This is a genomic window from Sunxiuqinia indica (assembly GCF_009847015.1).
Classification (GTDB): domain Bacteria; phylum Bacteroidota; class Bacteroidia; order Bacteroidales; family Prolixibacteraceae; genus Sunxiuqinia; species Sunxiuqinia indica.
The window spans coordinates 115,190-230,532 of the sequence record NZ_WVEM01000009.1; the positions used below are offsets into that span (position 1 = coordinate 115,190).

The 115,343-nt window shown below is 40.8% G+C and carries 99 protein-coding genes and 5 tRNA genes (2 of these 104 running past the window's edge); 43 read left to right on the forward strand and 61 right to left on the reverse strand.

What is annotated here, in order from left to right; translation table 11 throughout:
- Positions 1-750: the 5' portion of a PhoH family protein gene (locus tag GR929_RS14320; protein WP_159520942.1), read on the reverse strand. 588 nt of this gene lie to the left of the window's left edge; only the first 750 of its 1,338 coding nucleotides appear in the window; its start codon is at positions 748-750; its stop codon lies off the left edge, out of view.
- Between the two features lie 124 nt (positions 751-874).
- Here GR929_RS14320 and GR929_RS14325 point away from each other — a divergent pair, with 124 nt between their 5' ends.
- The 3 genes from GR929_RS14325 (at position 875) to GR929_RS14335 (ending at position 2,497) form a co-directional block, all read left to right on the forward strand.
- Positions 875-2,176 (forward strand): bifunctional folylpolyglutamate synthase/dihydrofolate synthase, encoded by a 1,302-nt coding sequence (locus tag GR929_RS14325; protein ID WP_159520944.1) that lies wholly within the window; start codon positions 875-877, stop codon positions 2,174-2,176.
- Between the two features lie 89 nt (positions 2,177-2,265).
- Positions 2,266-2,340 (forward strand) — tRNA-Val (locus GR929_RS14330).
- Between the two features lie 82 nt (positions 2,341-2,422).
- Positions 2,423-2,497, forward strand: a tRNA-Val gene (locus tag GR929_RS14335).
- A gap of 136 nt (positions 2,498-2,633) precedes the next feature.
- On the opposite strand, the gene GR929_RS14340 is transcribed toward GR929_RS14335, so the two are convergent.
- The 3 genes from GR929_RS14340 to GR929_RS14350 all read right to left on the reverse strand — a co-directional run bounded on the left by GR929_RS14340 (position 2,634) and on the right by GR929_RS14350 (position 6,934).
- On the reverse strand, positions 2,634-4,709 hold the full coding sequence (locus GR929_RS14340; protein WP_159520946.1) for a beta-galactosidase: 2,076 nt from the start codon (positions 4,707-4,709) through the stop codon (positions 2,634-2,636).
- A 92-nt stretch (positions 4,710-4,801) separates the two neighbouring features.
- Positions 4,802-5,545 carry a rhamnogalacturonan acetylesterase gene (locus GR929_RS14345; RefSeq protein WP_159520948.1) on the reverse strand — a complete coding sequence of 248 codons (744 nt, stop codon included), beginning with the start codon at positions 5,543-5,545 and terminating at the stop codon, positions 4,802-4,804.
- Between the two features lie 477 nt (positions 5,546-6,022).
- A complete protein-coding gene (locus GR929_RS14350; RefSeq protein WP_159520950.1) occupies positions 6,023-6,934 on the reverse strand; it encodes a DMT family transporter in 912 nt (303 codons plus the stop codon).
- A gap of 170 nt (positions 6,935-7,104) precedes the next feature.
- Here GR929_RS14350 and GR929_RS14355 point away from each other — a divergent pair, with 170 nt between their 5' ends.
- The 3 genes from GR929_RS14355 to GR929_RS14365 all read left to right on the forward strand — a co-directional run bounded on the left by GR929_RS14355 (position 7,105) and on the right by GR929_RS14365 (position 12,001).
- Positions 7,105-8,283 carry a sensor histidine kinase gene (locus GR929_RS14355; protein ID WP_159520951.1) on the forward strand — a complete coding sequence of 393 codons (1,179 nt, stop codon included), beginning with the start codon at positions 7,105-7,107 and terminating at the stop codon, positions 8,281-8,283.
- A gap of 275 nt (positions 8,284-8,558) precedes the next feature.
- Complete coding sequence (gene pheT / locus GR929_RS14360) at positions 8,559-11,015, forward strand: phenylalanine--tRNA ligase subunit beta (protein WP_159520952.1); 2,457 nt, start codon at positions 8,559-8,561, stop codon at positions 11,013-11,015.
- A gap of 65 nt (positions 11,016-11,080) precedes the next feature.
- A complete protein-coding gene (locus GR929_RS14365; RefSeq protein ID WP_159520953.1) occupies positions 11,081-12,001 on the forward strand; it encodes a DMT family transporter in 921 nt (306 codons plus the stop codon).
- A 72-nt stretch (positions 12,002-12,073) separates the two neighbouring features.
- Here the strand turns inward: GR929_RS14365 and hisS are convergent, their stop codons facing one another.
- From hisS to GR929_RS14395, 6 genes are all read right to left on the reverse strand, one after another.
- The gene (hisS, locus tag GR929_RS14370; protein WP_159520954.1) at positions 12,074-13,438 is read right to left on the reverse strand and encodes a histidine--tRNA ligase; all 1,365 of its coding nucleotides are present in this window, start codon (positions 13,436-13,438) and stop codon (positions 12,074-12,076) included.
- A gap of 154 nt (positions 13,439-13,592) precedes the next feature.
- Positions 13,593-14,969, reverse strand: a complete 1,377-nt coding sequence (gene xylE / locus GR929_RS14375; protein WP_201301022.1) for a D-xylose transporter XylE — start codon at positions 14,967-14,969, stop codon at positions 13,593-13,595.
- A 173-nt stretch (positions 14,970-15,142) separates the two neighbouring features.
- Positions 15,143-16,468: a xylose isomerase gene (gene xylA / locus GR929_RS14380; protein WP_159520955.1), complete on the reverse strand. Its 1,326-nt coding sequence runs from the start codon at positions 16,466-16,468 to the stop codon at positions 15,143-15,145.
- A gap of 73 nt (positions 16,469-16,541) precedes the next feature.
- Positions 16,542-18,029 carry a xylulokinase gene (locus GR929_RS14385; protein ID WP_159520956.1) on the reverse strand — a complete coding sequence of 496 codons (1,488 nt, stop codon included), beginning with the start codon at positions 18,027-18,029 and terminating at the stop codon, positions 16,542-16,544.
- 121 nt (positions 18,030-18,150) lie between these two features.
- Entirely contained in the window at positions 18,151-19,146 is a 996-nt protein-coding gene (locus GR929_RS14390) for a GntR family transcriptional regulator (protein ID WP_159520957.1), read from the reverse strand.
- Between the two features lie 382 nt (positions 19,147-19,528).
- Positions 19,529-20,440, reverse strand: coding sequence for a proline dehydrogenase family protein (locus GR929_RS14395; RefSeq protein ID WP_159520958.1), 912 nt, complete (start codon positions 20,438-20,440; stop codon positions 19,529-19,531).
- Positions 20,441-20,762: 322 nt separating this feature from the next.
- On the opposite strand from GR929_RS14395, the gene GR929_RS14400 reads away from it, so the two are divergent.
- Positions 20,763-21,356, forward strand: a complete 594-nt coding sequence (locus GR929_RS14400; protein WP_159520960.1) for an OmpH family outer membrane protein — start codon at positions 20,763-20,765, stop codon at positions 21,354-21,356.
- Between the two features lie 66 nt (positions 21,357-21,422).
- A complete protein-coding gene (locus tag GR929_RS14405; protein WP_159520962.1) occupies positions 21,423-22,595 on the forward strand; it encodes a glycosyltransferase family protein in 1,173 nt (390 codons plus the stop codon).
- Between the two features lie 180 nt (positions 22,596-22,775).
- Here the strand turns inward: GR929_RS14405 and GR929_RS14410 are convergent, their stop codons facing one another.
- Positions 22,776-22,994: a Nif11-like leader peptide family natural product precursor gene (locus GR929_RS14410; protein WP_159520964.1), complete on the reverse strand. Its 219-nt coding sequence runs from the start codon at positions 22,992-22,994 to the stop codon at positions 22,776-22,778.
- Between the two features lie 284 nt (positions 22,995-23,278).
- Positions 23,279-23,647 (reverse strand): winged helix-turn-helix transcriptional regulator, encoded by a 369-nt coding sequence (locus GR929_RS14415; protein WP_159520966.1) that lies wholly within the window; start codon positions 23,645-23,647, stop codon positions 23,279-23,281.
- Between the two features lie 150 nt (positions 23,648-23,797).
- Here GR929_RS14415 and GR929_RS14420 point away from each other — a divergent pair, with 150 nt between their 5' ends.
- Positions 23,798-24,640, forward strand: coding sequence for an SDR family oxidoreductase (locus tag GR929_RS14420; RefSeq protein WP_159520968.1), 843 nt, complete (start codon positions 23,798-23,800; stop codon positions 24,638-24,640).
- A gap of 78 nt (positions 24,641-24,718) precedes the next feature.
- Here the strand turns inward: GR929_RS14420 and GR929_RS14425 are convergent, their stop codons facing one another.
- The 6 genes from GR929_RS14425 to GR929_RS14450 all read right to left on the reverse strand — a co-directional run bounded on the left by GR929_RS14425 (position 24,719) and on the right by GR929_RS14450 (position 29,232).
- A complete protein-coding gene (locus tag GR929_RS14425; RefSeq protein ID WP_201301023.1) occupies positions 24,719-26,152 on the reverse strand; it encodes a pyridoxal-dependent decarboxylase in 1,434 nt (477 codons plus the stop codon).
- Position 26,153: 1 nt separating this feature from the next.
- A complete protein-coding gene (locus GR929_RS14430) occupies positions 26,154-26,432 on the reverse strand; it encodes an acylphosphatase (RefSeq protein WP_159520970.1) in 279 nt (92 codons plus the stop codon).
- A gap of 4 nt (positions 26,433-26,436) precedes the next feature.
- On the reverse strand, positions 26,437-26,805 hold the full coding sequence (locus GR929_RS14435; RefSeq protein WP_159520972.1) for a hypothetical protein: 369 nt from the start codon (positions 26,803-26,805) through the stop codon (positions 26,437-26,439).
- A gap of 591 nt (positions 26,806-27,396) precedes the next feature.
- Positions 27,397-27,867 carry a preQ(1) synthase gene (gene queF / locus GR929_RS14440; RefSeq protein ID WP_201301024.1) on the reverse strand — a complete coding sequence of 157 codons (471 nt, stop codon included), beginning with the start codon at positions 27,865-27,867 and terminating at the stop codon, positions 27,397-27,399.
- Between the two features lie 28 nt (positions 27,868-27,895).
- Positions 27,896-28,552: a 7-cyano-7-deazaguanine synthase QueC gene (gene queC, locus GR929_RS14445; RefSeq protein WP_159520976.1), complete on the reverse strand. Its 657-nt coding sequence runs from the start codon at positions 28,550-28,552 to the stop codon at positions 27,896-27,898.
- Positions 28,552-29,232, reverse strand: coding sequence for a queuosine precursor transporter (locus GR929_RS14450; protein ID WP_159520978.1), 681 nt, complete (start codon positions 29,230-29,232; stop codon positions 28,552-28,554). Before GR929_RS14450 ends, queC begins: the two co-directional genes overlap by 1 nt.
- 207 nt (positions 29,233-29,439) lie before the next feature.
- Between GR929_RS14450 and nikR the strand changes: the two genes are divergently transcribed.
- The 6 genes from nikR (at position 29,440) to GR929_RS14480 (ending at position 34,773) form a co-directional block, all read left to right on the forward strand.
- Positions 29,440-29,841, forward strand: a complete 402-nt coding sequence (gene nikR / locus GR929_RS14455) for a nickel-responsive transcriptional regulator NikR (RefSeq protein ID WP_159520980.1) — start codon at positions 29,440-29,442, stop codon at positions 29,839-29,841.
- Between the two features lie 53 nt (positions 29,842-29,894).
- A complete protein-coding gene (gene larE, locus GR929_RS14460) occupies positions 29,895-30,731 on the forward strand; it encodes an ATP-dependent sacrificial sulfur transferase LarE (RefSeq protein ID WP_159520981.1) in 837 nt (278 codons plus the stop codon).
- Positions 30,732-30,737: 6 nt separating this feature from the next.
- Positions 30,738-31,913 carry a nickel pincer cofactor biosynthesis protein LarC gene (larC, locus tag GR929_RS14465; RefSeq protein WP_159520983.1) on the forward strand — a complete coding sequence of 392 codons (1,176 nt, stop codon included), beginning with the start codon at positions 30,738-30,740 and terminating at the stop codon, positions 31,911-31,913.
- Entirely contained in the window at positions 31,910-32,650 is a 741-nt protein-coding gene (gene larB, locus GR929_RS14470) for a nickel pincer cofactor biosynthesis protein LarB (protein ID WP_159520992.1), read from the forward strand. The genes larC and larB overlap by 4 nt, the downstream gene beginning before the upstream one ends.
- 5 nt (positions 32,651-32,655) lie before the next feature.
- Positions 32,656-33,354 (forward strand): urease accessory protein UreH domain-containing protein, encoded by a 699-nt coding sequence (locus GR929_RS14475; RefSeq protein ID WP_159520994.1) that lies wholly within the window; start codon positions 32,656-32,658, stop codon positions 33,352-33,354.
- Between the two features lie 189 nt (positions 33,355-33,543).
- Positions 33,544-34,773 carry a DEAD/DEAH box helicase gene (locus GR929_RS14480; protein WP_159520996.1) on the forward strand — a complete coding sequence of 410 codons (1,230 nt, stop codon included), beginning with the start codon at positions 33,544-33,546 and terminating at the stop codon, positions 34,771-34,773.
- Positions 34,774-34,812: 39 nt separating this feature from the next.
- Here GR929_RS14480 and GR929_RS14485 read toward each other — a convergent pair whose 3' ends face one another.
- The 6 genes from GR929_RS14485 to GR929_RS14510 all read right to left on the reverse strand — a co-directional run bounded on the left by GR929_RS14485 (position 34,813) and on the right by GR929_RS14510 (position 40,300).
- Positions 34,813-35,535 carry a hypothetical protein gene (locus tag GR929_RS14485; protein ID WP_159520998.1) on the reverse strand — a complete coding sequence of 241 codons (723 nt, stop codon included), beginning with the start codon at positions 35,533-35,535 and terminating at the stop codon, positions 34,813-34,815.
- Positions 35,536-35,969: 434 nt separating this feature from the next.
- Positions 35,970-36,042 (reverse strand) — tRNA-Gly (locus tag GR929_RS14490).
- Positions 36,043-36,065: 23 nt separating this feature from the next.
- Positions 36,066-36,151, reverse strand: a tRNA-Leu gene (locus tag GR929_RS14495).
- Positions 36,152-36,163: 12 nt separating this feature from the next.
- Positions 36,164-36,239: transfer RNA gene (locus GR929_RS14500), tRNA-Gly, on the reverse strand.
- Positions 36,240-36,362: 123 nt separating this feature from the next.
- Positions 36,363-38,981, reverse strand: a complete 2,619-nt coding sequence (mutS, locus tag GR929_RS14505) for a DNA mismatch repair protein MutS (RefSeq protein ID WP_235934351.1) — start codon at positions 38,979-38,981, stop codon at positions 36,363-36,365.
- A gap of 128 nt (positions 38,982-39,109) precedes the next feature.
- Complete coding sequence (locus GR929_RS14510; protein WP_159521002.1) at positions 39,110-40,300, reverse strand: lipoprotein N-acyltransferase Lnb domain-containing protein; 1,191 nt, start codon at positions 40,298-40,300, stop codon at positions 39,110-39,112.
- Positions 40,301-40,719: 419 nt separating this feature from the next.
- Between GR929_RS14510 and GR929_RS14515 the strand changes: the two genes are divergently transcribed.
- A complete protein-coding gene (locus tag GR929_RS14515; RefSeq protein ID WP_159521004.1) occupies positions 40,720-41,838 on the forward strand; it encodes a PSP1 domain-containing protein in 1,119 nt (372 codons plus the stop codon).
- A gap of 16 nt (positions 41,839-41,854) precedes the next feature.
- On the opposite strand, the gene GR929_RS14520 is transcribed toward GR929_RS14515, so the two are convergent.
- From GR929_RS14520 to GR929_RS14575, 12 genes are all read right to left on the reverse strand, one after another.
- Positions 41,855-42,757: a mevalonate kinase family protein gene (locus GR929_RS14520; protein ID WP_159521006.1), complete on the reverse strand. Its 903-nt coding sequence runs from the start codon at positions 42,755-42,757 to the stop codon at positions 41,855-41,857.
- Positions 42,744-43,796 carry a diphosphomevalonate decarboxylase gene (mvaD, locus tag GR929_RS14525; RefSeq protein WP_159521008.1) on the reverse strand — a complete coding sequence of 351 codons (1,053 nt, stop codon included), beginning with the start codon at positions 43,794-43,796 and terminating at the stop codon, positions 42,744-42,746. The genes GR929_RS14520 and mvaD overlap by 14 nt, the downstream gene beginning before the upstream one ends.
- Before the next feature lie 6 nt (positions 43,797-43,802).
- Positions 43,803-44,726 carry a GYDIA family GHMP kinase gene (locus GR929_RS14530; RefSeq protein ID WP_159521010.1) on the reverse strand — a complete coding sequence of 308 codons (924 nt, stop codon included), beginning with the start codon at positions 44,724-44,726 and terminating at the stop codon, positions 43,803-43,805.
- Positions 44,716-46,032: a hydroxymethylglutaryl-CoA reductase gene (locus GR929_RS14535; protein WP_235934353.1), complete on the reverse strand. Its 1,317-nt coding sequence runs from the start codon at positions 46,030-46,032 to the stop codon at positions 44,716-44,718. The genes GR929_RS14530 and GR929_RS14535 overlap by 11 nt, the downstream gene beginning before the upstream one ends.
- Positions 46,019-47,032: a beta/alpha barrel domain-containing protein gene (locus GR929_RS14540; RefSeq protein WP_159521011.1), complete on the reverse strand. Its 1,014-nt coding sequence runs from the start codon at positions 47,030-47,032 to the stop codon at positions 46,019-46,021. Before GR929_RS14540 ends, GR929_RS14535 begins: the two co-directional genes overlap by 14 nt.
- A 2-nt stretch (positions 47,033-47,034) precedes the next feature.
- Positions 47,035-48,192, reverse strand: coding sequence for an acyl-CoA dehydrogenase family protein (locus GR929_RS14545; RefSeq protein ID WP_159521013.1), 1,158 nt, complete (start codon positions 48,190-48,192; stop codon positions 47,035-47,037).
- Between the two features lie 18 nt (positions 48,193-48,210).
- On the reverse strand, positions 48,211-50,184 hold the full coding sequence (locus GR929_RS14550) for an acetyl/propionyl/methylcrotonyl-CoA carboxylase subunit alpha (RefSeq protein WP_159521015.1): 1,974 nt from the start codon (positions 50,182-50,184) through the stop codon (positions 48,211-48,213).
- Positions 50,181-50,990: an enoyl-CoA hydratase-related protein gene (locus GR929_RS14555; protein WP_159521017.1), complete on the reverse strand. Its 810-nt coding sequence runs from the start codon at positions 50,988-50,990 to the stop codon at positions 50,181-50,183. The genes GR929_RS14550 and GR929_RS14555 overlap by 4 nt, the downstream gene beginning before the upstream one ends.
- Positions 50,991-51,002: 12 nt before the next feature.
- Positions 51,003-52,568, reverse strand: coding sequence for a carboxyl transferase domain-containing protein (locus tag GR929_RS14560; protein ID WP_159521019.1), 1,566 nt, complete (start codon positions 52,566-52,568; stop codon positions 51,003-51,005).
- A gap of 226 nt (positions 52,569-52,794) precedes the next feature.
- Positions 52,795-54,093, reverse strand: a complete 1,299-nt coding sequence (gene mtaB, locus GR929_RS14565; RefSeq protein ID WP_159521021.1) for a tRNA (N(6)-L-threonylcarbamoyladenosine(37)-C(2))-methylthiotransferase MtaB — start codon at positions 54,091-54,093, stop codon at positions 52,795-52,797.
- Entirely contained in the window at positions 54,090-55,442 is a 1,353-nt protein-coding gene (gene miaB / locus GR929_RS14570) for a tRNA (N6-isopentenyl adenosine(37)-C2)-methylthiotransferase MiaB (protein ID WP_159521023.1), read from the reverse strand. The genes mtaB and miaB overlap by 4 nt, the downstream gene beginning before the upstream one ends.
- A gap of 82 nt (positions 55,443-55,524) precedes the next feature.
- Positions 55,525-56,205 carry a ferredoxin--NADP reductase gene (locus tag GR929_RS14575; protein WP_159521025.1) on the reverse strand — a complete coding sequence of 227 codons (681 nt, stop codon included), beginning with the start codon at positions 56,203-56,205 and terminating at the stop codon, positions 55,525-55,527.
- 156 nt (positions 56,206-56,361) lie between these two features.
- Between GR929_RS14575 and GR929_RS14580 the strand changes: the two genes are divergently transcribed.
- Complete coding sequence (locus GR929_RS14580) at positions 56,362-56,865, forward strand: flavodoxin domain-containing protein (protein ID WP_159521027.1); 504 nt, start codon at positions 56,362-56,364, stop codon at positions 56,863-56,865.
- Here the strand turns inward: GR929_RS14580 and GR929_RS14585 are convergent.
- Positions 56,862-57,572, reverse strand: coding sequence for a tRNA1(Val) (adenine(37)-N6)-methyltransferase (locus GR929_RS14585; protein WP_159521029.1), 711 nt, complete (start codon positions 57,570-57,572; stop codon positions 56,862-56,864). The genes GR929_RS14580 and GR929_RS14585 overlap by 4 nt on opposite strands.
- Before the next feature lie 192 nt (positions 57,573-57,764).
- On the opposite strand from GR929_RS14585, the gene GR929_RS14590 reads away from it, so the two are divergent.
- From GR929_RS14590 to GR929_RS14600, 3 genes are all read left to right on the forward strand, one after another.
- Entirely contained in the window at positions 57,765-57,965 is a 201-nt protein-coding gene (locus GR929_RS14590) for a hypothetical protein (RefSeq protein WP_159521031.1), read from the forward strand.
- Between the two features lie 553 nt (positions 57,966-58,518).
- The gene (locus GR929_RS14595) at positions 58,519-61,308 is read left to right on the forward strand and encodes a TonB-dependent receptor (RefSeq protein WP_159521033.1); all 2,790 of its coding nucleotides are present in this window, start codon (positions 58,519-58,521) and stop codon (positions 61,306-61,308) included.
- Positions 61,309-61,387: 79 nt separating this feature from the next.
- Positions 61,388-62,497: a phytase gene (locus tag GR929_RS14600; RefSeq protein ID WP_159521035.1), complete on the forward strand. Its 1,110-nt coding sequence runs from the start codon at positions 61,388-61,390 to the stop codon at positions 62,495-62,497.
- A gap of 71 nt (positions 62,498-62,568) precedes the next feature.
- Here GR929_RS14600 and nhaA read toward each other — a convergent pair whose 3' ends face one another.
- The 16 genes from nhaA to GR929_RS14680 form a co-directional block, all read right to left on the reverse strand.
- Complete coding sequence (gene nhaA, locus GR929_RS14605) at positions 62,569-63,870, reverse strand: Na+/H+ antiporter NhaA (RefSeq protein ID WP_159521037.1); 1,302 nt, start codon at positions 63,868-63,870, stop codon at positions 62,569-62,571.
- A gap of 252 nt (positions 63,871-64,122) precedes the next feature.
- Positions 64,123-64,908, reverse strand: a complete 786-nt coding sequence (locus GR929_RS14610; protein ID WP_235934356.1) for a TIGR02757 family protein — start codon at positions 64,906-64,908, stop codon at positions 64,123-64,125.
- Positions 64,889-65,542 carry an ABC transporter ATP-binding protein gene (locus GR929_RS14615; protein WP_159521039.1) on the reverse strand — a complete coding sequence of 218 codons (654 nt, stop codon included), beginning with the start codon at positions 65,540-65,542 and terminating at the stop codon, positions 64,889-64,891. Before GR929_RS14615 ends, GR929_RS14610 begins: the two co-directional genes overlap by 20 nt.
- Positions 65,543-65,573: 31 nt before the next feature.
- The gene (locus tag GR929_RS14620; protein ID WP_159521041.1) at positions 65,574-66,611 is read right to left on the reverse strand and encodes a calcium/sodium antiporter; all 1,038 of its coding nucleotides are present in this window, start codon (positions 66,609-66,611) and stop codon (positions 65,574-65,576) included.
- Between the two features lie 17 nt (positions 66,612-66,628).
- The gene (locus GR929_RS14625; protein WP_201301025.1) at positions 66,629-67,060 is read right to left on the reverse strand and encodes a Sec-independent protein translocase subunit TatA/TatB; all 432 of its coding nucleotides are present in this window, start codon (positions 67,058-67,060) and stop codon (positions 66,629-66,631) included.
- A 125-nt stretch (positions 67,061-67,185) separates the two neighbouring features.
- Positions 67,186-70,182 (reverse strand): protein translocase subunit SecDF, encoded by a 2,997-nt coding sequence (gene secDF, locus GR929_RS14630; RefSeq protein WP_159521043.1) that lies wholly within the window; start codon positions 70,180-70,182, stop codon positions 67,186-67,188.
- Positions 70,183-70,301: 119 nt separating this feature from the next.
- Complete coding sequence (locus GR929_RS14635) at positions 70,302-70,676, reverse strand: hypothetical protein (RefSeq protein WP_159521045.1); 375 nt, start codon at positions 70,674-70,676, stop codon at positions 70,302-70,304.
- A 204-nt stretch (positions 70,677-70,880) separates the two neighbouring features.
- Positions 70,881-71,315 carry an aspartyl protease family protein gene (locus tag GR929_RS14640; protein ID WP_159521047.1) on the reverse strand — a complete coding sequence of 145 codons (435 nt, stop codon included), beginning with the start codon at positions 71,313-71,315 and terminating at the stop codon, positions 70,881-70,883.
- A 65-nt stretch (positions 71,316-71,380) separates the two neighbouring features.
- A complete protein-coding gene (locus GR929_RS14645) occupies positions 71,381-72,307 on the reverse strand; it encodes a malate dehydrogenase (RefSeq protein ID WP_159521049.1) in 927 nt (308 codons plus the stop codon).
- A 225-nt stretch (positions 72,308-72,532) separates the two neighbouring features.
- Positions 72,533-73,762: an efflux RND transporter periplasmic adaptor subunit gene (locus GR929_RS14650; protein WP_159521051.1), complete on the reverse strand. Its 1,230-nt coding sequence runs from the start codon at positions 73,760-73,762 to the stop codon at positions 72,533-72,535.
- A 5-nt stretch (positions 73,763-73,767) separates the two neighbouring features.
- On the reverse strand, positions 73,768-75,255 hold the full coding sequence (locus tag GR929_RS14655; RefSeq protein ID WP_159521053.1) for a TolC family protein: 1,488 nt from the start codon (positions 75,253-75,255) through the stop codon (positions 73,768-73,770).
- A gap of 16 nt (positions 75,256-75,271) precedes the next feature.
- Entirely contained in the window at positions 75,272-76,651 is a 1,380-nt protein-coding gene (locus tag GR929_RS14660) for an ABC transporter permease (protein WP_159521055.1), read from the reverse strand.
- A gap of 13 nt (positions 76,652-76,664) precedes the next feature.
- Positions 76,665-78,056, reverse strand: coding sequence for an efflux RND transporter periplasmic adaptor subunit (locus GR929_RS14665; protein ID WP_159521057.1), 1,392 nt, complete (start codon positions 78,054-78,056; stop codon positions 76,665-76,667).
- Between the two features lie 264 nt (positions 78,057-78,320).
- Positions 78,321-79,703, reverse strand: a complete 1,383-nt coding sequence (glmM, locus tag GR929_RS14670) for a phosphoglucosamine mutase (RefSeq protein WP_159521059.1) — start codon at positions 79,701-79,703, stop codon at positions 78,321-78,323.
- 42 nt (positions 79,704-79,745) lie between these two features.
- Positions 79,746-81,251 (reverse strand): glutamine synthetase family protein, encoded by a 1,506-nt coding sequence (locus tag GR929_RS14675; RefSeq protein WP_159521061.1) that lies wholly within the window; start codon positions 81,249-81,251, stop codon positions 79,746-79,748.
- A gap of 236 nt (positions 81,252-81,487) precedes the next feature.
- Complete coding sequence (locus tag GR929_RS14680; RefSeq protein WP_159521071.1) at positions 81,488-84,115, reverse strand: valine--tRNA ligase; 2,628 nt, start codon at positions 84,113-84,115, stop codon at positions 81,488-81,490.
- A 238-nt stretch (positions 84,116-84,353) separates the two neighbouring features.
- Between GR929_RS14680 and GR929_RS14685 the strand changes: the two genes are divergently transcribed.
- The 9 genes from GR929_RS14685 (at position 84,354) to GR929_RS14725 (ending at position 91,926) form a co-directional block, all read left to right on the forward strand.
- Positions 84,354-84,959, forward strand: coding sequence for a MarC family protein (locus GR929_RS14685; RefSeq protein ID WP_159521073.1), 606 nt, complete (start codon positions 84,354-84,356; stop codon positions 84,957-84,959).
- Between the two features lie 275 nt (positions 84,960-85,234).
- On the forward strand, positions 85,235-85,540 hold the full coding sequence (locus GR929_RS14690; RefSeq protein ID WP_159521075.1) for an isoamylase early set domain-containing protein: 306 nt from the start codon (positions 85,235-85,237) through the stop codon (positions 85,538-85,540).
- Positions 85,541-85,725: 185 nt separating this feature from the next.
- Positions 85,726-86,904, forward strand: a complete 1,179-nt coding sequence (locus GR929_RS14695) for an MFS transporter (protein WP_159521077.1) — start codon at positions 85,726-85,728, stop codon at positions 86,902-86,904.
- 87 nt (positions 86,905-86,991) lie between these two features.
- Positions 86,992-87,861, forward strand: a complete 870-nt coding sequence (locus GR929_RS14700; protein ID WP_159521079.1) for a cation diffusion facilitator family transporter — start codon at positions 86,992-86,994, stop codon at positions 87,859-87,861.
- A gap of 114 nt (positions 87,862-87,975) precedes the next feature.
- Positions 87,976-88,440: a DUF6452 family protein gene (locus tag GR929_RS14705; protein ID WP_159521081.1), complete on the forward strand. Its 465-nt coding sequence runs from the start codon at positions 87,976-87,978 to the stop codon at positions 88,438-88,440.
- Entirely contained in the window at positions 88,391-89,080 is a 690-nt protein-coding gene (locus GR929_RS14710; RefSeq protein ID WP_159521083.1) for a DUF6048 family protein, read from the forward strand. The genes GR929_RS14705 and GR929_RS14710 overlap by 50 nt, the downstream gene beginning before the upstream one ends.
- A 3-nt stretch (positions 89,081-89,083) precedes the next feature.
- The gene (locus tag GR929_RS14715) at positions 89,084-89,596 is read left to right on the forward strand and encodes a hypothetical protein (RefSeq protein WP_159521085.1); all 513 of its coding nucleotides are present in this window, start codon (positions 89,084-89,086) and stop codon (positions 89,594-89,596) included.
- A 211-nt stretch (positions 89,597-89,807) separates the two neighbouring features.
- A complete protein-coding gene (locus GR929_RS14720; RefSeq protein ID WP_159521087.1) occupies positions 89,808-90,677 on the forward strand; it encodes a YitT family protein in 870 nt (289 codons plus the stop codon).
- A 1-nt stretch (position 90,678) separates the two neighbouring features.
- Entirely contained in the window at positions 90,679-91,926 is a 1,248-nt protein-coding gene (locus tag GR929_RS14725; RefSeq protein ID WP_159521089.1) for a peptidoglycan DD-metalloendopeptidase family protein, read from the forward strand.
- A 78-nt stretch (positions 91,927-92,004) separates the two neighbouring features.
- Here the strand turns inward: GR929_RS14725 and purN are convergent, their stop codons facing one another.
- The gene (gene purN / locus GR929_RS14730) at positions 92,005-92,574 is read right to left on the reverse strand and encodes a phosphoribosylglycinamide formyltransferase (RefSeq protein ID WP_159521091.1); all 570 of its coding nucleotides are present in this window, start codon (positions 92,572-92,574) and stop codon (positions 92,005-92,007) included.
- 189 nt (positions 92,575-92,763) lie between these two features.
- On the opposite strand from purN, the gene GR929_RS14735 reads away from it, so the two are divergent.
- The 5 genes from GR929_RS14735 to rprY all read left to right on the forward strand — a co-directional run bounded on the left by GR929_RS14735 (position 92,764) and on the right by rprY (position 97,593).
- Positions 92,764-93,000, forward strand: coding sequence for an acyl carrier protein (locus tag GR929_RS14735; RefSeq protein WP_159521093.1), 237 nt, complete (start codon positions 92,764-92,766; stop codon positions 92,998-93,000).
- A gap of 20 nt (positions 93,001-93,020) precedes the next feature.
- Complete coding sequence (gene fabF, locus GR929_RS14740; RefSeq protein WP_159521095.1) at positions 93,021-94,262, forward strand: beta-ketoacyl-ACP synthase II; 1,242 nt, start codon at positions 93,021-93,023, stop codon at positions 94,260-94,262.
- A 4-nt stretch (positions 94,263-94,266) separates the two neighbouring features.
- Positions 94,267-95,013 (forward strand): ribonuclease III, encoded by a 747-nt coding sequence (gene rnc, locus GR929_RS14745; protein ID WP_159521097.1) that lies wholly within the window; start codon positions 94,267-94,269, stop codon positions 95,011-95,013.
- A 293-nt stretch (positions 95,014-95,306) separates the two neighbouring features.
- Positions 95,307-96,947, forward strand: coding sequence for a sensor histidine kinase (locus GR929_RS14750; RefSeq protein ID WP_159521099.1), 1,641 nt, complete (start codon positions 95,307-95,309; stop codon positions 96,945-96,947).
- Positions 96,907-97,593 carry a response regulator transcription factor RprY gene (gene rprY, locus GR929_RS14755; RefSeq protein WP_159521101.1) on the forward strand — a complete coding sequence of 229 codons (687 nt, stop codon included), beginning with the start codon at positions 96,907-96,909 and terminating at the stop codon, positions 97,591-97,593. The genes GR929_RS14750 and rprY overlap by 41 nt, the downstream gene beginning before the upstream one ends.
- A gap of 60 nt (positions 97,594-97,653) precedes the next feature.
- Here rprY and GR929_RS14760 read toward each other — a convergent pair whose 3' ends face one another.
- Positions 97,654-99,645, reverse strand: coding sequence for a cation:proton antiporter domain-containing protein (locus GR929_RS14760; protein WP_159521103.1), 1,992 nt, complete (start codon positions 99,643-99,645; stop codon positions 97,654-97,656).
- Between the two features lie 171 nt (positions 99,646-99,816).
- Here GR929_RS14760 and GR929_RS14765 point away from each other — a divergent pair, with 171 nt between their 5' ends.
- Positions 99,817-100,617, forward strand: coding sequence for an SDR family oxidoreductase (locus GR929_RS14765; protein WP_159521105.1), 801 nt, complete (start codon positions 99,817-99,819; stop codon positions 100,615-100,617).
- Between the two features lie 126 nt (positions 100,618-100,743).
- Here the strand turns inward: GR929_RS14765 and GR929_RS14770 are convergent, their stop codons facing one another.
- From GR929_RS14770 to lepA, 3 genes are all read right to left on the reverse strand, one after another.
- Positions 100,744-101,268 carry a hypothetical protein gene (locus tag GR929_RS14770; protein ID WP_159521107.1) on the reverse strand — a complete coding sequence of 175 codons (525 nt, stop codon included), beginning with the start codon at positions 101,266-101,268 and terminating at the stop codon, positions 100,744-100,746.
- Positions 101,265-101,813, reverse strand: a complete 549-nt coding sequence (locus tag GR929_RS14775; protein ID WP_159521109.1) for an RNA polymerase sigma factor — start codon at positions 101,811-101,813, stop codon at positions 101,265-101,267. The genes GR929_RS14770 and GR929_RS14775 overlap by 4 nt, the downstream gene beginning before the upstream one ends.
- Positions 101,814-102,012: 199 nt before the next feature.
- Positions 102,013-103,797 carry a translation elongation factor 4 gene (gene lepA, locus GR929_RS14780; RefSeq protein WP_159521111.1) on the reverse strand — a complete coding sequence of 595 codons (1,785 nt, stop codon included), beginning with the start codon at positions 103,795-103,797 and terminating at the stop codon, positions 102,013-102,015.
- 297 nt (positions 103,798-104,094) lie between these two features.
- Between lepA and GR929_RS14785 the strand changes: the two genes are divergently transcribed.
- Both GR929_RS14785 and GR929_RS14790 read left to right on the forward strand, forming a co-directional pair.
- Positions 104,095-104,784, forward strand: a complete 690-nt coding sequence (locus GR929_RS14785; RefSeq protein WP_159521113.1) for a lipid-A-disaccharide synthase N-terminal domain-containing protein — start codon at positions 104,095-104,097, stop codon at positions 104,782-104,784.
- Positions 104,785-104,791: 7 nt separating this feature from the next.
- Entirely contained in the window at positions 104,792-105,757 is a 966-nt protein-coding gene (locus GR929_RS14790; RefSeq protein ID WP_159521115.1) for a GDP-mannose 4,6-dehydratase, read from the forward strand.
- A gap of 42 nt (positions 105,758-105,799) precedes the next feature.
- Here the strand turns inward: GR929_RS14790 and GR929_RS14795 are convergent, their stop codons facing one another.
- Positions 105,800-106,183, reverse strand: a complete 384-nt coding sequence (locus tag GR929_RS14795) for a MotA/TolQ/ExbB proton channel family protein (RefSeq protein WP_159521117.1) — start codon at positions 106,181-106,183, stop codon at positions 105,800-105,802.
- 226 nt (positions 106,184-106,409) lie between these two features.
- Between GR929_RS14795 and GR929_RS14800 the strand changes: the two genes are divergently transcribed.
- The gene (locus GR929_RS14800; RefSeq protein WP_159521119.1) at positions 106,410-107,540 is read left to right on the forward strand and encodes a sensor histidine kinase; all 1,131 of its coding nucleotides are present in this window, start codon (positions 106,410-106,412) and stop codon (positions 107,538-107,540) included.
- Positions 107,528-108,247: a LytR/AlgR family response regulator transcription factor gene (locus tag GR929_RS14805; protein ID WP_159521121.1), complete on the forward strand. Its 720-nt coding sequence runs from the start codon at positions 107,528-107,530 to the stop codon at positions 108,245-108,247. Before GR929_RS14800 ends, GR929_RS14805 begins: the two co-directional genes overlap by 13 nt.
- Positions 108,248-108,639: 392 nt before the next feature.
- Here GR929_RS14805 and GR929_RS14810 read toward each other — a convergent pair whose 3' ends face one another.
- Complete coding sequence (locus GR929_RS14810; protein ID WP_159521123.1) at positions 108,640-109,419, reverse strand: hypothetical protein; 780 nt, start codon at positions 109,417-109,419, stop codon at positions 108,640-108,642.
- 124 nt (positions 109,420-109,543) lie between these two features.
- Positions 109,544-109,972 (reverse strand): 3D domain-containing protein, encoded by a 429-nt coding sequence (locus GR929_RS14815; RefSeq protein WP_201301026.1) that lies wholly within the window; start codon positions 109,970-109,972, stop codon positions 109,544-109,546.
- 241 nt (positions 109,973-110,213) lie between these two features.
- Between GR929_RS14815 and queG the strand changes: the two genes are divergently transcribed.
- From queG to GR929_RS14835, 4 genes are all read left to right on the forward strand, one after another.
- The gene (gene queG, locus GR929_RS14820; protein WP_159521125.1) at positions 110,214-111,143 is read left to right on the forward strand and encodes a tRNA epoxyqueuosine(34) reductase QueG; all 930 of its coding nucleotides are present in this window, start codon (positions 110,214-110,216) and stop codon (positions 111,141-111,143) included.
- A 263-nt stretch (positions 111,144-111,406) separates the two neighbouring features.
- Entirely contained in the window at positions 111,407-113,419 is a 2,013-nt protein-coding gene (locus GR929_RS14825; protein WP_159521127.1) for an alpha amylase C-terminal domain-containing protein, read from the forward strand.
- The gene (locus GR929_RS14830) at positions 113,420-114,436 is read left to right on the forward strand and encodes a GSCFA domain-containing protein (RefSeq protein ID WP_159521129.1); all 1,017 of its coding nucleotides are present in this window, start codon (positions 113,420-113,422) and stop codon (positions 114,434-114,436) included.
- 101 nt (positions 114,437-114,537) lie between these two features.
- A protein-coding gene (locus tag GR929_RS14835; protein WP_159521131.1) for an amylo-alpha-1,6-glucosidase crosses the window boundary here: on the forward strand, positions 114,538-115,343 show its beginning. It continues 1,141 nt past the right edge of the window; the window shows 806 of its 1,947 coding nt (coding positions 1-806); its start codon is at positions 114,538-114,540; the stop codon falls past the right edge of the window.

Genomic DNA, 115,343 nt, shown 5'->3' on the forward strand with positions numbered 1-115,343 from the left:
GTTCAACAAGGAATTCAGGCTAAAGGTTTGCTCTGCGTTTCGTGGCTTTATACCGTAAGCGACTCGCTTCTCAACACGAATCACTCGCTGAGAAGTTTTATCAAACCGACCTAAAACACTTGATTTGTTACCTTTCAGAATAAAGTACTCGTTGGGCTTTGGTGCCTCCTTTATTTCCGATTCAGAAATAGCAAAAGAGCCTTCATCATACAAACGATTAATTAGTTCATCCTTGAAATTATCAACTTCCTTAATGCTCTTTTCAAAAACCTGTGGATCCTTAATTTTGTCGTTTTGGTAATCTTCTGAAAGAATCCCCAACGACTTCGCTTTCATCCGAAGATTGATATCCTTTGACACCAAAACCGTTTGGCGTTTAGGATTTTCCTTCTTCACGTATTCAGCAACAGCTAAAATCCGATGATCCGGAATATCTTCTTTGAATGATTGCTTCATCGCTTCGGTAAATGGCTTACCAGTCGCAATAATCAACTTCCCAAGAGAGTCACCCAGTTTAATGCCTCCATTAAATAATTTTTCTCCAACAATTCCATCCAGGATCCGAACAAATTCACGAGCTTGGAAATTGATTGGATCATTACCTCGTTTAAACTTATCAAGTTCTTCCAACACCGTCAAAGGAATGATGATATCATTATCTTTGAACTGGTAAATACAGGTGTGATCGTGAAGAATTACATTTGTATCAAGTACAAATAATTTTGAGTCAGCCGGCTGTTTTGTTGCCATAGTTTAGAGTTTTGCTTTTGATAAATGTAGGAAAATTTAGGTCAATTGATTTTGAAATTATTTGAAAAAACAAAGGATGTTATTAACACTAATGCCTGATATTTTATTAAAACACTGATTAATAATGACAAGATATAAACACACGCTTGATTTTTTATATAACCATCTCCCCATGTATCAGCGCACCGGACCGGCTGCTTATAAAAACACTTTGGGCAATACTCTTCGGTTAGATGAATTATTTGATTTTCCTCATCATCAATTCAAAAGCATCCACGTAGCTGGAACAAATGGCAAAGGTTCCTGCTCGCACATATTGGCATCGGTGTTGCAAGAGGCGGGTTATAAAGTTGGTTTATATACATCGCCACACCTGATTGATTTCAGAGAACGGATCCGGGTGAATGGAGCAATGATTTCGGAAAATGCAGTTGTGGAGTTTGTTGACCAATTTCGAAAGATGAATAAATCGGCAAAACTTGAGCCTTCATTTTTTGAAATTACCGTTGCCATGGCTTTCGATTACTTCAGAAAAACGGAGGTTGACGTTGCCGTTGTTGAAGTTGGCCTGGGTGGCAGACTCGACTCAACGAACATCATTCAGCCAGAGGTGTCGTTAATTACCAACATCAGCTTAGATCACACCGCACTGCTTGGTAATTCTATCGAACAAATTGCCACAGAAAAAGCCGGAGTTATCAAGTCAGGGATTCCTGTTGTTATTTCTGAAAGCAGTAACTCATACAACGAAACATTTAAGCAAACTGCGACACAAAAAAAAGCGCCTATCCATTTCGCTGACCAGGAATTCGATGCCGACTACTCCATGTTTCTTGCTGAAGGGCTTCAACTTTTTAATTTCAAGAAAAATGGCGAACTGATTTTTCCTGAGTTAAAGACCGATTTACTCGGCCATTACCAGCGTAAAAATATTGGAGGAGTTTTAAAAACCATTGAACTGCTAAATGAGGCGGGATGGAAGATCAGTCAGAAACCGATCTATAATGGGATGTCAAAGGTTTCAAAAAACACGGGGCTCCGCGGTCGTTGGGAAGTTGTTGGCCATAATCCACTGATGATTTGCGATACAGCGCACAACGAGGCGGGGCTGACGAGTGTTGTTTCTCAACTAAAAAATACTGCCTGGAAGAATTTATGGATTGTTTTAGGCCTGGTAAATGATAAAAATCTGGATCAGATTTTAGAAATTCTACCTAAAGAAGCAACTTATCTTTTCACCCAGGCAACTATTTCTCGTGCCCTGCCTGCGGGCGAACTAGCAGCGCAAGCGAGAACGTATGAATTAGAAGGAGAGGTAATTTCATCTGTACATGAAGCAGTTGCAAAGGCTAAAAGCAAGGCACAGACAAACGACCTAATATTCATTGGCGGGAGTACCTTTGTTGTCGCCGATTATTTCTCTTGAAAATTTTGATTTTTTCTTTTGGTAGAGAGAAAAAAGGATTTATATTTGCAACGCCTTTCTGAAAAAGGGGTACGTTCAAAAAACATTTAGGGCGATTAGCTCAGTTGGTTCAGAGCACTTGGTTTACACCCAAGGGGTCGGGGGTTCGACTCCCTCATCGCCCACTCAAGAAAAAGGAAGTTTCTGTTGGAACTTCCTTTTTTAATGAAGCTTTTCCAAAAAGAAGGCACGTTCAAAAAATATTCAGGGCGATTAGCTCAGTTGGTTCAGAGCACTTGGTTTACACCCAAGGGGTCGGGGGTTCGACTCCCTCATCGCCCACAAAAAAAAGAGGAAATTTCATTCGAAATTTCCTCTTTTTTTTGTGTTATTCAATATACATCACTGCATCACCGATAAAAAAATGCAAGCAAAGATGATAATAATTTTTACTCCACCGGAAATTTAAACTGATCCTCTACTTCAATCTCCAAACCAACACACCCGCTGTAGGAATTAATTTATCTCCAATCAATATTTCAACATCATCAGAAAGATCCATTACATAATCCTCATCCGCATAATTCATTGCAATACCAAACCCATCCCGGTATTCGACAGTAATTCCTTCTGGATAGTTTTGGATATCGATATCCAAACGCTTGTACAATTTTCGCAGGACAGCGTCTTCCAAATCCCCTTGATTACTATCAGCGCCAACATAGGTTACGGTGCCTTCACCAAGTTGATTATATGTTACGGAAGCTTTTCCGGCATAAAAATCACCCGAATATTCAGCCCAGGTTTCAGTTTCAGCATTCGGACTTAAAATATCTCCCCAACTCGTCCAGGCAAATTTCTCTTTGTCCATAGCAATCGTATCAGGAGCATAGGGTCTTAACAGATCATAAAACTCAATGCTACTTCCAATTAGCTCATAAATTGGTTCTGCGTGTTTTGCCTCCCACAAATGGCCCAATTCATCTTGATGACCTGTGCGACACGACATAATCAAGTTGCCACCACCTTTTACGTAATCCGTTAGTTTTTCAACCAAGTCCAAACTCATTTGCTGATAAGCAGGAACAACAATCACCGAATATCCCGAAAAATCCATGGTGTCGCGAATAAAATCAACCGGGGAACCAAATGATTTTAAGGCTTTGTAGTACTTCAAGACATGCTGCTCGGTGTCCCAAACAGTAGTCTGTTTGTTTTGGTTAATTGCAACCGTATTATCCGGATCATAAAGAATAGCCGTTTTTCGTTTTAGATAATCTGCTGGAGTTTCTCCTAAAGATGATTTTCTTCTTAACTGCTTTACTTCATCAATAAATTGCTGATACTCCAGTCCCCCTCGTGTAGGAGTTACGCCATCGGGACCAACAATGCCATAATGATACTGCTCGTAACCATAAATAGGAGCGCGAAAGCGATAGGTACAGGTAAACTGACTTCCACCTGCAAAAACATGCCACAACCACAAACGCACAGCTCCCGGAAGCGGTTGTGAATTAATTGTCCCCCAGTTCACCTGCCCGGGCTGTAGCTCCATCACGCCATAAACAGGAGTCAGTGGCCTAAAATAATCATTAGCCATTGCAATTCGAGAATACTCACCAACGCGATACCCCCTGGGACCAATCCCTTTATGCTCGCCATACACCATATAGCGAGTATAACTGATGAAGTCCAGTTCCCTGCTGGCACCAATAAAGCGAGCGTCGTACATCGGAATATAATTCGTGGTAATCCACTGTTTAGGGCTAGCGTAACCTCGGATTGTTTCCGCCTGCTCATCTAAAAATGAAGAAGTCTCATAATCACAAAAACGACTGTGATCCAACCGCTGATAAAGATTCATGCCCCATTGCTTGTGCTGTGGAATATTAATTTCTGAAAAGTCACGATAGGTTCCACTCCAGAAATTAGTTCCCCAGGCATCATTTAACGCTTCAATTGTTTTGTATTTTTTCTTCAGCCATTGACGAAAACGTTGTTGAGCATCGTCTCCGTAATCAACATTTGAATGAGGTTCGTTATCCAATTGCCATCCCATAATTCGATCGTCATCGCCATAATGTTTAGCCAGCTCGGCAATCATCTTTTGAGCATATTCACGATAAAATTCATTCGAGAAGGAAGCATGTTGTCGTGATCCATGATCGTATTGTGTTCCATCTTCCCGGGTAATTAAAACATCAGGGTGCTTGCGAACCAACCAAACTGGTGGTGTCGCGGTTGATGTACACATGATGACTTTTAGTTTGTGTTTTGCGGCTAAACCTACGGCCTTATCCAACCATTTAAAATCATAAACTCCTTCTTCCGGTTCCAGCTGAGCCCATGCAAATTCAGCAAAGTGAGTAAATTCAAACCCCATTTCTGCCATTTTCTGCAAATCCCTGTCCCACTGTGCTTCATCCCAATGTTCCGGATAATAATAAGCACCAACTGTTGTCAATTCTTCCGGAGGGAAATAGCTCTCTGTTTTCTGGGCAAAACTGCTACATGACCAGAATAGCAATAAACCAATAAAGACTTTCTTTTTCATAATAGGGAATCGTTCGTTTGATTAATTTTTTTGATCGTTTAAGTGTACTGATTAAAAAAAAAAAAACATTCGCCAATTTAAATGCAATACACTTACTTTAGCTCAGTTATCAAGATATTCTTTTTCTTGAGTTCATCAACCACCATTTTTGCAACTACACGTGCACCAAAATTATTAAAATGAGTATTATCCTTATTTCCATCGGGGTAGTTCGGATATTCTCCCGGCTTAAGGCACATATATAATTCTTGTGACTTTTCAGTCCCCATTTCAACAACCTTCACTTCTGTCATCAGTTGCAAGTCAATAAAAGGAACATCTACTGATTCGGACACTATTCGGGTGATTAAAGGATAGAGGCCATGGGTATCGATCAGCGTTCCTTCATCATTAAAATTCCGTCGCACAACTGAGCTTAGCAAAATGGGATGTGCCCCTTTTTCTCTCGTTTCGCGAACATATCTCTCCAGATTGGCACGATAAGTTGTTACGGGATTTGTATAACGATCAGGCTTACGCTCTTTTTGATCATTGTGCCCAAATTGGATGAAGACATAATCTCCAGGCTGTAGTTTATTCAACACTTTAGCCCAATGTCCTTCTCCGATAAAACTTTTAGAACTCCGACCATTCAACGCATGATTTTCAACAACTACCCGATCCTTGAAAAACTCCTGAAACACCATTCCCCATCCGGTTTCCGGATATCTTTTTTCCGATTTATTAGCCATTGTTGAATCGCCAACTAAATACAGGTGAATTTTTCTTTCTTCTGAAGACTTAAAAGCGCTTAAGCCGACACATATCAAAACGACTAATAAAAACTTTACTTTCATATACTTATAATTTTATGTTCTCAACAGTATTCGACAAAACTCGCACGTCATAATTCTCCTGCGAGAAAAGACTTTGACCTACTCGTTTCACATCAATTCGATTTTAAAACTTAATAATTAATCAAAAATACGATTGTTGGGAATATAAAAAAATCAGATTCTACGAATGATTTATCCTGACCAGAAAATCGAGGCCAGGAAATCGCCTTAATTTCGAAAAAGACCGGAATAGCATTCACCTAAACATAAAAAGAGCAATATACACCGTTAAGTCAACCATGTCTCAATGGGTGAAGTGACAGGCAAGCATGCGATCAATAGCAGAAGCAATTGGAATGAAGGTTCATATTGGAAGCTTAAAACAATTATACAGCTCTAGTTTAATGCAAAAAATGAATTCGTAACACACAAAGTGGGCTGACACTATTCGTTCGGTCTTATTTCTACTCCACCAGGAAATGTTACAACAAAAGCAAATCACTGCAAATGACCAATTTCCTTTACGATTGCGCTCCTCTTATTTAGCATTTTAATAATTAAAGGATAACTAAATACGGCAGCCAAAATAATCAATGTTCCGATGTAAAATCCCAACGACATGTATTCTGAATCCTTAAAAATAAAAAAGGCCATCAGGATACCATAAATCGGTTCCATATTAATCGTTAATACGACTGAGTATGCCGACAGCACTTTCATCACATCAATAGAAACAACGTAAGCATAAGCAGTGCAAACAACACCTAAAACGAGCAACCACATCCAATCTCCGGCCGACGGTGCAGGTATTCCAGCGGAGAAACCACCAGTAACGATAAGCAAAAAGGTAATACCGATAAACCCACTTCCCATTTCGTAAAAGCTAATAACAACCGGGTTGTATTTGGGTATAAATGTTTTATTGAGTACCGTAAAAAGACCGGCCAAAAATGCTGAAATCAAGGCTGTAACGATACCCCATTTGTGTTGAAACTCGAATTGAAAAATCAAGTAAAGGCCAATAAGGATGATGGCTCCAATAATCACCTCGAACCAAATGAATCGTCGTCGGGTAATCATGGGCTCGAGTATACTTGTAAAAAGAGTTGTAGAAGCCATGCAACCTAAAGTGACCGATACATTTGAAATTTTAACGGCATGGAAAAAAGTAATCCAATGCACTGCAACGATCAGTCCGACACCAAGTATTTGCAATATTGCACGTGACGAATACACAACTGATTGCTTCCGAAAAAATAAAAAAGCTCCTAAAGCAACAAAGGCGATCAACATACGATACCAGACCATTTCGACAGCCGGTAAACTAATTAGCTTACCAATAATCGCCGTAAAACCTAAAATAAAAACAATAAAATGAAGCTTGATGTGATTTTTTAGCAGATCACTCATCACGATAAAATATCCATTTTTAAAAACAATCTAAAAGCGTTCCAAAATACAATTTGACAACCACATTAAAAATGATTCTCACAAAATAAATACTAACTTGTCAATCAGACATCAGCACAAGAACTCAAGTTAAAGCGATATTAATATCGAAAAACGATTGAAAAGAACATATGGACTATCAGAAAAAATCGAAGGAGGAACTTATCAGGCTTGTAAAGTCAATGGATTTATTGCTAAAGTCTCTTCAAGCAGACCAGGAAGACGAGGAGCAATTAAAATTTGCATGGACCGGAAATTTAGGCCATTGGTACTGGGACGTTCAAAGCAACAAGGTCACATTTAATTCTTTAAAGGCTACTAATTTGGGCTATACGAAAGATGAAATCCCGGAAAACTGTGATTTCCAGTTTTTCACCAGCAAACTACATCCTGACGATTATGAGCCCGTTATGGAAAACATGCGAAATCATTTAACCGGAAAAACGAATATTTATGAAGTTGAATACCGAATAAAAACCAAAAAAGGCGAATGGAAATGGTATTACGACCGGGGAAAAATTACGAAACGCTCCGAAGCGGGAAGCCCAATTCTTTTAGCAGGAATTGTTTTCGATATATCAGAAAGGAAAAAGCTGGAAGAAAAGCAGTCGATCTTAATTAATTCTCTTTCGGAACAGCTACAAATGCAAGAGAACCTTTTTTCAGTGATTTTCCATGATCTTAAAACACCGCTTTCTAACGTCATTGGCTTTAACGATCTACTAACTGATTCATTAAAAGAATCCCCTAATCAGAATGATGAGGCCAATGAGTTTGCATCAACTATTGCTCAATCAGCCAAAAAGGCTTTTGATATAACGAACGAATTACTTGACTGGGTAAAGGCCAAATCATTTAATAGTGGAGTAACCGACAAAATTAATTTAGCCTCCACGATCAATCATCTAATCGATGAATTCGAACAAGAGCTAAAGCTCAAAAACGTACAAATCGTTAATCAAATAACTACCGACACCGAAATTCATACGAATAAAACGTTGCTGAACATTGCCCTTCGAAATTTCCTTTCAAATGCGATAAAGTTCAGTCATAAGGATGCGGAAATTCATGTCAGTTATTCAAACGAAACGCTGTCCGTGAAAGATTTCGGCGTTGGTATGGATCAAGAAAAGCTGAATGCAATTTCCGGTAAAATAATCGACTCGTCACTTGGCACCGCAGGAGAAAAAGGGAATGGTATCGGACTGATTCTTGTCCATAAACTACTGGAAAAGAAAAATATTCAATTCTCAATTGAAAGTTCCCCCAATCAGGGAACTGATGTAAAAATACGTTTTGGAGAAGGATAAAGAGTTCTTTTTAGCGGGATGGAGTTTTCATCAAACACCTTCTTAAAAATCACAAAACATGCTGATCTCATTAGCTAGCTTCTTGAGATTGAAATAAACTTCAAAAGCATAACTCGATGTTGCGACGTTCTTTCGGAAATAAGAAAGATCACCCAATCTCATTCTTCTCTCGAATTATTCCTATTTCTCCCTTTTGCCCCACCCCAAAAAATGCTTACTTTTGTCGGTCTCAAAAAGACTGACGTTCTCAAATTCAGTTTAAAAGCATTGCAATTATGAAGATTTCCTACAAATGGTTGAAAGACTATATAAATACCGACCTGACTCCTCAGCAGCTGGAAGAAGTGCTGACACAAACCGGCCTTGAGGTTGGTGGAATTGAAGAAGTTGAAAGCATCAAAGGCGGACTTCGCGGATTGGTGATTGGCGAAGTAGTAACTTGCGAAAAGCATTCCAACTCTGATCACCTCAGCAAAACAACGGTTAATGTTGGCTCCAGTGATCTTTTGCCGATTGTTTGCGGAGCACCCAACGTTGCCGCCGGACAAAAAGTTGTGGTAGCTACTGTAGGAACAACCCTTTACAATGGCGATGACGAATTTGTGATCAAACGTGCTAAAATTCGCGGCGAAGAATCGCAAGGCATGATTTGCGCCGAAGATGAAATTGGGGTTGGCGAAAGTCACGATGGCATTATGGTTTTACCCGAAGATTCGCTGGTTGGAACTCCGGCCAGCGAGTTTTTCAATGTAGAATCCGACTATGCTATAGAAATTGATCTGACTCCAAACCGGATTGACGGAGCATCGCACATTGGTGTTGCGCGTGATTTGGCCGCGTACCTAAAACAGGAAAAAGATATTTCGTATACCAAACCCTCGGTTGATCATTTTAAGGTTGATGATCATTCTCTGGAAATTCCGGTTGAAGTGGCAAATCCTGAAGCATGCCCACGATATTCGGGTGTTACAATTTCGGGCGTAGAAATTAAGGAATCGCCCGACTGGCTGCAAAACCGACTAAAAGCAATCGGCCTATCGCCAATAAATAATGTGGTAGATATTACCAATTACGTTCTGTTTGAAACCGGTCAACCTTTGCATGCTTTTGACGCTAAAGAAATTGCAGGCAACAAAGTAATTGTTAAAACCCTATCGCCCGGAACGAAGTTCGTTACCTTAGATGAAGAAGAGCGTGAGCTCCACGAAGACGACCTGATGATTTGCAATGCAGAAGAAGGCATGTGTATTGGTGGCGTTTTTGGTGGTATCAAATCCGGGGTAAAAGAATCAACTGTAAATATCTTTCTGGAGTCGGCGTGTTTCGATCCGGTTTTTATTCGAAAAACAGCTCGTCGCCATGGTTTGAACACCGATGCTTCGTTCCGTTTTGAAAGAGGCACCGACCCGAATGGGGTCATTTATGCTTTAAAGCGAGCCGCAATGCTGATTAAAGAAATCGCAGGCGGAAAAATCTCTTCTGAAATCGTTGATATCTATCCAAATCCGATTGATGATTTTAAGGTTGAAGTGAGCTACGCCAACATCAAACGACTGATTGGAAAAGATCTTGGCGCCGAACGAATCAAACTGATACTGAAAGGCCTGGAAATTAAGATTAACGAAGAAACGGAAAGCGGACTATCGCTTTCGGTTCCTCCCTATCGTGTTGATGTGAAACGCGAAGCTGACGTGATTGAGGAAATCCTGCGTATTTACGGCTACAACAATATTGAAATTCCTAGTTTGGTGAATGCTTCGCTGCAGTACTCGCCCTTGCACGATCCGGTAAAAATTCGCCGGGTAATGGCAGAAACGCTTACTGCGCAGGGATTTAATGAAATCTGGTCGAATTCGCTAACCAAAGCTTCGTATTACGAAAATGGCGAAACATTTAACGATGAGCACACCGTTAAGTTGTTCAACCCACTAAGTAACGACCTTGGCGTAATGCGTCAAACACTGCTGTTTGGAGGACTTGAAGCGATTGCGTACAACGCCAATCGTCAAAATGCGGATTTGCGCTTGTACGAATTTGGCAATTGCTACTTTCTAAATGGATTGGAGTTGAAAGAGGATATAATGAAAAACTTCCGGGAGGAAGAACATCTGGCAATTTTCATCAGCGGACAAAAAGAAAAAGAAAGCTGGACTGTTCCGCAAAGTGAAAGTACCTTCTTTCAACTAAAATCTTATGCCGAAGGCCTGCTGACAAAGATGGGATTGAACGCCGACAAATTAACGACTGAAAGTTTCAGCAACGAATTAATTTCAGAAGGAATCGTTCTATCAACCAAAAACGGAACTAGAAAGGTAGCCGAAATCGGTATCGTTCACCCTAAATTGAGGAAGCAATTTGAAATTGAAAATTCGGTTTTTTATGCTGATCTTTCGATGGACAACATTATACTGGAACAGAAAAACAACAAGACCTTATTTAGCGAACTTTCAAAATATCCGGAAGTACGTCGTGATTTAGCCTTGCTGCTGAACAAAGATGTTCAATTCGGGCAAATTCGCGATTTAGCATTTAAAGTTGAAAAGAAATTACTTCGCTCAGTTGATCTGTTTGATGTGTACGAAGGCAAAGGAGTGCCGGAAGGAAAGAAATCGTATGCCGTTAGTTTTACGCTGCGCGACGATGAAAAAACACTCAAGGATAAGCAAATCGATAAGATCATGCAAAAGCTGATCTTCCTGTTTGATAAGGAACTTGATGCCAAACTAAGATAAAAGCAAAGCCATCAGAATTTCCCGATGGCTTTTTTATTTCATTTAATTACACACCAGATCCAGGAATGACCAACAACCAAAAGGGTATTTTGTATGCTATTGTTACTGCATTTTTCTGGGGCTTTCTTGCCATTTTCCTTAAAATAGCAGTTCAGAAAGTTGCGCCACAAACCGTTGTCTGGTTTCGCTTTGTTGTCGCTTTTGTGATGCTGGCAACCTGGCAGTTGATCACCAATCCTTCGAGCTTAAAAATATTAATTAAACCACCCAAACTTCTTGTGTTCGCAGCCCTCGGCCTTTCGTGGAATTACATGGGTTACATGCTCGGTATTCATTACACCAGTCCAAGTAATGCACAAGTGGTTATCCAAACCGGCCCTGTTATTCTTGCTTTGTCCGGGGTTCTTTTTTTCAAGGAGAAGATACACAAATTACAGTTGATTGGATTTGTTGTTGCCGCCATCGGATTTGCCTTTTTTTACAGTCAGCAAATCAAACAAATGATTGGACAGCAGGGACAGTATAACATGGGCGTTTTATTTACGTTAAGCGGAGCTGTCGCATGGGCAATCTATGCAATTTTTCAGAAACAGTTGGTTGTATCAAACTCATCTGCAAGCTTAAATTTATTCCTATTCGGATTACCGGCATTTATTTACATTCCCTTTGTCGACTTTGCTCCATTAGCAGAAATTAGCTGGGTATGGTGGCTTGTTTTATTTCTTTTGGGAGTAAATACCTTGATTGCCTACAGCTGCTTAGCTCTTGCTTTAAAATACACACAAGCCAACAAAGTCAGTATCATCATTATTGTCAATCCAATTATCACATTCATAACCATGGGAATATTGACAGAAATGAATGTTTCGTGGATTGAATCCGAACACTTTTCATTGCTGTCGATACTTGGAGCAATAATCGTTTTGAGTGGCGCCGCGCTGGTGGTTGGAAAAAGAAGACGGCTCAAAGAGCAATCGACTAAATAACCAATAAACTATCAACTGATTTTCAATCTGGCTTCTTCCCTGGGGAAAATAAACTTCATTCGCGATTAAGTACTATACAGAAAGGATGCTTATCAGCTCATCAGGGGTAGCTAATTGTTGCTCACCCGTTTTCATATTTTTGAGTGTCACTTTTCCCTGCTTAATTTCTTCCTCGCCCACCAAAACAACAAAAGCAACTTCTTTCCGATTTGCCCAAGTCATTTGCTTTTTCATTTTAGCCGATTCAGGATAAATTTCGGCATTTACATGCTGAGCTCGAAGCTTGGCCAAAATAGGTAAGCAGTAAGCTTCTTCTTTTTCGCCAAAATTAACGAACATCACTTTGGTTGAAGCAACAGCATCTTCGGGGAAAAGCTCCAATTGAGTCATTACATCATAAATACGATCGGCACCAAACGAAATTCCAACTCCCGACACATCGGGCATTCCGAAAATTCCGGTCAGGTCGTCGTAACGTCCACCTCCACAAATACTCCCAATTTGCACATCTTTGGCTTTTACCTCGAAAATAGCACCGGTGTAATAATTCAATCCGCGCGCAAGAGTCAGATCAAGTTCAACTTCTGTATTTAATTCAAAACCCGAAAGATACCCAAACAAGGTTCGCATCTCCTCCACTCCTTTTTTCCCAACAGTTGTCGCTGCAATCACCGATTCAATTTGATCCAGCTTTTCCTCGTTGGTTCCGCTCAACTTTAAAATGGGTTGAAGTTTATCCACAGCGTCCTGTGACACGCCTTTCTCCAAAAGCTCGAGATTCACTTTCTCCAAGCCAATTTTATCCAACTTGTCAATAGCCACCGTGATATCAACAATGCGATCAGCTTCGCCAATGGTTTCGGCAATTCCGGCTAAAATCTTCCGGTTATTGATTTTCACCACCGTATTGATGTTCAACTTGGTAAAAACATCATTAATAATCTGCACCAACTCCAGTTCATTCAACAAGGAAGTGCTGCCAATCATATCAACATCGCATTGATAAAATTCACGGTAACGCCCCTTTTGAGGTCGATCAGCCCGCCACACCGGCTGAATTTGGTATCGTTTAAATGGGAAAGAAATATCATTGCGATGCTGCACAACAAAGCGGGCAAAAGGCACGGTCAGATCGTACCGCAATCCTTTTTCTGAAATTTGATTTGTTAGGCGAATGCTATTGCGTTCCTGCAATTCGTCATTGCTTACCTTCGAAATAAAATCGCCTGAATTCAGGATTTTAAACAAGAGCTTGTCCCCTTCTTCGCCATACTTCCCCATTAAAGTCGACAGGTTTTCCATAGCCGGAGTTTCGATCGGTTGAAAGCCGTAACGTTGGAAAATTTCTTTAACCGTATCGAAGATATAATTCCGGCGAGCCATTTCTACCGGAGAGAAGTCGCGTGTTCCTTTTGGAATTGAAGGTTTTTGAGCCATAATCTGTTTTTTATTTCGAATTGCAAAAGTAACTAAAAACAAGAAAAGCCGGAATTGATCCGACTTTTTTCAATGCATTTTCAATATTTATTAATTCCGGATCCAGTAATCCTGCAAAATCTTCATTTTTGTTACTCTTGTAAAGATTGGTTGACTACTTTTTCCAAATGTGTTCCATTTCTTCTAAGGTTTTTCCTTTTGTTTCGGGAACCATTTTCCAAACAAAAAAGAAAGAAAGTACGCTCATAACACCGTAAAATCCGTAAGTTACAGCACCACTGAATTCCATCATCGATGGATAAGTTGATGAAATGAAATAGTTGGCAGCCCATTGTGCAACAACAGCTACAGCAACTGCACGCCCGCGAATTTTATTCGGGAAAATCTCAGAAATCAAAACCCAGCAAATAGGCCCCCACGACATCATAAACGAAGCTGTATAAACAATAATGAACACTAAAGTACTGATCCCAATAATCTCAAAGAAAGCCAAGCCTGCAATAGCAAACATACCAATGGCCATCCCTATTGAACCAACCATCATTAGAGGTTTTCTTCCCCATTTGTCGACGGTAAGAATCGCGACAACTGTGAAAATTACGTTGATCAAACCCATCACGACTGTTTGCAACATAGAAGCATCTTTTCCGGCTCCCATGCTTTCAAAAATCCGGGGTGCGTAGTAAAGTGCCACATTAATACCAACAAACTGCTGAAAAACAGAGAGTAAAACTCCTATTACGATAACCACTTTCCCATACGAAAAGAGTTTCCCTGAGTGGTGCTCTACCGTACTTTTAATATCATTCAGAATTTCTTTGGCTCGGCTGGGACCATTAATTTTTTCAAGGATCCTTAATGCTTCATTATCTTTTTGTTTTAACACCAGGTACCTCGGTGTTTCAGGAACAAAGAAAAGCAAGATTCCAAACAGACCGGCAGGGATTGCCTCAGACAGAAACATACGTCTCCATCCGATTGTATTCACCCATTCTATTGTTTGACCATTTGAGATCCCCCAGTTCACGAAATAAACCACAAGCATTCCAAAGATGATTGTAAACTGGTTAAGCGAAACCAAACGTCCTCTAATTTCAGCAGGAGAAATCTCTCCAATATACATCGGAACAATTGCCGAAGCCATTCCAACCCCAATACCACCAACAATCCGGTAAAAGTTGAACATGTATAAAAGTGCCATGGTTGCTTTGCCCTTTTCAAAAAACAAAAACTCCGGATATCCGGAACCCAAAGCCGACAAAAAGAACAAAAAAGCAGCAATCATCAGGGATCTCTTTCGTCCTATTTTTGAAGCAAAAATTCCTGAAATTCCACCACCGATAATACACCCGATCAAAGCGCTGGAAATTGTTAATCCGTGAACCAGCGTGCTAAGTCCCTGGCTGTCTATCAAAAAAGCCTGCACCGACTTTTCGGCACCGGAAATTACAGCGGTGTCGTAACCAAACAATAAACCGCCAAGCGTTGCTACAAAAGTAATAGCAATGATAAAGAAATTGTTTTGTTTCATTCGTATTGTTTTATTTGGTGATACTATGCTTGTTGCCTGTCGGCTTCTTGCAATATTTATCAGTATTAGGTTAATGAACGATTGAAAATACACGAACCCGAATCAAAAACATAAGTCTCGATTCGGGTTTCAAATACAGTTTTTATCTGGATTACAAATCCATCAATTAACGATTAGATGTAGCTGTTAATGAGTTGTTCAAACATCTCTTGCTTACCGCTGATTTGTTTGGGTTCACCAACTTCTTTGGCAGCAGCGTACAAGTCCTCCATTGATAATTTTCCGGCTTCAAATTCGGCACCTTTTCCTGAGCTATAAGAAGCATAACGCTGTTTTCTAAGTTCCAGGTAATTTGAGTTTTTCAGAATATCATCAGCAATAACCAGTCCCCGGGCAAAAGTATCCATCCCTGAAACATGTGCAATAAAAATATCTTCCAAATCGGTTGAATTACGACGTGTTTTAGCATCGAAGTTAATTCCGCCATGAGTGAAACCTCCGGCGCTGATAATCTCCAGCATCGCTTCAGTTGTTTCGTAAATATTAGTTGGGAATTCGTCAGTATCCCATCCGTTTTGATAGTCCCCTTTGTTGGCGTCAATCGATCCCAGCATGCCGGCATCAGAAGCCATGCGCAATTCGTGGGCAAAAGAGTGCCCGGCCAAGGTAGCGTGATTTACTTCAATGTTAATTTTGAAATCGTCGGCCAATCCATTCTTTTCCAGAAAGCCCAGGATTGTTTGCGTGTCATAATCATACTGGTGCTTGGTGGGCTCCATCGGTTTTGGCTCAACCAGGAAAGTACCTTTAAATCCTTGCTTGCGGCCGTAGTCGCGTGCCGTACGCAAGAATTGCCCCATATGCTCCAGTTCTTTTTTCGTATTGGTATTCAGCAAACTCATGTAACCTTCTCGTCCTCCCCAAAATACATAACCGGTTCCACCCAAAGCGATAGTGGCGTCAATGGCATTTTTAACCTGTACCGATGCATTTGCCAATACATTGAAATCAGGATTGGTTGAAGCACCATTCATATAACGGGGGTTAGAAAACACGTTGGCTGTTCCCCAAAGTAATTTCACCCCGGTAGCTTCCTGACGGGCTTTGGCTTCGTCAACCATTTTTGCCAATCGTTGCTCAATTTCAAATACTGTTCCATCACCAACAACGTCAGTGTCGTGGAAACAATAGAACGGAGCACCTACTTTTGTAATAAATTCAAATGCGGCGTCCATGCGCTCTTTCGCAGCATCAAGTTTGTCTGACGCGCCATCCCACGGAAAAACATGTGTTCCGGGGCCAAAAGGATCGCCACCATCACCACAGAAGGTGTGCCAGTAGGCAACCGCAAAACGCAAATATTCCTTCATGGTTTTACCGCCAACAACACGGTTTTCGTCATACCATTTAAATGCCAGTGGATTTCTTGAACCCGGTCCTTCAAACTTGATTTTATCAATGCCTGAAAAGTACTCTTTGTTGCCTTTGAAAAATGTCATAGTCTTATTTATTAAATTCGTTATTAATTTATTTTATCGTATTCGGTGGATGTTTTTCCCAAACAATAAATTCTTATTTGATTGCTTTCCCGAGTTCTTTTTTCCAGCTTTCGTAAGCTGCCTGGTAGGCTGCTGCCCGCTGCGCATCTGGTTTTATTGTCTCTAATTTCGTTAAGTTGGAAAAAGCTTCTTTTGAGGATGAATAATAGCCTGAACCAATTCCGGCACCGCGGGCAGCACCAACTGATCCATCAGTATTGTATAATTCGATCGTGGCCCCGGTAATTCCAGCCAGCGTTTCCCTGAAGATTGGGCTAAGGAACATGTTGGCTTTCCCGGCGCGAATTACGTTGGCATTAATGCCGATGGTCTCCATCACTTCCATGCCATATTTAAAAGAGAAGACAATGCCTTCTTGCGCGGCACGAAACAAATGAGCCTGGCTATGAATATTAAAGTTGATTCCGGCCAAGGTCGCTCCCGGGTTTTTATTTTCTAGTACACGTTCAGCTCCATTTCCAAATGGCAAAATGCTCAATCCATCGGAACCAATTGCAACTTCAGCTGCCATCTCGTTCATTTTTTCGTACGAGATCCCGCTGTTTGCTACATTCTTGTTCAACCAGGAATTTAAAATACCGGTTCCGTTGATGCATAGCAACACTCCTAGTCGGTTCGATTCGGCAGAGTGATTCACGTGGGCAAAGGTATTTACCCGCGATTTTGGATCGTAGGCCACTTCTTCGCTAACACCGTAAACAACTCCCGATGTTCCTGCTGTTGTAGCAATCTCTCCCGGATTTAGTACGTTCAGCGATAAGGCGTTGTTGGGCTGATCTCCTGCACGGTAGCTTATTTTTGTTCCTTTTGCCAAACCAAGCTCTTTGGCTGCAAATTCGCTCACCTCACTCTGAACTGAGAATGTGGGAACGATCTCCGGAACGAACGAAGCGTCAAATCCGTAATAATCCATCACCAACTTCGAAACGTCATTTTGCTGGAAATCCCAAAGAATACCTTCGGACAAACCACCCATAGTAGTCTTAATTTCACCGCTCAATTTCATGGCAATGTAATCACCCGGAAGCATAATTTTGTGAATTCGGCTGTACTGTTCCGGCTCATTGTCTTTCACCCACTTTAGTTTTGAAGCGGTAAAGTTGCCTGGTGAATTTAGCAGACTAGTCAGGCATTTTTCCTCGCCTAGCTCTTTTAATGCCTGATCACCAATAGTGGCAGCACGGCTATCGCACCAAATGATTGATGGGCGAATCACCTGTTGGTTTTTATCAACCAACACTAAACCGTGCATCTGGTACGAAATACCAATTGAGTCGATATCTTTCGGGGCAACCTTTGACTCGGCAAGCACTTCCTGAAGGGCTAGTTTTAGATTTTCCCACCATTGCTCCGGCTCTTGTTCTGCCCAACCGGTTTGCCTGGCGGTAATTTTCATTTCTTGTTTTGGGTAGAATGATGAAGAAACACATGCTCCCGATTTGCCATCAACTAATGAGACTTTGACAGATGAACTGCCGATATCAAATCCAAGTAAATACATTCTTGTTCGCTTATTTGTTGGTATTTCCAAAGTTATCCGTTCTGTTCTGGTATGCTTTGCAAATTTAGATGCAGTTGAGTCTATTTCAAAACATTCGAAATGTGTTATAAAACACTATTCCTTATAACGAGCTGCGCACCATTAACCTGGTGGGGATTTGAAGATTTACTTGTTCTCCTGTTGAAACAAATTCGGCCGCCTTTCGTCCCATTAATTCAAAATCAGTAGAAATCACGGTTACGCCTTCTTTGACATATTTCTTCATTGGTGTTTCGTTGTATGAAATAACACCTGCTTCCGTTCCTGGTGTAAATTGCTTTTGGTCGCACTGATCAAGAAAACGCGCCAACATCCGATCGCTAACCATCAGATAAAGATCTCCCGGCTGAACATCCAATTCTTTGGATTTTTCCATCACGAGAAATGGCATCTTATAATCGCGACAGAACGATTCAAAATAGTTAAGCGATTCTTTCGGATGATAAGTGAATTCGGGATATGAATACACAAAACGCTTGTACTTTTTTATCCGTTTCACATGATGTTCGAAAGAGTCGTACAGCGTTTGTCCAAAATCCTGATAAATGCACGAGTTCAGCTTTGAAACATGCACATTCCAGTCGATGATCAGTAACTTATTAGCAGGAATTTTTTTGATGACATCCGGCACTCGCTCATGGTCAAAATTCATGACAATATACTTGGTATATTTTCCAATACTTTCTTTGATAATCGTTTCAAACACGTTGATATTGTAGTGATGAAAGTGAAGATCAACTGTAATGTTTTCGGGAAGATTTTCTAAAAACGAGCCGTATAAAACTTCTTTGTATGCCTTAAAGGTATCCAGAAAGAGAAACACTTTGGTGGTAGCCTTGGCTACAAAGTAACCTTTATGTGGCACTGATTCGATAATGCCTCTGTTTTTAAGCTCGGCATATGACTTAAAAACCGTGTCGCGCGATAAAGAACTCTCTTTACACAACTGATTGACCGATGGCAAAATGTCGCCGGCTTGTAGTAAGTTTTTACTAATGGCTTCCGTTACAGCGTCAATTAATTGTTGAAATTTCAGTTGGTTTGATGTCTGGTCAATCTGAAAATGAAACTTGCTCATAGTAGAAAAAGCTAAATGTGTTCTGTTCTGTTATGCAAACATACAAAACAAATCAGAAACATGCTTTTTCTTTTTGGAAAGTGGGTAATAATAGAAAGAAATTATCGTTTAAAAGAAAAGGATAAGTGGAGAGCTTTTAATTATACTTCTTAATTTGATCAATTCGGTATATTCTCCCTTATCCTTTTCAGTTTCTAAAATTAGCCCCTCCAATTGATCGTTTAAAGTATTCGGAATAGAAAGAGTTGCTCAAGATGTCCTTTCACGCGTCAAAAGCAACTCCATAGAGAATTGAGCATATGAAGTTAAGCATATACCCAGGAATTCCTAAAAATGGCAAGGGGCGATTTTGATTGAACCACCCCTTGTTTTCCATTCATAATTAACCCCTAAAAAAAAGTGCTTTTATGATGTGGCTGGCAATTTTCGGATTTTCCTTTAAGCGGCGGGTTGAATAGTTAAACCATTGTTTACCGAAAGGTACATAAACACGCATCCGATGACCAGCAGCAACAATTGAATTTCGCAACTCGGGTGTAACGCCGTAAAGCATCTGGAATTCATACATTGATTTGGGTACCTGATATTTCTCAATCAGTTTTATTGATTCGTCAACAAGGAATTTGTCATGCGTAGCAATTCCTGCAAACATCTTATTCTGAAACATAAACTCCAGGTCATCTAAAAAGTGAGTTCTTACTTCCTGATACTCTTTAAAAGCTACCTGTTCTGATTCCACATAAATTCCCTTACACAGGCGAAAATTCAGTGGGTGTCCGTTTAATGGGAAGTTACTAAAGTCAGTCAAATCATCGAGAGTTCGTCTTAAATAGGCCTGTACAACCAAGCCAACATGACCACTGAATTCTTTTTTCAGCTTTTTAAATAAGACTAGCTCTGCATCAACACACTGCGAATCCTCCATATCAATGCGGACAAAACTATCCTTTTCAGCCGCTTTACCGACAATCTCTCTCAAGTGACGGTAACAAACTTCCTGGTCGATCAGTAAACCAAACATGGTCGGTTTTAAGGAAAAATTACCTTGGATATTTTCACGCGTGAATCGTTCAATAATCTGTAAGTATTCATTTTTATTGTCTTCAGCTTGCTCCAGACTGCTTATAAATTCGCCAAGTAAATCAATAGTGACCTCAATCTTTTGTTCGTTGAGTTTGCGTGCTGCTTCGATGGCTTCCGTTATCGTTTCGCCGGCAATGTAGCGTTTACTAAAAATCCAGACCAGCTTTTCGGGCATGTAAGGAAGCATGCGTGAAATTACTTTATTAAACATGGGTTGACCTAGTTTTGAAATCGATTAGTTTGCTTTTTAAAAATACGCATTTGAAGTACTGGAGTTCAATGACCTTTATCAGCGAAAGAGCATGATTTTACGCATGGTTTTATTCGAAAAAATTAAAGGCACACCATCAAAAAAATATTCAATTAAAGCTTTATTCCTGATATTAAATTTTTATTTTTGGTCGAAATTATTTGAGATACTAACTATTTGAAACTTACAAGTTGACTCGGCCGATTACTGAAAAAGGGATTTTTCGAAGGCAACAGAGCATTTGTTTGTTTTTTTTGAAGAAATAAAAACTAATAATTAGCAAATGAAAAATACTTCATTGATCGTAAACCTGGTTTTAGCCGTTGCCTTAATTGGAATCTATGTGATTCATTTTAGTGGAAAAACTTCAAATGAAGGAGTGACTGGAAATTCAACAAGCCCATCATCTGGTTCTGATTTGAAGATTGCTTATGTAAAAGTTGATTCGTTGATTTTGAATTACGACTTGGCACAAAAACTTCACGAAGAGTTTACTAAAAATCAAGAAGCATACACCAAAGAATATGCTGAGAAGCGGTCTTCATTTGAAAAACGTGCAGCCGAATTTCAGGAAAAAGTTCAACGAGGTGGTTTTTTAACCCAGGATCGTGCCGTTCAGGAACGTGACCGACTAATGAGTGAAGAACAGGAAATTTTGACTCTTGATCAGGAATTATCGGCCAAATTGCAGGAAATGCAAGCAGCAAACAACCAACAACTGATTGATAGTTTGATGAGTTACCTGGAGAAATTCAATGCTGACAAAAAATACAGTTATATTTTTAATGCCGGTGAAATTCTGATTGGCGATGAGGCACATAACATTACTAAAGAAGTGTTGACTGCCATGAATGCTATTTATAATGAGAAGAATTAATTTCGCTTAACGATACCTATGAAATCCGGGCTTTGTCCGGATTTTTTTTATCCCTAACTTTCGTGTATGAGTTTTGCCAGCCGATACCTTCAACGCAATATAAATTACCCGGCTTTTATTATAGATCGGCCTTCTTCGCAGCTTGGAATGGTTGTCGTAATTCCATGCTATGACGAACCGGCAGTTGTGGAAACAATAGAATCGCTGGCAGCCTGCGAAAGACCACTGCAAAATGTTGAGGTGTTGGTTGTGGTTAACCAATCAGAGAAAAGCCCGGAAAACGTAGAAGTGCAAAATAAACGAACGATCCTGGAACTGAAGCAGTGGAAGACTGAAAACCCGACGGCACTTTTCGATCTCCATGTGTTGGTGCCGGAGCCATTTCGAAAGAAGCATGCCGGAGCTGGTCTGGCAAGAAAAACCGGAATGGATGAAGCTATTCGCCGTTTTGCAAGCCTTGAGAAACCGGATGGACTGATCATCTCTTTGGACGCAGATACTTTGGTGCAGCCGAACTATTTTGTTGAAATTGAAAATCACTTCGCAAGCACAAAAAACGAAATTGGCACAACCATAAAATTCAAGCATCGGGTGGATGAGTTGGTCGATCCGCTGCATATTGAAGGAATGCAGTTGTACGAAGATTACCTGCACTATTATAAAAAAGCCATGGCTTTATCCGGCTTTCCACATGCTATTTACACGGTTGGTTCGGCCTTTGCCGTTTGCGCTGATGCCTATGTAAAACAGGGCGGAATGAACAGAAGACAAGCTGGCGAAGATTTTTATTTTTTGCACAAACTCACCGCAATGGTACCGATTTCAGAATTAAACACAACCTGCGTTTATCCGTCCGCGCGGCTGTCGAACCGGGTGCCTTTTGGTACCGGCCCCAGTATCCAGAAATGGCTGGATGGAGACAAGAGCCTTAGCAAAACTTATGCCTTTCAAGCCTTTCTTGATCTGAAGCAGCTATTTGATTTGGTCCCTGAATTGTACGAGTCTGAACTGGAATCATTCAAGCTTCCGGCATCTGTTCAGCAGTTTTTGACAGAGGATCACTTTTCAGACGACTTAGCTGAAATTCGCCGAAACAGCGGCTCCTTACAAACATTCCAAAAGCGTTTCTTTCAATATTTCAACGCCTTTAAAATCTTGAAATATCTGAATGCTGTTCATCCAACATTTTATGATTTTCAGAAGTTAAAAGATGCTTATACTGAATTGAAAGGATATTAAGTTACAATTGGTTCGTATTCCACTCCAACGGAGCCAGCTGTCCTCACCTCCTGTCGTCTGATAAAAAAGTGCCACGCATCCGACAACGATCAGATGCATGGCACTATTTGTAAAATTGAAGGTTGGTTTTAGTTGTTCTGTTGATTAAGCAACTTCAAAAAAGTAAATTATGCAATCCGCTTATACCCAAATTCCCTTTTTAGGTGGATTGCCGTATGAATCAAACGAATCACCGTTTTCGCGCAGAGCTGCCTTTAAGTCATCTACTGTAAATTCGAAGCCATCTTCTTTAGCCAGTTCTACAAATTTTTCCATTGTAAACGCATTGTCGTACTTAATACGAAATTGCCTATCCTCGGCGCCTTTGTCCAATAAATCAAAAACTATTTCCTTTGACATGTTTTCTAAAGTTTATATTAATAAAGACGCAAATATAACGACATTTAAGATGTGACATTTATACTCCAAACGAAATAAACATACGACAATCAGATAATTTAACAAACAACAATCAAACAAATAGATTATTAATACGAGATATTTAATCTTTTTTACAAAATCAAACACAGCTCATTCAATAGAAAATCAGAGCAATATTATTTCAATTCTCTATTTGAATATTCCCTCAAAATAATTGATCTCGCTGGCTTGGTTTTATGACGAGATAAAACGTTTTTACCCAATTAGGAGGCAAACTGCTTTCTCGATTCCCTGATGTTGTTCATATTCTCAACGGCCCACGTTACGAGCCCATGCAAATGCGGCAACAGACTTTTTCCTCGTTCGGTCAATTTATATTCAACCTTTGGCGGTATTTGCGGGTAAACGGTACGTTCAACCAGCCCGTCAGCCTCAAGTGCTTTCAGCGTTACGGTTAACATTTTTTGCGAAATGGTTTCAATGGCTTTCTGGATTTCCATAAAGCGCATCACTTCGCCTTCTTCCAGTAGCAGTAAAACCAGCAATGACCACTTGTCTCCAATTCGATCAACAACATTCCGAACAGGGCATTGCTCTGCATTACTATATTTTGTCAATTCTTTCTTGTCCATAATCAATTGATAATTAGCTTATCTAACTTTCGAGTAACTATCTGAGGTATTTGTACGTTCTTGTTTATAACATACTAACTAAATATCTTTGAGTCACCAAAAGTAACTAAAGAACTATTGTAAAGCAAACAGAAATTAAAATTAGATTGTATGAAAATAGGAATTACAGGAGCAACAGGCCAGTTAGGCCAAATTGTGGTTGAGAAACTAAAAAGTAAAGTGAATAGTGATGAAATTGTAGCGTTGGTGCGCACGCCTGAAAAAGCCGAAAACCTTGGTGTTGAAGCCCGAGCATTCGATTACTCGAAGCCGGATACGCTGGTCGATCCTTTGGGGGGAATTGAGCAGTTGTTACTGATTTCAAGTAGTGAAATTGGTAAACGCGCCGAGCAGCATTCCAACGTAATTGAAGCAGCAAAGGCAGCAGGAGTGAAATGGATTGTTTACACCAGTTTGCTGCACGCTGATACGTCGTCGTTGAATTTGGCAGATGAACACCTGGCAACCGAGGACGCACTGAAGGCTTCCGGCATAGCCTATACTATTTTGCGTAATGGATGGTATTCGGAGAATTATACCGGGTCGATTGCGGGAGCGTTGGCAGGTGGTGCATTTGTAGGCAGTGCCGGTGATGGTAAAATATCGTCGGCAACTCGTGCTGATTTCGCCGAGGCAGCTGCTGTGGTTTTAACCGAGAAAGGACACGAAGGCAACGTATATGAGCTGGCCGGTGATGAAGCGTATACTTTAACTGACCTGGCGGCTGAAATTTCACGCCAAACCGGAAAAGATATTCCTTACAAAAATCTACCGGAAGCAGAATATGCTGAAGTGCTAAAAAGTTTTGGCTTGCCCGAATTTTTCGCAACTGCAATTGCCAGCTGGGATACAGGTGCCTCAAAAGGCGATTTATTTGATGATGGCAAACAGCTTTCTAATTTGATTGGTCGGCCAACGACTTCGTTAGCCGATGCCGTTGCTCAGGCATTATAAAGGCAGCAAAAGCCATGAAAACAATTTTGGCCTTTCACAAATTGTGAAGGGCCATTTTTTTTGATGTCGAGAGAAGAGCTAACTGATGCTTTGTGATTTTTCGCCGATCAGTCGCCAGGCATCCTGCACATGCTTCAGCTCAGTCTGTGTTTGTCCGATGCTCATACGCAGCCAAAATTGTCCATTTAATACGGTATGTGTCAGGTAGATTTTGCCGCTCGTGTTCAGGCTATGGATGAGCTTTTTATTGAATGCATCATTATTTTTATGCCGGAAGCAAACCAAGTTAAAAGGCGGCTCATTGAGTAACTCAAAGTCGTTTGATTCGTTTACCCATTTACTAAATTCTCCGGCTAAACGAATATGTTCCCGAATATGATACTGCAATCCTTCAACGCCATAATGTCGGATGACAAACCAAAGTTTCAATGCACGAAACCGACGTCCCAACTGAAGATGCCAATCGCGATAATCAATCACAGCACCAGTTGCGGTTGCTTCGTTTTTCAGGTACTCCGGCAAAACACTAAGTGTTTTTATGAGCACTGATTTATCAGACACAAAAAAGCAGTCGCAATCGAAATTAGTAAACATCCACTTGTGTGGATTAAAGGCATAGCTTTTAGCCAACTCCAGCCCATCAAATGCAGTCCGTTGTTCCGGGCAGACAGAAGCTGATCCGGCCATGGCTGCATCTACATGCATCCAGATATCGTATCGGCGGCATATTTCTCCAATCTCCCGGATTGGATCAACAGCATTGGAGGAAGTGGTACCAATTGTTCCACAAACAAAAAACGGAATGTATCCTTCCTCTAGATCTTTCCTGATTTGCGCTTCGAGTTTCTCCGGAATCATCGCAAAGTTTTCATCAACCTCAATTGTCCGAAGGTTTTGCGTGCCAACACCAATAACTTTAATGTCTTTCTCGGCCGAAGAATGGGTTTGCGACGAAATGTAGGCCACAATTTTGGGACAGCCTCCAATTCGATTCGTTTCGAAATTCGTTTTCATTTCGCGAGCACAAAGCATGGCTGTCAACAACGCATTTGATGCGGTATCCTGAATCACCCCACCTCCATTTTGGGTAGTTTTAAAATACTGAGGTAAATCCATCATATCCACCAGCCAATCCATGACCTGACTCTCCAGTTCGGTGCAAGCCGGGCTGGTTGCCCAAAGCATGCCTTGCACGCCAAGCCCTGCCGAGAGCAACTCGCCAAGAATTGAAGGCCCGGAAGTATTGGCCGGGAAATAGGCAAAAAAGTTGGGTGATTGCCAATGGGTAATGCCGGGCATAATCAGTTGCTCCACATCCTGCATCATCGCATCAAAGCTTTCACCTTGAGCGGGTGCTGCATTGGGCAGGTCTTTGCGAATATCGCCCGGCTCAACTTGCGATAAAACCGGGTAGTTTTCTACCTGTTCGTAATAATCAGCAATCCAGTCAATCATTTTTTTGCCCTCCTCCCTGAACTGGGCGGGGCTCATATGGTAGTTCTTTTTTGTCATTTTAATATTGAATCGAAAAATTTGTGTAGTTGCCTGGCTCTATTTCACTTTGGTGAAGCTGATCAGTCCGGCTATAACCATTTCCAGCCTTGAGGTAATCGACAAAGCAGGCCAAATCTTTTTCGTCACCTTCAAGCTCAATTTCAACGGTGCCGTTTGGCAGATTTTTCACCCAACCGGTTAGTTGGCATTCCTTTGCTTTTTGATTGACAAAATACCGGAATCCAACTCCCTGAACTCGCCCGCTAACAATGATATGTTTGGCTACTTTACTGCTCAACGGTTTAGTTCGTTTTTGCTTTGTTGAATTCGGCTACAACTTCAGGCTGGACCAACGCCCAAATGGAGTAGGCACCAACTGCTGTTCCCAGTGGGAAATTAAACAGCTGCAATACCGATACGATCAATACTAAAATACGCGCCCACTCTTTTCGTTTTAACAATCCAATGCCCCCCAGAATACCCGGAAGAGATAAAACGATAAAAAATACGGTGAGCGAATTTGCGATGATGTTCAGAATAAAATTGGCTTCCTGATCTCCGGAAAGATTGCCCGCAATATTCAGAACAAAATAAATCAGAGCCGCAATAACAAGTCCGAAAATACTAAACCCAATCTGTATCGCTGCAACAATATTAATATGTTTTTCCATAACTAGCTTTTTTGTTTAAAATTAAGAAGAATCATAAACTATTTTAGATTATTCCAAATCTTTTTTCCTCGTGTAGCGGATTCCGGTCTGCTAAATAGAGTGAAGATTTTATAACGGAATAAAAATATAAAGTCGGGGGATTGAAATCCCCAACACCCCAATTTATTCAGATTCAATCTAAATTACTCTCCGTTCTCCTGCCACTTAACATTTAAAAACCGCTCCTCCAACTCATGAACTACCCGTTTTTATGTACGAACTCACCCCTGTGATTGACGAACCAATGTCAAGTATTCGACGAGGATTTCAATGTGTTATTGGAAGAGACCTATATATAACACACTGCCCACAATGCATTAAGTCGCATGATTAGAGCTGCCTGACGCCAAAGAATAGCTCCTGCAGGTGAGTGGCATGTGTTGATCTGATTAAGGAGTGCGAATGATTTAGTGTAAAGTTTCGAGTCTTTAACGATTTGTAATAGAAGCAAAACCGAAAATATCAAATAGGTTCGTGACCTTAAAATGAGAAGGGGCTATCCATTTTTTCCACCGGACAGCCCCTCTAATTTCAACTCAATCAAGCGCACAATTATCTATTATCAATTTTTTCGGGGTTTAAATCATGATTTTGCATGCGATACCAAGCCAGTTCTTCATACTTGCTTCCCGGCTTTCCATAGTTTGCATACGGATCGATACTGATTCCGCCACGTGGCAGGAACTTGCCCCATACTTCAATGTATTTTGGATCCATCAGTTTGATTAAATCTTTCATGATGATGTTGATGCAATCCTCGTGAAAATCGCCGTGATTACGAAAACTAAACAAGTACAATTTTAGAGACTTACTTTCCACCATTTTCTGGCCGGGCAGGTAACTGATGTAAATTGTTGCAAAATCGGGCTGCCCGGTTATGGGGCATAAGCTGGTAAATTCGGGGGCATTAAACTTCACCCAGTAGTCATTCTCCGGGTGCTTATTATCAAATGCCTCCAACAATTCCGGATTATAATTAAACCCGTAATTGGTATTACTCCCAAGGTGTTTTAAGTCATCCATTGTTTTAAATTTCAACCGCCAAATACAATCATTTATTACTACGTTTAGCCAAATAAGCATACAAACCATTTTTACGCAACTTACAAGCCGGGCAATGACCGCAGCCATCACCAATCATTCCATTATAGCAGGTCAGTGTTTCATTTCTAACCATATCAAAAACCCCCAACTCATCTGATAGTTGCCAAACTTGCTCCTTGTTTTTCCACATCAAAGGGGTATGAATTTCGTACTTGTATGCCATTGACAAGTTCAGTGTCTGATTCAGTGAGCGAATAAATTCATCTCTACAGTCAGGATATCCGCTGTAATCAGCCTGCCCCACTCCGGTTACCAGGTTCTGAATTCCCTTCGACTTGGCAAACACAGCAGCGTATGTCAGGAAAAGCATATTACGGCCTTCAACCAAGGTGTTTGGCGGACGATCGGCCGGTTTGTCCTGTTCCACCTCCACATCAGGATTTGTTAGCGCATTATTGGTAATACTGCCCAACAAGTCCAACTTGAAAACATGGAAAGGCACAGCTGCTTTATGAGCTATTATTGAAGCAACATCCAACTCCAAGCGATGTTTCTGTCCATAATCGAATGAAATAGCCTCAACATCATCAAATTTTTGTTTGGCCCAGTGCAAACAAGTTGTCGAATCCTGCCCACCCGAAAAAACAACCAATGCTTTACTCATTACACTTGTTTTAGTCGAAATGGATTGTATGAAACATTCTCATCAAAGGTGTCAATTCCTTCAATTGATTTTACTTTCGTAACAACCACATAGGTTAGCGGAAGTACAAGTATTTCGTACACTGTTTTTAATAGAGCCTGCGTCACAATCATGCCGAGAATAACTGGCAGAGGAAAAATACCGACAAAGGCGATGCATATAAAGATGAGAGAATCAGCACCTTCACCGGCCAAGGTTGACACGATGGCTCGGAGCGAGAAATTTTTCCCTTTCGTCATTAACTTAAATCGACTCATCACATAGGCATTCAGGAACGAGCCCACCATATAAGCCATCAAACTGGCAAACACTATTCGAGTAGAACTCCCTAAAATAGTTTGAAAAGCCTCCTGCGACTGGTAAAATGGAGCTGCCGGAAGCTGAATAGCCAGCATGAAAAACAAGGCAGCTAACAAATTGACTCCAAATCCGGCCCAAATAATTAGCCGGGCTTTAGCGTATCCCCAAACTTCAGCAATCACATCATTGATAATATAAGCCAAAGGAAAAATCAGCACGCCCGCCGGAGCTGACCATGGGCCAATCATAATAATTTTTGATGCAAGAATGTTGGAAATTAACAGGCAGGATGCAAAAAGCACGCCTGCCAACAGGAATAAAACAGAAACTTTATTTCTCATGATCTCTTGTTTTTTACGTGGTTATCAAGAACACGTCGTTAATAATGGCCACAAATATAATTGATTTTTCACAAACACCACTCCCTTAACCTGATAGAATTGAGCCAGTCCAAAATCACCGACAAATTCTATCCGTAAATCGAACCAAATGACCTTCTTTTTTGTAGTTTTGTTATTGATGTTACTATTTTATTAAAAGGTGTTACCATGACAGTATCTCGCTTCGGCGTTTCACTAGAAAAAGATCTTCTTGATGCATTAGACCAATATGCCAGGGAAAATCAGTTTGCCAACCGATCGCAAGCAATCCGCCAATTAATTAGCCGGAACATTGTAGAAAAGAAGTGGCAGTGCAACAACTATGTGGCGGGCTCTGTAACCCTGGTATACGACCCAAACCGCCGGGAAATACTGATTCAACTGGCTGACGTACTTGAAAACTATCACCAGGAAATTCTTTCAACCCAACGATTGATCCTGGATAAATCGAAACACATGGAAATTGTTGCGATAAAAGGCGTGGCCAGCCGACTAACCGAACTGGCCGATAAACTGATCACGATTAAAGGCATGCAACATGGTAAATTGACCATGAGCCGGGCAGATTAAAACATGTCATCATTCAAAACGAAAGTGCTACTTTATTTCGAAATACAACAAATATGAAAATATTAGAACCACATCTTCAACATAAACTAGACCAGCTACAGGCATGGTACTCGAAGCGAAAAGGCTCCATTGTCGCTTTTTCAGGAGGAATTGACTCGACCTTGGTACTTTTTCTGGCTCGTAAATTCCAGGGGAAAGAAAACACTATTGGGGTGATCTCCAACTCGGAGAGTTTAAAAGCAAAAGATTTTCAGCTGGCTCAAACGTTTTGTGAAGATTTCGACATTCAGCTTGAAGTTATTAAAACAGAAGAACTGGCAGATTTACGCTATAATAAGAACCCTGAAAATCGCTGTTTTTTTTGCAAAGAACATTTGTTTCACGACTTGCAACAGGTGAAAGAAAAACATCCTGATTTTGATGTTTTAAATGGCACCAACAATGATGATTTGGGCGATTACAGACCGGGGTTACAAGCCGCAGCCAATTATCAGGTTTTGTCGCCCATGGTCGATTGCCAACTGAACAAAGACGAACTCCGGCAAATTGCTAAACACTTTGAGTTGCCCAACTGGGACAAACCGGCAAGCCCTTGTTTAAGCTCGCGCATTCCATACAATCATCACATCACCAAAGAAAAGCTACAACAAGTTGAAGCGGCCGAAAATTTATTGAACGAACTGGGCTTTAGCGATGTGCGTGTACGGCATTATGAATCATACGCAAAAGTAGAAGCTCAAAAGGCGGAGTTAGAGAAGTTATTGGCAATTGAAAACGAGGTAGTTGAAAAAATAAAAACCCTTGGTTTTAAGGATGTAGAAATTGACCGCGAAGGATTGGTTTCCGGCAAGCTAAATCGGGCTCTACAAGGAATTCATAAATCAAAATAAGAAACAATGAAAATTCTATACTACGACTGTTTTGCAGGGATCAGCGGCGACATGAATCTGGGTGCGTTAATTGACCTGGGAGTGGATGCCGATTACCTAAAAACAGAATTGGAAAAACTGAATATCGATGGCTTTCACCTCGAAATTAAAACCGACCAGAGACGAGGAATAACCGGAACCAAAGCCGATGTGATTATTGAAAATCAGGAAAACGAAAAACATCGTCACCTGCGTCATGTCGAAGAAATTGTCAACAACAGCTCGCTGTCAGAATCAGTCAAAACGAACGCACTCAAAATTTTCGACCTGGTAGCTGTTGCCGAAGCCAAAGTGCACAATATATCGAAAGAAAAAGTTCACTTTCACGAAGTAGGCGCACTCGATTCAATTGCCGACATTGTTGGTGCAGCCATCTGCTTGGAGTACCTGAAAGTTGACAAAGTCATGGCATCGCCCATTCAACTAGGTGGTGGAACCGTAAAATGCGCCCACGGGATTATGCCTGTTCCGGCACCGGCAACTGCCGAGATTGTAAAAGGGATTCCGGTGAAAACAGGATTGGTAAACCACGAAGCAACCACGCCTACCGGAGCGGCAATTCTGGTAGCAACGGTCGATGAGTTCACCGGGCAAATCAGCTTGCCAATTACTAAAACAGCTTACGGAATTGGAAACCGCGACAGTGAAGTTCCGAACGTACTGCGTGTTTACCTGCTCGAAGATGCTACTTCAGTAACAGATGTGACCAATGAAGAAGCCATTGTTCTGGAAAGTAACATTGACGACATGAACCCGGAGCACTATGACTTTCTACTGGAGCAACTATTCGAAGCTGGAGCAAGTGATGCCTGGCTGGTACCGATGATCATGAAAAAGTCGCGGCCTGCCGTGCAGCTTTCAGTTCTTTGCAAAGAGGAATTGAGAGAAAAATTGAAAGGATTGATTTTCACATTCAGCACTTCAATTGGCATACGCGAATACCGGGTAACAAAAAATATGCTTCGTCGCGAAGAATCGACAATAGAAACCAGCTATGGAGCTGTTCGAATAAAGCAAAGCTTTTACAATGGCAAACTGGTTCGCACCAAACCCGAGTTTGACGATTGCAAAAAGCTGGCGATTCAACACCAGCTTAGCATTTCAGAAATAGAAAAAGAAGTTAACAAGCAAGTAGAATCATGAGTCCAAAGGAACTGCTGGAAAAATATAAGAATGGCGAAATAAGCCTGACTGACGCCTTGGAACAATTTCCGGATCGCGGAATTGAAGAAATGGGATTTGCCACTATCGATACCGACCGTTTAACAAGAACCGGCCTACCCGAAGTGATTTACGCCAGCGGTAAAACCGTGGAACAGGTCAGCCAAATTGCAGAGCGAATGCTCCAAAAAGGCATCGACGTGTTAGCCACCCGCGCGACTTCGGAGATGTTTGCAGCCGTAAAAAAACTGATTCCCGAAGCGCAGTATAATGAGATGGCAAAAACCATCACTTATAAAAAAACAGAAGAACAACTTACCGATGGCTACATCGTCGTGGTTGCGGCCGGAACATCAGACATGCCGGTTGCCGAAGAAGCCGTGGAGACGGCCCAATTTCTGGGAAATCGGGTTGAGAAAGTTTACGATGTTGGCGTGGCCGGAATTCACCGGTTTTTTAACCGACTGGAGGTCATTCGAAATGCCCGGGTAATTATTGTGGTTGCCGGCATGGAAGGTGCATTGGCAAGCGTTGTTGGCGGATTGGTTAACAAACCGGTTATTGGTGTCCCTACAAGCATTGGTTACGGAGCTAATTTCCAGGGACTATCCGCCTTGCTATCCATGCTCAACAGTTGCGCCAGCGGTGTAAGTGTCGTGAATATTGATAATGGCTACGGAGCAGCCTGCCAGGCCTCACTCATTAACAAACTAAGCTAAAAGCAATGCAAGAACTATATCTACTATCCATATCTGCAGCGTCACTCGGTTTTATTCATACCATTTTAGGTCCTGATCATTACCTGCCATTCATTGTGCTGAGCAAAGCCCGGCAATGGTCGAGCCAAAAAACCATGTGGATCACTTTTATCTCCGGGATTGGACATGTTGGCAGTTCTGTTTTGATTGGATTTATTGGCATTGCCCTCGGTATTAGCCTCAACAAACTGAAGTCGTTCGAAAGCTTAAGAGGCGAAATGGTAGGTTGGTTGTTAATTGCCTTTGGTGTTGGCTATAGCATTTACGGAATCTACAAATACATAAAAAGTCTGCACCACGTTCATCTTCCGTCATTTCTTCTTCCTAAACGAATTCGAGACCTTCAACACCTGCCAACTGAAGAGCAAACCGAAGACAATGTAAAATTAACACCATGGATCCTGTTTCTTATTTTTGTATTTGGTCCGTGCGAAGTACTTATTCCAATGTTGATTTTTCCGGCCTACGAACATAGCACAATTGGTATGTTAACGGTAGCAATCATTTTTGGCATCGCAACCATTGGCACAATGCTTTTGGCGGTTTATCTGGGGCATAAAGGAACTTCGCTCGTGCGTTTCAAAAAACATGAACGGTACCTGCATTTAATCGCCGGACTAATTATAACAATTAGTGGCGTTGGCATTGTGTTCATGGGGTGGTAAGCAAATAGTTGAAGCAATCTCTTCTCCAACGGATTTAACATTCCGGCTCAATAAAAAACGAAGAATTGGACAAAGTCTGCTTTCCAATAAAAAAATATTACTTTTGTGTTGAATGAAACTGGATAAGCATCTTTCTCAAAAGGTAAGCTTTACTTCTCTGGTAGTTAGAAATACATTCCTGTATATTTTATGAAATTTGACGAGTTTGATTTACACGATGACATTTTAGATGCCCTGTATGACATGGGTTTTGATGAACCCACGGCCATTCAGGAAAGCACAATTCCAATCATACTGGAAGGGCACGACTTAGTAGCCTGCGCACAAACCGGAACCGGTAAAACGGCTGCCTTTATCTTACCAATTTTAGATAAAATTGAGGATCTCCCCGAAGGAAAAACAAGAGCCTTGATGATTGCTCCAACACGCGAACTGGCGATCCAAATTGAACAGCAGGTACAAGGATTTGCCTACTACCTCGGAATAACTTCGATCGCACTGTATGGAGGTGGCGATGGTAGCGAATGGGAAAACCAGCGACAAGCCCTGAATAAAGGAGTTGACATCATTGTTGCCACTCCGGGAAAACTTATTTCGTTTATTGACAATGGCATTGCCAAGCTCGACAATGTTGAGTTTGTTGTGTTGGATGAAGCTGACCGGATGCTCGACATCGGTTTTCATGACGACATCATTAAAATATTCAGCAACCTCCCGGAGAAACGTCAAACACTGATGTACAGCGCGACGATGCCTAATAAGATTCGTTCATTGGCCTCAAAAATCCTGACCTCTCCCAAAGAATTCAGCACGGCCATTAGTAAGCCTGCCGAAGGTGTTTTGCAGGCAGCCTACTTGTGCCACGAAAAGCAAAAGACACCCTTGATTGAGCAATTGATCGAGGGGAAAGATGACTGTCCAAGTATCCTTATTTTCAGTTCAACAAAGAGAAAAGTTGCCGAAATCGCACGTTCGCTAAAGAAAAAAGGGTTTAGTACAGCCGGTATTTCTTCTGACTTGGAACAGAAAGATCGTGAAGATGTGCTGATGCGTTTCAAAGCGCGGCAGATTCGTATTTTGGTGGCAACCGATGTTATGAGCCGTGGAATCGATATTAAAGACATCAACCTGGTTATCAACTACGATGTACCTGGAGATGCCGAAGATTATGTCCACCGTATCGGACGTACGGCAAGAGCCAATACCACGGGAATTGCCCTGACCATGATTAATGAAGATGACATGTATAAATTTCAGCAAATTGAGTCTTTAATAGAAGCTGAAGTGTACAAAGCTCCTCTCCCCCCTGAGTTGGGCGAAGGACCGGAATGGAAAGTGTCAACACGAGGACAAGGCAAACGTAAATTCAATAAAAAAGGCCCCGGGAAAGGTAATCCCAGAGCCCATAGAAAAAACTAGTCTGCAGTTTCTGAACATCCCTAAAAAAAGGGAGTATTGTTATCTCTTCCATAAAGGATAAGAGATGTTAAGTAATAACATTCTGTTTCTCACGGTCTGGCTTGTCAGCCAATTACCAACAGTTGACTCGCCCATATACTGATCTTCGAATCCTTGGACATAACTCAACGACAATTGCAAATCTTGCTTTTTATAACCAAAGCCAAGCAACCAGCTAAAGTCAGGTTTTCTGGATACAGTTGAATAATTTAGCAGCCATTCTGCCTCAATTCCCGTTTCAATAAAAAAAGCTTTCTCAACAAAATATTTGAATTTAAGCGGGACAGTCAAGGACTTTTGAGGAATTGTAATTTGTTGCCGGGTCAAAACATAATCTTCCGGAGAAATTGTTTCACCAGGATAATGATATCCGTATCCGCCATATCCGTATGGACTATAGGGCGAGTAACCATATCCTCCATAACCACCGGAATAGAAATCACCTGGAAGTTCCATCTGATCAAGATCAGGCATCCAAATCTTCTTCCCATTTTCTTTGTATCGGTAGCCCAGCCCAAGCGACACTGCCAATTTTTCGAGAATCGGCTTGGAATAATAAATCCCTGCACCAACAACTAACCCGTTGGACTTGGAGGGGACGAGAGTAGCTTCAGTAGGCATAAAGAGCCCTCCTTCTCCGTATACTCCCAACTCACCTTTCGACTGAGCAAATCCAATTGATACTGAACAAAATAACAAAATTAAAGAAATAGACCTTTTCATGTGTTTTAATTTTAGATAATGATAAATCATTTCTTTCTTTCAATCTTTTCAACACAAACAAGCTATTGATTATTCCCTGAATTAATCAACGGCACAAATATAAAAGATGACACTACATCATTTAATTAATATAAAATAAAGAATGTGAAAAACATTTAAATAAACGAATGGCCGCAAAAGCGTGTTCGAAAATTTCGTGAGATAGATGTATTATCGATCCAACAAACCCCCATCGCAAAAAAATGCCAGACATAAGAAAACTAAGAATCCTCCGAGACTTCTAATGGTTGCTGTAAATGTATATCGAGAACAGAATGAAGACAGCCCCAAGATTTTCAAGGACAGGTATAGAATAGTTTTTTACAATTTAATCCGGAAACGCTCTTTCCTAAACGAAAAAACACCTCATTTTCATGAAGTGTTTTTTCTGGGAGAGCGAGAAACGAGACTCGAACTCGCGACCCCGACCTTGGCAAGGTCGTGCTCTACCAACTGAGCTATTCTCGCAATAACAACGAACTTTAAAAAAGTACCCGGAGCGGGACTTGAACCCGCACGACCGTTGATGGTCATTGGATTTTAAGTCCAACGTGTCTACCAATTCCACCATCCGGGCATCCTATAAAAATGGAGCGAGAAACGAGACTCGAACTCGCGACCCCGACCTTGGCAAGGTCGTGCTCTACCAACTGAGCTATTCTCGCATTTTTTTAAAGAACGTGCTGCTTTCAGCTCCCGAAAACAGCGATGCAAATATATCGCTAATTTTTCTTTCTCCAAAAATAATAATTAAAAAAACTGAGAAATTAAATTATCACGCTAAACGCCTATTTTAAGCCTGAAAGCTTTTTAATTCCATGCAATTTGTTAAGTGCCTCAATAGGAGTTAGATTATCAATATCCAGCGTTTTAATTTCATCCCGAATCTGTTTCAAAACCGGGTCATCTAACTGGAAAAAACTCATTTGAAATCCTTCACGATGCTCCGCCATTCCTTCCAAAGGCTTAGCCAGACTATCTTTTCGGTTCGTTTCTTCCAGTTGAGCTAAAATTTCATCAGCACGACCGACCACAGAAGGTGGCATTCCGGCCATTTTAGCCACATGAATACCAAAACTATGATTGCTGCCACCACGAACCAGTTTGCGCAAGAAAATCACCTTATTGGCCACTTCCTTCACCGTGACATTGTAGTTCTTCACCCGACCAAAGGATTTTTCCATTTCATTCAGCTCATGATAGTGCGTAGCAAATAATGTTTTAGCCTTTGCCTTTGGATGTTCGTGCAAATATTCAACAATTGACCAGGCTATGGATATTCCGTCGTAAGTTGAAGTTCCACGCCCCAACTCATCCAGCAAAATCAAACTTCTGTCCGACACATTATTTAAAATACTGGCAGCCTCATTCATTTCAACCATAAAGGTCGATTCGCCCAACGAAATATTGTCAGATGCTCCAACACGAGTGAAAATCTTATCCACATAACCAATCTTTGCTTCCGCAGCAGGAACAAATGAACCAATTTGCGCCATCAGCACAATCAAGGCTGTTTGCCGAAGCAACGCCGACTTACCAGCCATATTTGGTCCCGTGATAATAATCACCTGTTGGTCTTCTTGATCCAAAATGACATTGTTGCTGATGTATGTTTCGCCAATCGGCAGCTGTTGCTCGATTACCGGATGTCGCCCTTCCTTGATGTCGATTTTTGTTGAATCATTCATCTCGGGCTTGTAATAATCAAATTCAACCGCCGATGTGGCAAAAGAAAGCAGACAATCCATCTTGGCTATCACCACTGCGTTTAATTGAATTGACTGAATATATTCGGATAACGCCACAACCAACTCATTAAACAATCGAACTTCCAGTGCCAGAATCTTTTCCTCGGCTCCTAATATTTTACTTTCGTATTCTTTTAACTCTCCCGTGATGTATCGCTCGGCATTTACCAACGTTTGCTTTCTAATCCATTCTTCGGGGACTTTGTCTTTGTGTGTATTACGCACTTCAATGTAATACCCAAAAACATTGTTAAATGCAATTTTTAATGACGAGATACCGGTGCGCTTCGACTCCCGTTCCTGCATTTGAACGAGGTAATCTTTTCCCGAATAGGCCAGTTTTCGAAGCTCATCCAGTTCCTCCGAAATTCCATTCTGGATAACATTGCCCCGACTTACAAGAACCGGTGGATCATTGGTTATCTCGCGCTCCATACGTTCGCGAATAGCCAAACAAGGATTTAGCTGCTCCGCCATTCGATTGATCACGTCCTGATCAACCCCTTCAGTGTATTTTTTAATCGGCTCAATAGCACGAAGTGCATTTCGTAGCTGGACAACCTCACGTGGGTTAATCCGTCCAACAGCGACCTTAGAGATGATTCGTTCCAAATCTCCAATCTGACGAATGTGCTCACTCAGCTCCTCTTTTTCGACATCACGCTGGGTAAAATACTCAACGACTGACAGTCGATCGTTAATAGCCGATATTTCCTTTAAAGGGAGGGCGATCCAGCGTTTTAACATGCGCGACCCCATGGGCGAAATTGTTTTATCCAAAACCTGGGATAGCGTTTTCGCCCCCTCGTTGATCACCCCAAAAAGCTCCAGATTTCTGATTGTAAACCGATCCAACCAAACGTATTTGTCTTCTTCAATTCGCGAAAGAGAAGTAACGTGCTGAAGTTGGTGATGCTGCGTTAAATCCAGGTAGTGCAAAATAGCTCCGGAAGCCATAATTCCATAATTCAAATCTTGCACACCGAAACCTTTCAATGATTTGGTTTCAAAATGTCGGAGCAAACGGTCGGTTGCAGCGTCCTCATTATACACCCAGTCATCCATGGTGTAGGTATAAAACTTACCCCCAAACAGGGCAATAAAATCATTGCCTTTTCCGCGTTGGAATAACACCTCTTTGGGTTTGAAGGAATTCAGCAGTTTATCAATGTATTCGAAACTACCTTCCGCTGTTAAAAACTCACCGGTTGAAATATCCAGAAACGCGACACCAGCCATCTTTTTATCGAAATGAACAGATGCCAAAAAATTATTCTCACGATGTTCCAGGATATTGTCATTAATAGAAACTCCCGGCGTTACGAGCTCTGTAATTCCACGCTTTACGATTTTCTTGGTCATCTTCGGATCTTCCAATTGCTCACAAATAGCAACTCGTTGTCCGGCACGAACCAGTTTTGGCAAATACGTATCTAACGCATGATGCGGAAACCCGGCCAATTCAACGAAACTGGCAGCCCCGTTAGCTCGTTTGGTCAAGGTGATTCCCAGTATTTCGGCGGTCTTAATTGCATCTTCTCCAAACGTTTCGTAAAAGTCGCCCACACGAAACAAGAGTACGGCATCCGGATGTTTGTCTTTGATGTCATAATACTGCTTCATCAAAGGTGTTTCGACATATTTTTTTGATTTTGCCAAAGCGTGTTCAAGTTTTAAATTGAATGATCAACAAAGATATAAGAAGCACATACAAGAATGAAAAACAGCCCATGTTTGTTCAGTGAAACTTTTCAACAAGTTATTACAAACACGCTTTTATCAATCGATCAAACTTGCCGTCTTGCTTTTAAAAATAAAAAGCTATGCAACAGCGCACGGCAAAGCATCATCAGAGTCAACAAATAAAAACCAATGTGGAAGGCCTGTGGAATAAAAAAGCTGAACAGACAAAATAAAATCAACCAAACAGCAAGCGCTTTCCAGTACCACTTGAGTGACTGCCGCCACTTTTTAACCATCCATAAAAACAGGAATGGCAGATTAGCGGGGACAGCCCACCAAAGGTTGTAGTTTGGGTGCATGGCCGGGTGCTCAGAATAAGTGACCAACCAAAGAGCAACCAACCCCATCAGTCCGGTAACGAATAGCAAAACATAGTCGAGCAGGTAGTTTACTTTTTTTGTTTTATACTGACGATAGCTGATCCATAAAACCAACAGCAATACTATTGAAAGCACCGGAACGGGAGAAAACAAATTAAACCCAGCTGAGTTTTCTTTTTCCGAATCATAAATTACGCGAGTTTCTTTAACCAATGGCCGACTAACTCCGTCTTGCACAATTCGAGCTTGAGCAAAGTGTTTCATCAGGTAGTCGGGCAAAAACATTTCTTCATACACCGAAGCAGTTTTATCTGCCGGACTTCCCAAAGTCAGATGAATGCCGAAATTTGTCCATGGAAGTACCTTTTGATATTCGTTAGCATGCTCGCGGAAAGTCATTTCCATGCCCTTTTCATCATGGAAAACAACATTTCCCTCAACCTGATCCACAACAAGATCGCGAACCCGCGTTGCACAGTTGTCATAAAAAAAGTTGTACCGATATTCCCGGTTTTCAGGCTTCGAATTCCAGATCAAAAAATCGAACATTTGCTGCTTCTCTTTCTGCGTAAGATTTAAAACCTGCGCTTCAATGCTTCGTCCGTTTCGTTTATATCCGCTGTAAAAATCGGTGTATTTCTCAGGAGCCAGCATGTAATCGGTTCTCCCTTTTGCAAAACGATACACGAAGTTGGGCTGGCTAAAACTAAAAACCCCGTAATTGAACACAACATCAAACAGCCGTTGTGGATCTTGAACACGAACTGCTGTGTGACCATAAATAGCGTGAATCAAATCACTGGGACCACAGGTCAGCACACTAATTTCTGCCTCATCACTCAATTCAAAAGCCTTACTTCTAAAAGGAGTTGCCACAACAAAAAGTAGAATTAAAACAAACAATATTCTTTTCACAACTTTTTTTATTCAAAAAAAACAAAAAAGCAGGTCTAAACCTGCTTAATCCAATAAAATATTTCTAAAACATCAAATTACACGCAGCCACGAACACATGAACCGCAACTCCAAAATCACCCCCAGCCACCAACAATAGCCCCCATAAAAGCATAACTCACAAGGTCATATCCGGCAAATAAAACTGGCGAACACCAAAGGTGTCCTACGATAAAGATAGTGAGCGCAGCCACTAAAATGGCTCAAAATCCGAATTTATATTGCGTTCCATAAGTCCTTAAATTTCAGCTTAGTTTCGAAATCTGTCGCTGTTATGCAAACAGCGAAATCATTGGAAGCATTCCTTATTTAGACTTATTTAAAATAGCAATTGCGCTTAATTTTAGATATTTTTGTCTGAATTTAAAAAATTTAAGAACATGGGATGTAGTGGATGTAGCATGAATACTGATGGTGATCGCCCCGAAATGCTAGGCACCTACGATTGGTTAAAAGATCTACCAGACACAACACATTTATCAGATATTGTTGAAGTTCGATTTAAAGGAACTCACAAAGAATTTTATAAAAATGAAGATGGACTCCAATTAAAAATTGGTGAACAGGTGGTTGTTGCCACAACACCAGGCCATGATGTTGGGACAATTTCATTGGTTGGAAGGTTAGCTGAAAAGCAATTTGAACGAAAAATTCGGAAACCGGAACGATATCAATGGAACAAAGTCTATCGGAAAGCAACAAGCGCTGATAAAGAAAAGTTTGAAACAGCAAAAGGCCGAGAATACGCCGTGATGGTTCGCTCGAGGCAAATTGCCAATGAGCTGGGACTTGAAATGAAAATTGGCGATGTGGAGTTTCGTGGTGATAATGCCAAGGCGATTTTCTATTATATTGCTGAAGGACGTGTCGATTTCCGGGAGTTAATCAGAAGATATGCCCGGGAGTTTCATATTAAAGTTGAAATGAAACAAATTGGAGCGCGTCAGGAAGCAGGTCGTGTAGGAGGAATCGGATCATGCGGTCGCGAATTGTGTTGCTCTTCATGGCGAACTGATTTCGACAGTGTAACTTCGGATGCGGCACATCAGCAGGGCTTATCGCCCAATGCCGAAAAGATGGCCGGTAAATGCGGCAAACTAAAATGTTGCCTCATGTATGAGCTCGATACTTATCTGGAAGCTCAAGAGGACTTTCCAAATGAGTTATTGACTCTGGAAACCGAAAAAGGCCTGGCTCGTCATTTTAAAACAGAGATTCTGAACAAGAAGATTTGGTATACCATTCATGAAGCATATGGCACCAAGCCAATCGTTTTAGACCTGGAAGATGTAAAGAAAATTATTCAACTGAATAAGCGTGGGAAAAAACCGCCAATTGAAAAATACCTTGCTATTGAAGAAAAAGTTGAGAATGAAATGAGTGTTGGTTCGGTCAATCCCGATTTAATGGATGAATCGAAAAACAGGAAAAGACGTAAAAAGAAATTTTCAAAACGTCCTCATCAGAATCGACGCAAAAATGCAAATACAAAATCTTAAACTAAAAGCCTCGAGGTTAAAAAACCTGGAGGCTTTTTAATTCTGCTGGCAATTTTTTACGATCGGGAACAAAAGCCAATAAGTATCCACCACCGCCAGAACCTAAAAGCTTGAGAAATATCCCTTCATCCTGCATTTGCCTCCAAACAGTTTGAAATTCCGCCGGAATCATCTCCCGCATATTTTCAATCTGAAAATTGGAAATATGTTTCAATTGCTCAAACAGTTCCTGGGAATTACCGGATAAAAAAGCATTGATAGCCAATTTATTGGCCGGTATAAATACGTCGTTAAATTGATGTTCAAATTCAGGGTTTTTCATTTTTGCCATGAAAAGACGAACCAAAGGCGATGTTGAACTTTGAATAGCCGTATCAATCAAGAAAACCGAATAATCCGCCTTTTCTACTGAAAATACGGGTAGAGTTATAGCACTTCCCGAAAGCATTACCGGACGGTTGATAAAAGAAGCCAATGGATCGAAGCCCGAGCTTTTCCCATGAAAATAAGATTCCATCACCGAAAAATCCTTTTTCAAAACAGACAAGATATTTTTCTTCTTTTTGAGGAAATCAAAGCTGTTCTGGTACTTTCCGTAATATTCGTAAATGGCTGCGCACAATGCACCCGAACTGCCGACACCATATTGAAGAGGAATATCAGAATTGAAATACAAGCCTTTTTCTACATCTCGTAGCAATTCTTTCAAATTGAGCGGATAGTTCATTTGACTGTTCAGTTCGTGATGACTGAAGTAAGACACAAATTGCTCAAGTTCAACCTGACTGGGTTTTACATCTGCGCCTTCAGAAAACTCAAGACTCCCCGTAAAGCGAGGAAAAGGAACTGCCAATGCTTCAGCACCCAGCATCACCCCATATTCTCCAAACAACATTAACTTGGCATTAAACTTCTTCATCACTCAGCTTTATTGGTCCTTCGCCAATGCAGTCGTCCAGCCAATTTTGATTTTGAGTATGAACCAACAATTCACTATTGATAAAGTCTTGAACTGCTTGCTTGTCCTTTTCAAAATAAATCAAATGGATGTTTGGACCTGCATCAATGGTAAAACCAACAGCTAAGCCACTTTGTTGCCGAAGTTGACGTATTTTTCTGATGATTTCCAAGCTGTTTGGATGCAATAAGATAAACGACGGATCGGAAGTCATCATCATGGCATGCAGACTAAGCGCTTCCTTCTCAATTAGTTCAAAAAACCGTTGATGATCTCCAACGTTCATCACCTGTAAAAGTTCCTTCAGATTTTGATTGGCCTGAGCAATCCGGGCATCTTTAAAATCATGCTGGTTCATCAGTTCATGCCCGGCAGAGCTCGATACTTCCTTCGCTGAAGAGTCAACCAACAAAACTGCATCGCGCAAACTACTATAGTCTCTATGAAATCGATTTTGAACAGCAATCGCATTGCAATCAGTAGAGTCGGCTAATCCGGCAAAACGCCCCCAAAGAGCAAACGATGGAAAAACAGACCGACAAGCACTTCCACTTCCTAATCGAGCCCAACGTGATGCCTTTTGAAAAAACTGTTGCTCGGTAAAATTCTTTTGATTGGCCTGCTGTTTTAAATCAACCAGACAAAGTGCCAATGCTCCAAATGCAGAAGCCGAGGAGGCAATCCCGGTTGAATGCGGAAACGTATTCTTGCTTTCAATATAAAATGAAAAATTATTTAGCCATTCGTGCTCTAACGACATACTGGCGAGGTATTTTTCAACCCGCCCGGCAAATGCCGAAGGTTGCCCTTCAAATAAAAACTCTACTTTCCGACGGGCAGCAGATTCCATGCGAACACTCGTCTTTGTTCGTGCATTTTTCAGACTAAAACTCAACGATGGGTTCATCGGCAGTTGAGCTGGTTTTTTTCCCCAGTATTTCACCAATGCTATATTTGACGGACATTCCCACGATGCACGATAAACTTTTTTTTCTTCCATAATCAACTAACGACTATTCAAAACCAATTCCCTCCACGGAAAAATTACATGCAATCCTTTTTCTTTGAAATACTGAAACACACCAGACTCGTTCATTGTTGTAGCAACCAGATAAAAATCTCCACCCCACGCTCCAAGCGATTTAATCTCGCCATCAAAATCAGTAAAATAAGATGACTTTACTGTTGGCATATTCAACAAGCCGGAAACCAATTTCTCATGATCAACCATCAATTGTCGGAATTCTTCCAGATTTCCCGTTTGTGCCATTTGTTCTGTGATCTCATTGATCTTACCTATTTCAGAAGATGACACCGCTCCTTTATTCATAAAACGACGGACTTCTCCACGCGTACTTTTTTTAGAGCCTGAATAAACAAAATAAAGATTGTCTACAAAGGGATAGTCTAACTTTACCGACTCAACGCCTTCGTCTTTTGTATAAAAAATGGGCCCATCAGCTGATGCGCAGGCGATATCGAAACCCGAACCATCAAATATTTTTTTATTAAGTTGAAAAGGATCAACACCCGCCCACGAAGCCAGGTTCACAATTAATGTGCTGCTGCTGCCCAATCCCCATTGGCTGTCAAAGTCAATCGTTGTATGGATTTCCAGTCCACCACTGAGTTGAAAATTTGGATTTAGTTGCTGCACTGTTTGCAAGGTATCGCGCAAAATACCGGCTTTTTCAGCATCAGAACTTTGAATAATTTCCAAATCCGGAAGTCGTAAATCGCAGGAAAACCATAAACCGTCTGGTGTAAAAGCCTTCCAGTTTAGTTCATTTTCTCTGTCGTTGGAACGAACAGTCATTCGCTGCCCGTATTTCACTGGCAAAGCGATGGCTTTTGCTCCCTGAAGTACAAAGTACTCCGCAGTCAGCAATAATTTTCCATGAGCATAATATGATTCCTGCTTATCCGGCATGTGTGTTTAAAAAATTCTGCACGTCGGAAAATGAAACTTCCCGACTTTCAAAATAAAGCCTGGCAGCCTGTTTTTGTTCATCAGAGACCTGCAAAGTATTCAAAATATTGCTTAAGTGCATTTTCATATGACCTTGCTGGATGCCTGTAGTTACCAACGCCCGAACGGCAGACCAGTTGGATGCCAACCCGGAAATTGCAAGGTAAGTCATGAGTTGTTTCGCTGATGGCTGCTCGAGAATTTGCATCGCCAGCTTGGCCAGCGGATGCAAGCGGGTTACTCCGCCTACAACTCCAACCGCCAATGGCAATTCCAGACTAAACCAAAAGTTTCCGTCAGTTATTCCGGCATCGCTCAGCCCACGGTACTTTCCATCTTTCGCTGCATAGGCATGACCTCCGGCTTCGATCGCACGAAAATCATTCCCTGTAGCAATGGCAAGTGCGTCAATTCCATTGAAGATTCCTTTATTGTGAGTAACTGCTCTGGAAACATCATTTCGTGAAATATGAACAGCCTGAACAAACTTTGACGCAAACAGCTGAGCCTTTTCAGCATCCGCATCCAACTGATCGACAGGATATTCAACCCATACTCTCACGCTGCTACCGGGAACGTAGTTCGACAGAATAGCCATAATAATTTCCAGTTCTTTTTCTCCTTCGGCAAACTGATCATTTTCGACAACCCAATTCTTCAATGTCTTTCCAAATTGCTCCAAACACGAATTGATGAAGTTAGCCCCCATCGCATCGCAGGTTTCAAACGAAACGTCCAGCTGATAGTAATTGGGAAGAACTTCGGGAAGATATTTTAGCTTAACAGCGGAGATTCCGCCGCCACGATTGGTCATTTTCTCAGTTAACGGAGCTGACTCAACGAAAAGCTTTTGTTTGATTTCAGGGAAAAATTTATTCAACTTTTCATGATCGCCTTTCCACAAAAAGTGAACCTGCCCCTTCTTTTCAGTTCCTATAATTTGAGTGTGAAAGCCGCCACGCTTTGCCCAATATCCTGCTGCTTTTGCCAAGGCTGCCACCACCGAACTTTCTTCGGTTACCAAAGGAAAGGTCTTTAACTTTCCATCAACTAAAAAATTTGGAGCAACCGTAAACGGGAGGTGGTAATTGGACAATTGATTTTCACTCAGGTCGGCAATAATCTCCTGTGTTTTTTCATCATCTAACTGAAAGGAATCAAGAAATTCAATGGTTGCCTCATCTAAATTATACTGATCAACCAACCATTGAATTTTCTGCTTCCGATCTAATTTCGAAAATCCGTTGACGATTTTACGATCCATCATAATCGGGGTTTAACTTCAGGTATTGTTTAGCCAGTCGAAATGCTTTCAACTGATTGCCAATGTATGTTTTCAGCTCGGGATAATCACCGGTAGCATGCTTTAGCACCGCCGATGCCATGCCATAAACAGCAGGTAGCTGACTTAAGGTTGTCAGGTGGTAGCCATCCAGGTAATTTTTCAATCCACCTGAAATAATCAACTGGCGGCAACCGGGCTCTCCAATTTCCTGCAGCAAGCGATTGACGTTTTTCACCATCTGATGAGCTGATTGTCCAACAAAAGCAAATGGTTGAAACATCTCCTGCTTTTCAGGATTCTCGCGCATCAATTCCAGATTAGAAAAATTAGTGCCGCCATAAGCTGCAAATTCAATGGCAGCCAAAGGCAGTTTCAACAGTCGTTTTAAACTTTCATCGCCCATCCCCTGACCCACTTCTTTCACAATCAGCGGAATATGAATACGCCCCATTAGTCGTTCAATGGTTTCAATAGGAGCATGTTCAATCCGGTCACCTTCGGGCTGAAACCACTCCTGCAACGGGTTTACATGAACAATTAAACCATCAGCACGAAGCTCACCAACCAAGTCAACGATTGCTTTTTCGTTTTTATCTTGGAGTAATTTCTCAATTTGGGCGATTCCTAAATTGGCCCACAAAGGTTGATCAGGGCCAATGGTTTCGCGCATATCAAAATCGGCCCATTGTGTTTTATCAAACAATATTTTTCGGCATGACCCCAGTCCCATTCCAAATCCAAATTCCCGACAGGCCTGTGCAATATTTTTATTAATTTTTTCGGCTACTCCGGTACCACCGGTCATACTGGAAACCCAAAACGGAGCCCGAACCATTTTCCCCAAAAACAAAAACGAATCATCCTCTTCCTTCGGATGACCGGCTAGCATGGGTTCATAAATAAATCGTTTATCTTGCTCAGCAAAATCAGTTTGCGAGTCAAAAGCGAGTTGAATGTGGTCTAGCTTGCGGTCTTTAGTCATTTTTATTCCTTTAGAATTGAACGCGAAATAACCATGCGAAGTACTTCGGAAGTTCCCTCACCAATAGACAATAAGCGCTGGTCACGGAAAAAACGTTCAATTGGATATTCATCGTTTCGGAATAAACCGGCGCCACCAAAAATCTGCAAAGCTTCACTGGCAATATCGCTGGCAATCTGCGAACAGTATAACTTTGCCATGGCTGCCTGTGTTCCATAATCATGGCCATTATCCTTTAACCAACAGGCATTGTATAGTGTATTCCTGGCAGTTTCCAGTTTCATTGCCATGTCTGCTAATTTAAACGAAATCACCTGAAAATCGGATATGCTTTTCCCAAACTGCTTACGTTTTTTTGCAAAACTCACCGCCATTTCGTATGCTCCCTGAGCCAAACCAAGTCCCATAGCAGCAATTGACAGTCGACCGGAATCGATGGTTTTAAGCATAATTTTAATTCCCTGTCCGCGTGCTCCCAAACGATCACTAGCCGGAATGTGCACATCGTTCAAATACACCATACCATTGTCAGCGGCACGCCACAACAGCTTTTGCTTCATAAATTCCCGCGTATAGCCTTTCGTGCCTTTTGAAACCAAAAAGGCTGTAAACTCTTTGCGCCCATCTTCCCGAGTTCCGGTTTTTGCTACAAAGCTAATTCCGGCTGACATTTCAGAAGCGCCATTGGTGATGTATTTTTTATGACCATTAACCACCCAGCCATCTTCCTTTTCTTCGGCAATCGTTTCAACTCCCTGAGCATCCGATCCGGCATTTTCTTCCGTTAAACCAAAAGCCCAAAGATTTTCAGCAGTACAAAGTGATGGGAGATATTTTGCTTTTTGTTCTTCGGTACCAAACTCCAGAATTGGACCAACACCCAACGAGTTATGAGCTGCCAATGTTGCTGCCACCGAGCTATCTACCCGGGCAAGCTCCTCAACGGCAATAATGTAGGATAAATAATCACTACCCTGACCTCCGTATTTTTTGGGAGCGTGCATGCCAAAAAGGTTTAAACTTTTCAGCGAACGGATGAGCTCAACAGGAAACTGTTCGTTGGCTTCAAACTCCCCTATTACAGGTTTAATATATTTCTCAGCAAAGTCTCTCACTTTCGATCGCAGAGTATGATGAGTCTCATTTAAAAATGCGTTCATATTGATTCTTCTGTTTTCTTAAGATTCTAAATCAACCAATAACTCTCTATCTTGCACCAGATTACCTTTGGCAACATGTATATTTTTAACCACAGCATCGGACGGACTTTGTATGGTGAACTCTGATTTCATCGACTCAATAACGAGCATATTCTGCCCTTTATGCAACTGATCTCCCGGCTTCACAAATATGTCAATTACTTTACCAAACAAGTCAGCCACGACCTTATCTATCTTCACTTCGGAGGACAAAGCTCCTGATTTATTCAATTGTACCTGATTCAATACCTGATTACTTTGCAATCGATATTTCCTATTTCTATAATGAACCAACGTACACCCTTCCTCTTCGGAAATAAAGATAGCAATATCTTTATCATTTATTCTAAAACAAATTTTCGGGCCAATAATTTGATAATGATTTAATTTATAAGCCGTTTCATTCCAAATTATTCGCAGCTCATTTGCTTTTTTAACGACCTTAACCCGGTAATTCTCTCCGTTAATTTTGATGTTAAAAAGCTGCAAAAGTCGCCAATAGCCCGTTCTTCTCCAAACATCCACACCAGTTTCTGGCCGATAAAAATGGTACAGCAAAAATGCTGCAAGCAATTCAACAGCTGGCAACTGGCTGTCATCTCCTACACTACTGTTATCAAGCGCGGACAAATTGTTTTCAGCCCATCGCGTATGAATTTTATTTTCTTTAAAATCAGAAGACCGCAAAATTTGGTTTAAAAACTCCTGATTCGTCATAATTCCTCCTAAATACAGTTGGTCCAACGCCCTACTAGCTTTTTCAATGGTCAATTGACGTGAATTAGCATGAATAATCAGTTTTCCCAAAAGCGAGTCGTAGTTGGGTGACAAGTGATTGCCTGCTTGCAAAAAGCTATCCCAGCGAACATCTTCCGGAATACATAATCCGCCCAAAGTACCCGAAATTGGTCTAAAATTATTCGATGGATCTTCTGCACAAACACGCAATTCAATGGCATGCCCATTGGCTGAAATATCTGATTGCTCAAAAGTCAGTTCTTCACCTGCAGCGATTCTTAATTGCCATTCCACCAAATCAACTCCAGTGATTGACTCCGTAACCGGATGCTCCACCTGTATCCGGGTATTCATTTCCAGAAAATAGAAACCTCCCTGATCATCGACCAAAAACTCGATGGTTCCTGCACCACGGTAGTTGATTGCCTGAGCAATTTTTAGAGCAGCCTCAAATAACTTCTGTCTTGTTTCTGAGGAGATTGAAGTGGCCGGAGCCTCTTCAATTAGTTTTTGGTAGCGCCGTTGAATACTACATTCGCGCTCCAACAGATGAATGGCTTTTCCTTTACTATCTCCCAATAACTGCACTTCGATGTGGCGTGCCTGTGGTAAATATTTCTCAACAAAGAGTTCATCGTTTCCAAAATACTGCTGTGCCTGACGCTGCGCCTGCTCCAAAACCAAAGCCAATTGTTCCGGTTTGTGTACAACTTCCATCCCTTTTCCTCCACCTCCACCTGAAGCTTTCACCAATACCGGAAATTCAAGTTTATTGCGTTGGGTGAGAATTTCATCGACAGTTCCTTGCAAACCGGGAATCACCGAAACCTCAAGTTTCTTGACAAATTCTATCGCTTGTGTTTTTTCACCCATCAGGCGAATTTGATAAGGAGTAGCACCAACGAACGACAAGCCCGCTTTTTCAACTCGCTCAGCAAACGATGCATTTTCTGATAAAAAACCATAGCCCGGATGAATTGCTTCTGCACCGGTTTCGCGAGCAATCTGAAGGAGCTTATCTTGATTCAGGTACGTTTCGCTTAACTGACTTCCAGGCAATAAAAATGCTTCATCGGCTTCTGAAACATGCAATGAGTCGGCATCATCGGCAGCGTAAACCGCCACGGTTTTGATCCCAAGCTCTTTCGCAGTCCGAATAACCCGAACAGCGATTTCAGCCCGATTAGCAATTAATATTTTGTGGAATCGCCTCATGAATTTTCAATCACGTTTAAATTTTGCCAATCCGGCTTTCTTTTTTCCAGAAATGCTCTCAACCCCTCCTGCCCTTCGTCCGACTGAATAAGATCGGCTAAAATTGCAGCGGTATGTTCACTGCTGTCTATGCCATATTCATTCGAATCAACTTTCAATAACAATTTTTTACAAGCCTTCAAGGCATTGGGAGATGATGATTTCAGCCCACTAATTAATTCCTTAACCACTTGTTCCAACTTCCCATCGTCCGCCAAAAAATCAACCAGACCAATCAGATGAGCCTCGGGAGCCCAAAACCGATCACCCGAGAACATCAGCTTTTTCATATTTTGAATAGAAACACGCTTGGCGATGAAAGGAGTGATAGTTGCCGGAATGATACCTAACTTAATTTCGCCAAAAGCAAAAGCCGTTGAACGTTCAGACACGGCAAAGTCGCAAGCAGCAACCAGTCCGTTTGCTCCACCCAACACATTTCGATGTACAGCAGCAATCGTAATTTTAGGAAACTGATAAAGCTGTTTCAACAGCTCTGCCATCCTTAAATATTCCTCCCAATTATCCGACTTTGCCTTATCAACCGCACTGGCAAACCAACTGATGTCGGCTCCGGCACAAAACGATTTTCCTTCGCCTGAGATAACCAAAAAGAGAATGTCATCTTGCAAAGCCAACTCAGTCAAAGCGCCATGCATCTCTTCAATCATCTCTGGATTCAGGGCATTATGAACCTCCGGGCGATTCAATATTAAATTAGCCCGATGACCGTCAACTTCTATTTTAATGCATTTTCTGTTTTCCATTATTTCCCTTTTTTACATTCTGAAAACACCATAATGGGGATTTCGTTTGGGCTGATTAAGCGTAACCGTAAAAGCAAGTGCCAGGATATCACGAGTTTCAGCCGGATCGATAATCCCATCGTCCCACAATCGTGATGAACTGTAATAAGCAGTGCTTTCATGTTCAAACTGTTCAACTAAGCTATCCTCGCTTCCATTTTTCCCGATGGTTTGTAGCACACCCGAAGCCTGCTCGCCCCCCATCACAGCAATTCGCGAATGGGGCCACATGAAAAGGAAATCGGGATCGTAGGCGCGGCCAGCCATAGCGTAATTGCCAGCTCCAAAAGACCCACCAATAACAAGGGTAATTTTGGGTACTACAGAATTGGCAACAGCATTGATTAATTTAGCACCATCGCGAGCAATGCCTTCGTGTTCGTATTTTTTGCCGACAATAAAGCCGGTAATATTCTGCAAGAATAACAATGGAATCTGACGTTGATTGCAAAGTTGAATAAAGTGAGCACCTTTTCGTGCGGCTTCAGCTGTCAAAAAACTCTGGTTGCCAACAATCCCGATTGGCATACCTTTTAAACGGGCGAAACCAGTAATCAGTGTTTTTCCATAACTACCTTTAAATTCCTGAAAGTCGCTGTCATCAACCAGGTGGTCAATGATTTTGTGCACTGGAATTGGCTTTTTCAAATCAGTCGCCAAATAACTATAAATATTTTCCGCTGGAAATCCGGGAGCAAGCGCCTTCTTTATTTCAATATCCTGCTTGGAGGCCATGGGTAACTTGTCTACAATCGACCGGCAAATTTTAATGGCATTTGCATCATCTTCAGCCAAATGGTCGGCTACTCCCGAAATTGATGTATGAACATCTCCACCGCCCAATTCTTCGGCTGAAACCTCTTCACCCGTCGCGGCCTTTACCAAAGGTGGTCCTCCAATAAAGATGGTTCCCTGCCCTTTAACAATGATGGTTTCGTCGCACATGGCTGGCACATAAGCACCTCCTGCCGTGCAGGATCCCATTACAATCGCCATTTGAGGAATTCCTTCAGCCGATAGTTTTGCCTGATTGAAAAATACCCGGCCAAAATCAAATCGATCGGGGAAAACGTTGGCTTGCTGCGGAAGAAATATCCCACCGGAATCAACCAGGTAAATGCAAGGAAGCTTGTTTTTCAATGCAATTTCCTGAGCTCTAACATGCTTTCGAATAGTTTCCTTGATGTATGTTCCGCCTTTCACCGTCGCATCGTTTGCGACAATCATGCACTCACGACCTTTTACAACTCCAAGGCCGGTTACAATGCCAGCCGATGGAAATGAATTATCGTATTGATCGTATGCGGCAAATGTGGAAAGTTCTAAAAAAGGGGTTCCCGGATCAACAAGTATGTCGATACGCTCACGGGCTAGTAGTTTTCCCCGTTCACGATGTTTATGCACTGCCTTTTCCGGCCCATGATTACAAACTTGACTTAACCTCCGGTAGAAATCATCAACTACTAACTGATAACCAATAGGTTTATCTTCATGAACCTGCAAATTTGAATCTATTTTATCTTGTTGAGCTTTACCCATATTGTCGTTAAACAAATTAAAAAAGGAAAATCTCTTACTATGACAAAATTCTAGGCTATTGGTTCACATAAACCGCCACTTTTTGTTTTTTGAAGATCGAATTCGAACCGTAGTTTTTCCTTTACTTTCGTTCAAATTGAACTTGCTTTTGAGAAGAAATTAAGTTGCAGGTTTAAATTGACTCAACAAATTAACCAATGAAAACGTGTTAAAATTTCAATTCGGACTAAATGAGTTCTGCAAGCAAGTCCATTTGATCATCACTTCCTTGTATACTTTTGATTCGTACTTTATGAAAGCTGTTTCGCTGAATATTCTCCCCCCTGAATCGGATAGGAACATAGTGCTCTCCATAACCGGAAGCAAAACCATGGGAATCAATTTTTTCAACCAAAACGGTTTGCTCACGCCCAATAAAACGCTCCAGGTAAACTTTACGAAGTTCTTCCGATTTTTCACGCAAGATGGCTGACCGCGCTGTTTTTACTTCTTCGGGGATCTGCTCCTCCATCCGTTCGGCACGCGTTCCTTTTCGAACTGAATATTTAAAGGTATGCACATGGCTAAAATTCAATCGCTCCAAAGCATCCAGGCTTTCCCGGAAGTCTTCTCCTGTCTCTCCGGGGAAACCAACAATCAAGTCGGTTGTAAAATTAAACTCGGGCCATTTAGCACGAAAACCATCAATAACTGATGCAAAACGGTCGAAATCGTACATTCGGCGCATGCGCAACAAAACTTTATCAGAACCACTTTGCAAACACAAATGCAAGTGTGGCGATAATTTCGGATGGTCGAACAATTCGTAAAACTGCTCACCAAAACCATCGGGTTCCAGCGAAGAAATACGAACCCGGAAATCGCCGGGAACTTCGAGAATAGCTTTTAGTACATCTTCAAAGCGTTTACCTTCCCATTCGTATCTGCCAATATTTACGCCAGTAATCACCAACTCCTTAAATCCATTGGCTAATGTGTCTTTTACATTTTCAATAATCTGTGGCAAGGGGCGGCTGACCGCTCGTCCACGAACTTTTGGGATGATACAAAAAGTGCAAAAATTATCGCAGCCATCCTGAATTTTAATGGAGCTGCGGGTATGCAAACTCTTGTCAACCGTATTAAACTGAAAAACATCACCTTCCAAATTTGAAGGATGTAGAATTTCGCCCTGAAAATGAGCATCGATCAACTGCCGGATACTTGCTTTACGCTTGTTGTCAACAACGTAAGTAATTTTCTCCTGGTCTTCCAGTTTTTCCTTATAATTATTGGCCATACAACCGGTTACCACAACCATCGATCCCTCATTGTTTCGTGCCGCCTGACTAATGGTATGTCGTGATTTCTGGTCGCTTTGATTAGTGACCGTACACGTATTTACAACCACGACATCGGCTTGCTCTTTAAAATCGACAATCTCGTATCCGGCCTGATCAAAATCGGAAACCAACGCATCCGTTTCATATTGATTCAGTCGACAACCTAATGTTTTAAATGCGATTCGCTTTTTTGTGGTGCTCATGATTCAATTTTTTCTTCCTGAAGTACCAACTCTCCACTCAACGAAAAGTCAGCAGCTGACGTTATTTTCACATCCACAATTTGGCCTTTCAACTCAGGCGCTTTCCGATCCAAGCGAACATTCAATTTTCCTTCTGTCAATCCTGTGCTAAATCCGGTTTTCCGGTCGCTTCCATTGACCAACAAACGAAAAGTTTTACCAACCAACTGACGATTATATTCGCTGGTATGAGTTCTCATTGTTTCTGAAAGTCGATGATAACGATCTTTCTTTACGTCTTGCGAAACCTCATCCTGCCAACGGTAGCTTGCAGCTCCCGGACGTGGCGAGTACATAGCAATATAGGCCATATTAAACTTGAATTCGTTCATGGCTGCAACCGTGTTTTGAAATTCTTCTTCGCCTTCAGCGGTGAATCCGACAATGATATCGGTAAATAAAGTCGCTTCCGGAATCAGCTCACGAATATCGCTTACAATTCGGCGGTATTTTTCCATGGAATGCCGACGGTTCATCTTGATCAATACTTTCTCATCACCACTCTGCATTGGAAGGTGAATCTGCTTGGCCAGGCATTTGTATTCGGCAATCACTTCAATCACATCGCGAGTCATATCCTGTGGATGAGGAGATGTGAAATACACCCAAAATTCTTCGCCCGAAAGCTTACCATACTGACCAATCTGCTTCAACAGTTCCGCAAAAGTTATCTCTTCTCCATTTTTATCCAGGCCATACGAATTTACATTCTGCCCAAGCAAGGTAATCGATTTATAACCTTGTTGAACCAAGTGTTGAATCTCTTTTATTATTTCTTCGGATGGACGGGAAACCTCCCTGCCACGGGTGTACGGAACTGCACAAAACGCACAGAACTTATCGCAACCATTTTGAATGGGCACAAACGCTTCGTAAGTCGATTCATATTTCGGCTTGATATGCCACAAATCAACGATATGTTCATTTTTGGGCATTACCGGTTTGGGAGTTTGCAACGAAGCAGCATTAACAACCCCATAATTTCGAATCATGTCGGGCAGCTGACTTAACTCACTCATCGGAAAAATCAAATCAAAAAGCTTCAGAAATTTCTCCTTGTCAGCCGGCAAAACGCAACCTGAGATGAACGTGATCACGTTTCGTTTATTTTTCCACTTATTCCACTGGGCAATTTTGTTGTATACCTTGTCAATTGGCTTTTGCCTAACCGAACAGGCCAACATCCCCAGCAGCGTTGCGTCCTCCTCCTTTTCAGTTCGTTCGTAACCCATCTGTTCAAGCACCGCACTCACGCGCTCGCTATCTGACAGGTTCATCTGGCATCCCAATGTAATTAAGTGATACTTCATTCTATGACATTCAAATTGAAAAAAATCTACTTACGGTCCTAAATCAAATATCTAATTCGGGCTACAAAAATAGACAGTATTTTTAGAAATACACCTCGCAATGAATATGATCGCGATCAAACCCTTTATTTTTCAGAATTTCAAGGGCATCAAAAATCATATTACTGTTTCCACACAAGTAAAAATGAGTATTTTTTTCAAAGCTTGTGCGTTTCAGGTATTTGGTTAGCCGTCCATGAACCTGACCTTCCTTATCCCCCGTTGTACAAAGAATATGACGCTCCGGATCGTACTCCTCTTTATCGTAAGCTTCGTGGCCATAACGCACGCCATGAATCAGTTGATAATCCAATTCAGGATAGGTGCGCACCATACTGCGGAATGGCGCTATACCGGTTCCGCTGGCAATAAATACAAATTTATTGTCCGGAATATGCTTCTCTTCAATTTTAAACTTCCCAAAAGGTCCGTTTACTTCCACCAAATCACCTTTTTTCAGATGACTCAATTTAGGTGAAAAATAACCTTCCTTCACTTCTTTTACCAACACCTCTAAATTCTCATCATTTTCGCCACTGTAAATCGAATATTCCCGACTTTGATAATCGCCTTGAATACCGAGTGAAATATGTTGCCCGGCTTTGAACTTAAATCGTCCTCCAGGCAATTTCAACGAAAATGTTTCATCTGTTAACCTTCTTATTTCTTTTACCTTGTAGAAGGTTTCATCAATCCTTATTGCTTGCATAACTTCTGTCGACATCGTATCTAATTTTGGGCTGCAAAGATAATTAAAATCAATAAAAAGACCTATGAATCCGAATTAATCTTTGTTAACCGATTATAAACCTTATTTAACCGATAAAAAAGCGGTTTGTTTTAGACAATTGCCGTAATTTCGATAGAAAATCTCCATGCTATGAAAACAATGATTATTTATATGTCAAACCACGGGTGCACCGACCGTGTCGTTCATGAACTTTCCGAAGAGCTATCAGGGCATGTTACCCTTAAAAATTTGAAAGAAGATAGAAATCCGTGTTTCGAGGACTACGACCGGGTCATAATTGGTGGTTCCATCCATGCCGGACAAATTCAACGAAGGGTGCGGGAATTTAGTGAAAATAACACCGAGAAGCTTGGGCTAAAAGAAGTTGGCCTATTTATTTGCTGTATGATGAAGGGCGAACAAGCTCAGGAGCAACTAAACAAAGCCTTTCCTGAAAAACTCCACCAGTATGCCAAATCGGAAGCTATTTTAGGCGGCGAGTACAATTTTGACAAAATGGGATTTTTTGAAAGGTTAGCCGTGAAAAAGATTGCGAAGGTAGATCAAAGTGTGAGCAACGTTAATCATGATGCCATCAAAGAATTTGCCGATAAAATGGACAAGACGTTTTCTACTTTTTTAATGCTGATTTAAAAATTCCGATAAAAATCTTCTGTCAGCTTTCGATAAGCGGACGAAAAATCATTATCAACAGACTGTCGAATAAACAGTTCTCCTTCCTCGAACTTACCGACATTTGTGGATAACTCCACCAGCAGGCGATGATTTTTTTTTGTTTCATCAGGAGCAACTTTCACAAATCTGGTGATTGTCAAACTCAGTTCTGATGCTAACTCTCTCAATCGTTTTTCTTTATCAACCGGTACAATCAGACTTATCCGGCCATCTTCCGAAAGTAGGCTTTTTGCTTTTGTCAGCAACTCCTGCAAGCTCAACGAATCGGCATGCCGGGCTTGAGCGCGTTTAACATTAAGTGATTTTGGCGAATTTTCGAAAAACGGCGGATTCGAAATAATGTGATCATATCTCTCCGTGGTTTGAAAACTCCGGAAATCGCCGATTGTTATCCTGAACCTCTCTTTCCACTTTGAGTTTTGAAAATTAAATTGAGCTTCTTCCGCTGCGTCAGATTCCAACTCCACTGCATCAATCAGCGCATTCGTTTTTTGAGCAGCCATTAATGCTAGCAAGCCCGTTCCGGTTCCTACATCCAAAATCCGGTCTACCTGATTGAACCGAGCCCAGGAACCAAGCAAAACCCCGTCAATCCCAACTTTCATCGCAGCTTTCTCCTGACGAACCCCAAATTGTTTAAAGTAAAAAAAATGACCTCGCCCCATACTGAAATTGATAATCTTGATTTTTGACAAGCGAAAGTAAAAGAAAGAATAGAATTTCAATCCTGAATATTATCTAATTATTAATAAAAGTGATTTATACTTTCATTTCATGAAGTTATCAGTCGCAGCTAGTTGTAATTTCTAGCTTTGCACGCGCTAAAAAATAAAGTGAGTACAAAGACTAAAATTGACATGAAGAAGAGAGATTATTACATTTTAGGATTATTGATTTGCATTGTAGTATATGCAGCTTCTCACCGAAAACTCAATCAAAAGGAGAATCGAAGCGAAAAAAAGAGCATCATTGAGTCTCATGTAGAAACAAACTTGCGAGCGATAGAAAACGATTCACTCGGCACAGTCATCGGCCAAACTCTTAAGGCCGAAGCCTGATATTCATTATCACCTGACGATTATACAAAAAGGTGTGGCGAAAAAAACAAGAGTTCGTTTTCACAGAGCCTGATTTTAGATTCATCATCTCAGGGTTTGCAGCAATTCGTAAACGAAAAGGCTATAACTAATCTCTTTCCAAAGCTATTACTCATGCGCCTATGCGTGTCTTTATCTATTCCTTAACGATTCTGCAATCCAAATTTAATCCCATTAACTATTGTGAAATATTTTGTTAAAGTATAATTTACAGCCACTCTCCACACAACAAGCCAAGATACACAACTAAAAATCAATCCACTACCTCCAAAATTTAATGTTCTACTAATACCTTATTCCAGGCTCTTAACATTAAAGAGAACAAGTCGCATCAAACAACACACTCAACCACTATCACTTACCGATTTATTCAAAACATCAACTTATCACTACGTTAATAATCTACTAACCTCGTTCCTATTGGGTCAAGCTACTTTTGGGCAGATTTTTTCTAACAGGCAAGACAAAAGTCGTGCTATGAAAGATTTAATGATCGAAACCAAAATCCATTTATATGAAAATTAGATTTACATTTCAAGTACTCTTAAGTATTTTATTTTTAAGTCAAGCAGCATTTGCAGAACAAGATCCTGACCAGGACTCACAAGGCAATGGAATTATTGCTGGACGAATCCTTGACGAAAACAATCTTCCACTCCCCGGAGCTACCGTATTAATTAAAAGTATTCACGACGGAACAGTATCAGACGTGGACGGTTTTTACAGAATTGTAAAGCTGGAAGCCGGCGAATACGAATTGGCCATTTCATATATCGGTTTCAAAGACGAAACACAAAAAGTTCAGGTTGAAATCGGAGAAACCAGCACAGTAGATATTCATCTTAAAGCCGGGATCGACCTCAATGAAGTGATCATTAACGGGTCGTTGCAAGGTCAATCAAAAGCGTTAAACCAGCAAAAAAACAACATCAATATCGGCAATATCATTTCATCGGATCAAGTAGGACGTTTTCCCGACGCAAATATTGGTGATGCCATTAAACGAATCCCCGGAATTAACGTGCAATACGATCAGGGTGAAGCCCGATTTGGACAAATCCGCGGTACTTCTCCAGAACTCAATTCTATCACGATCAATGGGGACCGGATTCCTTCTGCCGAAGCTGAAAGCCGTTCAATCCAACTCGACCTGGTTCCTGCTGATATGATTCAAACCATTGAAGTAAATAAAGTAGTGACCCCTGATATGGACGCCGATGCGATTGGAGGATCGGTTAATCTGGTCACTAAAAACTCACCTTATAAACGAAGAATTTCCGGAACTCTCGGAACAAACTACAATTTCTTTTTAGATAAACCGACCATTATTGGAGGGTTAATGTACGGAGATCGCTATTTGAACAACAAACTCGGAATGATTCTTTCAGCGTCGTACCAAAACAACCAACTAGGCTCTGATAACATTGAGGCTGAGTGGGAAAAAGATGACGCCAACAAGATATACACCGCCGATTTTCAAATCCGTACCTATCAAGTGCAACGCGAACGCCAAAGCTATTCAGCATCGTTTGATTACGCTATGAATGAAAACCATAAATTGGAGCTAAAAGGCTTATACAACCATCGTAAAGACTGGGAGAACCGCTTCCGCCTGCGCTATAAAGACATTGAGCAAGAAGATGATGGCAGCTGGATTGCCGAAGTACGCCGCCAAACAAAAGGCGGTAGCCACGATGAAAAAGAAGCCCGCTTAGAAGACCAAAAAGCCATGAATTTCTCATTAGGAGGGAAACACTTTTTTGGTGCGATAAAGCTTGACTGGAAAGCCAGTTATGCCAAAGCCAACGAAGACCGTCCACACGAACGCTATATTTCTTACCGAGCAAAGAAAACACCACTAAGCGTCGATTTGAGCAACACTAAAAAGCCTCAGTTTTCGGTTACCGACGCCGACAAAGAATTGCTAAACAGCAATTACGGGTTGAAAGAACTAAACGAGCAATTTCAATACACCGAAGATGTCGACAAAAACTTCAAAATGAATGTTGAAATCCCGATCAGTCGTGGCAAATTCGAAAGCACAATAAAAACTGGTTTCGCATACAAATCGAAGAAGAAAAACCGCGACAATAAATTCAAAGAATACGAGCCAACCGACGAAAACATTTTTGATTCCAATTCGTTGAACAATCTGGTCATAAAAACCAAAAGTGATTTTCTGGCCGGAGACTATATCGCTGGAAACTTTGTAAGCAACGATTATCTGGCCGGGCTAGACCTTGAGAACTCCGGAAAATTTAATGGCGAAACAGTGTTAGAAGAATTAGCAGGAAACTTTGATGCCAAAGAAAATGTGGTTGCCAACTACGTGCGTTTTGATCAGCAATTGGGCAGAGACCTGAAATTGGTTGCCGGACTGCGCATGGAAAATACACAACTGGAATATTCGGGTTACGAATTTCGGGTTGATGCCAATGGCGATGCATCGCTAAACAAAACCGATGTTGACAAAGATTACTACACGAACTTTTTGCCAAGCTTAATTGCTAAATATTCATTTAGTAAAAACAGCAAACTAAAAGCAGCCTGGACCAATACCATCTCCCGTCCGAAATACTACGATCTGGTACCACACGTAGAAATAAACCTGGAAGATATGGAAGCCAACATTGGTAACCCGGCACTGGAAGCAACCGAGTCGATGAACCTGGACATCATGTTTGAACACTATTTCAACACCGTTGGAGTTATTTCGGGAGGCGTATTCTACAAAGATCTGAAAAACGTAACTGTTGATCAGGAACTACGCGACTACAACTTTAAAGGAACTGTTTACGAAAAATTCAAACAACCAGTTAACGCCGGCGATGCCGACCTGTACGGGTTTGAATTTGCCTTTCAGCGTCAGTTCGACTTCCTCCCCGGATTCTGGAAACAGTTTGGGTTTTATACCAACTACACCTACACACATTCAAAAATGAAAAACATTACGTTGAAAGGCCGTGAAAATGATGAACTGCAGCTTGCAGGCACCCCCGAAAACATCGTGAATGCTTCCTTATATTACGAAGGCAAAAAAATCACGGTGCGTGCCTCATTAAATTACGCCGACGCATTTATCGATGAGCCTGGAGAAATAGCATTCTACGACCGTTACTACGATAAAGTAACGTATCTTGACATGAATGCCAGCTATGCGATTAATAAACAATTTCAGTTTTTTGCAGAGTTAAACAACTTGCTAAACACTCCACTTCGTTACTATCAAGGCGAAGAGCAGTACACCATGCAATCTGAATATTATGACACAAAAGTGAATCTGGGATTAAAATTCAATTTCTAATAATAAGATTGCAGTCGCTCCTGATTGAAATATGATCAGGAGTGACTGTCACTAAAGTTTACCTCTCAATTTACAAATAATGAAGAAAAGAGACCTTTACATTTCTTTTATACTACTTTCGTTTGTAACATACGCAGCCTGTAACCGGATTAGCGAAGGATCGAAACGAGCAGCAAAAAAAATAAAGCTGACCACAACTGCAAGCATAGAAACCCAACCGATGGATCAAGGTGTTGAAAAAGACGCAGCCGACGACCCCGCTATTTGGTTTAACTCCAAAAATCCCGAACAAAGCCGAATTATCGGAACCGATAAAAAAGGTGGATTGGCCGTTTACAACTTTCAAGGAAAAAAGCTTTTTTATTATGCCGATGGCAACATGAACAATGTCGATATTCGATACAACTTCGTATTAGGGAAGGACACAATTGACCTGGTGTCAGCAAGCAATCGAACGAACCAAAGCATTTCAATTTACAAGATCAATAACGATGGGTCTTTGAACGATGTGAGCACTCGCACAATAGTCTCAGCAATGACTGACGAAGTTTACGGCTTTTGCATGTACAAAAGTCCCGTATCGGGGAAATTTTATGCCTTTGTAAATAGCAAAAGTGGCGAAGTTGAACAATGGGAATTACTCGAAAACAATGGTCTGATTGATGCCAAGCTGGTTCGTCAATTTCAACTTGACACACAAGTAGAAGGCATGGTTGCCGATGATGAAAACCAACATCTTTTTATTGGGGAAGAAGAAAACGGAATTTGGAAGATTAATGCTGAGCCCAATGAAGAAACCCAAATTGTGCAACTTGCGAAAAGCACTGAAACAGACAACGAAAATATCAGTTACGACATAGAAGGGCTAGCCATTTATTACCTGCCTGATGGCAAAGGCTATTTGCTGGCTTCCAGCCAGGGAAACTATTCGTATGCCGTTTATAACCGACAAGCACCACACGAGTATCTAGGCAGCTTCCGAATTACCGATGGCACTGTTGATGGAGCAGAAGAAACCGACGGAATCGAAATTTACAGTCAGCCAGTTAACGATCAATTTCAACATGGATTGGTTGTGGTTCAAGATGGATACAATTATGATGGGGAGACCAAAAAACCACAAAATTTTAAGCTCATTAAATGGGAGAATATCGCCAAGCTATTTTCTCCTGCATTAGCTATAAATTAGACTGCTTCACTTTTTTATCAAACTTTATTATAAAACGAGGGGACGTTTATATTTCCCTCGTTTTGCTTTTATTAGTTATTTTGCTTTTTACTTACAAAGTACAAAACTGTATAGCCCAGGATTCCCGCGATCAACGAGCCAGCCAAAATTCCAACTTTAGCAGAATCAGAATAACCTGAACCGGCAAATGCCAAATTCGAGATAAAGATTGACATGGTAAAACCGACTCCGGCCAGCAAGGCTACACCAATAATATTTTTGTAGTTCACACCTGTGGGGAATGCTGCAATTTTTAATTTAACAGCTCCCAGAGAAAACAGACTCACACCGATTCCCTTACCAACAATCAAGCCAACTGAGATATTAAAAACTAATGATAAATCTAAACTCATATCGGCACCTAAGGCAATACCAGCATTAGCAAGTGCGAAAACAGGCATCACCAGATAAGCCACCCAATTGTGCAAACGGTGTTCTAGGTGTTGCAAAGGTGATTGCACCAAACCAGTCCACTCTTCCAAATCATCAAGTTGTTCAATTTGTCGATGAGAAAGGATAGGTTCCTTTTTGCCGGGAGAAAGCTTAATGTCTTCCAAAATACCACTTACTTTTCGGGTATAAGTACTGACCCCAATCCGTTGACGGATAGGAATCGTGAGTGCCATCAATACTCCGGCGATTGTTGGATGAATACCAGCTTTCAAAAATAAAAACCAAACAACCAGTCCGGCAATTGCAAATATGTACTTCGAGTAAATTCGCCAATAAGAGAGTGTAAACAAAAACGCCAATATCCCCATGGCATACGCCAATAACATCCACTTAATTCCGCCACTGTAAAAAAGGGCAATAACCAAAACTGCTCCCAAGTCATCAACAATCGCAAATGCGGTTAAAAAAACCTTCAGACTAAGAGGAACACGCTTCCCGAGTACGTTTAGGATCGCCAACGAAAATGCAATATCCGTAGCCATCGGAATACCCCATCCATCCAGCGTTTCCGGATTATTATTTAAAAGAACAAAGAGCCCAACCGGAATAAGCATTCCTCCAATTGCAGCAAAAAACGGGAAGGCTGCTTTTTTCATGGAATTTAGTTCACCGATAACTAGTTCGCGCTTGATTTCCAATCCGATGAGAAAGAAGAAGATTGTCATCAAACCATCGTTCACCCAAAGTATTAGCGGTTTATTCAACGAGATGTGCTCCGTTTGAAATCCGAGTTTGTAATCCCAAAGGTTCTGATACAAATAATCCAACGGCGAATTAGCCCAAATTAAAGCAAGTATGGTTGCCCCAAAAAGAAGAATTCCACTAAAACTTTCAATTTTAACAAACTTCTGAAATGGTGTAACTAACATTTTTTCAATCATTGTCGTATATTTTGTGCTCGATCAATAGCGAATATCCCTTTCGGAGTATCACGAATTTGTTTTGCAAATTTAAACGTTTGCGTTAATAATTACACGTCATACATGAATTCTTTCCCGCTCTGGTTTTTATTTCTATAACTAGATATCAATCAAAACGGCAAAAAGTTCAATACAAACAATAGAAATAACAATCTACTAACACTTGTACAAGTCCGGGAACACGAACCACGCATGGGATACAGAAGAACAAAACTACTGAAATGCTCCCATGCCAAACAGGGCAAAGTCGTATTTTACGGGATCATCAGCATCCAAGCAGCGTAATTTCTCGGTGAGTTCGATGACAGCTTTCCAATCGTCCTGCTTTCGGTTAAGCAAGCCGAGCTGGCGCGCCTGTCGGCCGGTATGAACATCAAGTGGCAGAAGCAGATCACTCATCGGTATGTCGGTCCATAACCCAAAATCTACACCACGATCATCCTTTCTGACCATCCATCGCAAGTACATATTCAGGCGTTTTGCTGAAGCTCCTTTGTCGATATTCGAAACATGCTTCTGCGAGCGGTTTTCGTGCTCCACTTCAAAAAATATTTGTCGAAAATACCGCAGAGCTGAAGCAATGGAATGATCGAGCTGATAACCGTGTGTAAAGACAGCCTCCAACCCTCCGTGATGCAGATAGATATTTTTCAATGACCGAAGAAAAAACAGGCAATCGACACCATTAAATGTGCGATGCTTAAAAGCAACGAAATGAACCCACTCCGTCTCATCTGTACTTAATAAAAAATCGAGCGGTTTATCATCCATCATTTTCATCAGCCGAAAGGCATTTTTAATAATGGTTGGTCGCTGCCCCCATGCAATAGTGGCTGCTAAAAAACCAGCTATCTCAATATTCTCTTTTTGTGCAAACTGCCGGGGAATCTGAATCGGGTCGGTTTCAATAAAAGCGGGTTGGTTGTATTGAGCAGCTTTTCGATCGAGTAATTCTTTTAGTTCCTGAAAATGCATGTTTTTAGCTTTCAATCCACCCATCGCGCATTCGAACTATTTGATCAGACTGGCGAGCGAAATTTTCATCGTGCGTTACAATCACCAGGGTTTGATTAAACTCATCGCGCAATTTAAAAAACAGGTCATGCAAGTCCTCTCGGTTTTTCGTGTCGAGATTGCCTGATGGTTCGTCGGCAAAAATAACAGCCGGATCATTAATTAATGCTCGTGCAACAGCAACTCGCTGACGTTCGCCACCCGACAATTCGGCTGGTTTATGAGTCATTCGTTCTTCCAGACCCAAAAACTGAAGTAAATCTGAGGCTTTCTTTTCGGCTTCCTTTTTCGATTTCTTGCCAATAAATGCCGGGATACAAACATTTTCCAGCGCCGTAAATTCAGGCAACAAATAATGGAACTGAAACACAAACCCAATCTCCCGGTTGCGGAAAGCGGCTAATCGCTTTTCGCCCAGTTTAAAAACGAATTGATCGTGAATTTCCAAGTGCCCTGAATCAGGTTTACTCAGCGTTCCCATAATCTGAAGCAAAGTAGTCTTTCCCGCACCGCTAGGGCCGACAATGCTATATAATTTTCCTTGAGGAATATGCAGATCGATACCTTTCAGTACCTGAAGTTTTCCGAACGATTTTGTAATATTTTGAACTTTAATCAAGCTTCTTAATTTTTAATGAGCCTAAATATAATTAAAGTAAGACGATTTCGCGAGCTACATAAAAGATATATAATCCAAGTAGAATAGCGCCGGTTACCCAATTAATTTTCCAACGATTGAAAATAAGTAATACCGCAAACGCCACGAGCGAAGCAAATAAAATGACAGACGAAGCCAACAAATTCTGCCCTTTGGCCTCAATTGTTCCTCCATAAATCAGCATCGCAATCATGAAGGGCAACCCAAGTCCAACCAGAATATCGAAGATATTGGAGCCGATAGCATTGCTAATAGCCATATCGCCACGGCCCTGTCTCGCCACAATTAAGGATGAAATCATATCAGGCACCGAAGTTCCAATAGCCAATACCGTCAATGCAATAATAGCCTCAGGTATATTTAAGATGACAGAGATCTGTATTGCAGTTTCAACCAGCACCCAGCTCAATCCTGCTATTAACAGAATGGATACAAAAAAAACAAGGTAGTACCTTTCCGCTTTGGGAAAAACCAGCCACAACGCTTTATCTACGATATTGGCCTTCGTATTTTCGTTACAATCGGCAGGCTTTTCTTCCGGTGTAAATTCCATATCTTCATAAGGGAATATTTTTCGCCATTTAACCACCGCCCACACATAAACAACATAAAGCCCCAGAAAGGCAACGGCATTCCACATACTAAAATCGCCATCAAAAACACCCCAAAGCAATAAACCTACTGCGACAAAATAAAACAAGATATCGCGCAACACAGGCTGCCATGTCAGTTTCGTTTTTTTCACCAAAGCAACCATTCCTCCAATGGCCAGCAAATTAAATAACGCACTTCCAACGATACTACCAATGCCAATAGCTTCATGATCGCCGGGCTTTAATACCGAGAACAATGCCACAAAAAGCTCAGGGGCGCTTGACCCCACTGCCATTAATGTTGCACCAGCGGCATCCGATGATAATTTCAGATCATTGGAAATACGATCAAGTGAAGCAACAAAAAACTTGTCGACAATGCGTGCCAGCAAAATGAAACACAGCAACATTGCCAAACTGTACAATATAATTGGCATAGCCTTTATTTAAAGGGTTATTCCTTAAAATCGGTTGATTTATCCGCTGAAGGTTTATTGGTCTTTGATTTTGGATCCGGTGAAAGCTCGCTCACTTCCTGTGAAATTTCGGATGTTTTTTCCTCGACCTCGTTTGAAACCTGTTCCACTTCTTTGGATAGCTTGTTGGTTTCTGATTTCACTTTTGACGAGACCTGATCGATATCTTGACTTATTTTTCGGGTTTCATTTCTCACCGTCGACTTTATTTCATTAATATCTCGCTTAAAATCGCCGGTATTATCTTCAAACTCGCGCTTTATTTCGTTGGTCGCCTTTTTAAATTCGCGCATCCCCTTACCCATGGTTCTTGCAATATCAGGAATAGCCTTTGACCCGAAAAACAGCAATGCTAAAAGCATTACCAACACAATTTCGCCACCACTTATGAATAGTATGTTCAGGTTCATTTTAAAAAAAAATTTCAACAAATATACAAACAACTTTAGTACATCTGTAATCAAATAACTGTTCAATATAAAAAAAAAGCCCCGACCAATCAGGTCGGGGCTTCCAGCAAGTATTTAGTTTTATGCTATTTTCTTTTAGCAACCACTTTGGCAACTCTCTTTTGAGTATCGAACGCGACGGGTGTCGCGATAAACAAGGAAGAGTAAGTACCAACAACCACACCTACCAACAAGGCAAATGTAAATCCTTGAATTGAAGTTCCTCCAAACAGGAAGATAGCCAACAATACGACGAATGTACTCAACGAGGTACTGAATGTACGACGTAAGGTTGAGTTCAACGCGCTATCCACATTTTCATCACGATCGCGTTTCGGGTGTAATCCCAGATACTCACGAATACGGTCGAATACAACCACGGTATCGTTAATTGAGTATCCTAATACGGTCAAAATCGCCGCAATAAAAGCCTGATCAATCTCTAATGAAAATGGCAGGAATCCATAAAACAAAGAGAAAATTCCCAATACAATTATGGAGTCATGCGCCAAGGCTGCTATCGCTCCCAATCCATACTGCCAGTTTCGGAAACGAATTAAAATATAAAGGAAAATGATGATGAGTGAAAACACGACTGCAATCAATGCATCCTTTTTGATATCATCGGAGATGGTTGGCCCAACTTTTTGTGAACTCATCCGATGATCTTTAATAAAGGTATCCATGTCTTCGCCTGCAATATAACCGGCATCAGCCAATCCTTTAACCATCAATTGTTCAACTTCATTGTCAACATCTTCAGTCAACTCATCAATTTTATACTCTGTAGTAATTTTCACTTGGTTGCTTCCTCCAAAAGTCTTTACTTCAGGAGCTTCACCATAAACGGCAGCCAATGCTTCACCTACTTTTTCAACTTTCACATCGTCATCAAACCGAACCACGTAAGTACGTCCTCCTTTGAAGTCGATTCCGTAGTTAAAACCACGAACAGCGAAAGACATAATTGAGAGAACAATTAAAGTTCCCGAAATTACATATGCAATCTTACGCTTCTCCAGGAATTTGATATGCGTATTTCTCAACCAGTTATCAGTCATTTTTGATGAAAATGTAATCTTCGCATCTTTACCCAATTGACGTTCAAAAATCAAACGGGTTAGGAAAATAGCTGAGAACAAGGAAGTGAAAATACCAATGATCAAAGTAGTCGCGAAACCTTTAATAGGACCTGACCCAAACATATAAAGAACGATACCGGTCAACAAGGTCGTTACCTGACCATCGATAATCGCTGAATAAGCATTCCTGTAACCATCGGTGATGGCTAGTTTCAATCCTTTCCCGGCTTTACGTTCTTCCTGTATCCGCTCATAAATCAGCACGTTCGCATCAACCGACATACCAATTGTCAGCACAATACCAGCAATACCCGGCAGTGTTAATACTGCACCAATCGAAGCAAGCACTCCGATAACAAAGAACAAGTTGGCTAACAAAGCCATGTTGGCTGTTAAACCGGCATTCTTGCTATAAAAGAACAACATATAAGCCAATACCAAAATGAAAGCGATTACAAACGACCACATACCGCTGCTAATGGCTTCCTGACCTAAAGAAGGTCCGACAATCTCTTCTTGCAGAATTCGAGCCGGAGCAGGCATTTTCCCTGACTTAAGGATGTTTGCTAAATCCTTTGCTTCCTCAACAGTCTCCAATCCTGAAATACTAGAACGTCCTCCGGTAATTTCACCATTTACGGTAGGAAATGAACGGACATAACCGTCGAGTACAATAGCGATTGATTTTCCAATATTTTCTTTTGTCAAACGAGCCCAGGCCTTAGCTCCTTCAGAGTTCATTGTCATAGAAACCTCGGGACGGCTACCAAACTGTTCGTAATCTTGACGAGCATCAACAATAACATCACCATCCAATGGAGCTTGTCCATCGCGACTGGTAACTTTAATGGCAATCAACCGGAAATAGTTTCCACCTTCATCTATGGCTTTTGAGGTCCATTTAAATTGAACGCTACGTGGAAGAATTGATTTTACCTGAGGCATGTTCAGGTAGGTATTTACTTTAGAAGTATCCTTGGCATGAGCAGTACCGACAACAGGTCCGGGGAACAATTGTCCATCGGCAGTTGTACTAGGATTAAGCACCGCAAATAGGGGGTAATTTTTTCTGAAATCAGCCATGTTATCCATAGCGGCCGTACTATCAGCTTCTTCAGTTTGAAGTTCTCCCAACAACGAGTCATCGTCTCCGTCAGCCGTTGCTGTAGCAGAATCTTCAGCAACTTCCACTGAATCTCCTTCAGCTTTTGAAGATTCCAGATCCAATACATCTTTCAGTTGTACATTCACTTGCTGTAAGTATGGAAAAACCTCGCTATTCTCCCAAGTTTCCCAAAATTCGAGTTTAGCAGTTCCTTGTAACAACTTACGCACACGCTCCGGATTATCAACTCCGGGAAGTTCGACCAAAATGCGGCCTGCTGTTTGTAACTTCTGTACATTAGGCTGTGCAACACCAAAGCGGTCGATACGCGTACGAATAATATTGAATGAATTTTCAATTGCAGCATTCGTTTCCTGACGAATTACGTCCAATACTTCGGCATTGGTTGAATTGTACTTCACTTTATCTTTCAACTCAAGCGTGTTGAAGATCGCCGCTAAACGAGCATTTGGGTCCGTTTCGTCGAAAGCGCGACCAAATAATGTTACGAAATCTTCCTGACTATCTCGCTGCAACTGTTGAGCACGCCTAATAGCCGCGTTAAATGTTGTATCGGTGCTGTAGTTTGATAGAGACTTGATTAAGTCAACAACAGAAACCTCAAGCGTTACGTTCATTCCACCTTTAAGGTCAAGCCCCAGGTTCATCTCCAGCGCTTTTACATCCTTATAGGTATAACTTTTTAACCCTAATAGGTTGTAAACCTCTTCACCTGAAATTGAATCCAGATAATTACGTTCTTTTACCGGGTCGCCCTGTGCGAACTCCTCAGCATTACGTTCTACCTGCCGAGCTTTAAAAGTAAAAGTGAGCTGGTAAACACAAACCAAAGCCAATAAAATGGCAAAAGTTCTGATTAATCCTTTGTTTTGCATTTGTCTAAAATTTAGATTGTATGTGTCTATTTAATCTTTAAAATGAATTCGGAAACGGAGCCGGGAAACGGCCAACTGAAATTAGAATAGTTAATCGAAAGAGACTCGACTAACGGAACCTAGGCTATATAAGGGTTATCGTCGGAGCTGGAATGATGACAAATCATGAATTTCCGAAAATGAACCATCAGGTTTTGCGGCGAGCGTTCTTTCAACGATTCGGCCTTTAAAACATGAAAAGTCTTGTGATTGTGAAAAGCAGCCAAAAACTTATCCTTACTGATGGTGAATAATATTTTTGAAACTAAGCGGTTACTTCCCGAACGAATTTTATAGCTACTGACCGAGTTGTAAACGAACATGTGAGACATGTTCACATGATGCTCAGACGCATCTTGCTGTTGATCGACATGCTGTTCAGGGAGCTGATCATGACAACGATCAAAAATATACGCACCACCAATTACTACAATAAAGAGCAATAGGCGAATCATAAATTTTCGTGATATGTCAAATTTAGCTTTCACAATTTTCTTCAACAGGTCGCAAATATATTCATTTTTATGAAATGATTGTGAATAATCTGGTACAAATTTCAACTGGAACGCAACTAAGCTACATCATCATATCATACTCACTAACAGCATAATGCAAGTCAATCTAAAGGTATTAGAGAAGGTGTTTTAAAACAATCGTGGTTATTTTCGGGGTCTTGAAAATGAGATTGTCTCATATTTATAGTCGATCACACACTGATACTTTTTCAAAAGATCACTTCCCAGCAATCCACAAATGCGGACATCGCGATATTTTTGATAGATTTCATTGACATGATCCAAATTAATCAAAGCCACTTTCTGATCTTTTACTTTCAGTTTACCAAAAGCCATGTACCGTAATTCGCCTACCGATGTTTCAACCATGCCTTCACTAATTCCGGCACTCTGGTATTCCTCATTATTGGCAGGTTCAACCTGAGTACAGTATTGCGATAGATTTTTATCAAACACTGTTTTCGAGGCCCCCGTATCAATGATCCAGTAGGCCTTTTCTCCATCTTCAAATTTCCCTTGCACCAACAAGTGATAATTATGATACTCTAACTCAACTAACTCAATGGATATTTTTGCCATAAATTAAAAAAAATGCCTCTACAAAGTGCAGAGGCATTAAATATAGTGTAATTAAATTCGATTTTCTAAGCTTCGAGCAAAGCATTTACTTTGCTAACTCCTTCGGCACTGGAAGCCAGTTTTTCTTTTTCAGCATCGGTAAGTGAAATCTCAACGATTTTTTCAATTCCGTTTTTTCCTAAAATACAAGGTACTCCTAAAGAAATATCGTTTAATCCAAATTCACCTTCCAATAAAGCTGAACATGGGAACAATTTCTTCGAATCAAGAGCAATTGCTTTAACCAACTCTGAAACTGCAGCACCTGGCGCATACCATGCACTCGTTCCTAATAATTTAGTCAATGTAGCACCACCAACTTTCGTCGCCTCAACAACTTCGCTCATTTGCTCTTCAGAAAGGAATTCAGAAACAGGAACACTGTTACGTACCGCTTTCTCGATTAATGGAACCATTCCTGTGTCAGAGTGACCACCAATTACCATGCCTTCAACATCAGACTGAGGACAAGCCAGTGCTTCTGCCAATCGGTATTTGAAACGAGCGCTATCCAATGCTCCACCCATTCCGATAATCCGGTTTTTAGGTAGCCCTGTTGCTTTATGCGCCAAGTATGCCATCGTATCCATTGGGTTACTAACAACAATCAGAATAACATCTGGAGAATGTTTGATTAAATTCTCAGCAACTGTTTTAACAATTCCTGCATTAATGCCAATCAATTCTTCTCTTGTCATTCCTGGTTTACGAGGAATACCACTGGTAATAACAGCGACATCGCTACCTGCTGTTTTTGAGTAATCGCCTGTTGTTCCTGTGATAGCAGAATCAAATCCATTTAATGACGCGGTCTGCATCAAGTCCATTGCTTTACCTTCGGCAAAACCTTCTTTGATGTCAACCAAGACAATCTCATCAGCGAAATCTTTAATTGCGATATATTCAGCACAACTGGCACCTACTGCACCTGCACCTACAACGGTAACTTTCATAATAGTAGTTTTTTAATTTTTGATAATTTATTAAACGGCAGACAAAGATAAAAGGTATTTCTAAAATCCCTAGAAAAACGGCTGCGCATTAACAATTTAATAACCATTCAATGAAGCATTTCTGTATATATAAGTTGGGACAGAGTAACGGCCAAACTGAAGGCTCAAAAACGTATGAATACTACAATAAAATCCGGCATCACATTGATTAGTTTACTCTTTATATTAGATCTTTTCCGGAGCAGATAGCAAAATTCGATCCCCTTCGTTCAAACCATTAAGAATGGCAACCATCCCATCATTTTCGGCTCCCACTTCTACGGGTTGTCGGGTTACCGTACCGCCCTGCTTCAGGTAAACAACCGACTGCACACTGTCCGGGAACACAGCTTTGCTTGGAATTATTGTCTGATTTTCATAATGATCAAACACAATATGATTCATACAGGTCATTCCCGGCTTTAAATCGTCATCGTTATTCTTAAACCGGACAATCACTTTAAACACCTTCATATCAACCCCTTGGTGATCTTCACCAATTGAAGCGATATAGACGACTTCCCCGTAATATGATTTTTCAGAGAGCGCATCAATTGTTATTGAAACACTATCCCCTTTCTGAATCTTAGAAATATCAATCTCCTTTACATAGGTTTCTGAAATAACTGACGACATATCCGGCAATGTGGCAATCAGAGGACGCCAAGTGCTGATTTCATCATCTTTTGAGTACTTGGAGCCATCCCAGTTGGTACCCAGCATCACAATTCCATCTTGTGGCGTTGTAATTCTGGTTGAACGCAATGCTTCTTGATAACGGGCAATAAAATCATCCAGTTCCTTTACTCTTCGTTCCAACCGAAGAACCCGCATTTTCAATCGGTTTTGTTCTAAAAGGTAATCTCTCCTCTTTTTCTCTAGCGCAATTTCAGCCTTCTGATAGGCCATCTGGGTTTTACGTTGATAGGCTCCTGACTCATATTTCGACTGCTCCAGATCAATTTTGTTATATTCCAGATCGAGCAAAGCATTTGTTATCTCCTGACGCTTTTGCGTTAAGGTAACCGTGCTGTCAATCCGAACATTTTTAAGATCGGCATCCGCTCTTTCTTTGTCCTGTATCCTATCCCGCATCCGATTCGAGAGTTCAGTTTGATCGAGTTGAGCAATGTAATCACCCTTTTTAACGATCTTCCCCTCCTCAACCATATCCACAATTTTTATCTGCCAAATCCGCAGCTCACGATCTCGAATGACCAGAGGAATATTGATTTCAGTCGCTTTCTCACCTTTCACCTCGCCAACAGTTTCAATTACGGCATCCAAGCTCCCTCGCTTCACGACAAACGTTTTCCCTTGTGTAACCAGATCCCCATCGAACACCCAAAAGACGATGATGGCGAGTAAAAGGACAGCAGGAACTCCCCAGACTATTATTTTTCTATTCTTTTTCATGCCTTTTAATTTTTAAGAATCTCGTCATATTCTTCGGTCAATGGTTCATCTTTCGCAAAATCATAAAGCGTTAGCCTCCGAATAGAATAATAATAATTCCAATAAGCATTGAGCGCTAGAACATAGTCCTTCCGGGCCTGCTCCAAATCATTGCGAGCCTGATTCAGATTAATGACATCCACTTTTCCGATCAAAAACCGCTGGAAGGTCACCTCAAATCCTTTTTGTGCTACCGTATCGGCCAAAGCTGCATTTCGGACCTGATCTCCCTGTAAATTGAACTCCATGACGGTTTGTACAATATCCTGTTCAAAATCAATTCGAGCCTGCCTCACTGTTGCTTTTACAACCTCCCGACTATATTCAGCCATTTGATACCGTCCTTTCCGTCGTCCCCAATCAACAATGGGAATATTTACCCCCAGCCTAAAACGCTGACTTCGATCAGGATTATCATATACATTCTCAAGCTCTTTCGCGGACTGATCCAATCCATATAGTGCATAAATACTCGTATTTAAGCCGATTTCTGATTTGGCTTCGGCTACCTGTCTATCTTCTTGAAGCAACTGCTGTTGTTGATTCAAAATTTCAGGATTATTATCCAAGGCCTGTGCAATTGCTTCGCCTGCCTTTACTTCCAGTTTTGGTATTTCGCTAGGTACAATGCAAGAAACCTTCGTGTTTTTATCCAGTCCTAAAAATGAATTAAGCTCAGCCTGTGCACGCAACAATCCCAACTTTGTCGTATTCAGAGCCTGCTCTGCTCTTAGTTGACTCAATTGCAAATTCAGCAACTCGTCCTGGGTAACAGTTCCCACCTGAAAGCGCCCCTGACCAATTTTATAAAGTGTATCGGCACTCGCCTTATTATTTTCTGCAATCGACAAATTAATTTCCGCTGATACTAAGTTAAAAAATCGCCGAGTGGCTTTTATCGAAAGATCTTCCCTCGACTCGATAAATACTTTTTTAGCTTTCTCATACTTCAACGGCTCAATTTTTGCTTCCCAACGCAAGCGATTGTATCCGTTCAATTCCTGCTGATAACCAATACTAATTGGCGTTGACTGGTACGAATTATTCTTATCACCATTCAGGTTTTTCACCATACCCAATTCTGAGCGCAAAAACAATCGTCCACCGGTTAAAGCCACATTCTGATTCAACGACAAACCAAAATCCGCATTCAGGTATTCGCGTTGTACATATTCCTCTTCGTTGGTCTGAAAATTATATTCCCGGTTACGATACCGATTAAAATCAAGAGGAGTTGCATCTAAGCTCAAACTTGGCAACCTGTCGGCTTTGAAATATCGAAATTCCCAATAACTGGCGCGAAACATGTTTTCATTACGAAAAGCATCCAGCGATTGAGAAGAAGCCAGTTCAATAACATCTTCAAGCGACAATTTCAACTGCTTGTCTTGTCCTTTTGTTGACAGACCAATTAGAACAGTAACTAATATTGAAAGTAAATATTTTGATTTCATGATTCTTGTTTTCGGGTTAATAACGGAGTGATTCTACCGGGTCTTTTTCAGCTGCCTGTTTCGCAGGAAGATAACCAAATATGATACCAACAGCGGCAGACACCCCAAAGGCAATAACAATGCTAAAAAGCGAAACAACGGTTTTGATATCGAAAATAGCCGTGATCATTTGGGAGAGGATAACACCTAGAATGATTCCTATAATTCCTCCAAAAACGCTGATTAAAGTAGATTCGGATAGAAATTGAACAATGATGTCTTTTTGAGAAGCACCAATAGCCTGCCGGGTGCCAATCTCGCGTATTCGTTCCATTACCGAAGCCAGCATAATATTCATAATTCCAATTCCACCAACAATCAGCGAAATACCTGCAATTGCTCCAAGCACGACATTAAAAACATTCTTTGTGCGTTGTTGTTGCTTCAGTAATAACTCAGGGATCGTCACCTCAAAATCATACATTTCGGAGTGGCGCCGATACAGCATTCGTTTAACAATATTGGCAGTTCCACTTAAATGTTCAGTCTCTTTCACCTGAAGGATAATTTTGCTTAACTGGTTCAAATTTCCATCATTATCATCACTCGCACCTCCATCGCTTCCCGATCCCATTCCTACTATCACCATGCCACCGCCGCCTTGATTCGAATTGGCTCTTTCAACTTCATCCGCACGAATAAGCGATCGGTTTTTAAATCGTAATAACACGGTTTGAACGGGCACGAAAATTTTATTATCAGAGCTACTGATCCCCATTTCATCGGAAGCTGAAGTTGTAAAATCCCTTTTTTCGACCACCCCAATAACTTTCAACCAAATTTTCCCACACTTAATACTCTTTCCAACAGGGTTCTCTTGTTTAAAAAAGACGCTTTTAATATTATCTCCGATAATACAAACCGGCTGTCCCATTTCGCTTTGTGTTTGGCTAAATATTTCTCCCGCCTGTAAACCGATGCTAAACAGTTCGAAATAACTTTCATCCACTCCTTCCAACACAACCGGGTTGCTCTTCCCATTGAGAATAGCTGAGTAATTAAACGATATAACCGGGCTTATTTTGTCTACAGAAGGAATCACTTCCGAAATTGCCTGCGCATCAAGCAAACTCAACCCTTTACTGAACTTCGACCGACGTGCCCCGGATTCATCGCCCGATTTTGATCCACTGCCCTCAACACTAACTGAAGTTGGAGTAACAACAATATTATTTACACCAACCATCTTTATTTGTTCCAAAATCTCTTGTTCTGCTCCCTTACCAATGGCCATCATACTAATGACCGCTGCCACACCAAAAATAATTCCCAGGGCAGTTAGCATTGACTTCAAACGATTATCGAAAATTGCTTCAATTCCGATGATAATATCATGAAAGTAACGTTCTATCCACATAATTCTAATCGATTTAGTTTACTTTCATACTCTTCATCATTTCCGGAGTCGCACCCGTTGGTCGTTGAGGATCTTTCGAATTCTTTTCAAATTCGGCTTTTGCTTGATTTTCGGCAGCTTTTTGCGCTTCCTTTTCTTTCAATATTTTAGCATAAACGTCAAGTCCGTCATAGTCCAACTGCTCTGCGTTTTCGGGAGTCGAAAGATAAACACGGTCATCTTCATTCAATCCATCGCGTATCAAAATGTAGTTAGCATTGGCATCGCCCAGCGAAACAATCTGCTTAACCGGATCGCCTCTTCTTTCTTTAAATACATACTGAAGGCTGTCATTTGAATGAACCGATTCCTGTGGTATAAATAAAGTGTCTTCTATGGTTTTAGCCTGAATAACATTGCTGGTCGTCATGGCTGGTCGCAAATCCGGATCTTCATCAAAAATTTTAATTTTTACTTCAAATACCTTGGCGTCACTATTTAGCATGTTCTGACCAATATTCGCCATCGATATTACTTCTCCGGCAAGTTCCTTTTCAGGGAAAGCATCAACACCAACCTTTACCGGCAATCCTACTTTTACTTCCGAAATGTCAATCTCGTTGATGTAGGTTCGTGAAATCAAGTTGGTCATATCTGGAATTGTAGCAATGATTGGATTCCACATTGTAACACGCGACCCCACTTTAGTAACTCCTCCAAATCCTTGCTTAAAATAAGTAAGTAAGCCTTTTTTGGGTGAATAAATATCTAACGAATTATACAAAACATCCAGCTCCTTCAACCGATCGTTAATTTGGCGGTAATTAATGAATCTTCGGGTTACCTTATTTTCTTCTTGTTCTCGCTTTAACTTATAGGCATTTTTTTCTTGCTCGTACTTGCGCGATGCTTTGTCGTGATCCATTTTGGCCTTTTTCTGAACAGATGGAGCCTCGTAGATTGACTCATCCATAACAATGCGCTTTTCTTCTAAATCAAGTTCGGCATTAATAATAGCATCTCGCTGATTACTTAGATTTAGGTTCGAATCAATCTTGGCATCCTGAAGTTCGGTTAGCGCTTTATCTAATTCGTCTTGAGCTTCTTTAATCTTTTCCTCAACCGCCTTGTGGTCGAGCGTACCGACGTAATCACCTGAATCGACATAAGTTCCTTCTTCAACAAGGTCGGTAATTGTCAATTCATAAATCCGTAGGCTACGATCTTTCATTTTTTCCGGAATAGTAATATTCTCAGAGTTTTCAGATTCTAACTCTCCTGACGAGTAAATTTTCACTTCAAATGAGCCGCGTTCTACAGGAACAATAATGTCATTGTCAACCTTATCGCTACTCTGAAAAATAAAAAATAGAATGATTAGTAAAACAGGAACAAGAGCAATCAGAATGATTTTTCTGTTTTTCATGGTTTTTTTGCTGTTAGTAGTATTTGAATTTGTATAATTAACATGTTGGAAAACGTTGCTCATTTGCAAAAGACCATTTTGAAATTATTTTTTTCGGTAAGCTCCTCAATCAATAACTGCTCAATTTCATTTTATGATCTGGGTTCCAATTTAAAACAATATTTATGCCAATCGAGCAAAACGAACATAAATTTTGTTAAAAAAATATAAAAGCACCATAAAATGGTACTTTTATAAAAATCTAGTTCCGTTAAACCTTTATGTCTATATAAGGCGTTTTATCTCATTAATGATTCGTTCAGCCAGTGCAACCGAAGACTGCTGATTGATTGATTCAGCATAAATGCGAATAATTGGTTCGGTGTTTGATTTACGCAAGTGAACCCATTCTTGTTCAAAATCAATCTTGACCCCATCAATATCATTTACCTGTTCGTTCCGGTATTTTTCTTTCATTTTTACCAAAATCACATCAACATCAATTTCCGGAGTCAATTCAATTTTATTTTTAGAAATGAAATAATTCGGATAAGTTTTACGCAGTTCAGTACACGTTTTACCAGATTTAGCCAGATGAGTCAAAAACAAGGCAATTCCAACCAAAGCATCGCGACCGTAATGTGATGCCGGGTAAATTACACCACCATTTCCTTCGCCACCAATAACAGCCTTGGTTGCCTTCATTTCTGTAACCACATTCACCTCTCCAACTGCCGATGCAGTATAAGTGCCGCCGTGCTTCTCAGTAATATCGCGTAACGCACGTGTTGACGACAAGTTGGAAACTGTATTTCCCGGTTTTTTTGACAGAACATAGTCAGCAACGGCCACCAAAGTGTACTCTTCATTAAACATGCTTCCATCTTCGCTGATAATCGACAAGCGATCAACATCAGGGTCAACCACAAAGCATACGTCAACATTTTGTTCCCGAACCAGTTTACAGGTGTCAATCAGATTCTCGGGCAAGGGTTCAGGCACATGCGCAAAATAGCCGGATGGCTGCTCATTTATAGGGACGATATTTTTCACCCCCAGAGCCTTCAACAGCGCAGGAATCGCTATTCCACCAACCGAGTTAACGGCATCAAAAGCGACCGTAAAATTAGCTTTTGAAATGGCATCAACATCCACCAATTCCAGCTTCAAAACATGATCAACGTGGGCTTGCAGGTAATCCTTCTCACTGATCGACCCAAGGTCATAAACATCGGCAAACACAAAATCTTCAGCCTCAGCAAAATCTAAAATCTTCGCTCCTTCAACAGCCGACAAAAACTCACCATTGCCATTGAGCAACTTCAGAGCATTCCACTGTGCAGGATTATGACTGGCTGTTAAAATAATACCGCCATCAGCCTTTTCTTTTACAACAGCCAACTCGGTTGTTGGCGTGGTTGCCAGCCCAATATTAACGACATTGCAGCCCATGCCACTGAGAGAGGCACAAACAAGCGATTCAAACATTGCTCCTGAGATCCGCGCATCGCGACCAACAACAATTGTGGGCTTTGACTTTTTGGTCGTGTCTTTCGCCCACCGGGCATAGGCAGAACTATATTTTACTACATCAAGCGGACTTAAGCCATCGCCGGGCTTTCCTCCAATTGTACCTCTGATTCCTGAAATTGATTTTATAAGTGTCATTTGTGAAATTCTTAATTATAGGGTAGTTATTCTATTATTTGATTACATGTAATGCAGATACTCTTTGATCAATTCTTTCAAATCCTGATTTTCTCCATAGGTTTTAAAATTCTCGCTGAGTTCTTTATCGTTAAACGAACGCAATTTTAGAATGGTATGATTAATAATAGATTTTGGGAAGATCTGATCGGCTTCAAAATAATGGCGATAGTTTTCAAGAACCTCAGCCGCTTCGTGACAAGAATTCGGCAACCGACTAAATTGATGATCGCCTTCCGGTTGTTGATCTTCCTTTAAAAACAAGTTCTCGGAGCAAAAATAATCATCCGTCTTTTTGATGGCTTCGGTATCCGATAAACCTTTCATAAAGCCGATAATCAAAGCCGCCGAAAATAAATAGGGATTTGCTGATCCATCAGAACCACGATATTCAATCGTTTGCCGGAATGTATAATCGACATTGGTCTGCTCCTGCTGGTTAAGGTCAGCTCCAAATGCAGTTGCTGAATTCCATCCCAAAGGAACCCGAATTAACGTGGAGCGATTTTGCTTTCCCCAGCAAATACGGTACGGCGCTTTTTGCCCCGGCATGGAACGCAAATACGAAACTGGTGTGGTGTTGGCAAATGCTGATAATGCTGGTGCCAAGTCCAACACTCCGGCAATCATTTTCAGACTGGTGGGTGTAATTTCACCATTTTCCACCAACATATTCTTATCGGCCTGCTCGGCCAAAAAATGCACGTGCATGCCGCTGCCGGGTTGGCTCAACGATATTTTTGGTATAAAAGTCACATTCACCTTGTATTTTAACCCCAACATGCGCAAAATCCACTTGGCCACCACCAACTGGTCTGACGCATCTTCCGGATCCACAGGTGCAAACTCAATCTCGTGTTGTTCATAATGTTTCCCATCATATGTGAACCGGCCATTTTCGGCATGTCCAAAGCGAACCATGCCACCACATTGAGCAATCAGTTTAATCGCCTCCGTCCGCAGTTCCTCATACATCGTAAAAGGCTCGGCACAGTGGTAACCATCCGCCGCCCCTTCTACTTCAATCTCGGAATCACCAAAGATGTAAAACTCCAACTCGCCCATCATTTTGAGCTTCATGTTGGTTTCTTTAAAAAACTGCTTTTGTGCTTTTTTCAGGATGTTTTCCGGCGAGCTTTCCAAGGGTTCGCCCTGGGCATTGTAAAATGAACATAAGACATCAACAGATGGAATCTTTGAAAAGGGATTCAAAAAAGCCGTTTTATAACGTGGCACTATATAAAGGTCGCTAGTGTTTACTTCCAGAAACGAAAAAATACTGCTCCCATCTACCCGCTCACCCGATGATAAAACCATGTCCAACTCTTCGCGCGTAGTAACCATGAAGTTTATGGTTTTCAACTTTCCATCTTCGGCAACATATCGAAAATTCAACATTTCAATTTCGCGCTCTTCAATGTACCGGATCAAATCTTCTTTTGTAAAATGGGAAGCTGGTTTCTGCAGATACTGAACCAGCAGGTTCGGGTTATTTTGAATTGATGGCATATCCTTTTTATTTAGACCCTAAAAATAGCTATGTGAGTTGAGAATAAAAAACATCAATCTATGCAAAAGGCCGGTCGTGCAAACCAGCCTTTCGTGCTTCTCTCCTTTACAAAAAAAGCAAAGTGCAATTTATGAAAAAAAAATCTTGTCTCGTTATTTAATACAGTTCAGCATAAAAAAACCCCTAAGCCACTACTCAAAAAATAATTTTCTGTTTTATAAAGCAAGATTTCAATTTATTTCAAATTCACAATTTGTTCCTTCAGCACTTTGATTTTGGCCTCAGCATCAGCTTGTTTTGCCTTTTCCTTAGCAACCACTGCTTCCGGCGCACCACTTACAAAACGTTCGTTACTCAGCTTTTTCATTACCGAGCTTAAAAACCCTTGGGTGTATTTTAATTCTTCTTCGAGTTTTTTCAGTTCTTCTTCCACATCAATCAAATCACCTAAATCGATGAAAAAGCTGGAAGAAAAAACGCGGAACGAAGCAGCCCCTTTTACTTCTTCAGTCACTAATTCGATTCCAGACAAGTTACCCATTTTAACAAGTACCGAATCGAACTGACCACCATAACCTTTATCGCCTTTCTGGATTTTCAACTCCAAGCTATCTTTCATCGGCAGGTTGTTGTTTTTACGCACGTTTCTGATTCCGGCAATGGCTTCTTTCACCGCTTCAAAACCGGTTAATAAGTTCTGATTAACCTCACCAACCTCGGGCCACTGGCTTACCATGATGCTTTCGCCAGCCTGACGTTCGCGTAATAACTGCCAGATCTCTTCGGAGATAAACGGCATAAACGGATGCAATACCCGCAACACTTTATCGAGCGCATCGAGCACCTCTTCGTAAGTTTTGCGATCGATTGGCTGCAAATACGCCGGTTTTACCACCTCCAACAACCACGATGAAAATTCATCGCGAATGGTGGTGTAAATAGTCATCAGTGCGTCAGAAATTCGGAACTTATCAAAGTGATCGTTCATGATAGCTATTTGTTCACTCAGTTTTTGATTAAACCATTCGATAGCCAGCTTTGAGTGTTCCGGTTGCTCCAGCTCGTCTGACACTTCCCACCCACGAACCAGACGGAAGGAGTTCCATATTTTAGCTGAAAAGTTCCGGCCTTGCTCCGGTAAACTTTCGTCAAACAACAGATCACCACCCGCTGGCGAACAGAGCAACATCCCAACGCGTACACCATCTGCCCCATATTTTTCAATCAACTCAATCGGATCAGGAGAATTACCCAATGACTTCGACATTTTTCGGCCTTGCTTGTCGCGCACCATACCCGTAAAGTAGACGTTTTTAAACGGGTATTGATCTCGCTCTGAATATCCGGCCATAATCATCCTTGCCACCCAAAAGAAAATAATATCGTGCCCGGTTACCAAATCGCTGGTCGGGTAATAATAATTGATTTCGTTATTGTCAGGTTTGGCTACGCCATCGAATACAGAGATCGGCCACAACCACGAAGATGCCCACGTGTCGAGTACATCTTCATCCTGAGTCAAGTTATCCATTGTAAGATTTGGATTACCTGTTTTTTCTTTTGCAGCAGCCAGTGCTTTTTCAGCGGTTTCAGCCACCACAAAACTGCCGTCTTCCAGGTAATAAACCGGTATTTGATGTCCCCACCACAACTGGCGACTGATACACCAATCTTTCAAATTGCCCATCCAGTGGCGGTATAGATTTTTAAATTTCTTGGGGTGAAACTCTACCTCATCAGACTCCACCGCATCCAATGCAGGCTTGGCTAATTTCTCCATGGATAAAAACCATTGCGCCGAAAGCTTCGGCTCGATAACCACATCGGTACGTTCCGAATAGCCCACCTTGTTTTTATAGTCCTCAACCTTAACCATGTTCCCCGATTTTTCCAACATTGGAACAATTTGCTTTCGGGCTTCAAAACGATCAACCCCAACGAGTATTTGAGCTTTTTCGCTTAGCGTGCCATCATCGTTAAAGGTATCGATGGTTTCCAGGTTGTGGCGCATGCCAATTTCGTAGTCATTAATATCGTGCGCCGGTGTTATTTTCAAACACCCCGTTCCAAACTCCATATCAACGTATTCGTCCACAATAACAGGAACGCTGCGTTCTACCAGCGGCACCAAAACCCGCTTTCCTTTCAGGTGTTGGAAACGTTCGTCATTCGGATTCACACAAACAGCCGTATCACCCAAAATAGTCTCCGGGCGCGTGGTTGCAATGGTTACATAGTTATCTTCGCCTTCAATTTGGTAGCGAACGTAATATAATTTCGATTGCTCTTCTTTATGAATCACTTCTTCGTCAGACACTGCAGTTTTAGCCGCAGGATCCCAATTAACCATGCGTACACCACGGTAAACCAATCCTTTGTTGTACAAATCAACAAACACCTTGACAACTGATTGGGAACGAATCTCATCCATGGTAAAACTCGTACGCTCCCAATCGCAGGAAGCACCAAGTTTTTTAAGTTGCTCTAGAATAATTCCACCGTGTTTGTCGGTCCAATCCCAGGCATGTTTCAGGAATTCATCACGCGTCAGATCCTTCTTACCTATGCCTTCACTCTTCAGTTTGGCAACCACTTTGGCCTCTGTAGCAATCGAAGCATGGTCGGTTCCGGGAACCCAGCAAGCATTTTTCCCCAGCAAACGTGCGCGGCGAACTAAAATGTCCTGTATCGTATTATTCAGCATGTGCCCCATGTGCAACACGCCAGTGACATTGGGAGGCGGAATGACAATGGTATAAGGCTCACGGTCGTCAGGTTCGGAGTGAAAATAGTTTTGCTCCAGCCAATATTTGTACCACTTATCTTCTACTTCTACAGGATTATACTTGCTTGGAATTTCCATTATTTATGTGATTTTTAACGTATTCTGAATTAAGCCACAAAAATATAAAAATTCCGCTATCGCTCGTTGGTTTTCGTGTGGTTTGTAGTTTACTTGTTTAATAAGATTAATTCCTGCACTTTCGAAACTTAAACTCGTGCACCAAGTTTTTAAATTAATTACTTGATCTTTTAAAAAATTGTTTAGTTATTCGCACAAGTCTAAAGTATAATCAAGATCAATAATATAATACACTATCATGTTATCATCAATCGTTGAGTTTCTAGTCATGTTGAATCCTTTCGCCCTGTTTCTTTATCTCGATCCTATTCGAAAAGATTTGTCGCATCGCGATTTCATGATGGTTATTTTTAAAGCAAGCTTGATTTCATTTTTAGTTTGCCTGGTTTTTTTCTTTTCCGGAGATCTGTTTTTTCGTCTGATTTTTAAAATTGACTTTGAATCTTTTCGTATTTTCGGTGGAATAATTATTTTCTCGTATGCTTACTTTTACATTGTAAAGGGGCAGAAAGCACTAATTATTATTAAAGAAAATCTGGACGACTTAGCTTCAGAAATAGCTCTGCCTTTTATGGTTGGCGCCGGTACAATCTCCTTAACTATTTTACTGGCTCACGACCATTCTTTTCTGATTGGAGGTGGATCGCTAACCATCATCTTCCTCATTAATTTTCTGGTTATTTTTGCACTCAAAAAATTCAGAGACTCGATTGAAACAAAGAAATTTAAAACTGCCTTTGATAAAAACATGGAGGTTTTGTTGCGTCTGAATGGATTTTTCATTGGTGCCATTGGCATAAATATGGTGCTTATGGGTATCAAAAACTTATTCGGGATCGGTTAAAAACACGAAAAAAAGCCAATTAACTACTTCTTATTTTATCTCAAATCATTTATTTATCCTCCGACACCGAATAAAGCGAACGCCTGTATTCATTGGGTTTACAGGCAATCAAAAACCAAAAAATGCACCCTCCAAAAACATCTGTGTTAAATTATCACTAACAAACTGTGAACCTGAGCATTACTTATTGCATCTCACCAATTCATCGGTTAATTTTGAAACGAGTTAGATCCATAGTTTAGTTTAGTTTAGTTTAGTTAGAAAAAGTATAAAGTATGAGTTTAAAGAAACAAGTTTTAAAATCGAAGCCGGTTTGTAAAGTTACCTTCCGGTTGTCAAAAGATGAAGTTAAAGGTGCTAAATCAGTTGCACTAGCAGGTGATTTCAATAACTGGGATACAACTGCCAGCATGAAACAGTTGAAAACAGGTGATTTTACGACCCTGCTGGAGCTTGAAAAAGGAAAATCTTACGAATTCCGCTACCTAATTGATGGCGAAAAATGGATCAATGATCCTGAAGCTGACCGTTTCGCAACCAATGAGTTTGGCGAAGAAAATTCAGTGATCGAAGCCATTTAAAAGAAAGGTCTGAATTCAATTTCAGACCTTTTTTTCTTCGTTCATATTTCCCGTATTTCCACCCACTTCGGCAACGCTTATTCAAACATCATCTAACAAACCTTCCATCCGCATATATTTGCAAAGCTAACTTAACTTAATTTGATAGAGAAAAGTTAATTTTGCCAGACACCTGAGGAGGTCTTATGCAGCAAGACAACGCAGTTTTTAAAAACAATAATATCTATATCATTTTTAGTGTTACACTAATTGCGATGATGGGGGTTGCTAGTATCACCCCGGCATTTCCTGATATTATTGCCCACTTCAAAATCAATCCTCAACAAGTTGGTGGACTTATTGTAGCCTTTACCCTGCCCGGCATTTTTTTAACACCTGTTACCGGGACACTCGCCGACCGCTACGGACGAAAATTAATTCTTGTCCCATCGCTGTTCCTATTTGGAATTGCTGGCATAAGCTGCATGTTTGCCCCTAGTTTCTTCTGGCTTCTTGTTTTACGATTCATTCAGGGAATTGGAGCAAGTTCACTTTCAAGCCTGAATATCACGTTAGTTGGCGACTTATTTTCGGGAGAAACCAGAACCAAGGTGATGGGGTACAATGCGAGTGTTCTGAGTATCGGAACGGCCACCTATCCTGCAGTCGGTGGTGCAATCGCTGTATTCGGCTGGCAATTTATTTTTATACTGCCGATTCTTGCTATTCCGTTAGGAATATGGATTATTAAAGGACTCAATAACCCGGAACCCAAAAACAAAACCAAACTAAAAGACTACTTTTCACGGGTTTGGAAAACTATTAATCAAAAGAATGTTTGGGTTATTTTGATACTCAGCGTAATTCTTTTCATCATTCTTTATGGTACCTATCTCACCTATTTCCCATTAATGATGAAAACCCGTTTTGGATCGGAATCATATACGATCGGTTTAATGATGTCCTTAATGTCAGTCACCACAGCCATTGTTTCATCCAGATTAAGTTGGATAAGTAAAAAAATAACCATCAAGCAACAGCTTATTATTGGAAGTTTGAGCTACTTCTTTTCGACATTATTAATGATGATTGCGCAAAGCTATGAAATGCTGATCGTTTCGGTAATGTTATTCGGAGTTGGGCACGGAGTAATTATTCCATCAGTTCAAAACCTGTTGGTTGGTTTTGCCTCTATTCAGGAGCGTGCAGCTTTCATGTCGGTTAACTCGATGGTTCTTCGTTTGGGGCAAACTTTAGGTCCGTTGATTGTTGGTATTTTCTATTCACTAAAAGGGTTGAGTGCAGCGTTTGGAGCCGGAGCGGTACTTGCACTTTCAATGTTTGTAATCATCCAGTTTGTATTTTCCACATCACCCCATAAATAGTTGGCTTTGTCCTAAAAACGAAAAACAACAACTATTCAATCAACTATTTTAATAGAAATAGCTAGTTTTGTAGCGACAATTCAAGGAATGATTGACAGTAACAAAAAATATGTCCTTTTAGAGGGTTGGATCTCTATCTTCACAAACCTGCTGCTTTTTGCCCTGAAATACTGGGCCGGAATCGTATCCGGATCGATCGCTCTAATTGCCGATGCATGGCACACCTTAACCGATTCCGTTTCGTCGGTTATCGTGCTACTTGGCGGACGGCTGTCGCGCAAGCCAGCGGACGAGGAACACCCTTTCGGGCACGGACGAGCCGAACACATTGCTGCAATCATTATTGGTGTTCTATTAGCCATTGTCGCTTTTGACTTTGTGATTAATTCCGTTGAACGATTCAACAACCGGGAGTCAGGCACATTTGGAACCATCGCTATTATTGTCACGGTTATTTCAATTATTGGAAAAGAAGTGCTTGCTCAATATGCTTTCTGGGGGTATCGGAAAACAAAATCGTCTATCTTAAAAGCTGATGCCTGGCACCATCGAACCGACTCGCTTTCATCCGTCATCATTTTAATTGGTATTTTGGTTGGCAAGTATTTTTGGTGGATCGACTCTCTGCTGGCTTTAATTGTTGCCATTATGATTGCCTATGCCAGCTACGAAATACTTTCGAAAGAAATAAAAAGCTTACTCGGAGAACGAATTGATCCGACACTCATTGACGGCATCAAAACAGAGGTTGACAAGCTTCTTGAACTAGAGGTATTTATTCATCATTTTCACCTACATCAGTACGGACATCATAACGAGTTAAGTTGCCACATCAAGCTTCCGGCCGACATGCCATTAAGCGAAGCGCATGAAATTTGCACCCGGATTGAAAATCATATCAAACGGAAATTTAACTTGGTTACCACCATCCATCCTGAACCGCTTGAAGATTCGTAAGCGTTTCTGAAAAACCGCTTCGGATTTTCATATCGCTATTTTTAAAAAAAAGTTGTTGCCTTTTGCCATCAATTCATACTTAATATCCTTACTTTAGCGTTTTTGATTTTTAAGATGAGAAAGAACTTATTATACATTTCAATTCTAATTGGACTAGCAATTTCCTGCGATGATGTCTACGAGCAGCCACCGCAGGCGTTTTTGGAAATTGCATTGGAAAATGTCGACACTCTGGACACCGCAACTCCAAAAGTTTCGGCATACGGCATTGGCATGGAGGATAGTATATGGCTCTATCAGCAAACCACTGATTTATTCTTGCTTCCCCTAAGTCTTGAAGAAACAACGAGCTTTGTAATTTTGCTAGACTCGATTGCCGACACCTTGAGAATTACCCATGAGACCGAATTAGTTTTCGAATCAGCAGAAACCGGATTTTACAACGAATTTAAAATACTTGATGTCGACCACAGTTTTAACCGTATTGACGATTACGATGTGACTGACAGTTTGGTGACAAAGACCTGGCATGAAAATATTAAGCTATACATTAATTCTCTCCCTGATAACGCTAATTAGCTTTGGGCAGGAGCGCGACCTAAACAAGAAGCCAAAGCGAAAAGACAACTTCATTCACATGGATGGGGTGCGCGTTGGAATGGATCTTTCGCGCTCACTGCAACACTTTTGGAACAAAGGAAACCGCTATGGGACTGAATTTAGTGTTGACATGGAACTGGTGCCAAACTTATACCCAACCCTCGAAACCGGATGGGAGAAACTCCGGTTAACACAAGACTATCTTGATTATTCGGCAGCTGGTTCGTACTCCAAAATTGGTTTCGATTACAACATTCTGGTTGCTGAAAATCGTCAGGACATGGATATGGTGTATGTTGGTTTAAGATACGGATTTACACTAGCCAACCAGCAGGTTAAGTCCTTTTATGTGCCTAATTACTGGGGCGACTACAGCGGCAGCTTCGATAAACAAAACTACAGCGCTCAATGGACCGAGATTGTATTTGGCATGAAAGGCGAAGTATTGAAAAACTTTTTCATAGGCTGGAGCATCCGTGGCAAACTAAAACTAGGGCAAAAAGATTTTGACTTGCCTCATGTCTACTTTAATCCCGGGTTTGGTCCGGCTGAAAAGAAATTCAATTTCGATTTTTCATATTCAGTTTACTACAATTTTCCATTTAATTTTAGAAAGTAGATCATGAAACATCTTGTTTTGGTTTTTGGCTTTATTTTCCTGTCAATGTTTTCGGGAATAGCGCAAAGCGAAAATGGTATTGTAGTTAGAAAATACAGAAATCAGCAAACCTGGCTAATTAAGGAAGGTGCCAAAATTACCATTAAAAAGGACGGACAAAAATACAAGGGGAAATTCAAAATTATCGATAAAGAATCGATCCTCGTAAATTCGGACACAATCAAAATCAATCAAATACAGGAACTTTACGCCAAACTATCCACCAGCAATTTTACCGGAGGTGTGTTTACTCTACTTGGCTCCTGGACCGGAGTCGGTGGAATAAGTGGAACAGTTATGGCAGTATCTGAAGGTGGGTTTGCCATACTGGCTATTCCGTTCGCAGCAGGTATTGGAACCTTTGGAACGTTGTTAGCTATCAAAGGTGTACAACTTCTTTCACGTGGGCGAAAATTTAATACTGCCAAGTGGGAGTATTTGATCATTCAAGAGCCGTCCTTGATTCCGGCTAACTAATTCTTCCAGTCATTATCGGTCAGCATTTCAGTTTCTTTTTTTTTGTGTTTAATCCTTTTTTTATTTCTGATTTGAAGGCGCAAAATAATTCTTCAAACAGTGACTTTTACCCATTTTTTCGTCGAAATAAAAAGCATTCTTTTGCAGCCAATTCGGCAGCCAAAAGCAACCCGAATTTTTACGAGTTTAAACCGGAGACAAAAAGTAGAAAATGACTGAAACACAAAAAATAAAATTAAAGACAACACTGACGGACTATTTGATAATTGCATTTGGCATGTCGCTATACGTTCTTTCATGGACCGTATTCTTAATTCCTGCAGAAATCACGGGAGGAGGAATCAGTGGTCTATCGGCAGTTATTTTTTATAGCACCCAGATACCCGTTGCTATTAGTTACTTTGTAATCAATTCATTTCTCATTTTAATAGCCATTAAAATTTTAGGAGCAAGCTTTGGCATAAAAACAATCTTCAGCATGGGAATCGCAACCCTACTCTTTTGGCTTACTCCAAACCTAATCAGCGAACCGCTGATTGACGATACTTTTCTATCGGCTGTTTTGGGAGCCATGATGGGTGGAATTGGAATTGGGCTGGTCTTTACTCGCGGAGGCAGCACCGGAGGAACCGACATTATTGCCATGATAATCAACCAATATCGCAACATTAGCCCAGGTCGGGTAATCATGTATTGCGATGTGATTATCATTGCATCAAGCTACTTTGTTTTTCAATCACCAAGCAAACTTGTTTACGGCTATGTTTCCATGTGGGTAATTGCATATACGATTGATGCTTTTTTAAATGGTTCGAACGCATCTGCTCAAATTTTTATATTTTCGAAAAAATTTGAAGAAATCGCCGACTATGTCAATAAAAATGCCAGTAGAGGCGTTACAGTACTTGACGGAACAGGCTGGTACACCAAAGAGTCGGTAAAAATAGTCATGACAGTGGTGCGAAAAAGAGAAACCAGTCTCATTTTTAGAAAATTAAAAGAGATCGATCCGGAAGCATTTATTTCCATGGGGAGTGTGATGGGTGTTTATGGGCAAGGTTTTGACAAGATGAAAATTTAATATGAAAAAATATATTGCCGAAATTGTTTTAGTGCTGATTACCTTAAGTTTATTAGTTGTTTTTCTGACTAACCCGCCGGTTGAAAATCCGGCTCCTGTTCCCGAACCGGAACCAATTCCAATACCCGATCCTATTCTTCTGTTTGGACTTCCCGTGGATTCATTCACGATTGAAGGTGCTGATATTATGCGTAACCAGAATTTATCTGATATTTTGGTAAAAAAGAATATTTCGTATCAAAAGATTGATGAGTTGGCTCGCAAATCAAAACCCATTTTTGATGTTCGTAAATTAAAGCACAAGAACCATTATCATTTTTTCCTGAAGAAAGACAGTGCTCAAACACCTGCCTATTTCGTTTACGAAATCGACAACACCGATTATGTGGTTTACGACCTGAACGATTCCATTCAGATTTACAGAGGACAAAAGCCCATTTACACCAAGCTGAAGTCTGCGTCGGGAACAATTAAAAGCTCACTTTGGAATGCGATGACTGATAACAATATCAACCCGGTCCTGGCCATCGAGCTTTCCGACATTTATCAATGGTCGATTGACTTTTACGGCATTCAAAAAAACGATAAGTTCAAGGTTATTTACGAAGAAAAGTATGTTGACTCCACATCAATTGGCATTGGCGAAATTCACGCCTGCCAGTTTCAGCATATGGGTGAAGACTTTTACGCATTTCATTTTGAACAGGACAGCAGCCTAAGCTATTTCGATAAAGAAGGGAATAGTCTGAAAAAAGCTTTCCTGAAAGCGCCGTTGAAATTTTCGAGAATCAGCTCGCGATTCTCAAATAGTCGTTTCCATCCGGTACTTAAAATCAGGCGTCCACATCATGGAATTGATTATGCTGCTCCAACCGGGACTCCTGTTCAATCGATTGGTGATGGGGTTGTCACGCGAAAGGGCTATCAAAAGCGCGGAGGTGGAAACTTTGTATACATCAAACACAATTCGGTTTATACAACCTGCTACATGCACTTACATGGCTTTGCAAAAGGAATTGCTCCCGGTGTGCGAATAAAGCAAGGACAGGTTATTGGTTATGTTGGCGCAACAGGACTAGCAACTGGCCCTCATCTCGATTTCAGGGTATTTAGAAACGGCTCGGCTATGGACCCGCTGAAAGTAAAAGCACCACCTGTGGAGCCGATTCACGATGAAAATTTAGCTGCATACAACCAAGTGAAGGACTCGCTGACCGCACAGCTTAATCTAATCCCTTTTCAAGAATAGGATTACACATATAAATAAGTAAAAGTAAAAAAGCTCAAACAGCAAATGATTTGCTGTTTGAGCTTTTTTATACCTATTTTAATCCTGACCTTGGTAAAGCACCTCTTCTATCACCCGGGGAAAATGTTCATGCTCAAGTAAATGTATCTTTTGAGCTACATCGTCTGGAGTATCCGATTTCTCCACATCGCAATTTGCTTGAAAAATAATATTCCCTTCGTCATATTTTTCATTCACATAATGAATGGTGATGCCCGATGACTTTTCTTTATTCTTCACAACAGCTTCATGCACAAAATGACCGTACATTCCTTTTCCTCCATACTTAGGCAATAAAGCCGGATGTATATTTATTATCGGAAACTCTTCGGTGAGGTACCTCGGCACCAACCAAAGAAAGCCCGCCAGGACAATCATGTCTATTTTTCGATCAGTCAATTCATCAAGAATGTCAATACTGTGATAAAACTCGTCTCTTGAAAAAGTAAAAGTCTCAACACCAAGTCTTTCTGCTCGTATTAACGCATAAGCATTTTCGTTATTTGACCACAAAGAATCAACAATAACATTCCGATTCCCGTTAAAATACTCGATAATATTCTGTGCGTTACTGCCTGATCCTGAGGCAAAAATAGCAATTTTCTTCATCTCAAATTTAGTTCTATTATATTTTTAGAATAATGGACTCACATGTTCAAATATAGTCTAGACAATCAATAACTTACAGCCCAAAATAGCTATTTATTTAAGTTTTTCTTTGATATATTTTGGGTAAATTTATTACTTTGCACCGGATTTTTTAAAAACAAAATTGAATATTAACTTAAAATTAGAACTATGTCTGACATTGCAGGTAAAGTTAAAGCAATTATCGTTGATAAATTGGGAGTTGACGAAAGCGAAGTAACAAATGAAGCTTCTTTTACAAATGACTTAGGTGCAGATTCTTTGGATACAGTAGAATTAATCATGGAATTTGAAAAAGAATTTGATTTGGCTATCCCAGACGATCAGGCTGAAAAGATTTCAACTGTAGGTGAAGCTGTTTCTCACATCGAAGCAAACGTTAAGTAATAAATTTGAATTAAACATTTATGGAATTTAAACGGGTAGTTATAACCGGACTTGGAACCGTAAACCCGCTTGGTAATTCTGTACAGGAATTTTGGGAAGGGCTTAAAAACGGAGTTAGTGGAGCTGCACCTGTCTCTCGGATGGATGTAGACCTTCATAAGACCCGATTTGCATGTGAGTTAAAAAACTTTGATCCAACGGACTACGTTGAGAAAAAAGAGGTTCGTAAACACGACCCATACACACTTTATGCATTTGCATCATCTCAGCAAGCAATTGACGATTCAGGTCTTGACCTGGAAACACTCAATAAAGATCGCGCTGGCGTGATTTGGGGAGCAGGAATTGGTGGTTTGCAAACTTTTTATGAAGAAGTTAGAGCATACAACCTTGAGCGCCCTAAGTTTAATCCTTTCTTTATTCCGAAAATGATTGCGAACATCGCGGGTGGATTAGTATCTATCCGCTTTGGTTTTCGCGGTCCCAATTTTACAACTGTATCAGCATGTGCATCAGCATCACACGCCATGATCGAAGCGTTTAACTACATTCGCATGGGTAAAGCTGATTTGTTTATTACAGGGGGATCCGAAGCAGCAATCAACGACGCAGGATTATGTGGTTTCAATTCGATGCGTGCACTTTCAACACGTAATGACGATCCGACAACTGCATCCCGACCTTTTGATAAAGACCGGGATGGATTTGTAATGGGCGAAGGATCTGGTGCTCTTATTTTTGAAGAGTACGAGCATGCTAAAGCCCGCGGAGCAAAAATTTACGGAGAAATTGTAGGCGGGGGAATGTCGGCAGACGCTTACCATATGACTGCCCCTGATCCGGAAGGAAGAGGTGCTTCACTGGTTATGAACTGGGCCTTGGAAGATGCCGGAATACAACCTGAAAACATTGATTATATCAATGTTCATGGAACCTCTACTCCACTAGGAGATATTGCAGAGCCAAAAGCAATTCAAAAATGTTTTGGCGACCATGCTTATAAATTAAGTATTAGTTCTACCAAATCAATGACAGGTCACTTGTTAGGTGCTGCCGGAGCTATCGAAGGCATTGCTTCAATCCTGGCATTGAGAGATGGAATTGTTCCTCCAACAATAAATCACTTTACTGACGATCCGGAGATTGACAGCAGACTTGATTTTACATTTAACAAAGCTAAAGAACGCGAAATGACTTATGCATTGAGCAATACATTTGGCTTTGGAGGACATAATGCTACAGTAATTTTTAAGAAATACTGATAAGGTGATAAGAAATATCGCACAACAAATAAAACTCTTTTCTTCTCCGAGAAAAGAGTTTTATTTGTTTTTAAGATCATTATTCAATTGCTCGCCGGTCAATATTAAACTTTATGAAAAGGCACTAACTCATCGGTCAGCTTCAAAAACTGATTCGCAAGGGAATTGGGTTAATAACGAACGGCTGGAGTACTTGGGCGATGCCATACTTGGAGCAGTTATCGCAGAATTTCTGTATAATCGTTTCCCAAATATGGATGAAGGTTTTCTCACTCAAATGAGATCTAAACTAGTAAACCGAAGCTTTCTAACAGAGTTAACTTTTCAGATCGGGCTGAACTACTACATTGAATCGAACACGAACAACACCGATGAGAATAGCCATATCTATGGTGACGCATTAGAAGCGATTATTGGCGCCTTGTACCTTGACAAAGGCTACCAGGTCACCCGGAATTTCATTATTCGAAAATTACTTCTTCAACAAGTAGATCTGGATGTCATTCAAAAAACAAATACCAATTACAAAAGTCAGCTGATTGAGTGGAGCCAGAAAAATAAAAAAGAAGTTGACTTTTCAACGGTTGAAAATACCGTTGGAGAAAATAAGCAGCCACACTTCGTTTCAACAGTAACGATCGATAATCGTGTAATTGGGAAAGGTGAAGGTGGATCAAAAAAAGAAGCTCATCAGAAAGCATCAAAAGTAGCACTCGGCAAGCTAAACGAACTTGAAGGTCAGGAGAATTAAAAGCGAGTGTTAAGATTTCAAAACAAAAAAGCGGAGCCTCTCAACTCCGCTTTAAAAACCAAAACCTAAATTCACCTTGTAAAAAACTCAGTTAAACCCCATTTGTGCAAATGCAGTTTTATACATTTGCTCTAACAAAGATATAGAGATTATACATGCAGCGATGCTAACAAATGTTAAAGCCTGTTAAGAATTTGTTTACATCAAAACCGCTTAAACTCAATATATACAGCCAATGTTAAATATTGTTAAGCAGCTGATTACCCTGTTTTTTAAAGATTATATTTGTAGTCATGAGTAGACGAGTTATCATTTTTTTGATTGTGATCATGGCTATCGTAATGACTAGCTTGATTCTGGTGCAAACCAATTCCATTCAAAAAGCTTTTCAAATAAAAGAAGAACAGTTTGACCAAATGGTGAACCGCTCTATTCGGCAAGTTGTCAGAAAACTAGAACTGGAAGAAGCCTCTTTACTTGCTGCGCAAAGTAATCTTCAGACATATCGCAACTCATTATTTCCAAAAAATAATCAACAACAACGTATTTTCCCGGGAAACTCGAATAATAAAGCAACGGGAAAGAATGGAGATGTCAATATCTCATTTCGCTTTTCTCAACGCAATAATTCAGCGACCTATCGCGAGGAACTATCGATTACATATAACGATTCTACTTCGACCTATCGAAATGAACGTGGAATGCCCGGAGACTTCCGTTCAGCATTTGATGAAATACATGATTACGATGGTTATATCCGTCAGCAATACGAAAAGCGAAGAAATGAACAGGCTAACTATTATCGAATCATTCAAAATCAATTTCTCTTCTCCCAACTACCAATAAGCGAACGCATAAATCAAAAAGCACTAGAGAGAGCCTTAAAGGAAGAGTTTAACAACGCAAACATAAACTTGGATTATAAATACGCCATTTACTCATTCCCGCAAGGACAGGAGCAAAAGATATACGGGAACGAGGGATTTAATCCGGACAATAAAATCCCCTATAAAAGCCTCCTCTTCCCAAACGATGTGATTGATCCGAAACCAAATTACCTGTTTGTTTATTTCCCGAAGCGTCAAAGCTACCTCCTAAAAGAAGCCGGATTAATGGTTATTCCGACCGCTATTTTAACAGCCTTGCTTATCGGAATATTCGTTTATACGATATTGATTATCCTGAAACAAAAGAAACTATCGAATATCAAAAACGACTTTATCAACAATATGACACACGAGCTTAAGACTCCTATTTCGACCATTTCGCTCGCAAGCCAAATGTTGCACGATAATAGTATTAGCAACACCCCACGCACAATTGAGCATGTGTCAAATGTCATTTTGCAAGAGAGCAAACGACTTGGATTTCAGGTTGAAAAAGTATTACAAATGGCTGTATTTAACGAAGGTCGTTTAAAGTTAAAATTCAAAGATGTTCATTTGAATGAACTAATTAACAATGTAATTCTTAACTTTGAAATACGGGTAAAAAGCAAAAATGGCACCCTAACATCAACAATAGCAGCAGAGAACGATCTGATCAAAGGAGATGAAGTACATATTACCAATGTGATATTCAATTTGCTGGACAATGCCATGAAATACGGCAAAGATGTTCCGGCTATTGAAGTAAACACCGAAAACAAAAAAGACTTTGTAGTCGTTTCGGTAAAAGACAACGGTATTGGAATTGCGAAAGAACATCAGGCGCAAATCTTTGAGCGCTTTTACCGTGTGCCAACTGGCAATGTACATGATGTAAAAGGTTTTGGACTTGGCTTAAGCTATGTGAAGAAAATTATTGACTCGCACCAGGGAAAAATAAAGGTGGAGAGTGCTTTAAATAAAGGAACAAAATTCATGATATACCTCCCACTAAATGTGAAAGTAAATGGAAACAAAAACAAAACTTTTATTAGCCGAAGACGATGAAAACTTAGGTCTTCTGCTTAAAGAATACCTGATAGCCAAAGGATATGATACTGATTTGTATGGTGATGGAGAAGTTGCCTACGACGGATTTAAAAAACATCAGTACGGACTGTGCATTCTGGATATTATGATGCCTAAAAAAGACGGTATGACTTTGGCCAGAGACATTCGGTTAATCAACTCAGACATCCCTATTATTTTTCTTACAGCCAAAAATCTGAAAGAAGACGTATTGGAAGGATTTAAAATGGGAGCGGACGACTACATTACCAAGCCATTTAGCATGGAAGAGCTGATATTCCGCATCGAGGCTATTCTACGTCGCACAAGCGATAGCAAAGGTGGAGAGCAGTCGACCTATCAATTGGGGAAATTTACATTTGACCATCGGAAACAAACGCTTGCAACAGATAAAGAAACGGTCAAATTGACAACCAAGGAATCAGAACTTTTACGATTACTTTGCAACAATGCCAATGATGTTTTGGAACGTAATTTTGCACTGAAAACCATTTGGATTGACGACAATTATTTCAATGCACGAAGCATGGATGTTTACATAACCAAATTGCGCAAACACTTAAAAGAAGAACCTTCAGTTGAAATTATTAATGTACACGGGAAAGGCTACAAACTTATCGTTTGATTTTTCTGTCACATAAATATGATGATACCAAAATCCCTGTCAATAGCTGACGGGGATTTTTTAGTTCGATTCGGCAGGGTCGTCTTTTCCGAAAAGCTCAAATGCGCTTGCGATCTGCTCCGACCTTCCCATTATGTAAACAACATCATGTTTCTCAAGAACCGAATGTACGTCCGGATGCTCGATTAGCTTATCTTCCCGAAGTATGGCTACCAAGGTAACACCAAACACCTTTCGGAAACGAATCTCACTAATGCTCTTGCCTACCACAAATGATCCCTCGCGAACTTTCAATGCCATGATTTCGAGGTTCGGCAGCTCCTGAAACAGTTGATCGGACTTACTGGTTTCTTCCCTGAAAATCCCATAATGATCACCTCTGATTTTCGCAATAATCATATTTATTTCGCGCTGTGGAACTAGCCTTTTTCTCAATATCCGCTCAAACAAATCAATTGCTGTTTCAAATTCTTCAGGAATCACCTGATTGGCTCCCAATCGGTATAATTCTTGAATATCATTAACCTTTTTGGTTCGCACAATAATAAAAGCATGTGGGGTCAAATGGCGAATACGATCAATAATGGACATGGATACAATCTGATTTCCCACCGAGATTACAACAATATCAGCCGTTTTTACATGTGCTTTTTCAAGAATTGGTTCGTTGGTTGCATCACCATAAATAACAGTTTCTCCCTTTGCCTGCAGCTTCTTCACCGTTCCCGGATCAAAAATAATAGAGATATATGGCATGTTCAGATATTTGGCCATAACCGACAAATTAAGAGATCTGGAATCCTTTCCGATGAAAACAACATGATTCTTCAACTCGGGAATCTCTATTTGCGGTAATGGGAATAAACCATCAACCCAAATCTTTGGAAGCGGAAATTTCAGCATCCGAGTGGCCACTGGTGCAGACAACATCATAAGCAGTGGAGTAACCGACATACTAATAATTGCAACAGCTAAAAATAACTGATAATAATAATCCGGTATGATATCGTATTTCAGGCCGGATTGTGCCAGAATAAAGGAAAATTCACCCACCTGGCAAAGCGCAAAACCAACCATTATTGTCCCACGGAAAGTATGTCCCAAAATAAATGCAGTACCTCCGGCAATTACCATTTTTATAAACAACACAAGCAAAACAGTTGAAACAACAAGCATAAAGTGATTCGCGACAAAACTCAAATCAAGCAGTAAACCAATACTTACGAAGAAAAAGCTGGTAAACGTATCTTTAAAAGGAATGAGCTGCCCGAACGCATTGTGACTGTATTCTGATTCCGAGATCATCAGTCCGGCTAAAAAAGCTCCGAATGCAAGTGAAATTCCCATTTCGGCAGTCAATAAGGCAACCGACAGACAAATGGCGAAAATACTCATCATAAAGAGTTCCTGGTTCTTGGTATGAGCCACCAAGGTTAAAAGGCGCGGCATCAACCAGCGATTCCCAATATACACCATTCCAACCAAAACAATGGTTTTCCCAAGCAATACAAGCAACTGTCCTCCCTGATCAGACACTTCCCCGCCCAGCATTGGCGTAAAAAGCAATAACGGGATCAGAATGATATCCTGAAAAATCAGAATCCCCAATACTGTTCGTCCGTAATTAGATGTAATCTCAGACCGCTCCTGCATAAGTTTCAGCACAACTGCAGTACTACTCAAAGCGGTTAAAAAACCAACAAACAGAGCCCCTGTCCAGCCCATACTATACAGACGGGCAAGTAACATCGTAATGCCGGCAGTCAGGATGAGCTGCATAAACCCTCCTAGAAAGACAATTTTTCGTATTCGTAAAAGATGATTGATCGAAAATTCGAGCCCAATGGTAAACATGAGTAGAACGACTCCTATTTCTGCCAGTAACTCAATTTGATGATGGGATCCAATTATTCCTAAAAAGTACGGGCCCGTGATTACCCCGGTCAAAAGATAACCGATAATTGTTGGCACCCTGATTTTTGTAAACAAAAAATTTACAACAGTTGACAAGGCGAAAATAATGACGATATCTTTTAAAAGAACTAGCTCCATACAAATAGGTTTTGAATTTATACAAACAGGCTCCTCCCGCTAATAGTTGAAACTTCTCAATCAAAATAAGCATATTTTAGTAACTAACGATCATTGTACCACAAATCTTTACATAGAATTCTATTTTTGCATTGCGATTTTGTACTTTACACTTTGCCAAATCAATAAAATATGATTGTACTAATTACGGGGGGAACTGCTGGCATAGGAGCTGCTACTGCAAAGCAATTAAAACAAGAGGGACATCGCGTTATTGTTGCTGGGCGGCGAGTTGAAACCAACTTCTCAGAAACTGGTATTTCAACCTTACAAATGGATGTTACAAGTGAAAAATCTGTAATAACTGCAGTTAAGAATCTTTACAATACAACAAAACGAATCGATGTGGTAGTTCAGTGCGCCGGACGCGGTGCCATTGGACCGCTAGAGGCTTTTCATACGGATGAAATTGCCGATGTTTTCAACTTAAATCTTTATGGTATTTTACGGGTTAATCAGGCAGTCATTCCAATCATGCGCCAACAAGGCTGTGGCCGGATTATCTTAATCAGCTCGTTAGCTGCCGAAGCGGGGCTGCCATTTCAAAGTGTATACTGTGCCGGCAAAGCAGCGCTCGATATTATGATTGAGTCATTACGTATGGAAATAAAGCCTTTTGGAATAGATGCCTGCGTACTTCAACCAGGTGATTTTAAAACAGAAGTTGCTCTACACCGAAAGCTTCCAGATATTGACTCCGAATCGCCCTACAAAAACGCATTTGAGGAAATTAATTTAAGTGCAACCAATAAAGTTGATGTAGCTGGAGACCCGATAAAAGTTGCCCGAACAATAAGCCAATTGCTAAAAAAGAATAAACTCGCTCCCAAATACCGAGTTGGATCACCGATAGAACTAGCCATGCCCTGGGTTAAAGTATTGATCCCTGCCAGTTTGTTTGAAAGGCTTTTGACGAAATATTATGGGCTTTAAAATATTAGCATAGAGTTTCTAAAGAAATAAAGACTTGCACCACTAGCTGATCCCACAATGGGCAAAATCTTCGTTTGGTCTCTTAAGTTTTCTTGAAGACTACTTTTATCTTACTAATAACCACCCTTACTCTTTCAATGCGTTTAATAAATGAAGTGCGTGATCCCTCAAAGGTTTATGTTTGACATACCACCAGATAATGCCAACAACAAAACTTCCTGTTATTAAGGGAACAAGAACATACTGAACATTCAATATTATCATTAGTAGTGAATCCGATTCCGCCCTCGGAATACGCATCAAAACCATTCCGGCATCTATAAACAAGATGGCAAATAGTGCCCATGCGAGTTCTGGTTTCCAAAGCCGATACCGCTTAACTGCACTTTCAAGCATTTGAACTGACGGCTGAGAATAATCGATCGTTTTAAATTCACGGGCATTCTTACTAAATAAAACTGCAAACACAACAAAAGACAAGACAAAGCACCCCCCTCCCAATCGCTCAATAATTACCACGTCGTCAGACGGATATAATACCAACAGAAAAGTATAAACAGGTATCATTATCCAGTAGAATACCCGAAAGTTCCTCGACATTCTCCACATTTTTTTGTCTTGCGACTTCAACTGACTTAATAACTGATTCATGGTAATTCATTTTCTGATGTTTGCCCCTGCTCCAAATCTCCACTCCCGAACGATTTTCTCAACGACTCTTTTATCCGATGAATTTTCACCCGGACATTAGGTTCGGTTAACCCAACAACGTTCGCAATCTCCTTACTCGATAAACCCTCCAGCAGTAAGGATATTAAAGCCTTGTCGATAATTGTAAGTTGATTGATCTGCGTCTGCATTCGATCCAGCTGCTTTTCCAAAAGTTTTTTCTGCTCCGCGCCATTATCATCAATCAAACTGCCAAGGTGCTGCATATCCATATCAACCCTGAATTTTAGCTGTTTAAAAGTTTTGCCCGACATACTCAGCGAGGTATTGATAGCAATTCTGTAAATCCAGGTACTAATAGCTGCTTCGCCCCGATACGAATCCAAACTTTTCCAGATATTTATGAGAATCTCCTGGTACATGTCCTTCGATTCTTCATTACAATTGGAATAGTATCGACAAATACGTCGAACCCTTTCCTCATTATCTTTTACAATTTGCTTAAACTGCTCCTCTTTATTGATCATCCATCTGGGAATTGAGTTTACTTTTTAGTTCTGTTAAAAGATGGGTTGTTACATTTTTCAAACAAAAAAAGTATATAAATTTAAAAGAAAATCAGATTTTAGTCATTTCGACTAACACAAACCACCTTGACTTTAAACAAAAAAAATCCGACCTGAAGGAGATCGGATTTTGAATAATTATATCGTTTGTAATGACTAATTAATCCAGTTTCAATACCGCTAAAAAGGCGTTCTGAGGCACCTCAACGTTACCGACTTGTTTCATCCGCTTCTTACCTTTTTTCTGTTTCTCGAGCAGTTTTCGTTTTCGCGAGATATCGCCACCGTAACATTTCGCAGTGACATCTTTTCGCACAGCCTTTACTGTTTCCCGGGCAATAATCTTAGCTCCAATGGCAGCCTGAATTGCAATGTCAAATTGTTGGCGAGGTATTAATTCTTTCAGCTTTTCGCACATCCGACGTCCCATTGGGTAAGCATTGTCGAAGTGAATTAGTGAAGAGAGTGCATCCACCATTTCACCATTCAACAAAATATCCAAACGAACCAATTTCGCCGGTTTATAGCCCGTAATATGATAGTCAAAAGAAGCGTATCCCTTTGAAATTGATTTCAATTTATCGTAAAAGTCGAATACAATTTCGCCCAGTGGCAGGTCAAAAGTTAATTCAGCCCGCTCGGCGGTCAGGTAATCTTGTTTGATCAGGGTTCCGCGTTTTTCCAAACACAAAGTCATAACAGATCCAATAAAATCGGACTTGGTAATAATTTGTGAGCGAATATATGGTTCTTCAATATCGTCAATCGTTGTTGATGCCGGCAAGCCCGAAGGGTTGTAAACCGTAATGGTTTCGCCACTGGTGGTATGTACTTTGTACGAAACGTTTGGTACCGTAGTAATGACATTCATATCAAACTCGCGATCCAGACGTTCCTGAATAATTTCCATGTGTAACATCCCCAGGAATCCGCAACGAAAACCGAAACCGAGCGCAGCAGACGACTCCGGCTCAAACGTTAGCGATGCATCATTCAACTGAAGTTTTTCCATCGCTGCACGCAAATCTTCGTAATCCTCAGCATCAATTGGGTAAACTCCGGCAAACACCATCGGTTTCACTTCTTCGAAACCGGAGATAGCCAAAGTTGGTCTTTCTTTGTGCGTTATGGTATCTCCCACCTTCACCTCTTTTGCAGTTTTAATTCCAGAGATGATATAGCCAACATCGCCTGTGCTCAACGTCTTTCGTTTCTCCATACCAAGCCGAAGCACTCCAATTTCATCTGCATTGTACTCTTTTTTAGTATTAACAAACTTTACAGAGTCGCCCTGATTAATCGTTCCGTTTACAATTTTAAAGTAAGCAATCACCCCACGAAACGAATTAAAAACAGAATCAAAAATCAAAGCTTGCAGGGGCTCTTCCGGATTACCTTTTGGGGCAGGAACTATTTCAACAATATTTCTCAGAATTTCATCGACCCCCTCTCCCGTTTTACCACTGGCACGAATAATTTCTTCACGCTTGCAACCAATTAAGTCGATAATCTGGTCTTCCACCACTTCTGGCATGGCATTCGGCAAGTCCATTTTATTCAGAATTGGAATAATCTCCAGGTCGTGCTCAATAGCCAGATACAGGTTCGAAATCGTTTGTGCCTGAATTCCCTGTGTAGCATCAATAATTAACAATGCTCCTTCGCATGCTGCAATTGAACGGGAAACTTCGTACGAAAAGTCGACGTGTCCGGGAGTATCAATCAGGTTCAAGACATATTTCTCACCATCCTGCACATAATCCATTTGTATGGCATGGCTTTTAATGGTGATGCCTCGTTCTTGTTCCAAATCCATACTATCGAGTACCTGAGCTTTCATCTCTCGCCCACTCACCGTTTTGGTTACTTCCAACAAGCGGTCGGCCAACGTACTCTTACCGTGGTCAATATGTGCAATAATGCAAAAGTTGCGGATATTATTCATAGATTATTGTCGTTTGCTTTTTATAGGTATCGTATGAAACTTGCGTATAATCATCCTCCTGTGTATAAGAACTTCTCCGTGCTTGTTTCATGTATCTAAAAACCTTTCTTTCAATTACTCCGTTTCGGATTGGCGCAAAGATATTCAAAATTTAATTACAATAATAGAAAGCTCATGGCGTTAAGAAAGTTTAATAAATCCTGAATTAAATTCATCCCGTTCAACGGAATAATAGTTACCAGAAGTCAGCAAACAAGTGAATTCAATTATCTTTGCACCGCCTGAAATAAATTAAAAATGAAAGATTACCTGATATATTCAGTCGGTTTTATTGCCCAAATTCTTTTTTTTGGGCGTACGATTGTGCAGTGGTTCAAATCGGAACACGAAGGAAAAGTACTGTCGCCAACCATCTTTTGGAAGATTAGTTTGTTGGCCTCAATCCTGATGCTAACCTATGGTATTTTACGAAACGATGCGGCTATACTGATCGGACAAATTCTGGTTTATTTCATTTATGTGCGCAATATCCAGTTGAAAAACGACTGGAAAACCATGTCGCTTCCCACACGAATAGTTATACTGGCCATGCCAATTGCTATTTTAGGATATCTGTTTTTCGGAACAAACTATTCGCTGTCTACGTTCTTTAAAAATGAAAACAACCCCTTCATGTTGATGGTCTGGGGTATTGTTGCACAGGTAATTTTCATTTCACGCTTTTTCTATCAGTGGATTTATTCTGAAAACCGTAAAGAGTCCATCTTGCCACTCGGGTTCTGGATCATCAGTATTTGTGGCTCCTCGATGAACCTTATTTATGGTATATTCAGGCTCGATCCGGTCTTGGTCGCAGCACATAGCTTAGGCATGTTTGTCTACCTTCGTAACATCTTAATTCATTATAATAAACGGAGCTTATTTAGCCGCTTAAATATTCCCGTATTAAACAAGCTCATTGCCTTTGTTTCGGGGAAAATAAAATAAAAAGCATATGCAAACGATAGTTTTAACCGGATGCGCCGGATTTATTGGATCTCATTTATCTGAAAAACTGTTAGCCGAAGGAAATCGCGTAATTGGCATCGATAATTTTGATCCCTTTTATGATCGTCAAATAAAAGAACGTAACTTATCAACCTCCATCGGTCATCAAAATTTCCGTTTTATTGAAGTTGACTTAGCTGATTTTGACGCATTATCTTCAAACCTTAAAGAAGAAACAATTGACACGATTGTTCATCTGGCGGGGAAAGCCGGAGTTCGTCCATCAATTGAGGATCCGCAGGGCTACATTCGTGCCAACATCACAGCCACTCAAAACATCTTGGATGTCATGAAAGACAAAGGCATCAAAAAACTGGCTTTTGCTTCTTCATCGTCGGTATACGGCAATACCAGGGAAACCCCGTTTCACGAAGGGCAGGATGTGAGCAACCCCATTTCGCCCTATGCTTTTACCAAAAAGGCTTGTGAATTGATCAACTACACCTATCATTCGTTATATGACCTGGACATTATCAACCTCCGATTTTTCACCGTATTTGGTCCACGCCAACGCCCTGATTTAGCGATTCATAAATTCACCGGTTTAATTCTGAATGGTAAAGAAGTCCCGATGTTTGGCGATGGCAGCACTTCGCGCGACTACACCTATTACGAAGATACCGTTGCCGGAATTCGAGGAGCCATCAATTACCTGAACAGTAACGAAAAGGTTTACGAAATTATCAACCTGGGAAATAACCAGCCGGTGAAATTGTCGGAGATGATTGCCGCCATTGAAAAAGCCTGTGGCGTGAAAGCCAACATCAAACAACTACCGATGCAGCCGGGCGATGTTGATATTACGTTTGCCAATATCGAAAAAGCAAAAAAACTATTGGGCTACAATCCTCAGTATTCTTTTGAAGAAGGCGTAAAAAACTTTGTAGACTGGTACCGACAGATTAACCAATAAGAAAGAGGCTGTTAAAAAAAAACTCAACAACCTCCTTTTCGACTAACTCAGTTTTTCTGTTTTTCGAACGTAAATTTCTTTTAAGATTCCCCAGGCTATTAATGAAAGAATAAAAATTAAAGTTCCATACACCGGAACAATCATACTTACTTTCAAACCTCCGGCTACTAGTGAGGGTGAAATGTCGCCTGCAACTTCAATCGCATTAAAAGCCGCAATCAATCCGATGGCCTGCCCCAGGAATCCGGTAACAATGGCCAGGCTTCCGAATAATAAAATTAGTCCCAATCCATTTTTTGTGACTTTCCCTTGCACAAAAAAATGGATCACCTTTTGAGCCGTAAAAACAAGCATGCCAATTCCCCATATTGTTACAACTGACATGAATAGTGGGCCACCCGCGTAAAATAAATCTGCTGCTTTCATAATGTTTAAATTTAAAATGAATTAATGATACGAAAGTATGACCGAATAATTTTTTCAGCATATTTTGTCGACCAACTGCACCAAACCTCACCTATACAACCGAAAGCCGGAATTCGATCATCAAGCGTACCATTTATTACATTGGATCGCGAAATCATGTCGTTCATCGACATTTTTTCAATTTCAACACAAATTTTCAGTAATTTGACATCTCTCAATATTAATAATGATGACGCGTATCCTTCAGCAAGTAAAAGTAGATCACATTCCCAAAGTCAGTTTTTTAAAAATTGGACAACATCTTCTATTCTGGGTGATCTCCTACCTGTTCTTTATTCTGTTTTTCGGACGCGCCAATCGCGACTACCAAACAACCATTATCTTTGCTTCGCTTCTATTTCCGCTGGCCATAATTACCAGCTATTTTCTGAATTATTACCTGATCCCGCGCTTCCTCTTTCAGGGCAAATACTGGCGTTTTGTACTGTTTCTTTTTTATACGTTTGTGTTTACCTTGTGGTGCGAACTGATGATCAGCATGTATGTATTCATCATCGTTAGCGACTTCCAGTTTTACAAACTTGACCCGACTTCCTTTGACATCGTTTTTTTATTAGTTGGTTTATATTTTATTATTCTCGCCTTTATTGCCATTGAGCAGGTAAAACGCGCTTTCGAAATCAAGAAAGAAATTACCCGGTTGGAAAGGCGACAACTGGAAACCGATCTGAAGTTACGTGAATCGGAGCTCAAATTACTGCGTGCTCAAATTCATCCTCATTTCCTGTTCAATACCTTAAACAACCTGTATGGGTTAACGCTCGAAAAATCGGACTTAGCTCCGGAGTTGGTGCTAAAACTCTCTGATTTGATGGACTACATGCTTTACAAATGCAACCAACCCAAAGTGAGCTTAAAAAGTGAGCTGGATCATCTGAAGAATTACATTGAAATTGAGAAGATTCGGTATGGAAAAAAACTGGCCCTCGAACTCGAAGAAAAAGGCAACCCGGATCAATTGGAAATTGCGCCCATGCTTTTGCTGGCTTTTTTCGAAAATGCGTTTAAGCACGGAGTCAGCAAATCCATCCACAATCCGTTTGTTGCCATTACCATTGAAGTTCATGGCAGCACACTTCATCTTCGCATTGAAAACAGCAGAAACTCCAATGCCGACCATGCTGAAGATTACACAAAAGGCATTGGGTTGAAGAATGTACAAAAAAGGTTGAAGCTGATTTATCCCGACAAACATCAATTGGAAATCAATCCAAAAGAAGATACTTTTGAAATTGAACTGCAGTTAGAACTGGATCAATTACACAAGCCGCAACAAAAAAGCCAATGGACGAACTAGTTTATAATTGTTTGGTGGTGGATGATGAGCCCATTGCCATTCGGGTGATTAAAAATCATTTGTCTGAATTTAAAAACCTGAAGCTGGCCGGCGAATGCAACAATGCAATTGAAGCCATGGAATTTCTGTCAAAACAACGGGTTGATCTTATTTTTCTGGATATTCAAATGCCGCAAATAACCGGGATCGAATTTCTGAAAAACCTGAATCCGGCACCAAAAGTAATTTTCACGACAGCTTATCGGAATTATGCCATTGAAGCGTTCGAATTGGATGTGATTGATTATTTACTGAAACCAATTTCGCTGGTTCGTTTTTCAAAAGCCATCAACCGGTTTTACCAGCGAGTCAATGCGAATACGGCTGGTCCTTCAGCCGCCGAAAAAGGCAACCAGGCCCCGGATCACCTCTTTTTAAAGATTGATAAAAAGCTGCATAAAATCATGCACCACGAGATTTTCTACCTGGAAAGCTTTGGAGACTATGTGATTGTACACTCCGAAAAAGGAAAGCTGACAACCAAAGAACGGATCAGCCACCTGGAAGAACAACTGCCTGCCAGTCAATTCTTGCGGGTACATCGCGGCTACATCATTTCAATAGCCAAGATTACAGCCTTACTTCCCGGGCTGGTTGAGCTCGGAGAATTTAAGATTCCCATTGGCCGAAGCTATAAAACGGAGGTTGATAAAATTATTCTGTCGTAGCTGCACCCGGACACTCCCTGCGCCGGCGGCGGATGATTTTTGCTTATCACAACAAAACCAGGCAAAAAAACGACCGTGACATTGAGCCATACCCACAAAATCAATCCGCATTTTTTTTTGCTTGTCCGGAGCGGCCGAGAGCGATATTTTTTTCTTTTTTGAAAGAATCCGGCAGCCGAGAGCAAAAAAAATTTATTTTTTTGCTGAATTGACCGCAAAAGAACAAAAAAATAAATTCTGACTGTCCCCAGCGGACTGGAGAACGATATAAATTTTTTTTTTGACTGAATTGACCGGATGAGAGCAAAAAAATATTTTTTTTTCAGCAAACCTCGGCACGAAAAAAAATCCAAACAGCCCAAACTGCCCGTTTATAGCAGTAAGCAGCCAATTTATTTTCTGTTTCTTTCCAGTTGCCTTTTCACCTGCTCATCTCTGTTAAAAAAGAATGAGTTAAAACCACTGGTATCTGACCGGTCTACTTTCCTTTTAAAACTGAAATAAAAAACAAGACGAGCCTCCAGCGACACACCTCTTTTAAGGTGCTCGTTCACAAAGTAACCCGACTGCTCCAAGTCCAGTTTATTCACTGCTTTTCCAAAATCGTGTGAAATTACTCCCAGAGAAAGCTGTACAGCATTTGAATTTTCGAAATCAGAATGATAACCAACAGAACCACCCCAGTAAAAATGAAAGCCGGAAGTTGTGCCTGCGGTTGAAAAATCCTCCTTATCATTATAAAAAACAAAACGAGCCTTGCTGGCAAAAGATTCCAGCTTGCCAATTCCTTCCAGAAAAAATCCACCACCAGTCGTTTCAAAAATGGTATACTTTGGTCGTAAATTGAACGAAACCCCGGTTAAATTGATTTGCATGTGCGCCACATCAAGAAATTGCTCAGAATACTCATCTTCAAAGCCACCAATGGAAAGATCAACTCCTAATCCCAACGACCATGAATCATCCAGAAAGAATTCATATCCACCTCCAAAACTCGCCAGCCCTATAATGTCGTTTCCAATCTCATCAAGTCCGTTGGCTGTGCTTCGGTTATCTAAAGAATAAACACCAATCGAAAAATAAGGCATCCCGATTTTCTGACGATCAGATTGCGCCATGGCAACTAACGACATCATAAAAAAAAGAAAAATGAGGATTGGAATCTGTTTCACGTGGCCTTGCATTTGTCAAAATTATTTTACTGCCAAGATACAACGCCAGCCGAACATAACAAAATTTAATTCCGGTTTTAGTTCAAGAAAAGCTTAAAGTGAAATACAAGAAAAACCAACACAACTACTCCGGCTTTCCCATCCAGCTGATGGTTACCGGCTCCCGCCCCCACTCAAGAGCAGCGCCAATATCTTTACCCATATAAATATCAATACGCTTTTCCCAGCGCCTGTTCATTTTGTCCAGCACCCGGTACTTACCCTCAAAACCTTCTATCTTCACTTTGGTTTGATAGGTCAACCCCAACTTGATCAAATCTCTCGAAACGGCAATACACTTCATTCCGGGTCTAAGCGTATCGCCCCAGGCTCCAATCTCCGGATGGTCGGCATGTGTCTGGGCTGCAAGAGAATTAAACGCGGTAGCAACAACCTCCAACTCTTTTTTAACACGCCGATCACAACCAGACACAAAACACATTAGTCCGATCAGCACGGCAATCAACCTGAACCATTTGGCTATTTCATATTTAAGGGAATTAATCACACTCATTGAATCTGTTATTAGTTATCTCAGCCCTTCAGACACTTATATAAACAGGTTATTTTATTCCTTTGTTGATAAAAATGCCAATTTCGAAACCGACTACTCCTTCAAACACCTGCTTTTTTCTACAATTTTCACAATACTTACTGCCTGTTCAAGCCTGACGACTAATCGAGTTAAAATATTCTTTTCAACTTCGCGTACTTGTTTGTAGTTTTAGGTTCATTTTTGCAGCTACTAAAACGAAATGGACAAAGAGATATCGGACAAAATAAAAAAGAAGGCATCGGAGCTAGGACTCCTGGATTGCGGCATCTCAACCGCGAGTTACTTAGCGGAAGAAAGACCCCGACTGGAGAAATGGCTGAATCAGGGAATGCATGGCGAAATGAGCTACATGGCTCGAAATGTAGACATGCGACTGAATCCTCAACTGATTTTCGAAGGAGCTAAGTCTGTCATTTCTGTTTTGCTGAATTACTACCCGAAAGAAAAACAACAAAACGATGACGCCCCTGTGCTTTCAAAATATGCTTATGGCAAAGACTACCACTTTGTTTTAAAAGATAAGCTGAACCAATTGTTAACTTTTATCCAGGAAGAAATAGCTCCCTGTAACGGGCGTCCATTTGTTGATTCGGCTCCGGTGCTTGATAAAGCCTGGGCTGCAAAAGCCGGACTAGGCTGGATTGGCAAAAACACCAACCTGATTTCGGTAGAGCATGGAAGCTTCTTCTTTATCGGCGAATTAATTATAGATCTGGAATTAGAACCTGACAAAAAAGTGGTGCCTGACTATTGTGGCAAATGCACCCGTTGCATTGATGCCTGCCCGACTCAGGCAATTGTAGCGCCGCAACGAGTTGACGCGCGGCGGTGTATTTCCTATCAAACCATCGAATTGAAAGGGGAATTGGATGAAAGTTTGAAAAACCAGTTTCAGGATCGGGTATTTGGCTGCGATATTTGCCAGGATGTTTGCCCCTGGAACCTGAAATCAGAACCGCATCAGGAACCCGATTTTGAGCCACACCCCAGACTTCTGGAACTTTCGCAAAAAGAGTGGATGGAAATGGATCGTCCATTATTCAATGAACTTTTCCGAAAATCAGCGGTAAAACGCACCAAGTTTGAGGGCTTAAAACGCAATCTTCAGTTCATCTCATCGTCTGACTAACTCTCCATTCAATATTTTAAATTTCTGTCACGATTTTTTCCTGCAGGCAAAACCTGCTGTCCTTCAATGCATCGAATTACTATCGCCCTCGATGTAACTACAAACCCTTTATATAATCATTTTTATCAACTATTTCAGTCGCATGAAGACATAATTAGATTAATTTTCTCCTATGTGAACATGTTATGAATTATCAATGATTTTACAATAAATCCATTGAAGTGTGCCCGACTATTCGTTATCTTTATAGAAAGCATTCACCTATGGATTTACCACAATTAATACAAAACGATAGCGGTTTGGAGCCATTTGCTCCGGTTATCACCTCACGAATCGAACGTGCAAAAGAAAAGGAAAAAGAGCTCACCCAAAACGGATCGTTAAGAGATTTTGCCGGTGGACACGACTGGTTTGGGCTGCACAAAAAACATGACGGGTGGGTTATTCGAGACTGGGCTCCCAACGCCACCCAAATATACATGATTGGTGAGTTTAACGACTGGCAAGAGCAGGAACCCTATCGGCTGCAACCAATTGGAAACGGCCAATGGGAATTGCACCTTAGCGAAAATCAGTTAACACATGGTCAGCTTTATGCCTTCTCGATGCACTGGAACGGCGGACAAGGGAAACGAATACCCGCCTGGTGCAAAAGAGTGGTGCAGGATGAGCACTCCAAACTTTTCAACGCCCAGGTGTGGATTCAAGAAAAAGACTTCGAGTGGAAACACCCCGACTACCATAGAGCAAATGAAGCGCCCTTAATTTACGAGAGCCATATCGGCATGGCCGGCGAAGCAGAGCGGGTACATACTTATAATGAGTTTCGTGAGCATACGTTGCCCTGGATAAAGGCTGCCGGATACAACACCATTCAACTCATGGCCATTCCCGAGCATCCATATTACGGAAGTTTCGGCTACCACGTATCCAGCTTTTTTGCCCCTTCATCACGCTTTGGAACTCCCGAAGAACTAAAACAACTAATTGACGAAGCCCATGGAATGGGGCTGTCTATAATTATTGACTTGGTTCACTCGCACGCTGTAAAAAACGAGGTAGAGGGACTCGGGAGATACGATGGTACACGTTTCCAATTCTTTCATGATGGCGCACGCGGCGAACATCCGGCATGGGATTCTTATTGTTTCGACTATGGTAAAAATGATGTTTTACACTTTCTGCTTTCAAATATCCGGTATTGGCTCGAGGATTTTAAATTCGATGGCTTCCGGTTCGATGGTGTAACCAGCATGTTGTATTACGATCATGGACTAGGAAAGGCATTCACACAATATGCCGATTACTACGATCAAGGAATCGACGATGAAGCCGTTACCTATTTCTATTTAGCCAATAAGTTAATCCATGAAATTGATCCAAACTCATTATCGGTTGCCGAAGAAGTTAGTGGAATGCCCGGTTTGGCAACTCCTATAGATGATGGAGGATACGGATTCGATTACCGAATGGCTATGGGGGTCCCCGATTTCTGGATCAAACTAATCAAAGAGGTTGCAGATGAAAACTGGGACGTAGGCCAGATTTTTTATGAGCTGACATCGAAACGTCTGGATGAAAAGGTTGTAAGCTATGCTGAGTCGCATGACCAGGCATTGGTTGGAGATAAAACCATTATATTCCGATTGATCGACAAAGAAATGTACTTCAGTATGCGCAAGGATCAACCCAACCTAACCGTTGACCGGGGAATGGCTTTACACAAAATGATCCGGCTCGCCACGGCTACGACAGCAGGCGGAGCCTACCTTAATTTTATGGGTAATGAGTTTGGCCATCCCGAGTGGATCGACTTTCCGCGCGAAGGAAACAATTGGTCGTACAAAAACGCCCGACGAATTTGGAGCCTAACTGAAAACAAAGAATTACGCTACCACCTGCTCGCTGACTTTGACCGTAAAATGATGCAGTGGATCAGAGAAAACCACTTGATTGAGATTCCTGAAGTTTATCGGCGATTCGATAACAAAGCCGACCAGGTGTTGAGCTACCAGCGGGGTGACTTTTTGATGGTTTTTAATTTTAATCCCACGCAGTCATTTACCGATTACGGTATCCCTTTGGAAGCCTCAAAGTACAAGATTTTATTTCACACCGACGAGGAATGTTTTGGAGGACAGGAACGTATCGATAAAAATATGATTTACTACACAAGACCATCAAAAGGACTAAGCAGTCAGCATTATTTAAACTTATACCTGCCAGCCCGAACAGGAATTGTTCTGAAGAAACAAGCGTTTAAACGGATTAAATAAATGAATCAATATTTTACTGAAGTTGAAATAAAAGATATCGGTTGGCACATCGACCATCGTACAAAAGTGATGATGATGGGCTCCTGCTTTTCTGAAAATATAGGACAACGCATGAAACAATTGAAGTTTCAGGTTGACCTGAATCCGTTTGGCATATTATATAATCCGCAATCAATTTCGAAAAGCCTTCGCCTGCTAATGGAACAGAAAACATACACAGCCGAAGACTTAATTGAACACGATGGAATATGGCACAGTTTTGACCATCATAGCAGGCTCTCTTCTACAAGCAAAAAAGATTGTTTGAAACAAATAAATGATCAAATCCGACGTTCGCATGACCATTTAATAGAAAGTGAGTATTTAATTCTTTCGTTGGGAACAGCATGGGTTTTTGAGCTGAAAAACAGCGGGAAAATTGTCTCAAACTGCCATAAACTGCCGGCTGCAGAGTTTCATCGCTATCGTTTAAGTCCCAGCGAAATAACAAGTGATTACAACGAGCTAATCTCTGAACTTTTAAGAATTAACCCAAATTTAAAAATCCTATTTACGGTCAGTCCAATTCGTCATTGGAAGGACGGAGCAGTTGAAAACCAATTAAGCAAGTCGACTTTATTCCTGGCAATTAACCAATTAATAACCGATTTTGGAACAGCTCATTGCGCCTATTTTCCCTCCTACGAAATAGTCATGGACGAACTGAGAGACTATCGGTTTTATGCTCCTGATATGTTGCACATTAGTGCGCAAGCAATTGATCACATTTGGAATAAATTCTGCTCAAAAGTGATTACTGACGAAAGTCATAAAATAATAAAAAGTATTCAGAAGGTCATCAAAGCAATTGAGCACCGACCGCGAAATGTTCAATCAGAAACGCACCAAAAATTTCTGTTATATAACGTAAATGAGATAAATGATTTAATGAAAATTTTTCCGTTTCTTAACTTAGCAAATGAAAAAAAGTATTTTGAATTAAAGTTAGAAGAGCATCAGAGCAATTGTGAACAATGATTGGATTTCTTTCCATAAATTTGTAGCAACCGCAACAATCTGATCTCCTAGATTATAAATATAGTAATAACTAATTGTGATTAAGCCCAAAGTTTAAAACTATGAGCTACCTAAAATTCGATAAAAGTCGTTTAGTGAACTTGGAGTATTCTTTATCCAGAGAAGTTCTCCGTTCAAACCGAGCTGGTTCTTACATCAGTACAACTATTTCGGGATGTAACACACGAAAATACCATGGATTACTCGTTTGCCCGGTCGACGAACTGGATGGCGACAAACATGTTTTATTATCATCTCTTGATGAGACGATTATACAACACGGTGCCGAGTTTAACCTTGGCATTCACAAGTATGAAGGCGATTATTTCGAGCCAAAAGGGCACAAATACATTCGTGATTATGAGGTCGATCGCGTCCCTAAAACGACTTTTCGGGTTGGCGGTGTCGTGTTCAGCAAAGAGCGAATTTTAGTTCAGAATGAACAGCAGGTACTAACAAGATATACACTGGAGGAAGCCAATTCTCCTACCACATTGCGGCTAAAACCATTTATGGCGTTTCGTAGTGTGCATAATCTCAGCAAAGCAAACATGTATGCCAATACAAAATACCAAACGGTAGAAAATGGCATAAAAATGAAAATGTATGAAGGTTATCCTGACTTACACATGCAGTTTTCGAAATCCGTTGAGTTTATTAGCGTCCCTGATTGGTATAAAGATATTGAGTATTTGAAAGAGCAAAACCGGGGCTACGACTACAAAGAGGATTTATTTGTTCCTGGCTATTTTGAAATGCCAATAAAGAAAGGTGAAAGCATTGTTTTTTCAGCCTCAACAACGGAATCAAACCCCAATTCATTTAAGACAAAATTTACGCGCGAGCTAAACAAAAGACCGTCACGGGA

What these genes read in the sequence shown, in the direction of transcription:
- GR929_RS14705 (WP_159521081.1), top strand. Translation starts at nt 87,976, where the DNA reads ATGAGAAAGAACTTATTATACATTTCAATTCTAATTGGACTAGCAATT.
- GR929_RS14485 (WP_159520998.1), bottom strand. Translation starts at nt 35,535, where the DNA reads ATGAAAAGGTCTATTTCTTTAATTTTGTTATTTTGTTCAGTATCAATT.
- GR929_RS14715 (WP_159521085.1), top strand. Translation starts at nt 89,084, where the DNA reads ATGAAACATCTTGTTTTGGTTTTTGGCTTTATTTTCCTGTCAATGTTT.
- GR929_RS14695 (WP_159521077.1), top strand. Translation starts at nt 85,726, where the DNA reads ATGCAGCAAGACAACGCAGTTTTTAAAAACAATAATATCTATATCATT.
- glmM (WP_159521059.1), bottom strand. Translation starts at nt 79,703, where the DNA reads ATGACACTTATAAAATCAATTTCAGGAATCAGAGGTACAATTGGAGGA.
- GR929_RS14480 (WP_159520996.1), top strand. Translation starts at nt 33,544, where the DNA reads ATGAAATTTGACGAGTTTGATTTACACGATGACATTTTAGATGCCCTG.
- GR929_RS14735 (WP_159521093.1), top strand. Translation starts at nt 92,764, where the DNA reads ATGTCTGACATTGCAGGTAAAGTTAAAGCAATTATCGTTGATAAATTG.
- xylA (WP_159520955.1), bottom strand. Translation starts at nt 16,468, where the DNA reads ATGACATTTTTCAAAGGCAACAAAGAGTACTTTTCAGGCATTGATAAA.
- queC (WP_159520976.1), bottom strand. Translation starts at nt 28,552, where the DNA reads ATGAGTAAAGCATTGGTTGTTTTTTCGGGTGGGCAGGATTCGACAACT.
- GR929_RS14660 (WP_159521055.1), bottom strand. Translation starts at nt 76,651, where the DNA reads ATGTGGATAGAACGTTACTTTCATGATATTATCATCGGAATTGAAGCA.
- GR929_RS14625 (WP_201301025.1), bottom strand. Translation starts at nt 67,060, where the DNA reads ATGAACCTGAACATACTATTCATAAGTGGTGGCGAAATTGTGTTGGTA.
- GR929_RS14785 (WP_159521113.1), top strand. Translation starts at nt 104,095, where the DNA reads ATGAAAGATTACCTGATATATTCAGTCGGTTTTATTGCCCAAATTCTT.
- GR929_RS14450 (WP_159520978.1), bottom strand. Translation starts at nt 29,232, where the DNA reads ATGAGAAATAAAGTTTCTGTTTTATTCCTGTTGGCAGGCGTGCTTTTT.
- GR929_RS14710 (WP_159521083.1), top strand. Translation starts at nt 88,391, where the DNA reads ATGAAAATATTAAGCTATACATTAATTCTCTCCCTGATAACGCTAATT.
- GR929_RS14805 (WP_159521121.1), top strand. Translation starts at nt 107,528, where the DNA reads ATGGACGAACTAGTTTATAATTGTTTGGTGGTGGATGATGAGCCCATT.
- GR929_RS14585 (WP_159521029.1), bottom strand. Translation starts at nt 57,572, where the DNA reads ATGGGGCGAGGTCATTTTTTTTACTTTAAACAATTTGGGGTTCGTCAG.
- GR929_RS14650 (WP_159521051.1), bottom strand. Translation starts at nt 73,762, where the DNA reads ATGAAAAAGAATAGAAAAATAATAGTCTGGGGAGTTCCTGCTGTCCTT.
- GR929_RS14800 (WP_159521119.1), top strand. Translation starts at nt 106,410, where the DNA reads ATGATGACGCGTATCCTTCAGCAAGTAAAAGTAGATCACATTCCCAAA.
- GR929_RS14830 (WP_159521129.1), top strand. Translation starts at nt 113,420, where the DNA reads ATGAATCAATATTTTACTGAAGTTGAAATAAAAGATATCGGTTGGCAC.
- larB (WP_159520992.1), top strand. Translation starts at nt 31,910, where the DNA reads ATGAGTCCAAAGGAACTGCTGGAAAAATATAAGAATGGCGAAATAAGC.
- larE (WP_159520981.1), top strand. Translation starts at nt 29,895, where the DNA reads ATGAAAATATTAGAACCACATCTTCAACATAAACTAGACCAGCTACAG.
- GR929_RS14815 (WP_201301026.1), bottom strand. Translation starts at nt 109,972, where the DNA reads ATGAGTGTGATTAATTCCCTTAAATATGAAATAGCCAAATGGTTCAGG.
- queF (WP_201301024.1), bottom strand. Translation starts at nt 27,867, where the DNA reads ATGGATGACTTAAAACACCTTGGGAGTAATACCAATTACGGGTTTAAT.
- GR929_RS14620 (WP_159521041.1), bottom strand. Translation starts at nt 66,611, where the DNA reads ATGCCAATTATATTGTACAGTTTGGCAATGTTGCTGTGTTTCATTTTG.
- GR929_RS14395 (WP_159520958.1), bottom strand. Translation starts at nt 20,440, where the DNA reads ATGTTTAATAAAGTAATTTCACGCATGCTTCCTTACATGCCCGAAAAG.
- GR929_RS14750 (WP_159521099.1), top strand. Translation starts at nt 95,307, where the DNA reads ATGAGTAGACGAGTTATCATTTTTTTGATTGTGATCATGGCTATCGTA.
- lepA (WP_159521111.1), bottom strand. Translation starts at nt 103,797, where the DNA reads ATGAATAATATCCGCAACTTTTGCATTATTGCACATATTGACCACGGT.
- GR929_RS14515 (WP_159521004.1), top strand. Translation starts at nt 40,720, where the DNA reads ATGGGATGTAGTGGATGTAGCATGAATACTGATGGTGATCGCCCCGAA.
- GR929_RS14325 (WP_159520944.1), top strand. Translation starts at nt 875, where the DNA reads ATGACAAGATATAAACACACGCTTGATTTTTTATATAACCATCTCCCC.
- GR929_RS14425 (WP_201301023.1), bottom strand. Translation starts at nt 26,152, where the DNA reads ATGACAAAAAAGAACTACCATATGAGCCCCGCCCAGTTCAGGGAGGAG.
- larC (WP_159520983.1), top strand. Translation starts at nt 30,738, where the DNA reads ATGAAAATTCTATACTACGACTGTTTTGCAGGGATCAGCGGCGACATG.
- GR929_RS14790 (WP_159521115.1), top strand. Translation starts at nt 104,792, where the DNA reads ATGCAAACGATAGTTTTAACCGGATGCGCCGGATTTATTGGATCTCAT.
- GR929_RS14825 (WP_159521127.1), top strand. Translation starts at nt 111,407, where the DNA reads ATGGATTTACCACAATTAATACAAAACGATAGCGGTTTGGAGCCATTT.
- GR929_RS14720 (WP_159521087.1), top strand. Translation starts at nt 89,808, where the DNA reads ATGACTGAAACACAAAAAATAAAATTAAAGACAACACTGACGGACTAT.
- secDF (WP_159521043.1), bottom strand. Translation starts at nt 70,182, where the DNA reads ATGCAAAACAAAGGATTAATCAGAACTTTTGCCATTTTATTGGCTTTG.
- GR929_RS14405 (WP_159520962.1), top strand. Translation starts at nt 21,423, where the DNA reads ATGAGTTTTGCCAGCCGATACCTTCAACGCAATATAAATTACCCGGCT.
- queG (WP_159521125.1), top strand. Translation starts at nt 110,214, where the DNA reads ATGGACAAAGAGATATCGGACAAAATAAAAAAGAAGGCATCGGAGCTA.
- hisS (WP_159520954.1), bottom strand. Translation starts at nt 13,438, where the DNA reads ATGGCTCAAAAACCTTCAATTCCAAAAGGAACACGCGACTTCTCTCCG.
- GR929_RS14560 (WP_159521019.1), bottom strand. Translation starts at nt 52,568, where the DNA reads ATGGGTAAAGCTCAACAAGATAAAATAGATTCAAATTTGCAGGTTCAT.
- GR929_RS14345 (WP_159520948.1), bottom strand. Translation starts at nt 5,545, where the DNA reads ATGAAAGTAAAGTTTTTATTAGTCGTTTTGATATGTGTCGGCTTAAGC.
- GR929_RS14675 (WP_159521061.1), bottom strand. Translation starts at nt 81,251, where the DNA reads ATGCCATCAATTCAAAATAACCCGAACCTGCTGGTTCAGTATCTGCAG.
- GR929_RS14580 (WP_159521027.1), top strand. Translation starts at nt 56,362, where the DNA reads ATGAAAACAATGATTATTTATATGTCAAACCACGGGTGCACCGACCGT.
- GR929_RS14355 (WP_159520951.1), top strand. Translation starts at nt 7,105, where the DNA reads ATGGACTATCAGAAAAAATCGAAGGAGGAACTTATCAGGCTTGTAAAG.
- GR929_RS14400 (WP_159520960.1), top strand. Translation starts at nt 20,763, where the DNA reads ATGAAAAATACTTCATTGATCGTAAACCTGGTTTTAGCCGTTGCCTTA.
- miaB (WP_159521023.1), bottom strand. Translation starts at nt 55,442, where the DNA reads ATGAAGTATCACTTAATTACATTGGGATGCCAGATGAACCTGTCAGAT.
- GR929_RS14775 (WP_159521109.1), bottom strand. Translation starts at nt 101,813, where the DNA reads ATGATCAATAAAGAGGAGCAGTTTAAGCAAATTGTAAAAGATAATGAG.
- GR929_RS14435 (WP_159520972.1), bottom strand. Translation starts at nt 26,805, where the DNA reads ATGGAAAAACATATTAATATTGTTGCAGCGATACAGATTGGGTTTAGT.
- GR929_RS14390 (WP_159520957.1), bottom strand. Translation starts at nt 19,146, where the DNA reads ATGAGCAAGTTTCATTTTCAGATTGACCAGACATCAAACCAACTGAAA.
- GR929_RS14760 (WP_159521103.1), bottom strand. Translation starts at nt 99,645, where the DNA reads ATGGAGCTAGTTCTTTTAAAAGATATCGTCATTATTTTCGCCTTGTCA.
- GR929_RS14410 (WP_159520964.1), bottom strand. Translation starts at nt 22,994, where the DNA reads ATGTCAAAGGAAATAGTTTTTGATTTATTGGACAAAGGCGCCGAGGAT.
- GR929_RS14575 (WP_159521025.1), bottom strand. Translation starts at nt 56,205, where the DNA reads ATGTCGACAGAAGTTATGCAAGCAATAAGGATTGATGAAACCTTCTAC.
- GR929_RS14540 (WP_159521011.1), bottom strand. Translation starts at nt 47,032, where the DNA reads ATGACTAAAGACCGCAAGCTAGACCACATTCAACTCGCTTTTGACTCG.
- mvaD (WP_159521008.1), bottom strand. Translation starts at nt 43,796, where the DNA reads ATGGAAGAAAAAAAAGTTTATCGTGCATCGTGGGAATGTCCGTCAAAT.
- nikR (WP_159520980.1), top strand. Translation starts at nt 29,440, where the DNA reads ATGACAGTATCTCGCTTCGGCGTTTCACTAGAAAAAGATCTTCTTGAT.
- GR929_RS14535 (WP_235934353.1), bottom strand. Translation starts at nt 46,032, where the DNA reads ATGATGGATCGTAAAATCGTCAACGGATTTTCGAAATTAGATCGGAAG.
- GR929_RS14420 (WP_159520968.1), top strand. Translation starts at nt 23,798, where the DNA reads ATGAAAATAGGAATTACAGGAGCAACAGGCCAGTTAGGCCAAATTGTG.
- GR929_RS14550 (WP_159521015.1), bottom strand. Translation starts at nt 50,184, where the DNA reads ATGAGGCGATTCCACAAAATATTAATTGCTAATCGGGCTGAAATCGCT.
- GR929_RS14475 (WP_159520994.1), top strand. Translation starts at nt 32,656, where the DNA reads ATGCAAGAACTATATCTACTATCCATATCTGCAGCGTCACTCGGTTTT.
- GR929_RS14680 (WP_159521071.1), bottom strand. Translation starts at nt 84,115, where the DNA reads ATGGAAATTCCAAGCAAGTATAATCCTGTAGAAGTAGAAGATAAGTGG.
- GR929_RS14770 (WP_159521107.1), bottom strand. Translation starts at nt 101,268, where the DNA reads ATGAATCAGTTATTAAGTCAGTTGAAGTCGCAAGACAAAAAAATGTGG.
- GR929_RS14765 (WP_159521105.1), top strand. Translation starts at nt 99,817, where the DNA reads ATGATTGTACTAATTACGGGGGGAACTGCTGGCATAGGAGCTGCTACT.
- GR929_RS14635 (WP_159521045.1), bottom strand. Translation starts at nt 70,676, where the DNA reads ATGATTCGCCTATTGCTCTTTATTGTAGTAATTGGTGGTGCGTATATT.
- GR929_RS14645 (WP_159521049.1), bottom strand. Translation starts at nt 72,307, where the DNA reads ATGAAAGTTACCGTTGTAGGTGCAGGTGCAGTAGGTGCCAGTTGTGCT.
- GR929_RS14590 (WP_159521031.1), top strand. Translation starts at nt 57,765, where the DNA reads ATGAAGAAGAGAGATTATTACATTTTAGGATTATTGATTTGCATTGTA.
- GR929_RS14685 (WP_159521073.1), top strand. Translation starts at nt 84,354, where the DNA reads ATGTTATCATCAATCGTTGAGTTTCTAGTCATGTTGAATCCTTTCGCC.
- GR929_RS14640 (WP_159521047.1), bottom strand. Translation starts at nt 71,315, where the DNA reads ATGGCAAAAATATCCATTGAGTTAGTTGAGTTAGAGTATCATAATTAT.
- GR929_RS14700 (WP_159521079.1), top strand. Translation starts at nt 86,992, where the DNA reads ATGATTGACAGTAACAAAAAATATGTCCTTTTAGAGGGTTGGATCTCT.
- GR929_RS14340 (WP_159520946.1), bottom strand. Translation starts at nt 4,709, where the DNA reads ATGAAAAAGAAAGTCTTTATTGGTTTATTGCTATTCTGGTCATGTAGC.
- fabF (WP_159521095.1), top strand. Translation starts at nt 93,021, where the DNA reads ATGGAATTTAAACGGGTAGTTATAACCGGACTTGGAACCGTAAACCCG.
- xylE (WP_201301022.1), bottom strand. Translation starts at nt 14,969, where the DNA reads ATGAAACAAAACAATTTCTTTATCATTGCTATTACTTTTGTAGCAACG.
- GR929_RS14350 (WP_159520950.1), bottom strand. Translation starts at nt 6,934, where the DNA reads ATGAGTGATCTGCTAAAAAATCACATCAAGCTTCATTTTATTGTTTTT.
- GR929_RS14655 (WP_159521053.1), bottom strand. Translation starts at nt 75,255, where the DNA reads ATGAAATCAAAATATTTACTTTCAATATTAGTTACTGTTCTAATTGGT.
- mtaB (WP_159521021.1), bottom strand. Translation starts at nt 54,093, where the DNA reads ATGAGCACCACAAAAAAGCGAATCGCATTTAAAACATTAGGTTGTCGA.
- GR929_RS14600 (WP_159521035.1), top strand. Translation starts at nt 61,388, where the DNA reads ATGAAGAAAAGAGACCTTTACATTTCTTTTATACTACTTTCGTTTGTA.
- purN (WP_159521091.1), bottom strand. Translation starts at nt 92,574, where the DNA reads ATGAAGAAAATTGCTATTTTTGCCTCAGGATCAGGCAGTAACGCACAG.
- GR929_RS14555 (WP_159521017.1), bottom strand. Translation starts at nt 50,990, where the DNA reads ATGGAAAACAGAAAATGCATTAAAATAGAAGTTGACGGTCATCGGGCT.
- GR929_RS14665 (WP_159521057.1), bottom strand. Translation starts at nt 78,056, where the DNA reads ATGAAAAACAGAAAAATCATTCTGATTGCTCTTGTTCCTGTTTTACTA.
- GR929_RS14520 (WP_159521006.1), bottom strand. Translation starts at nt 42,757, where the DNA reads ATGAAGAAGTTTAATGCCAAGTTAATGTTGTTTGGAGAATATGGGGTG.
- GR929_RS14610 (WP_235934356.1), bottom strand. Translation starts at nt 64,908, where the DNA reads ATGGGTGGATTGAAAGCTAAAAACATGCATTTTCAGGAACTAAAAGAA.
- GR929_RS14725 (WP_159521089.1), top strand. Translation starts at nt 90,679, where the DNA reads ATGAAAAAATATATTGCCGAAATTGTTTTAGTGCTGATTACCTTAAGT.
- GR929_RS14690 (WP_159521075.1), top strand. Translation starts at nt 85,235, where the DNA reads ATGAGTTTAAAGAAACAAGTTTTAAAATCGAAGCCGGTTTGTAAAGTT.
- rprY (WP_159521101.1), top strand. Translation starts at nt 96,907, where the DNA reads ATGGAAACAAAAACAAAACTTTTATTAGCCGAAGACGATGAAAACTTA.
- nhaA (WP_159521037.1), bottom strand. Translation starts at nt 63,870, where the DNA reads ATGATTGAAAAAATGTTAGTTACACCATTTCAGAAGTTTGTTAAAATT.
- GR929_RS14530 (WP_159521010.1), bottom strand. Translation starts at nt 44,726, where the DNA reads ATGCCGGATAAGCAGGAATCATATTATGCTCATGGAAAATTATTGCTG.
- GR929_RS14595 (WP_159521033.1), top strand. Translation starts at nt 58,519, where the DNA reads ATGAAAATTAGATTTACATTTCAAGTACTCTTAAGTATTTTATTTTTA.
- GR929_RS14795 (WP_159521117.1), bottom strand. Translation starts at nt 106,183, where the DNA reads ATGAAAGCAGCAGATTTATTTTACGCGGGTGGCCCACTATTCATGTCA.
- pheT (WP_159520952.1), top strand. Translation starts at nt 8,559, where the DNA reads ATGAAGATTTCCTACAAATGGTTGAAAGACTATATAAATACCGACCTG.
- GR929_RS14415 (WP_159520966.1), bottom strand. Translation starts at nt 23,647, where the DNA reads ATGGACAAGAAAGAATTGACAAAATATAGTAATGCAGAGCAATGCCCT.
- GR929_RS14545 (WP_159521013.1), bottom strand. Translation starts at nt 48,192, where the DNA reads ATGAACGCATTTTTAAATGAGACTCATCATACTCTGCGATCGAAAGTG.
- GR929_RS14365 (WP_159520953.1), top strand. Translation starts at nt 11,081, where the DNA reads ATGACCAACAACCAAAAGGGTATTTTGTATGCTATTGTTACTGCATTT.
- GR929_RS14385 (WP_159520956.1), bottom strand. Translation starts at nt 18,029, where the DNA reads ATGTATTTACTTGGATTTGATATCGGCAGTTCATCTGTCAAAGTCTCA.